This window comes from Mediterraneibacter sp. 210702-DFI.3.120 (assembly GCF_020561005.1).
GTDB lineage: Bacteria > Bacillota > Clostridia > Lachnospirales > Lachnospiraceae > Mediterraneibacter > Mediterraneibacter faecis.
This window is the reverse complement of record NZ_JAJCNG010000001.1, coordinates 1-115343: the sequence shown is the minus strand read 5'-3', so window position 1 is coordinate 115343 and position 115343 is coordinate 1. Positions and strand designations below refer to the sequence as shown.

General features: G+C 42.0%; 110 protein-coding genes, 1 tRNA gene, 4 pseudogenes and 1 riboswitch (1 of these 116 running past the window's edge). Of the genes and pseudogenes, 104 read left to right on the top strand and 11 right to left on the bottom strand.

Annotation, left to right across the window (positions count from 1 at the left end):
- The 4 genes from LI162_RS00575 to sigF all read left to right on the top strand — a co-directional run.
- Positions 1-1108, top strand: partial view of a tetratricopeptide repeat protein gene (locus tag LI162_RS00575; protein ID WP_196020171.1) — the 3' portion only. It extends 392 nt beyond the left edge of the window; the window shows 1108 of its 1500 coding nt (coding positions 393-1500); its start codon lies beyond the left edge, outside the window; it ends in the stop codon at positions 1106-1108.
- Positions 1109-1209: 101 nt separating this feature from the next.
- Positions 1210-1521: an STAS domain-containing protein gene (locus tag LI162_RS00570; RefSeq protein ID WP_020436535.1), complete on the top strand. Its 312-nt coding sequence runs from the start codon at positions 1210-1212 to the stop codon at positions 1519-1521.
- Positions 1521-1988, top strand: a complete 468-nt coding sequence (gene spoIIAB / locus LI162_RS00565; protein ID WP_196020172.1) for an anti-sigma F factor — start codon at positions 1521-1523, stop codon at positions 1986-1988. Before LI162_RS00570 ends, spoIIAB begins: the two co-directional genes overlap by 1 nt.
- Positions 1967-2686 carry an RNA polymerase sporulation sigma factor SigF gene (sigF, locus tag LI162_RS00560; protein ID WP_015528215.1) on the top strand — a complete coding sequence of 240 codons (720 nt, stop codon included), beginning with the start codon at positions 1967-1969 and terminating at the stop codon, positions 2684-2686. Before spoIIAB ends, sigF begins: the two co-directional genes overlap by 22 nt.
- 3 nt (positions 2687-2689) lie before the next feature.
- Here sigF and LI162_RS00555 read toward each other — a convergent pair whose 3' ends face one another.
- The 3 genes from LI162_RS00555 to LI162_RS00545 are packed head-to-tail and all read right to left on the bottom strand — an operon-like array spanning position 2690 to position 4057.
- Positions 2690-3109: a stage V sporulation protein AB gene (locus tag LI162_RS00555; protein WP_196020173.1), complete on the bottom strand. Its 420-nt coding sequence runs from the start codon at positions 3107-3109 to the stop codon at positions 2690-2692.
- Positions 3106-3744 (bottom strand): stage V sporulation protein AA, encoded by a 639-nt coding sequence (locus LI162_RS00550; RefSeq protein WP_196020174.1) that lies wholly within the window; start codon positions 3742-3744, stop codon positions 3106-3108. The genes LI162_RS00555 and LI162_RS00550 overlap by 4 nt, the downstream gene beginning before the upstream one ends.
- Positions 3734-4057 (bottom strand): hypothetical protein, encoded by a 324-nt coding sequence (locus LI162_RS00545; protein WP_054751603.1) that lies wholly within the window; start codon positions 4055-4057, stop codon positions 3734-3736. Before LI162_RS00545 ends, LI162_RS00550 begins: the two co-directional genes overlap by 11 nt.
- Positions 4058-4366: 309 nt before the next feature.
- Between LI162_RS00545 and LI162_RS00540 the strand changes: the two genes are divergently transcribed.
- The 7 genes from LI162_RS00540 (at position 4367) to LI162_RS00510 (ending at position 11950) form a co-directional block, all read left to right on the top strand.
- Positions 4367-5218 carry a class II fructose-bisphosphate aldolase gene (locus LI162_RS00540; RefSeq protein ID WP_015528212.1) on the top strand — a complete coding sequence of 284 codons (852 nt, stop codon included), beginning with the start codon at positions 4367-4369 and terminating at the stop codon, positions 5216-5218.
- Positions 5219-5261: 43 nt separating this feature from the next.
- Entirely contained in the window at positions 5262-6335 is a 1074-nt protein-coding gene (locus tag LI162_RS00535; RefSeq protein WP_195941608.1) for a LacI family DNA-binding transcriptional regulator, read from the top strand.
- Positions 6336-6348: 13 nt separating this feature from the next.
- Entirely contained in the window at positions 6349-7866 is a 1518-nt protein-coding gene (xylB, locus tag LI162_RS00530) for a xylulokinase (RefSeq protein ID WP_227155447.1), read from the top strand.
- Between the two features lie 41 nt (positions 7867-7907).
- On the top strand, positions 7908-8957 hold the full coding sequence (locus LI162_RS00525) for a galactitol-1-phosphate 5-dehydrogenase (protein ID WP_117540778.1): 1050 nt from the start codon (positions 7908-7910) through the stop codon (positions 8955-8957).
- 48 nt (positions 8958-9005) lie between these two features.
- Positions 9006-9938: a 1-phosphofructokinase gene (gene pfkB / locus LI162_RS00520; RefSeq protein WP_055146401.1), complete on the top strand. Its 933-nt coding sequence runs from the start codon at positions 9006-9008 to the stop codon at positions 9936-9938.
- A gap of 22 nt (positions 9939-9960) precedes the next feature.
- Positions 9961-10965 carry an aldo/keto reductase gene (locus tag LI162_RS00515; protein WP_015528207.1) on the top strand — a complete coding sequence of 335 codons (1005 nt, stop codon included), beginning with the start codon at positions 9961-9963 and terminating at the stop codon, positions 10963-10965.
- A 256-nt stretch (positions 10966-11221) separates the two neighbouring features.
- Complete coding sequence (locus tag LI162_RS00510) at positions 11222-11950, top strand: cell wall hydrolase (protein ID WP_227155445.1); 729 nt, start codon at positions 11222-11224, stop codon at positions 11948-11950.
- Between the two features lie 37 nt (positions 11951-11987).
- On the opposite strand, the gene LI162_RS00505 is transcribed toward LI162_RS00510, so the two are convergent.
- Positions 11988-12830, bottom strand: a complete 843-nt coding sequence (locus LI162_RS00505) for a YitT family protein (protein ID WP_015528205.1) — start codon at positions 12828-12830, stop codon at positions 11988-11990.
- A 215-nt stretch (positions 12831-13045) separates the two neighbouring features.
- Between LI162_RS00505 and LI162_RS00500 the strand changes: the two genes are divergently transcribed.
- A complete protein-coding gene (locus tag LI162_RS00500) occupies positions 13046-13744 on the top strand; it encodes a hypothetical protein (protein ID WP_055172761.1) in 699 nt (232 codons plus the stop codon).
- 64 nt (positions 13745-13808) lie between these two features.
- On the opposite strand, the gene LI162_RS00495 is transcribed toward LI162_RS00500, so the two are convergent.
- Positions 13809-14222, bottom strand: coding sequence for a C-GCAxxG-C-C family protein (locus LI162_RS00495; protein WP_226901048.1), 414 nt, complete (start codon positions 14220-14222; stop codon positions 13809-13811).
- A 423-nt stretch (positions 14223-14645) separates the two neighbouring features.
- Here LI162_RS00495 and LI162_RS00490 point away from each other — a divergent pair, with 423 nt between their 5' ends.
- From LI162_RS00490 to LI162_RS00470, 5 genes and pseudogenes are all read left to right on the top strand, one after another.
- Positions 14646-15299 carry a response regulator transcription factor gene (locus LI162_RS00490; RefSeq protein ID WP_227155443.1) on the top strand — a complete coding sequence of 218 codons (654 nt, stop codon included), beginning with the start codon at positions 14646-14648 and terminating at the stop codon, positions 15297-15299.
- 1 nt (position 15300) lies between these two features.
- Entirely contained in the window at positions 15301-16221 is a 921-nt protein-coding gene (locus LI162_RS00485) for a sensor histidine kinase (RefSeq protein ID WP_227155441.1), read from the top strand.
- A gap of 101 nt (positions 16222-16322) precedes the next feature.
- Positions 16323-16820 (top strand): annotated as a pseudogene (locus tag LI162_RS00480) (ABC transporter ATP-binding protein); the annotation flags it as partial.
- Between the two features lie 400 nt (positions 16821-17220).
- On the top strand, positions 17221-17829 hold the full coding sequence (locus LI162_RS00475) for a hypothetical protein (protein ID WP_024852766.1): 609 nt from the start codon (positions 17221-17223) through the stop codon (positions 17827-17829).
- Positions 17826-18683 (top strand): macro domain-containing protein, encoded by an 858-nt coding sequence (locus LI162_RS00470; RefSeq protein ID WP_021651979.1) that lies wholly within the window; start codon positions 17826-17828, stop codon positions 18681-18683. Before LI162_RS00475 ends, LI162_RS00470 begins: the two co-directional genes overlap by 4 nt.
- A gap of 149 nt (positions 18684-18832) precedes the next feature.
- Here LI162_RS00470 and LI162_RS00465 read toward each other — a convergent pair whose 3' ends face one another.
- Both LI162_RS00465 and LI162_RS00460 read right to left on the bottom strand, forming a co-directional pair.
- Positions 18833-19087, bottom strand: coding sequence for a helix-turn-helix domain-containing protein (locus LI162_RS00465; protein WP_021651980.1), 255 nt, complete (start codon positions 19085-19087; stop codon positions 18833-18835).
- A gap of 212 nt (positions 19088-19299) precedes the next feature.
- Positions 19300-19536, bottom strand: coding sequence for a helix-turn-helix domain-containing protein (locus LI162_RS00460; protein WP_044961784.1), 237 nt, complete (start codon positions 19534-19536; stop codon positions 19300-19302).
- Between the two features lie 118 nt (positions 19537-19654).
- On the opposite strand from LI162_RS00460, the gene LI162_RS00455 reads away from it, so the two are divergent.
- From LI162_RS00455 to LI162_RS00130, 66 genes and pseudogenes are all read left to right on the top strand, one after another.
- Positions 19655-20056, top strand: coding sequence for a hypothetical protein (locus LI162_RS00455; protein ID WP_044961786.1), 402 nt, complete (start codon positions 19655-19657; stop codon positions 20054-20056).
- Between the two features lie 61 nt (positions 20057-20117).
- The gene (locus tag LI162_RS00450; RefSeq protein WP_044961788.1) at positions 20118-20435 is read left to right on the top strand and encodes a DUF5720 family protein; all 318 of its coding nucleotides are present in this window, start codon (positions 20118-20120) and stop codon (positions 20433-20435) included.
- Positions 20436-20545: 110 nt separating this feature from the next.
- On the top strand, positions 20546-21454 hold the full coding sequence (locus tag LI162_RS00445; RefSeq protein ID WP_021651984.1) for a ParM/StbA family protein: 909 nt from the start codon (positions 20546-20548) through the stop codon (positions 21452-21454).
- A complete protein-coding gene (locus tag LI162_RS00440; RefSeq protein ID WP_021651985.1) occupies positions 21451-21726 on the top strand; it encodes a hypothetical protein in 276 nt (91 codons plus the stop codon). Before LI162_RS00445 ends, LI162_RS00440 begins: the two co-directional genes overlap by 4 nt.
- 156 nt (positions 21727-21882) lie before the next feature.
- On the top strand, positions 21883-22392 hold the full coding sequence (locus tag LI162_RS00435; protein WP_009248030.1) for a hypothetical protein: 510 nt from the start codon (positions 21883-21885) through the stop codon (positions 22390-22392).
- A gap of 83 nt (positions 22393-22475) precedes the next feature.
- Positions 22476-23765, top strand: coding sequence for a DNA (cytosine-5-)-methyltransferase (gene dcm / locus LI162_RS00430; protein ID WP_064787015.1), 1290 nt, complete (start codon positions 22476-22478; stop codon positions 23763-23765).
- 6 nt (positions 23766-23771) lie between these two features.
- On the top strand, positions 23772-24731 hold the full coding sequence (locus LI162_RS00425; RefSeq protein WP_021651988.1) for an amidoligase family protein: 960 nt from the start codon (positions 23772-23774) through the stop codon (positions 24729-24731).
- A gap of 10 nt (positions 24732-24741) precedes the next feature.
- Positions 24742-25239, top strand: a complete 498-nt coding sequence (locus LI162_RS00420; RefSeq protein ID WP_021651989.1) for a gamma-glutamylcyclotransferase family protein — start codon at positions 24742-24744, stop codon at positions 25237-25239.
- Positions 25240-25293: 54 nt separating this feature from the next.
- Positions 25294-29685, top strand: coding sequence for a SpaA isopeptide-forming pilin-related protein (locus LI162_RS00415; protein WP_227155439.1), 4392 nt, complete (start codon positions 25294-25296; stop codon positions 29683-29685).
- Entirely contained in the window at positions 29663-30445 is a 783-nt protein-coding gene (locus LI162_RS00410; protein WP_227155573.1) for a class B sortase, read from the top strand. The genes LI162_RS00415 and LI162_RS00410 overlap by 23 nt, the downstream gene beginning before the upstream one ends.
- Before the next feature lie 603 nt (positions 30446-31048).
- Positions 31049-31351, top strand: coding sequence for a type II toxin-antitoxin system RelB/DinJ family antitoxin (locus tag LI162_RS00405; RefSeq protein ID WP_009248024.1), 303 nt, complete (start codon positions 31049-31051; stop codon positions 31349-31351).
- 1 nt (position 31352) lies between these two features.
- The gene (locus LI162_RS00400; RefSeq protein WP_009248023.1) at positions 31353-31667 is read left to right on the top strand and encodes a type II toxin-antitoxin system RelE/ParE family toxin; all 315 of its coding nucleotides are present in this window, start codon (positions 31353-31355) and stop codon (positions 31665-31667) included.
- A 96-nt stretch (positions 31668-31763) separates the two neighbouring features.
- Positions 31764-32924: a methionine adenosyltransferase gene (metK, locus tag LI162_RS00395; protein WP_009248022.1), complete on the top strand. Its 1161-nt coding sequence runs from the start codon at positions 31764-31766 to the stop codon at positions 32922-32924.
- Complete coding sequence (locus tag LI162_RS00390; protein ID WP_009248021.1) at positions 32924-33895, top strand: DUF3991 and TOPRIM domain-containing protein; 972 nt, start codon at positions 32924-32926, stop codon at positions 33893-33895. Before metK ends, LI162_RS00390 begins: the two co-directional genes overlap by 1 nt.
- 5 nt (positions 33896-33900) lie before the next feature.
- On the top strand, positions 33901-34698 hold the full coding sequence (locus tag LI162_RS00385; RefSeq protein WP_044961791.1) for a hypothetical protein: 798 nt from the start codon (positions 33901-33903) through the stop codon (positions 34696-34698).
- A 99-nt stretch (positions 34699-34797) separates the two neighbouring features.
- Positions 34798-35832: a hypothetical protein gene (locus LI162_RS00380; protein ID WP_021651994.1), complete on the top strand. Its 1035-nt coding sequence runs from the start codon at positions 34798-34800 to the stop codon at positions 35830-35832.
- 18 nt (positions 35833-35850) lie between these two features.
- Positions 35851-36657, top strand: coding sequence for a DNA-methyltransferase (locus tag LI162_RS00375; RefSeq protein WP_009248018.1), 807 nt, complete (start codon positions 35851-35853; stop codon positions 36655-36657).
- A gap of 81 nt (positions 36658-36738) precedes the next feature.
- Positions 36739-37065 carry a DUF7768 domain-containing protein gene (locus LI162_RS00370; protein ID WP_009248017.1) on the top strand — a complete coding sequence of 109 codons (327 nt, stop codon included), beginning with the start codon at positions 36739-36741 and terminating at the stop codon, positions 37063-37065.
- A 126-nt stretch (positions 37066-37191) separates the two neighbouring features.
- On the top strand, positions 37192-37569 hold the full coding sequence (locus tag LI162_RS00365) for a DUF3789 domain-containing protein (RefSeq protein WP_195389222.1): 378 nt from the start codon (positions 37192-37194) through the stop codon (positions 37567-37569).
- An 8-nt stretch (positions 37570-37577) separates the two neighbouring features.
- Positions 37578-37886, top strand: coding sequence for a plasmid mobilization protein (locus tag LI162_RS00360; protein WP_195389223.1), 309 nt, complete (start codon positions 37578-37580; stop codon positions 37884-37886).
- The gene (locus LI162_RS00355) at positions 37887-39155 is read left to right on the top strand and encodes a relaxase/mobilization nuclease domain-containing protein (protein ID WP_195389224.1); all 1269 of its coding nucleotides are present in this window, start codon (positions 37887-37889) and stop codon (positions 39153-39155) included. It begins immediately after the preceding gene.
- Positions 39156-39169: 14 nt separating this feature from the next.
- Entirely contained in the window at positions 39170-39970 is an 801-nt protein-coding gene (locus tag LI162_RS00350) for a PcfB family protein (protein WP_029730579.1), read from the top strand.
- Positions 39971-39976: 6 nt separating this feature from the next.
- Positions 39977-40927 carry an ArdC-like ssDNA-binding domain-containing protein gene (locus tag LI162_RS00345; protein WP_195389225.1) on the top strand — a complete coding sequence of 317 codons (951 nt, stop codon included), beginning with the start codon at positions 39977-39979 and terminating at the stop codon, positions 40925-40927.
- A gap of 81 nt (positions 40928-41008) precedes the next feature.
- Positions 41009-41320: a hypothetical protein gene (locus tag LI162_RS00340; protein ID WP_029730577.1), complete on the top strand. Its 312-nt coding sequence runs from the start codon at positions 41009-41011 to the stop codon at positions 41318-41320.
- A gap of 18 nt (positions 41321-41338) precedes the next feature.
- The gene (locus LI162_RS00335; RefSeq protein ID WP_029730576.1) at positions 41339-41617 is read left to right on the top strand and encodes a DUF4314 domain-containing protein; all 279 of its coding nucleotides are present in this window, start codon (positions 41339-41341) and stop codon (positions 41615-41617) included.
- Between the two features lie 116 nt (positions 41618-41733).
- Positions 41734-42333: a type IV secretory system conjugative DNA transfer family protein gene (locus tag LI162_RS00330; RefSeq protein WP_331470777.1), complete on the top strand. Its 600-nt coding sequence runs from the start codon at positions 41734-41736 to the stop codon at positions 42331-42333.
- 677 nt (positions 42334-43010) lie between these two features.
- Complete coding sequence (gene ltrA / locus LI162_RS00325; protein WP_227155437.1) at positions 43011-44918, top strand: group II intron reverse transcriptase/maturase; 1908 nt, start codon at positions 43011-43013, stop codon at positions 44916-44918.
- 1 nt (position 44919) lies between these two features.
- A complete protein-coding gene (locus LI162_RS00320; RefSeq protein ID WP_227078876.1) occupies positions 44920-45057 on the top strand; it encodes a hypothetical protein in 138 nt (45 codons plus the stop codon).
- Positions 45020-46111 (top strand): VirD4-like conjugal transfer protein, CD1115 family, encoded by a 1092-nt coding sequence (locus LI162_RS00315; protein WP_330421704.1) that lies wholly within the window; start codon positions 45020-45022, stop codon positions 46109-46111. The genes LI162_RS00320 and LI162_RS00315 overlap by 38 nt, the downstream gene beginning before the upstream one ends.
- Before the next feature lie 8 nt (positions 46112-46119).
- Entirely contained in the window at positions 46120-46488 is a 369-nt protein-coding gene (locus LI162_RS00310; protein WP_055215345.1) for a hypothetical protein, read from the top strand.
- A 63-nt stretch (positions 46489-46551) separates the two neighbouring features.
- Complete coding sequence (locus LI162_RS00305; RefSeq protein WP_055214751.1) at positions 46552-47391, top strand: hypothetical protein; 840 nt, start codon at positions 46552-46554, stop codon at positions 47389-47391.
- A 33-nt stretch (positions 47392-47424) separates the two neighbouring features.
- Entirely contained in the window at positions 47425-47871 is a 447-nt protein-coding gene (locus LI162_RS00300) for a PrgI family protein (RefSeq protein ID WP_195389226.1), read from the top strand.
- Positions 47864-50194 carry a VirB4-like conjugal transfer ATPase, CD1110 family gene (locus LI162_RS00295; RefSeq protein ID WP_255615845.1) on the top strand — a complete coding sequence of 777 codons (2331 nt, stop codon included), beginning with the start codon at positions 47864-47866 and terminating at the stop codon, positions 50192-50194. The genes LI162_RS00300 and LI162_RS00295 overlap by 8 nt, the downstream gene beginning before the upstream one ends.
- A 71-nt stretch (positions 50195-50265) precedes the next feature.
- Positions 50266-51066, top strand: coding sequence for a DUF6674 family protein (locus LI162_RS00290; RefSeq protein WP_055214753.1), 801 nt, complete (start codon positions 50266-50268; stop codon positions 51064-51066).
- 30 nt (positions 51067-51096) lie between these two features.
- Positions 51097-51444, top strand: a complete 348-nt coding sequence (locus LI162_RS00285; RefSeq protein WP_227155433.1) for a hypothetical protein — start codon at positions 51097-51099, stop codon at positions 51442-51444.
- A 27-nt stretch (positions 51445-51471) separates the two neighbouring features.
- Positions 51472-53172 (top strand): CHAP domain-containing protein, encoded by a 1701-nt coding sequence (locus tag LI162_RS00280; RefSeq protein ID WP_227155432.1) that lies wholly within the window; start codon positions 51472-51474, stop codon positions 53170-53172.
- Between the two features lie 3 nt (positions 53173-53175).
- The gene (locus LI162_RS00275; protein ID WP_227155430.1) at positions 53176-53349 is read left to right on the top strand and encodes a hypothetical protein; all 174 of its coding nucleotides are present in this window, start codon (positions 53176-53178) and stop codon (positions 53347-53349) included.
- Positions 53327-53689, top strand: a complete 363-nt coding sequence (locus LI162_RS00270; protein ID WP_172675983.1) for an MmcQ/YjbR family DNA-binding protein — start codon at positions 53327-53329, stop codon at positions 53687-53689. The genes LI162_RS00275 and LI162_RS00270 overlap by 23 nt, the downstream gene beginning before the upstream one ends.
- A 44-nt stretch (positions 53690-53733) precedes the next feature.
- Positions 53734-54153, top strand: coding sequence for a nuclear transport factor 2 family protein (locus tag LI162_RS00265; protein WP_055214759.1), 420 nt, complete (start codon positions 53734-53736; stop codon positions 54151-54153).
- A 201-nt stretch (positions 54154-54354) separates the two neighbouring features.
- Positions 54355-55044, top strand: a complete 690-nt coding sequence (locus LI162_RS00260) for a response regulator transcription factor (protein ID WP_018595846.1) — start codon at positions 54355-54357, stop codon at positions 55042-55044.
- Complete coding sequence (locus LI162_RS00255) at positions 55041-56069, top strand: sensor histidine kinase (RefSeq protein WP_227155428.1); 1029 nt, start codon at positions 55041-55043, stop codon at positions 56067-56069. The genes LI162_RS00260 and LI162_RS00255 overlap by 4 nt, the downstream gene beginning before the upstream one ends.
- Before the next feature lie 20 nt (positions 56070-56089).
- Positions 56090-56767 carry an ABC transporter ATP-binding protein gene (locus LI162_RS00250; protein WP_025577422.1) on the top strand — a complete coding sequence of 226 codons (678 nt, stop codon included), beginning with the start codon at positions 56090-56092 and terminating at the stop codon, positions 56765-56767.
- Positions 56754-59357 (top strand): FtsX-like permease family protein, encoded by a 2604-nt coding sequence (locus tag LI162_RS00245; protein WP_055056435.1) that lies wholly within the window; start codon positions 56754-56756, stop codon positions 59355-59357. The genes LI162_RS00250 and LI162_RS00245 overlap by 14 nt, the downstream gene beginning before the upstream one ends.
- Positions 59358-59437: 80 nt before the next feature.
- Positions 59438-60061, top strand: a complete 624-nt coding sequence (locus LI162_RS00240) for a VanZ family protein (protein WP_055056436.1) — start codon at positions 59438-59440, stop codon at positions 60059-60061.
- Positions 60062-60326: 265 nt separating this feature from the next.
- A complete protein-coding gene (locus LI162_RS00235; RefSeq protein ID WP_227155426.1) occupies positions 60327-60503 on the top strand; it encodes a hypothetical protein in 177 nt (58 codons plus the stop codon).
- A 208-nt stretch (positions 60504-60711) separates the two neighbouring features.
- Positions 60712-61377: an ABC transporter ATP-binding protein gene (locus LI162_RS00230; RefSeq protein ID WP_055057149.1), complete on the top strand. Its 666-nt coding sequence runs from the start codon at positions 60712-60714 to the stop codon at positions 61375-61377.
- A gap of 12 nt (positions 61378-61389) precedes the next feature.
- Positions 61390-63420, top strand: coding sequence for an ABC transporter permease (locus LI162_RS00225; protein ID WP_055057150.1), 2031 nt, complete (start codon positions 61390-61392; stop codon positions 63418-63420).
- Positions 63421-63583: 163 nt separating this feature from the next.
- Entirely contained in the window at positions 63584-65965 is a 2382-nt protein-coding gene (locus LI162_RS00220; RefSeq protein ID WP_055057151.1) for an ABC transporter permease, read from the top strand.
- A gap of 203 nt (positions 65966-66168) precedes the next feature.
- Positions 66169-66858 carry a response regulator transcription factor gene (locus LI162_RS00215; protein WP_227155423.1) on the top strand — a complete coding sequence of 230 codons (690 nt, stop codon included), beginning with the start codon at positions 66169-66171 and terminating at the stop codon, positions 66856-66858.
- Complete coding sequence (locus LI162_RS00210; RefSeq protein ID WP_227155421.1) at positions 66855-67886, top strand: sensor histidine kinase; 1032 nt, start codon at positions 66855-66857, stop codon at positions 67884-67886. The genes LI162_RS00215 and LI162_RS00210 overlap by 4 nt, the downstream gene beginning before the upstream one ends.
- A 127-nt stretch (positions 67887-68013) precedes the next feature.
- Positions 68014-68679 carry an ABC transporter ATP-binding protein gene (locus LI162_RS00205; RefSeq protein WP_227155419.1) on the top strand — a complete coding sequence of 222 codons (666 nt, stop codon included), beginning with the start codon at positions 68014-68016 and terminating at the stop codon, positions 68677-68679.
- 12 nt (positions 68680-68691) lie between these two features.
- Positions 68692-70392: an ABC transporter permease gene (locus tag LI162_RS00200; protein WP_227155418.1), complete on the top strand. Its 1701-nt coding sequence runs from the start codon at positions 68692-68694 to the stop codon at positions 70390-70392.
- A gap of 8 nt (positions 70393-70400) precedes the next feature.
- Entirely contained in the window at positions 70401-71087 is a 687-nt protein-coding gene (locus LI162_RS15650) for an ABC transporter permease (RefSeq protein WP_227155416.1), read from the top strand.
- Positions 71088-71092: 5 nt separating this feature from the next.
- Positions 71093-73474, top strand: a complete 2382-nt coding sequence (locus LI162_RS00190; protein WP_227155414.1) for an ABC transporter permease — start codon at positions 71093-71095, stop codon at positions 73472-73474.
- Positions 73475-73594: 120 nt separating this feature from the next.
- Positions 73595-74053 (top strand): hypothetical protein, encoded by a 459-nt coding sequence (locus tag LI162_RS00185; protein WP_227155413.1) that lies wholly within the window; start codon positions 73595-73597, stop codon positions 74051-74053.
- 16 nt (positions 74054-74069) lie between these two features.
- On the top strand, positions 74070-74762 hold the full coding sequence (locus LI162_RS00180; RefSeq protein ID WP_227155411.1) for a response regulator transcription factor: 693 nt from the start codon (positions 74070-74072) through the stop codon (positions 74760-74762).
- A 398-nt stretch (positions 74763-75160) separates the two neighbouring features.
- On the top strand, positions 75161-75592 hold the full coding sequence (locus tag LI162_RS00175; RefSeq protein ID WP_117576552.1) for a sigma factor-like helix-turn-helix DNA-binding protein: 432 nt from the start codon (positions 75161-75163) through the stop codon (positions 75590-75592).
- A gap of 574 nt (positions 75593-76166) precedes the next feature.
- The gene (locus tag LI162_RS00170) at positions 76167-78140 is read left to right on the top strand and encodes an ATP-dependent DNA helicase (protein WP_227155409.1); all 1974 of its coding nucleotides are present in this window, start codon (positions 76167-76169) and stop codon (positions 78138-78140) included.
- Positions 78141-78318: 178 nt separating this feature from the next.
- Complete coding sequence (locus LI162_RS00165; RefSeq protein WP_227155407.1) at positions 78319-79434, top strand: tyrosine-type recombinase/integrase; 1116 nt, start codon at positions 78319-78321, stop codon at positions 79432-79434.
- 12 nt (positions 79435-79446) lie between these two features.
- Entirely contained in the window at positions 79447-81192 is a 1746-nt protein-coding gene (locus LI162_RS00160; protein ID WP_227155405.1) for a tyrosine-type recombinase/integrase, read from the top strand.
- The gene (locus LI162_RS00155; RefSeq protein WP_173699112.1) at positions 81185-82681 is read left to right on the top strand and encodes a tyrosine-type recombinase/integrase; all 1497 of its coding nucleotides are present in this window, start codon (positions 81185-81187) and stop codon (positions 82679-82681) included. The genes LI162_RS00160 and LI162_RS00155 overlap by 8 nt, the downstream gene beginning before the upstream one ends.
- Positions 82668-83051 (top strand): DUF6262 family protein, encoded by a 384-nt coding sequence (locus LI162_RS00150; RefSeq protein ID WP_173699110.1) that lies wholly within the window; start codon positions 82668-82670, stop codon positions 83049-83051. Before LI162_RS00155 ends, LI162_RS00150 begins: the two co-directional genes overlap by 14 nt.
- Before the next feature lie 162 nt (positions 83052-83213).
- On the top strand, positions 83214-84320 hold the full coding sequence (locus tag LI162_RS00145; protein ID WP_227155402.1) for a KAP family P-loop NTPase fold protein: 1107 nt from the start codon (positions 83214-83216) through the stop codon (positions 84318-84320).
- Positions 84321-84388: 68 nt separating this feature from the next.
- Positions 84389-84571, top strand: a complete 183-nt coding sequence (locus tag LI162_RS00140) for a hypothetical protein (protein WP_227155400.1) — start codon at positions 84389-84391, stop codon at positions 84569-84571.
- A 129-nt stretch (positions 84572-84700) separates the two neighbouring features.
- Positions 84701-84901: pseudogene (locus tag LI162_RS00135) on the top strand (ABC transporter ATP-binding protein); the annotation flags it as partial.
- Positions 84902-84912: 11 nt separating this feature from the next.
- Entirely contained in the window at positions 84913-87675 is a 2763-nt protein-coding gene (locus LI162_RS00130) for an ABC transporter permease (RefSeq protein ID WP_227155399.1), read from the top strand.
- A 28-nt stretch (positions 87676-87703) separates the two neighbouring features.
- Here the strand turns inward: LI162_RS00130 and LI162_RS00125 are convergent, their stop codons facing one another.
- Complete coding sequence (locus tag LI162_RS00125; RefSeq protein WP_015528194.1) at positions 87704-87889, bottom strand: hypothetical protein; 186 nt, start codon at positions 87887-87889, stop codon at positions 87704-87706.
- A gap of 282 nt (positions 87890-88171) precedes the next feature.
- Positions 88172-89197 (bottom strand): CPBP family intramembrane glutamic endopeptidase, encoded by a 1026-nt coding sequence (locus LI162_RS00120; protein ID WP_227155397.1) that lies wholly within the window; start codon positions 89195-89197, stop codon positions 88172-88174.
- 498 nt (positions 89198-89695) lie between these two features.
- Between LI162_RS00120 and LI162_RS00115 the strand changes: the two genes are divergently transcribed.
- Positions 89696-89845 (top strand): hypothetical protein, encoded by a 150-nt coding sequence (locus LI162_RS00115; protein WP_015528192.1) that lies wholly within the window; start codon positions 89696-89698, stop codon positions 89843-89845.
- Positions 89846-90352: 507 nt separating this feature from the next.
- Here the strand turns inward: LI162_RS00115 and LI162_RS00110 are convergent.
- Positions 90353-90423 (bottom strand) — tRNA-Trp (locus LI162_RS00110).
- A 51-nt stretch (positions 90424-90474) separates the two neighbouring features.
- On the opposite strand from LI162_RS00110, the pseudogene LI162_RS15850 reads away from it, so the two are divergent.
- Positions 90475-90786 (top strand): annotated as a pseudogene (locus LI162_RS15850) (PD-(D/E)XK nuclease domain-containing protein); the annotation flags it as partial.
- Between the two features lie 78 nt (positions 90787-90864).
- Here LI162_RS15850 and dapA read toward each other — a convergent pair.
- Positions 90865-91749, bottom strand: a complete 885-nt coding sequence (gene dapA / locus LI162_RS00100; protein WP_020436996.1) for a 4-hydroxy-tetrahydrodipicolinate synthase — start codon at positions 91747-91749, stop codon at positions 90865-90867.
- 199 nt (positions 91750-91948) lie between these two features.
- Positions 91949-92120, bottom strand: a riboswitch (Lysine riboswitch).
- Positions 92121-92456: 336 nt separating this feature from the next.
- On the opposite strand from dapA, the gene LI162_RS00095 reads away from it, so the two are divergent.
- From LI162_RS00095 to LI162_RS00005, 19 genes and pseudogenes are all read left to right on the top strand, one after another.
- Complete coding sequence (locus LI162_RS00095) at positions 92457-93272, top strand: FAD binding domain-containing protein (RefSeq protein ID WP_020436997.1); 816 nt, start codon at positions 92457-92459, stop codon at positions 93270-93272.
- A gap of 1 nt (position 93273) precedes the next feature.
- Positions 93274-93768 carry a (2Fe-2S)-binding protein gene (locus LI162_RS00090; RefSeq protein ID WP_020436998.1) on the top strand — a complete coding sequence of 165 codons (495 nt, stop codon included), beginning with the start codon at positions 93274-93276 and terminating at the stop codon, positions 93766-93768.
- Positions 93769-93770: 2 nt separating this feature from the next.
- Positions 93771-96137 (top strand): xanthine dehydrogenase family protein molybdopterin-binding subunit, encoded by a 2367-nt coding sequence (locus LI162_RS00085; protein WP_020436999.1) that lies wholly within the window; start codon positions 93771-93773, stop codon positions 96135-96137.
- Between the two features lie 287 nt (positions 96138-96424).
- Positions 96425-97417 (top strand): Rpn family recombination-promoting nuclease/putative transposase, encoded by a 993-nt coding sequence (locus LI162_RS00080; RefSeq protein ID WP_020437000.1) that lies wholly within the window; start codon positions 96425-96427, stop codon positions 97415-97417.
- Between the two features lie 47 nt (positions 97418-97464).
- The gene (locus LI162_RS00075) at positions 97465-97752 is read left to right on the top strand and encodes a hypothetical protein (protein WP_020437001.1); all 288 of its coding nucleotides are present in this window, start codon (positions 97465-97467) and stop codon (positions 97750-97752) included.
- 69 nt (positions 97753-97821) lie between these two features.
- On the top strand, positions 97822-98337 hold the full coding sequence (locus tag LI162_RS00070; RefSeq protein WP_020437002.1) for a GNAT family N-acetyltransferase: 516 nt from the start codon (positions 97822-97824) through the stop codon (positions 98335-98337).
- Positions 98338-98563: 226 nt separating this feature from the next.
- The gene (locus LI162_RS00065; protein WP_020437003.1) at positions 98564-99814 is read left to right on the top strand and encodes a glutamate-5-semialdehyde dehydrogenase; all 1251 of its coding nucleotides are present in this window, start codon (positions 98564-98566) and stop codon (positions 99812-99814) included.
- A gap of 348 nt (positions 99815-100162) precedes the next feature.
- Positions 100163-101212, top strand: coding sequence for a heat-inducible transcriptional repressor HrcA (gene hrcA / locus LI162_RS00060; RefSeq protein WP_020437004.1), 1050 nt, complete (start codon positions 100163-100165; stop codon positions 101210-101212).
- A gap of 33 nt (positions 101213-101245) precedes the next feature.
- Positions 101246-101899, top strand: a complete 654-nt coding sequence (gene grpE, locus LI162_RS00055; protein WP_054751834.1) for a nucleotide exchange factor GrpE — start codon at positions 101246-101248, stop codon at positions 101897-101899.
- A 48-nt stretch (positions 101900-101947) separates the two neighbouring features.
- Complete coding sequence (gene dnaK / locus LI162_RS00050; protein WP_015528714.1) at positions 101948-103819, top strand: molecular chaperone DnaK; 1872 nt, start codon at positions 101948-101950, stop codon at positions 103817-103819.
- 149 nt (positions 103820-103968) lie between these two features.
- Entirely contained in the window at positions 103969-105177 is a 1209-nt protein-coding gene (gene dnaJ, locus LI162_RS00045; RefSeq protein WP_015528715.1) for a molecular chaperone DnaJ, read from the top strand.
- Positions 105178-105586: 409 nt separating this feature from the next.
- Positions 105587-106303: a DNA repair protein RecO gene (gene recO / locus LI162_RS00040; RefSeq protein WP_255615876.1), complete on the top strand. Its 717-nt coding sequence runs from the start codon at positions 105587-105589 to the stop codon at positions 106301-106303.
- Positions 106304-106493: 190 nt separating this feature from the next.
- Positions 106494-107021 (top strand): V4R domain-containing protein, encoded by a 528-nt coding sequence (locus tag LI162_RS00035; RefSeq protein WP_070103538.1) that lies wholly within the window; start codon positions 106494-106496, stop codon positions 107019-107021.
- 2 nt (positions 107022-107023) lie between these two features.
- Positions 107024-107896 (top strand): sensor domain-containing diguanylate cyclase, encoded by an 873-nt coding sequence (locus tag LI162_RS00030; RefSeq protein WP_055158414.1) that lies wholly within the window; start codon positions 107024-107026, stop codon positions 107894-107896.
- Between the two features lie 146 nt (positions 107897-108042).
- Entirely contained in the window at positions 108043-109443 is a 1401-nt protein-coding gene (locus LI162_RS00025; protein WP_020436143.1) for a glycine--tRNA ligase, read from the top strand.
- 112 nt (positions 109444-109555) lie between these two features.
- Complete coding sequence (locus LI162_RS00020; RefSeq protein ID WP_054751762.1) at positions 109556-110956, top strand: aminopeptidase; 1401 nt, start codon at positions 109556-109558, stop codon at positions 110954-110956.
- A gap of 383 nt (positions 110957-111339) precedes the next feature.
- A complete protein-coding gene (gene ppdK, locus LI162_RS00015) occupies positions 111340-113970 on the top strand; it encodes a pyruvate, phosphate dikinase (RefSeq protein ID WP_055158416.1) in 2631 nt (876 codons plus the stop codon).
- 404 nt (positions 113971-114374) lie between these two features.
- Complete coding sequence (locus LI162_RS00010; protein WP_226875328.1) at positions 114375-114659, top strand: hypothetical protein; 285 nt, start codon at positions 114375-114377, stop codon at positions 114657-114659.
- A 146-nt stretch (positions 114660-114805) separates the two neighbouring features.
- Positions 114806-115343: pseudogene (locus LI162_RS00005) on the top strand (hypothetical protein); the annotation flags it as partial.

The window sequence follows — 115343 nt, the reverse complement described above, 5'->3', positions numbered from 1 at the left end:
TCCGACATTTCTGAAGGCGTATCAGCTTCTGGCTCTGATCTATATACAGATGAATCAGAATACAAAGGCAAGACAGATTCTTATAGAAGCAAAGAAATTAGATACAACAAATGAACTGACACTGACCTATTTGCAAGAAGTTACAAAACAGCGTGGCAGATATGGGAAGAATGCAGAGAGAAGTTTCCGGAAACCAAAAAGTGCGACAGTAGAATACAGTCTTGGAAATGAGACGATCATTCAGCCGAAACGTTCTAAGATCCGGGATATGGCACAGCAGCTTGCATTTGCCAATATATTGATCGGAATGGTTCTTGGTGCTGCTTTGATCTGGTTTCTTGTTGCTCCGGCGGTGAATCAGAACCGCTCGGAGAAGTTGAATAATCAGATGCGTGCATACAGTGAACAAATCAACACACTGGAAGCACAGGTGAGTGCCCAGACAAGAACACTGGATCAGTATCGAACAGCCGGAGACGAGGCACAGAAAGCAGTTGATCAGGCAAAGGCAACATCTGACAGCTATGAGAAACTGCTTCAGGTTTCAAGTCAGAGCCGTTCCGGAGAATATAGTTATACGGATATGGCAGACGCGCTGCTTGAGATTACAAGAGATTCTCTTGGAGACAGTGGAAAAGAGATGTATGATACACTTTCTGATTCTATTTTCCCAACAGCATGCAGGAGAAGATATGCAGCCGGTGTAGATTCACTGGAATCAGAGGACTATGATCAGGCGATTGAGTACCTGACAAAGGTTGTGAAGATGGACGAAAGTTATAATGATGGACAGGCTATTTATCGTCTGGCACAGGCTTATCAGGGAAAAGGTGATACAGAGAATGCAAAGACCTGGTATCAGAAGATGGTAGATACTTATAATAATTCCAGATATATTGAGGATGCGAAAAAGCAGCTTGCAATTCTGAATGGAGATGCCAGTGCAGATACAAGTTCAGATACAAGTGCAGATAGTAGTTCAGATACAAGTTCAGATAGTAGTTCAGTATCAGAGGACTCAGAAAATTCCGATGACTCCAATAGCTATGATAATTCTCAGGATAATGGAGATTACGATAATTCTGACAATACAGAGGATGACGAATAAGATTACGAAGGAAAAGGATATGCGAAGAAGCATATCCTTTTTTAGCGTACGGATTCAGGTAATTAAACGGAAAATGAGAAAAGCAGGAGGCATGAAAATATATGAGATATCAGGTACAGGAAAATTGTCTGACGATCTATCTTCCAAGAGAGGTAGACCATCATAATGCAGATGAAATCAGGAAAGAAGCGGATGCAGTGATCAGCAGAAATCATATCAGATATGTGATCTTTGACTTTGACAGGACAGATTTTATGGATAGTTCAGGAATTGGAATCATTATGGGGAGGTATAAGACCGTCAGTCTGATCGGAGGAGAAGTCTGGGCGGTACATACGAACGAAAGAATCCGGAAGATTCTTACATTTTCAGGAGCAGCAAAGATTATGCAGATTTATGAGGGGGAAAAGTGATGGAGGCGAGTAATACACAGAATAATGAGATGGAGATCTGCTTTGACAGCAGATCAGAAAATGAGGGATTTGCCAGAGTATCGGTAGCATCCTTTTTAACACAACTTAATCCAACGGTGGAAGAAGTAGCAGATGTGAAGACTGCAGTGTCAGAAGCTGTAACAAATGCGATTATCCACGGATATGAACAGAGAGTAGAGAAAGTAAAGATACATTGTAGTATAGAAAACCAGCTTTTTACAGTAGAAATATCGGACCGTGGAAAAGGTATTGCAAATGTGGAAAAAGCAATGGAACCGATGTTTACAACAAAACCGGAGGATGATCGGTCAGGAATGGGATTTTCTTTTATGGAAGCATTTATGGATACTGTGGAAGTAGAGTCAAAGGTAGGGGAAGGAACCAGTGTAAAAATGACTAAGACAATAGGTAAAGGGAGCAGAATATGGACGACACAATCGCTTTAATCAGAAAGTCACACGACGGAGATAAAAAAGCGAGAGAAGAACTTGTTGAAAAAAATATAGGTCTTATCTGGTGCGTAGTAAAGCGATTTTACGGAAGAGGTGCAGAACCGGAAGACTTGTTTCAGATTGGAAGCATTGGACTGCTTAAGGCAATTGATAAATTTGATTTTTCTTATGAAGTACAGTTTTCAACCTATGCTGTTCCAATGATATCCGGAGAAATCCGGCGTTTTTTGAGAGATGACGGAATGATAAAAGTCAGCCGTTCATTGAGAGAGCTGTCCTATAAGAGTCTGCAGGCGAGAGAAAAGATGACCAGGATACTCGGGAGAGAACCGACATTGAAAGAGTTATCAGAAGAGCTTCAGATAGATTGTGAGGAGATCGTCCAGGCAATGGAGTCGTCAGTGGAGGTGGAATCCATATATAAGCCGATCCATCAGAAAGAGGGAAGCGAGATCCTTCTGATGGATAAGCTGGAAGAAAAAGACAGGCAGGAAGAAAAGGTGCTTGATCGGATTGTATTAAAAGAAGTACTGGAAACACTTGAAGCGAAGGAACGGACAATCATTTATCTGAGATATTTTGCAGGAAAGACGCAGGCTGAGATAGGAAAGAAAATGGGAATGTCTCAGGTGCAGGTGTCAAGGACAGAAAAGAAGGTGCTGGAGCGGATGCGGAAAGAAATGAAGCGGTAGAGTTTACCATCTTTTCCAAAAAAACAATCCCGCTCCGATTCCTTTCCCTAATGCAACCATTATCACAAACACCGCGAGATACCGGACAATCCTTGCCCGTCTCATAAAAATGGGAAATACATTCAAAATTTCTGCAAGTGCCATTGCCCAGCAACCAACAAAAATCCCTCCGAAAAGTCCATAAATTGCAAGAAATATCATCCTTCCCGGAAGATTAACTTCAAAAATCTGAAACAAGTTTCCAAGGATCGCACCAGCTGCTACCATATCTTCATAAATTAAAATATGATTGCCGGTATGGGTACGATCTGCAAAATCTGAGATCACACCAAGTTCCACAATGAAAGAAAAGACACCGCCAGCTACTACCATTCCGGCACTTAAACCAAGCAATGCCAGGAAAATTGTCTGCAACAAGTTCATTTTCCAACCTCCAGTTCTTTCTTTTGCCGTGCTGCATTTTCCACCAGAGTTGTCTGGATATCATTTTCATAAAGACGCATCTGTATTTCCATCGGTGTAGGATCTACTGTAAAGCGTTTCTTACCAAAGTGATTAAAAAATATTAGAATTCCGATTGCAAGCCCTATGGAATACGTGACTTCCAGAACAGAAAAACCATCTGTCTTCTTTCCCATGATCAGTTCATAAATCTGACCAAATAGCTTCGTTACCCCAACATCATTATTGAATGCCATGATCGAGAAGGCAGATCCAAAGAAAATCACTGCTGATACCAGCACTACTTTTAAAATGTGCCAGAGAAGAGGTGGTGTTTTCTGATTTTCATAAGTAACGATAATATCTGTTTCGCCCAGATTCTGAATCTCCAGCCGGGGATACTGTTCATGAATACAGGCAATGATTTTCAACACGGAAATTACATAGCGCTGTTCTTTTTCCTCCCGGATCTTCAAAATCCGCAAAGTTTTTACTTTCATCAGGATGGTCTTGTCTGAACACTCCATATTCAGGAGGTCTCCTAACATGACGTTTTGCTTTGATACCTCAACATTCCTGTCTGCTTTGAGATAAAGAGTTGTTGATTCAGATGCCATGGACGATCACCTCCAGTTTCTTATTCGGAGCAGAATATTTGTTACTGTTCACACGATGTGCGACCAGCAACGCATCTCGCCATTTTAAATCGCCTTTGGCGATGGGGCGAGATGCATTCAAGTCAAAACGCGCATCCTCCGTGTCAATCAGCGGAGTGATTGACACGGGAGTGAACAGTAACGAATATTTCACAAGATATCCTTCATCATTTTGCATTTTTTTCTGTCCATTCCAATAAAACAGACCAATAACAACTGCGCATAGTAAAAGGATTATTAAAGCAAACCATCTCTTTTTCGCTCTGTTTTTCATTTCATCAGACCTCCTGAAGTGTTTTTTTCTATTATTTGGTAACTGTTCAGAGCCAAGCAAAATTTCAAAAAACAGGTATAAAATGCTTGCATTTTTAAAACTGTTTTTGAAATTTTATTTGGCGGATACGCCACACCGACGAAATGCGTAGCATTTTGGAGGTTGGCTCTGAACAGTTACATTATTTGCAGCTTTAATAAAAATATACTTTTCGTTTTCATTATCTTGACAAGCAATAAATCCTGTACTAAAATAAACACATAAGCAAAACCGAAACGTTTCGGTTTTGAAAATAAGGAGGACGATACGATGCCATTAGTTACATCAGAAAAGATGCTTTTAGACGCAAAGAAGGATGGATACGCAGTAGGCGCATTCAATGTAGAGAATATGGAGATGGTTAAAGCAGTCATCGCTGCAGCGGAGGAGCTGAACGCACCGGTGATGCTTCAGACAACACCTTCTACTGTAAAGTACGGAACATTGGAGACATTTGCAGGAATCGTGAAAGCAGAAGCTGCGAAAACAAAGATCCCGGTATGCCTGCATCTGGATCATGGCAATAGCTTTGAACTTGCAGTTCAGGCAATGAAAGCTGGTTACACATCTGTTATGATCGACGGTTCCCACGAAGATTTTGAGAATAATATCGCAGTGACGAAGAAGGTTGTAGATGTAGCAAATGCATTTGGTATTCCGGTAGAAGCTGAACTTGGTAAAGTTGGCGGAAAGGAAGACGACCTTGAGGCTGATGCTGATACGAACACAGATCCGCAGGAAGCGAAAGAATTCGTAGAGCGCACAGGAGTTTCCTCTCTTGCAGTAGCGATTGGAACAGCGCACGGCTTTTATGTAGGAACCCCGGTTCTTGACAAGCCAAGAGTAAGCGCAATCAAAGAAGTTGTAGATGTTCCGCTCGTGCTTCATGGAGCTTCCGGACTGAGTGAAGAAGACGTAAGAGAATGTGTAGAGCGTGGAATGTGTAAAGTCAACTTTGCTACTGAGCTTCGTGTTGCATACACAGATGCCGTGAAGAAACTGCTTGAAGAGAAGCCGGAGACATTCGATCCGAAGAAACTCGGTGTTGTTGCGATGGAAGCTGTAAAAGAACAGGTGATCGCACGCATGAAGATGTGCGGATGTGATGGAAAAGCAAAATAAAACAAGTGATAGCTTACAAGATACAGAATAAGGAAATAAGTTTATGGGTGCAACGATGAAAGACATTGCCCGAGAGACAGGGCTCGGACTTGCAACAATTTCTTCTTATCTAAATGGAGGAAATGTGCGTGAGAAAAACAGAATCAAGATCGAAGAGGCAATTGAGAAGCTTCATTTTGAGGTAAATGAAGTTGCAAGAGGATTAAAGACAAACCGAACGAAGACCATCGGAATCATCTTACCCGAGTTGAACAACATTTTCTTTTCAGAGATCATTACAGCAGCGGAAGATTTATTAAGAAGTCATGGGTATGCGACGATGATCTGTGACTGCAGATCCGATGTGAAGCGAGAAGAAGAGGCCGCAGAATTCCTTCTTCACAGAAGAGTGGATGGCTTGATCATGATGCCAACCGGAGCAGAGAAGAAAGTATTTGATAGATTTAGAAAATCCGGAAGACCGGTTGTACTGATCGACCGAAGGATGGAGAACGGAGATTGTGACTGCGTTCTTGTAGACAATGAAGGAGCAGCGCAGAACGCAGTGAAACGGCTGATGAAAAAAGGGCATAAGAAGATTGGTATGATCACAGGACCGGATAATGTGTATACAGCAAGGGAACGTCAACGAGGATATGAGCTTGCGATACAAGAATCATCCAAAGCTAGATCAGCACAACAATCAGATTTAAAAGGCAAAACAGAAAGAACAGATACAAAACTTCTGGCAGATGGTAACTACACGATTGCCGGCGGAGCGAAAGCGATGCGCAAGCTTTACGAAGACAATCCAGATATGACAGCAGTCTTTATCTCCAACTACGAGATGACAGTCGGAGCAATGATGGAGATCAATGACCTTGGTATCAAAGTTCCAGAACAGCTGTCTGTGATAGGATTTGATAACATGGATTTTGCAAGAGCTGTAGTACCAAGATTGACAATCGTGACACAGCCAACGGAAGAGATTGGACAAGCGGCAGCAAATCTGTTATTGAGTCATCTCGAAGATAAGGATGAAACATCAGATAAAACATCAGACAAAATAGAAACAACAGAGACAATCTGGCTGAAAACCGGATTCGTAGAAGGAGAATCAGTGGCGGACATTTCATAAAGAGGAGGAGACCATGGGAGAATATTTATTAGGAATAGATATCGGAACCAGTGCCTGCAAGATTGCAGTCTTTGCAAAAGACGGAACCGTCAAGGCAACCGGAACCGGTGATTATCAGGTTTATTACCCACATCCTGGATGGGCAGAACAGAATCCGGAAGAATGGTGGAAAGCAGTTTGCGATGCAATCCCAAGGGTACTCGTAAAAGGAAATATTTCCCCGGAAGAGATTAAAGGAATCGGAATTGATGGACAGAGCTGGTCTGCGATCGCAGTCGATAAAGATGGAAATGTACTTACGAACACCCCAATCTGGATGGACACAAGAGCCACAGATATCTGTGAAGAATTCAATGAAAAGATTGGGAAAGACAAGATCTTCGAGCTTTGCGGCAACTCTTTGCAGCCATCTTATACAACTGCAAAGATCATCTGGTATCAGAGAAATCTGCCGGAAGTCTATGCAAAGACTTATAAGATCCTTCAATCCAACAGTTATATTGCATACAAACTGACCGGTGTGATGACACAGGATCTTTCTCAGGGATATGGCCTTCACTGCTTCGATATGAGAACAGGAACCTGGAATAAAGAGATGTGTCAGGAATTTGGATTTTCTTCTGAACTATTGCCGGAAATTCATGCCTGTCATGAAGTGATCGGTGAGGTAAATGAGAAAGCTGCGAAAGAAAGCGGACTGGCGGAAGGAACACCGGTCGTGGCCGGAGGACTCGATGCAGCATGTGGAACTCTCGGCGCAGGAGTGATCCACAGCGGAGAGACACAGGAACAAGGTGGACAGGCAGGTGGAATGAGTATCTGTACCGACCAGTATCGTGCCGATGAGCGGTTGATTCTTGGATTTCATGTCGTGCCGGATTGCTGGCTCTTACAAGGCGGAACAACCGGAGGCGGCGGAGTGATGCGCTGGCTTGAGCGGGAGTTCGGAGCGTACGAAAGAGAAGAAGGAAAACGTCAGGGAAAAAGCTCACTGGATTTATTTAATGAAGAGGCGGCAGCAGTAGCACCGGGAAGTGACGGAGTGATCTTCCTCCCATATATGTCCGGTGAGAGAACTCCGATTTGGGATCCAAACGCAAAAGGTGTCTACTACGGATTAGATTTCAGTAAGACAAAAGGACATTTCATCCGTGCGGCAATGGAAGGAACAGCCTATGCATTGAAGCATAACCTTGATGTTGCGGAAGAAGCCGGAGCGAAAGTAGAAGTCCTGCGTGCGATGGGCGGATCAGCAAACTCCTTGTTGTGGACACAGATCAAGTCTGACATCACAGGAAAACCAATTGTTGTTCCATCCTCTGACACAGCAACAACACTCGGTGCAGTGATTCTTGCCGGAGTCGGAATCGGAATGTACAAAGACTTTGACGAGGCAGTGAAGCTTACTATTGAAGAGAAGCGTTCCCACGAACCGAATAATGAAAACAGAAAAGTTTACGATAAAAATTACGAAACATATATAGAACTTTATAAACAATTAAAGGAAACTATGGCGAAAAACCATGAATAAGAAATAAATTAACAAAAGATCAAAAAAGGAGGATCTTGAAAATGAAAGCAGCAGTTGTATGCGCCAACGAAGACGTACAGTATCTTGATTACGAAGAACCGACACCGGGACCGGGCGAAGTTAAGGTCAAAGTAAAATGTTCCGGTATCTGTGGATCTGATATTCCACGAGTACTTCATAACGGAGTTCATTTCTATCCAATCGTACTTGGACATGAGTTCTCAGGAGATGTTGTAGAAGTAGGTGAAGGTGTAACAAAGGTTAAGGTTGGAGATCACGTATCCGGTGCACCGTTGAAACCATGTATGAAATGTGATGACTGCCAGAACGGAAACTTCTCTCTGTGCAAACATTACAGCTTTATTGGTTCCAGAGAGCAGGGATCCAATGCGGACTATGTAGTGATCCCAGAGCAAAATGCAGTTGTATATGATCCAGGCATTCCGTATGAACAGGCGGCCATGTTTGAGCCTGCCACTGTAGCTATCCACGGTGTATTCCAGAATGATTATCAGGGCGGACAGTATGTTGCAGTACTCGGCGGCGGAACAATCGGAATGTTTACAATGCAGTGGTGCAAGATCTTCGGATCAAAGAAAGTTGTAGTATTCGACATCAGTGATGAGAGACTTGAACTTGCGAAACGTCTTGGAGCTGACGAAGTTGTCAACACAACGAAAGAGAATTTTATGGAAGAGGCAATGGCGATCACAGGCGGCAAAGGATACGGATTTGTATTCGAGACAGCCGGACAGGTTCCAACCATGCATATGGCATTTGAACTTGCAGGAAATAAATCCCATGTATGCTTTATCGGAACACCGCATGTCAATCTTGAGTTCACACCGGCAATGTGGGAGAACATGAACCGTAAAGAGTTCAAACTGACAGGATCCTGGATGTCCTACAGCGCACCGTTCCCAGGCAAAGAGTGGGATTTGACAGCACATTACTTTGCAACAGGACAGCTGAAATTCGACAAAGGATTTATTTACAAAATGGTTCCGATGAGCCAGGCACAGGAAGCATTCCAGATGTTTAAGACACCGGGACTTGTACAGGGAAAAGTAATGCTTGTAAACGAAGATTAATCAGAGAGGGGGACAAGAGCTTTGATGTGTCAAAGCTCTGTACCGAATATGATACTTACAGTAACATTAAATGCAGCAATCGACAAAAGATATGTTGTGGAAGGCTATCAGGTCGGTGAAGTCAACCGTGTGAAAGAATGTGCCTACACACCGGGAGGAAAAGGATTAAATGTATCCAAGCCGGCGTCTATCGCAGGAGCGGAAGTGGTCGCGACAGGATTTGTCGGAGGTCATGCAGGAAATTATATCGAAGATGCACTGAAACCATTTGGAATCAAGAGCGAATTCTATCATCTGGAAGAAGAGAGCCGATCCTGTATCAACATCTGGGATGAAGTCAATCACGTGCAGACAGAATTTCTTGAGCCTGGATTCACGGTATCTGAGGAAGAATTTAAGGGATTCGAAAAACATTTCACAGAACTGGTGAAGAAAGCAGATGTTGTTGCTATGTCAGGAAGTGTTCCAAAAGGACTTGACGGAACAGCTTATCAGCGTCTTGTAAGAATCTGCAAAGAGGCAGGAAAGAAAGTCATCCTTGATACAAGTGGAAAACTGCTTGAGATGGGAATCGAGGCAAAGCCGACGATGATCAAGCCAAACATTGATGAGATCCGTATGTTGACAGGAAAAAGCTGCGACAACTTCCAGGACATGGTAGATGCGGCAAAACAGATTCATGCAGATGGAGTCGAGATCGTAGCAGTGTCACTCGGTGGAGACGGTTCCTTTGTCGTATGTGACGACGGAATCTTTCGCGCACGTGTGCCGAAGATCGATGCGGTAAACACAGTAGGATGCGGAGATTCCATGATCGCCGGGTTCGCTCTTGGACTTAGCGAGGGACTTTCTGTTGAAGAGACATTGAAGAAAGCAAGCGCAATCTCTGCGGCAGCAGCGCTCAGAGAAGAAACAGGATTCTTCGTAAAAGAAGATATGGAAAAGATCTATCCACAGGTGGAGATTGAGAAGATCGGTTAGATTAGATAAAAGGAGAATTATCATGGGTGAATTTATTAATCCGGCAGATGTGCCAAAAGTAAAATTCTACACAGGTGATGAAGCACCATGTATCGGAATGGGAACCTTTGGTTCCGACAGATTTACAGCAGATCAGATTGCTGAAGCAGTAGACGGAGCAATCAAAAGCGGATACCGCATGTTTGATTGTGCCGCATGCTACGGAAATGAACCGGAGATCGGTAAAGTATTTAAAAATGCATTTGATGAGGGAATCGTAGAACGTAAAGATCTCTTTATTATGACAAAAGTATGGAACGATATGCACGAACATGTCGAAGAAGCTTGCAAGAAAAGTATCGCAGATCTCCAGTGTGATTATGTGGATATGTATTATATTCACTGGCCATTCCCGAATTACCATGCACCAAAATGCGATGTAGAGTCAAGAAATCCGGATTCTAAACCATTCAGTGTGGAAGAATTCATGAATACATACAGACAGTGTGAAAAACTTGTCGAAGACGGATTGACAAGATTCATCGGAATCTCCAATATGACGATTCCGAAACTCGAAGCAGTACTTCCATTGATGAAGATCAAACCGGTTGCCTGTGAGCTCGAGATCCATCCTTGCTTCCAGCAACAGGAACTTTACGATTACCTCGTAGCACACGATATCCAGCCGGTAGGTTACATGCCGATCGGTTCTCCGATGAGACCGGAGAGAGATATGTGTCCGGAAGATGTAGCAGATCTGCAGACTCCGGTTATGCAGGAGATTGCGAAGGCTCATAACTGTCACCCGGCGATCATTGCACTGAAATGGGCAAGACAGAGAGGCGAGATTGCAATTCCGTTCTCACTTCACAATTATGTAAGCAACTTAAAAGCAATGACAGAAGATCCGCTGACAGAAGAAGAGATGGCGAAGATCGCAACACTCGAAAAAGGAAACCGCCTTGTAAAAGGACAGGTGTTCTTGTGGCATGGAGCAAAAGACTGGCATGATCTCTGGGATGAAGATGGAGAAATCGTGACATTGTAAAAAATGAGATAAAATGATGTTGAGAGATACAGTTCTTGTAGGAAGTTGAGACTTTTACAGGAGCTGTATTTTAGTAGAAAAAAGGATCGGATTTTCCGCATGAAATAAAAAAGTTGACATGCACACATTTTTATGATAATATATCGCTCGTAACATTTTTGTAATAAATGTAATAAAAATGAAAATAATGCATAGTATTAATAAAGAATAGCAATTAAATGGTAAAAATTATGCAACAAAATTGTTAGGAGGGTATATGAAATTTAATAAAAATAAAAGGATGTTTCTGGCGATGTATACAGCAATGATGAGTGCGGTCATGCTGACGGGATTTGCAAGTTCCACGGAAGCACAGGAGCAGAGTGCTGTAGAAGCAGAAGTGTCAACGGAGCCATCGGATCAGGAAGAAACTTTAGATGACACGCAGTCTGCCGGGGATGTAGGTACTGATTGGTGTGTATCACAGGAAGTGATCGATGTGCAGTCAGGGATGATCGAGAATGTGAAGATCGCGGCAGTTGAAGCGAAGATTGCTTATGAAGCAAAGCTGGAAGAAGAGAGACGTGCGGCGGAAGAAGCAGAACGGATCGCCAGAGAGAAGGCGGAGGCAGAAGCGGCAGCAGCGGCACAGGCAGAAGCAGCGGCTGCACAGCAGGCAGCAGAAAAAGAATTGCTGGCATCCCTGATCTTCTGTGAAGCGGGAAACCAGCCGTATGAAGGACAGGTTGCGGTTGGAGCGGTTGTAATGAACCGTATCAAGAGTTCCTCTTATCCGGATACGATGGAAGAAGTAATCTACCAGTCCGGTCAGTTCTCACCGGCAATGTCTGGATGGCTTGACCGCGTAAGAGCAAACCAGGGCTATACAGAAGCTGCGATGCAGGCGGCAGAAGATGCACTTGCAGGAAGCAATCCGATTGGAGATTGTCTGTATTTCAGTGTAGGCGGTTACGGAACACAGATCGGAGATCACTTATTTCATTAGAATGCTCCACTCACAACATCTGATCAAACAGAGTTGATCAGATACTGTGGAATCCTTTTCCGATAATCTCACTTGTATTAGAGATTAGAATAAACGCCTTTGGATCAGTAATCTTGATGAAATTACGCAGGCGGACAGCCTGGGTACGGTTGAGCGCAGTCAGGACGATCGCTTTGTCCTGACCGGAATAAGCACCCGTTGCGTGAAAAACGCTGGCACTGCGGTTCAGCTCATGAACGATGAAATCACAGATCGGTTCTGGGTCGTCACATACAACATTAAAATATTTGGACAAATTGAAGTTCTCGATAAAGGTGTCTACCATGAAAGAACGAATCGTAAGTCCGAGCAAAGAATATAATCCAGTTTTGATATCGAAGATAAAGAATCCGGCAATAGTGATCAACAGATCAGAAAGCATAAGAGCCGGTCCGATATTGAAGCTGGAATATTTTTTTAAAATCATAGCAATAATATCTGTACCGCCACTGGAACTGCCAATGTTGAACAAAATGGCAGAGCCAAGAGCAGGAAGTGCGATTGCAAAACAAAGCTCCAGCATCGGCTGGTCTGTCAAAGGAGCTTTCATCGGGCAGACGCGCTCCAGAAAAGAAAGCGTTACCGAGAGCAGAATACTGCAATAAGCTGTCTTAGCTGCGAATTTCTTACCAAGAACAATCATTCCGATCACCAGAAGCGTCATACTGGCAACAAAGTTGAAATCACCGGCTGTCATAAGTCCTGTCTTTGCAATAAGAACAGCAAGACCGGTGATACCGCCAAAGGTAAAGTTATTCGTGAACTTGAAAAAGTAGGTACCGATCGCCATGATCAGTGTGCTGACCGTCAGTAAAAGAAAATGCTTCCCCTTGTCTAACATAAATAAATTCCTCCCCAAAAGAAAAATGATAGCTTTTGTGTGCAACATCCAATCTAAAAAGCTGTCACAAATGTTTGCACATATGATTGTAAGCGTTGAAAAGTGAAAAGTCAACGCATGAAGTTATTCCAAAAAGGAAATACTGAAATTAAGCAAAGTACGAAAAACAGCATACAAAAATAGAAAGAAAAGCAACGAAAAGGAGGTTTTGGAGTGTGGAACCAGAAGTTAGAAATAAGCTGGATCTTGCAATAGAAATCCGTGACGTTTATGCAAGAGAGATTCTTGATTTCGCCGGGAATCCGGCTATTGAAGTGGAAGTGCTGGCAGGAGGAGAAATCATAGGAAAAGCGTCTATGGCAGGGAAAAATTATAGTAAAAAAGAGCAGACAGAAAAACAGCAGGTGCACATCGAAGAAAAAATTGAACTGCTTAACAGTCAGATCGCACCGGAAATAATCGGTGAAAATGTATTTGAACAAAGAAAGATTGATACAATTCTGAAAGAAAACGGAAATGAACAGACATCCTTTGCAATATCACTTGCAGTGGCGCGAGCAGCAGCGGCTGCAGAAAAGGTTCCGCTTTACAGGTATCTTGGAGGCGTACGTGCGGTACATCCAAGTATGCCGCAGCTGATCAGAAAAGAAGAAATTGAGATAGAAAAGATAAAAGAAATTAAGATAGATGAGAGTACAGTTCTTACGAAACTGTTCGAAAGAATACTGAAAGAACAGAATGAAGGGAATAAAATGATTCTCAGTCAGGAAACAGCAGGAACAGAAGACAGCTTTCTGGTAGATCTTGCAGTTGCAGCGAATATTACGATGATCTTGGTTGAAAACAGAGAAAGCGCTTATTATACAGTACTGAACAATCGATTGTTACAACTGGAAGAGAAGATCAGTGGATGAGGCAATCTCAAGAGATCAGGGAGAAATAAATAATGGGAGCATAGCTCCCAATTATTTAGCAACTTTATTTTACACTCTCTAAATACATTTCTGTCAGTTCAACAGCATCTGCAATACACTGAGAACATGGGACAACTTTCCCCTTTCCAGAGACTCCCTTTAGGTCACGACAATAATAGGTTCCGTTCTTTTGGCGGAATTTTTCTGCAAATTCTTTTGTTTTCTTATAGGTATCTGCTTTTGTAGCTTTTCCATTTTCAAGATTTCCAATGCTGTTATCCATTCCAATAACCATCATCATACCGGTTACAGCTCCGCACATGTCCATCATGCCCATGCCAAATCCGAATCCCTCAGAGATTTTAAACATTGTTTCCTGGTCTATACCAAATTCCTCACAGAAAGAACAGGCTACAGCCTGTGCACAGTTATACCCTTTGTCATGTAGTTCTAATGCTTTTTCCACTTTTGTACTCATTTTTTTCTCCTTGTGTTTAGAAATTCCAACTTATTTCTTTGATTTCAAATTGTTTTTATTATAACGCCCTTTTCTATTTATGACAATTAGTATTATGGATTTCAACAGAGGAAGGTGATGCTTTGAATGATTTCTGGTTACTGTTCACACGATGTGCGACCAGCAACGCATCTCGCCATTTTAAATCGCCTTTGGCGATGGGCGAGATGCATTCAAGCCAAAACATACATCCTCCGTGTCAATCAGCGAAGTGATTGACACGGGAGTGAACAGTAACGATTTCTGAACATCTCCCTTCATATTATTGTGTAAAAAGCTTGTATTGGAAGGAAGATATGTGTATTTTTATATTATATGATGATACCAGGATTGTGGGAGTGCATTGCACGAAACAATCCGTAGGTATCATAGTTGGAGGCGTGTATGAGAATAGGAATTATAGAAGATGACAATTTGTTGAGAAAAGCATTGGATACATCCTTGAAAAATCAAGGTTATACAACGATTCTTGCTGGTTCGAGAAAAGAAGCAATTAAAAATATAGATAGTTCTGTAGATTTGTTGATCGTAGATATTGGATTACCGGATGGAGATGGAATAAATCTATATCAGGAACTTCAAAAAAACGGAAGAATTCCAGCTATTTTTTTGACTGCAAAAGATGACGAAAAAGATATGTTAAAAGCGTTTGATACAGGAGCAGATGATTATGTGGTTAAACCATTTTCAATAAAAGTATTGTTAAAGCGTATTGAAGTTGTGCTAAAGAGAAAATCAAATGAAAATATTTTTATGTGCGGACAGGTTATGTTATATTCCGATAGAAAACAGGTTTTTGTTGGAGAGACGGAAATATCTTTGACACTCAAAGAGTATCAGCTTTTAGAATATTTTATTATGAACCAGAACCAGGTTCTTACAAAAGAGATGATAATGGAAAATATATGGGGAATCGATAGTGAATTCATTGATCTCAACACAATTAGCGTTATGATCAGCAGATTGAAAAAGAAATTGAATGATTCATCGAATGTTATCAGTAATGTATTTGGAATGGGATATAGAATGGGAGAGTAGCATGGCTGTAGCAATTTTTACAGTACTTTTAATAGGTTTCATACTCGGAGGAAGCACTGTATATTTAGTTGAAAATCATTTGAGAACAAATGAAATGAATAAAATATATAAATTGACTGAATCCTTAATAAACGGCAATGAATTAGATGGTTCTGATATAGGGCAAGAAACGATCTATTCTAAAACGACCAATCAATTAATCCGTTTACAGGAAATATTGGAAGGAAGAAGGAAAGAGGCTGAAAAAAGTAAATATGAGATACAGAAATTAATTTCTGAGATTGCGCATCAACTAAGGACACCGCTGGCGAATATAAAAAATTATACAGAATTGCTGCAAGAGTCATTAAATGAAACTCAAGAAACATTGAATACAGAATACATAAAAGACTTGCGAACAAGTGAAGAACAATTATGTTTTTTGGTGGAGAGCTTTATAAAAACTGCCCGATTAGAGCAGGGAATCATACAAGTTCACACTCAAAAAGAAAATCTTGTTGAAACGATTCTAAATGCGTTGGGGCAAATACAGAAAAAGGCAGAAGAGAAAGATATCTATTTTCAAGTAGAATTGCCAGAGAAAATCATTTGCGAACATGATAAAAACTGGATGTGTGAGGCCCTTTATAATGTGTTTGATAATGCAGTCAAATATAGCAAAAGCAACAGCACGATCAATATCACAATGAAACAAACCGAAATGTTTTATAAGATTCAGATAAGAGATTATGGAATCGGGATAAGAGATGGAGAAGAAAATAAAATTTTTCAAAGATTTTATCGAGGTGAGCAGGCAAGAGGGCAGGAAGGGTGCGGAATTGGTTTATATCTTTCCAGAGAGATTGTTCTATTACAAAAAGGGATGATGAAAGCAAAACAAATGAAGCCAGGGCTGCTTATAGAAGTAAATCTTCCGGTATAGACAGTTCATATGCAGCGTGTAAGAAGTTTGTAAGATGTAACATGTAAAATAGATTATGGCTGAGTTGAAGGTAGCATTTACGAAAGGAGTTTACAGAAAAGATGGATATAATCAAAGCCATGAATCTAAAAAAATATTATACATCCGATACATATGAAGTGCGTGCCTTAGATGGTGTGTCATTAATGGTGGAAGAGGGCGAATTTATAGCGGTTGTTGGTACGTCCGGATGTGGAAAGACAACACTTATGAACATGTTAGGAGGTCTTGACATTCCGGATTTTGGAGGTGTCTGGATCAGAAATACAAGTTTAAAAGATCTTAACAAGGAAGAAAGAACAATATTCAGAAGAAGAAATATCGGATTTGTATTCCAACAATACAATTTAATTCCTTCGCTTAGTATACGCGAAAACATAGTTCTTCCGATGCGACTTGACGGTAAGGAAATCGATATAGATTTCTTTAATGAAATTGTAGAAATACTTGGATTAAAAGATAAATTAGAACGTTTTCCATCAACACTGTCCGGTGGACAGCAACAGAGAGTTTCTATAGCACGGGCATTGTTGACGAAACCGGCAATTGTCCTGGCGGATGTAAACTGAACCCCATGTGCTTACTGTACATAGCGTGTACACAGTAGAATTACATGACAATATAGGTACATGATACACAAGTAATGAGAAAAAATGTGTATGGAGTAGGAAGAAAGTAATGATATCTGGTATGAGGAAAGACATCCTTGTAGCAGGTTTTTTAAATTAAAGTTCTTGTTTATGATTTTTAATTTTGGATATGTTATCTCGGATTTCAGAAGTTATTAAGTACTTATGATTTAATGAAGTTTAAGGTATATTTTGAATGAGGATATTGGTTAGAAAGGTCAAGAATTTTTAGCAAATAGTTACTTGTAATAACAGTTAATTAGTAGTACAATATCATTAGCACTCGTCCTGGTTGAGTGCTAATAACGATGAAGACTGGGAGGACACATATATGAGTAAACAAGTATACATAAGTGCAGACTATTCTGAAAATGATGGAGATCGTGAAGTTGTGAAAGAATTAAATAAATGGGGACAGGATAATCTTCATAAAGTTGATTTTATTGATATGTCTCAAGTGGCATCTGGAAGTGTATCAAAAGATTCTGATTGTCGAATATGTGATTTGAAAAAAGAGTTTAATGCTCAAATTAATGCTTCATCAGCAGTTATATTTGTGGTTGGGGATAAAACAGCATTACGTACAGCGGGGAGTTCTTGTAGAAGGGTAAACAATAGTCAAAGTTTGTGTAGTTGTACACCTTATAAGCAGAATACAAATGGAACGAAGCCTTGTAAAGTAGCTTTTACATCTACTCCAGGTGAAAATGATGATGTAGGATGCATTAATTCATACTCATATTTGAAACATGAATTTAAACAAGCTGAAAAACGAAATAAAAAAATTATTATAGTTTATAATTCATCAAGGAAAGAATCGACCTGGCTTCCTTCTTATATGAAAGCGTATGAAAAAGAAGCGAGACCTTTTTGGACTAAAAATATTTTAGGGGACAAGGTAGGTGATTACTCGTATATAAAAGAGGTGCTTGGTTTTTGAGTAATTTATTTAAAAAGAGTGCAGCATATGCTTTTGCAATTATTTCAGCAGTTTTTACCTTTGTTCCAGAAGCTGTCTTTCAAAAGATTACGTTGATTCCAAAAGAATCTTTTGAACAATTTGCGTGGATTTATATAAATATTTCAGAAATTAATATTATCATAAATCGTATGTTGGCTTTTGCGCTTGTATGGGGGATTGTAGCAGTTATATATGGAATCTATCTATGTTTACGAAAAAAAGTTAGCATGAAGGGGGATAATTATCAGATTACAGTTGAATACGGTGATTTGCTTAAAATAAAAAAATGTAAGAAGGTAATTACCTTTGATGAATGTTTTTCAACAAAGGTAGGAGATGCGCCTGCTGATATAAAACCAACGTCTATTTGTGGACAATATTTAAAGAGCAACCCCAATTTAAATATTCAATCATTAATATCTGGTTCGCAACTAAATCCTATCAAGAGCAGATCGAAGTATCAAAATAAGGAAAGGTATGAGTCAGGCAGAATAGTGCCAAATGGAGATGACTTATTATTGGCATTTGCTAAATTAGATAAAAAGGGATTGGGGAGATTAACACGTGATGAATATTTGGAATGTCTGACGATATTGTGGGAGGAAATAGATACATATTATGGGCAGACAGATGTATGTATACCTATTTTAGGATCAGGATTAACTCGTTTTGATGGCGGATCGGGGGCATCAATTTCTCAACAGGAATTACTTAATATGATGATTTGGTCTTATAAGTTAAGTTCTCATAAAATAAAATTGCCGCATAAATTAAGGATAATCTGTAAAAAGAGTGGAGATTTTTCGCTAAATAAAATTGATTCTCAAATATAGTGTGATAAAAAGAACATTATTTGTTAAATTTCTTGAGTAAGGATATGATCAAGGATTTTCATTGAATATAGATTAAAAATTTGAGAGTTGGTTATTGTACAATTAATGAGTTAGTATAAAGAAGAGTCATAGTCTCTGGTCAAAGAGTGCTATGACTTTTCTTTTCCCTCGATGAGATACTCATAGGAAACATTAAAAATTTCAGTAAGCGCTTTTAATTCTACATCTGTGACGTAGCGCTTATTAGTCTCAATTCTGGTGATTACATTTTTATCCATATCATACCCATTCAGCTGAAGCTGGTAGGCTAAGAGCCTCTGTGACATATTATGCTGACGGCGGAGCTCAATGAGCCTTTGGCTGATCAGGTTTTTCTCCCCGGTGGATGTTTTCGGTTTCGGCATATTTCTAATCCCTCCTGCAAATAGTGTTGGCAGGGTTGTCTCACTTTTTGCACTTTTTCTATTGATTTTACATGGGATTAGGAATACAATCGGTTGTAAAAGTGAGACAAATATACCAAAATAAAATGAGAGAATTAGTTGGAGAAAAACGGAGAGAATAAGAAAAAAGTGATCGTACCAGAGAAAATTTAAGAAGTGACTGCTTTTCCGGTTTAGAGAAGTCCGGAAAAGAACGCATTGATATCGGTATGGAAGATTTTAGCAAGGGCAACAAGTTCCGATATCTTGATGTTCATGCGGTTGGTTTCCAGCTTGGCATAGGTGCTTTTGGACATAGAAATTCCCATCAGGTTCAATTTTGCAATGACCTGATCTTGAGTAAGTTTATTCGCATAACGGATGGATTGTATATTTTTGCCGATATCCATATCTGGTCTGATTTTCTGCATCATAAAGTCCTCACATTTTCATAATATTTCGCAATAAAGAAACTTTATATTGATTTTACTGGGTTCACTTTTTATAATGTTTCGTAATAAGGAATTATTTACAAGAAGGGTGATGGGTATGCACCAAAAGGATATGGAACGGTTTGCTTTCCTGTTTTTATGCGGGAAGCGTGACAGGGAAATCTTATTGGGAAAAGAAAAGATGACGTTTTCAGACTTGGACAGGCTGACGTATGTGACAGATTTTTTAGGGCTAAACTTGTATAACCTGGAAATCTGGAATGAGTATGCAGGACAGTTTGGCGAACAGTTTCGGCAGTTGGAATTGCTATATGATGAGACTTGTAGCATCATGTCTTGGGAGTCGACAGAAGCAGATGAGCATCTGCATGAGCGATGGATCCGGGAATTTTGCATCCAGGTACCGGATAAGGAAATTCGGAAACAGCTGGAACAAATTATAAAACAACAATATCAGGAACAAGGGATGGTAGATCCCACAGAGACAGACATCGTATAGGTGCCTGTCTTTTTTTCGCAGAAAATTAGGGAAAAGATTTCGAAGGGAGGTGATAGGAAACGTGAGTATCAGTATCCATGAGTTACTGGCAGTAGCCAGGGAATCGGAAGGTGTGAAGGCAGTGAAGGGTGATGCCATACTGTGTGAGAAACGCTTTGCACCGGATACCCGATATATGGTGGAGTTTTTGTTGTTGGAGCAAAAGGAATGGTTCGGGGAAAAGGGAGAGTATCATCGCTATTTCCTGACAAAGGAAGCGTACCGTGAACTGATCGATCTGCAGAATCAGGAAGTCCTGCGATTTCAAAAGCAGGCGCTTGTTTTAGAGGGAACGCTGCATTATCTTCCAGCCCAGGCATTTGTCCGGGACCAGGAGTAGGAAGCTTAACAGGCTGGAAAAGAAAACATCTTTGCCGGAGCATAGCTCCGAGTCCGGGAGCTCTTTCACCGGAAATTTCTATAGAGCGAGAAAGAAGGGAGTGGTAAGCAATGATCATTGGAATCGACCACGGATATTATGCCATTAAAACAAAACAGGTGTGTTTCCCAACGGGACTGATGCGGTACACCTATGAACCTTATACCATGCAGAATGTTCTCCAATACGGCGGTGCTTATTATGTGTGTGGGACGGGGCGGCAGACTTTAGTGAAGGACAAGACTGCCAATGATAATTATTATCTTTTGACGTTGGCTGCACTGGCACAGGAGATTCGGAAACGAAAAGGGGAGAAAACTGCCAAGGTTGTTCTTGCAGCCGGACTTCCCCTTGCCGGGTTTGGAAGGGAAAAACAGAAATTTAAGGAATATCTGTTTCGGAAGGAACAGCCTGTCCGCTTTTTCTACGAGGGGGAACGCTATGAAATCCAGATTGAGGATGTGAAACTGTTCCCCCAGGGGTACTCTGCACTAGCCCTTTATCCGGAATACTTAAAAGATGAACCCTCTGTTCTTCTTGTGGATATTGGAGGCTGGACAGTAGATTTGATGCGTCTTGATAATGCGGTTCCCAATGCGGCTACCTGCAGAAGCCTGGAACTGGGTGTTATCCGTTGCATGGATGAGATTTTAGAGCAGGTGCGCAGAAACACCGGGCTGTCCGTAACGGAGACACAGATCGAGCGTGTTCTGAATGGAAAGCCCTGCAGTATGCCTGCAGAAGTTGTGTCTTTGATTGAGAAACAGGGCAGGCTTTACATTGAAAAGATACTGTCTGCGATCACCGAGGCAGGCTTTGATCTGCGGGCAGTCCCTTCCGTTTTCATGGGAGGCGGTGCTGCTATTTTCCAGCACCGTGTAAGCACCCAGGACCTCCTGTGTCGCCCGATTTACCTCACAGACGTCCATGCCAACGCAGCCGGATATGAACGGATTGTGGGGCAGATGAGGACGCTGTGAGCCGCCCGGTCTTTTCCTTTCGCCCAAACCTTAAGAACCCGGAGCATGAAAAAGCGTGGCAGATTTTAATGGAAGTTCCAAAAGGACAGAGGAATCAGTATCTGGTGGATGTGATTTTGGAAAAAGAAGAGCGGGAAACTTTGCGGAAACTGATTCAGGAGACGGTTCGGGAAGAATTGAAAAGTGGCAGTATGGAACGATTGCCAGCATGTGAAAAGGAAGAAATTCCAGATCAGATGCTGGATTTTTTATTTCAGATGGAGCAGGAGTAAAGGGGGTGAGGCCTATGGGCAAGGAAAGTATGGCATTGTTGGATATGCTTGGGTTTTGCATACATTTGACATGGATTCTTTAGTGGGTATTGTGAATAGCTTTCTTTCAAATTTTGGAGTATGTTGTGTATAACAAAACGAAAGGGGAAAACGCTTATGGCAGAGATGAAGAACATATGCGGAAAGATCCCGGTGGAATTACATGAGAAGGTACGAGCCGAGATCGAAGAAAGGGAAACAAGTACACAGATCTTTATCCGGCAGGTGATCGAAGAACACTTTAACAGACTGGAGAACAAAGGAGAAGAAAGCATGGAAAAAAGAACATTAGCAGTACAGGTCACAGAGGAATTATTCCAGAGAGTCAAATGGGCAGTCACAAAGGAAGGCATCAAACAGAAAGATTTTATCATCCGCATCATCGAAAAAGCGGTGGAAGAGGTAGAAGCCAAATGGAAGGAACTGGAACAGCCGGAAGAAAACGCAGAAACAGATAGACTGGAAGAAGCAAAAGAAACTGCGGAAGATGTCTATGAAGAAGAGACTACCGAAGCGGAAACCGAAACAGTGGAAGCCGCAGAGGAAGAGGCGGATGCAGAAATTTCTGAGGATGCAGAGGAAGAAGAGATTCCGGAATCCGGGGAAGAAACCGAAGAGATCGCATAATGCCAAACAAATAGAACTATAAAACCAGCAGGCGGTGTGGGAGAAAAACCATGCCGCCTGTTTTTTTTATTCAGCAAAGGAGGTTGATAGCCGCAACCATTCGATTTTTTGATTTATTCAGCGGGATCGGGGGATTCCGGGAAGGGTTAAGACGTGCAGGCGGTTTTACCTGTGTGGGACACTGCGAGGTGGATGCTTATGCGGATAAGAACTACCGATTGCTGTTCGACACAGAAGGGGAGTGGTTTTGCAATGACGCAAGAACAATCGAAACTGAACGAATGCCGGACTTTGATCTTTTGTGTGCAGGATTTCCTTGCCAGGCATTCTCTATCGCCGGAAAGCGGGAAGGATTTGCAGATGCCAGAGGAACTCTGTTCTTCGAGATTGCCAGACTGGTTGCAGACAAGCGACCTGCGTATTTCATCCTTGAAAATGTTCCCGGACTGCTTTCGCATGACAAAGGCAGGACGTTTCACACCATCCTCAGTACGTTATCTGAGCTGGGGTACGGTGTGGAATGGAAAGTGCTTAACAGCAAGGATTTTGGAGTCCCCCAATCCAGAAAACGGGTGTATATTGTCGGATATCTTGATCGACGATGTGCCGGAAAAATATTACCTTTCCCAACAGCAAATGGAACGCCTCTTGTACAAATCCAGACAGGAAGGCAAGGGGAACGGATCTACAAAGCCGAAGGGTTAAGCTGTACCCTGACTTCCGGAGCCGGAGGTGTGGGTGGTAAGACAGGGTTGTATGAAGTGGGTGTTCCTATTAAGGAGAATACAAAGCAGGGATATAAGATGGCGTATCCAGGCGACAGCATTGACTTAGGATATGCAGGACTGAACACCAGAAGAGGGCGTGTGGGGCATCAGATCGCCCATACCCTTACCACAGGAATCCAGCAGGGAACGCTTCATTTTGTGGATCTGTCTCCGCCGCCTCTTGTCACAGAGCAGTGCAGGTGTCTGAATACCAGACAGTCCGGCATCCATAATCATAAAGGGGAATGCTCTGGTGTCTTAAAAGAGGAAGGCGCCAGGGCAGTGCTGACTCCGGGAAGAGAAGAAACTCGGCAGAATGGCCGGAGGATGAAGGAGCCGGAAGAGCCGATGTTCACCATTACTGCCACGGACCGGCATGGAGTTGCCTATCGGGGCAGAATCCGGAGGCTGGTGCCAAGGGAGTGTCTGCGGCTGCAGGGCTTTTATGACTGGCAGATTGACCGTATAGAACAGGAGACTTCGGACAGCCAGCTTTATAAACAGGCTGGAAATGGAGTGACCGTCAACGTGATCGAAGCCATCGGAACGCTTCTTCGGCAGGCAGATGCAGAAATCCGGGCAGAGGATGAAAAGACAAAGAGGTAAGGCAGTATGGCAATTGGAATTCAGGATCAATATTTCGGTACAGAGATTGAGATGACAGGAATCACCAGGCAGAGGGCTGCGGAGAAAGTAGCAGAACTGTTTGGAACAAGGGCAGTTTGCGACGGTGGATATTATGGGGTCTGGTCTGTGACAGATCAGGAAGGAAAGAAGTGGAAGTTCATGTATGATGGAAGCATCTATACGGAACGCAGAGAGCGTGGACGCATGGTTCGTGCCGGAAGTGAATACAGCACCGAAATGGTCAGTCCGAAACTGTCCTATGGAGAAATGGGAAAGCTGCAGGAAGTGGTGCGGTGTCTCAGACATCATGGGGCAAAGGTAAATGCATCCTGCGGGCAGCATGTGCATGTGGACGCTTCCAATCACACACCAAGAAGCCTCAAAAATGCTATGACCATTATGTATTCCAAAGAGGACATCCTGTTCAAGGCATTGAGGGTACAGACATCAAGGGAACAGGAGTATTGCCAGAAGGTGCGCCCCATTGTGTTGGAGAAGATCCGCCGGATGCCAAACAGCACCATTTCCATGGAAAAGTTGAAACGGGTATGGTATGGGGGCAGGGATGGAAGTCAGAATCATTATGACAGCACCCGGTACTATGCGTTGAACCTTCATGCAGTGTTTTCCAAAGGAACTTTGGAGTGGAGATGTTTTGAGAGTACCCTCCATGCAGGAAAAGTGCGGGCAAATATTACCCTGGCTCTTGCTATTTCCGCCCAGGCCATCAATCAGAAATGCACCCAGATGCGGAAAACGGAGATCACAGAGAATCCGGCATTTACCTTCCGTACCTTTTTATTGCGGCTGGGGCTCATTGGCCCGGAATATAAAAATGTCCGGGAACATCTGCTTGCCAATCTGGAGGGTGACAGAGCATGGAGATATGACCGCAGTACCTATGAATGTTTGAATCGAAATCATCGGGCAGAGGATGCCCGTTAGGAGGTAAGAGATGAAAGAAACCTATTATTTTGCCTATGGCAGCAACATGAACTTAGACCAGATGGCGTACCGCTGTCCGGCAGCTTCCGTAGTGGAGAATGTCAAGCTGGAGGGATACCGCCTGACCTTTTGTGGCAGGGGGAAAGGAAGCGGTGTTGCCACTATTTTGCCGGAAGAGGGCAGCCAGGTGGAAGGGGTGCTTTGGAAGATCACACCGGAGTGTGAAAAAAGCCTGGACTTTTATGAAGGGTATCCCCACCTGTATGGGAAGGAGCCTGTTCTTGTTCAGGGAAAGGATGGTGTGAAGCGGGAAGTCATGGCATATACCATGAATGCACCCTATAAGGATCAGCCTGCCATCCCCTCGGATCTTTATTTTATGGGAATCGTGGAAGGCTGCCATCAGAATGGGATTTCCAGCCGATCTATAACCGATGCGCTAAAGCGTACAAGACAGGAAGTGGGAAAGCAAAAAGCCAGTCACAAGAAAACAGAAGTCAGTAGATAACAAAGCCGCAGGGGAAAGCCTCTGCGGTATTTTTAACGAAAAAAGGAGAATGCAATGAAGAGCAGAAATATCAAAACAAGACTTGCAGCCTTTGGACTCGCACTGCTTATGGGGCTTAGTCCGCTTGGGAACTTAGCGGATGTCCATGCGGCAGAAACAAAAAATCCGTCAGAGCCAGTGACGGAGAGTGCAGAAATATCTGAAACGGAACAGACAGAGGAAGTTTCAGAAGCTGCGAAACATTTGGTAACAGCAGAAGACATCACGAAAGATATTTCCGACAAGGATTTTATGGCGGAGACTTGTATGGAAGGCATCCATTACAATCCAGAACAAGAGGATGTTACCTTGGAACGTATCGAAGCGGAAGATGGAGGGAGCTACCATCCTGACCAGGCAGGAACTTATATCGCAACCTACTGGGTTGTGCCAAAGGATGCGCGTGACAGCTATTCTGTGAGCAGAAAGATCATCCTGACAGATACGGAAGGGCAGGCTCATACAGAAGAAAATGGCGGTCAGAAACAGAAGGAGGATACGAATTCTGAAGAAGATTCGGAGATGCCTGTGCAGGAGATCCCGGATGTGGAAGTGACGGTATCTGGGGAAGATGCAGATGCACAGGCAGCAAGGGAACTGGAAGAAAAGATTGAGGATGGGGAAGTGACGATGCTTTCCGGTGCGGAAAACACTTTCCGAGCAAAGGAAACCGTACATCTGGAAAAAGGGGAGACCATCTACTATCCAAGTTATATTGGAAATTACTTAACCTGCTGGTTTACGGTCAATGGAAAGATCGCTTACTGTCTGGAATCCCATCGTTCCTCACCGCCGAGTGGTGACTATGTGGCACAGGTATTGGACAGCAATAAGAACTTGCAGAAGGTGCTGTATTATGGTTATGGCGGTGCCGGGGATATTACAGGCAGTTATCTGTCCGGGAAAAGTGCAGAAGAGAAATATGTATATACCCACATCGCAGCCAGTTATGCCTATGCAGGTGAGGCAGGATTTACAGGATGTAAGTATGAAGATCTGGTAAACGCAGGCGTGATCGCCTATATTGACCACCTGTTTGCTATGGAAGAGCCGCCGAAGGGGGAAATTTCTCTTTCCAAGACTTCTGTAAAAGCAGTCCGAAATGGAAATGTACAGAAAACACCGGATATCACATTGTCCGGGGATCACCGAAACTACATTTCAGTCCATGTACCAAAAGACATCACCATTTATAACAAGACAAAGGGAACTTCCGCAGAGAATGGTGCGCTGAAGATCTATGGCGGGGATACATTTTATCTGACTGCCCCAATGCTTCATACCGGAAAATATTCCTCCGGGGAGCTGCATGGTTCTGTAGGGGAAACCTGGAGAACACTGGTATTATCCACAGGAAACAGCAATCAGGACATTGGAGTCTTTGAATCGGAGAAAGCCAATCCGGTAAGTTTTACGGTAGACTGGCTGGAGATGACAAGGATCGAGCTTTTAAAACAGGATGCGGATACCAAGAATCCTTTAGACGGTGCAGTGTATGGCATTTATACAGACAGCAAGTGTGAGCATCTTTTGATGGAAATGCCAGTTACCGGGGAAGAGGGAAAAGCAGTCAGTGATTATTTTGAGGCAGCCATCAAAACAGTATATGTGAAGGAGATCAAGGCTCCAGACAAGTATGCACAGAGTGATGTGATCCATAAGGTGGATGTGGAAGCCGGAAAGACGGTCACCATCTCAGCAACCGATGAGAGGGTGAAAGGTGCTGTCCATATCCAAAAGATCGATAAGGAGACACAGACCTTTCTTCCCCAGGGGGATAGTTCCCTTGCCGGGGCTGTGTATGGTCTGTATGCTAGAGAGGATATCGTCCACCCGGATGGAAAGGCGGGGGTTCTGTTCAAAAAAGACAGCCTCATCGCACAGGGTGTGATCAAGGAGGATGGTACCTTAGATTTTTCCGAATTGTATCTGGGGAAAATGTATGTGAAAGAGATCACTCCGCCGGAAGGCTATACGGTAGATCCAACAGAGTATGAGGTGGACCTTGCTTACGAAGGACAGGAAGTGGCAGAGGTAACCAGGGACCTGACGGTACAGGAACAGGTGAAAAAGCAGGCGTTCCAGCTGATCAAGATCAGCGAAGATGGAGACCAGACAGAAACAGACCTTGTGGAAGGGGCAGGTTTTAAGGTGTATCTGGTCAGCAGCCTTTCCAAAGTAGAGAGTGGGGAATTACAGCCATCCAATGGGGATCAGTTTACTGCGGAAGATTTCCGAGGTTATGATTTCAGTAAGGAAGAGGTGGCAGTGACCTATGTGGATGGCAAGGCTGTCCCAGTACAGGAGCTTATTACAGATAAAAAAGGATATGCTCTCAGTCCGGAGCTTCCGTATGGTCTTTATGTGGTAGAGGAAAGCACCGTACCGGAGAACTTGAAAGCCATCGATCCGTTTTTGGTGAAGGTTGATGAGGACAGCAGAGAACCGATGGTATGGCGTGTGTTCGATGACCGTCCGTTTGAGTTTTTGTTAAAAATCGTGAAAAAGGATGCACAGACAGGCAATCCGGTTTTAAAAGCAGGAGCTTCCTATAAAATCTTTGACATGGAAAAAGAGGAATATGTAGAGCAGACGGTATTCTATCCGAAGAAAGAGACCATCAGCGTTTTTAAGACCAATGAGGAAGGCTATCTGGTAACACCGGAAGAATTGAAATGTTCTACTTACCGGATCGAAGAAGTGAAAGCACCGGAAGGGTTTGTAAGACAGGGATATGAGAGTTCCTTGTATGAAGGGGAAAAAGTAATTTCTCCATTGGAAGTGACCGGAAAAGGCAGTTACAAAGAGAACCCGAAAGAGGGAATCGTGATCACGGTTTCTTCCGATACCGCCCATCAGATCGATCCCGATACCGGGGCAGTCATCGTGGAAGTCGAGCAGCCAAACGATGAGCAGGTGGGAAGCCTGACACTGACCAAAACCGGGGAACAGCCAGTGGAAGTGAAGGGGGATTCCCTGCTTGCAAAGGCAAAGAGACTGGCAGGAAAGATCAAAGATGCAGTGACCGGAGAGGATACCGATACCGGAGTGTTCCATGATTTTGTCTATGAAGAATCCGGTGTGGAAGGGGCAGCCTTTGAACTGTATGCCAAGGACACCATTTATTCCCCGGACGGAGCAAAGGATGAGCAAGGCAATCCGGTCATCCGTTATGAAAAAGACGATCTGGTGGCAACTTTAGTGACCGATTCAGAAGGAAAGGCAGTGGTAAATAATCTTCCATTGGGTTCTTATTATCTGAAAGAAACGGTGGCAGGTGACCATTTCGTATTGAACCCGGAACAGAAAGAATTTACCCTGACCGTAGAGGATGATACTCAGGCAGTTGTTTATGAAGGGGTTGCTTATAAAAATGAGCGACAGAAGATTTCCATTTCTGTAGAAAAGAAGGATGCAGTCACAGAAGAGAAGCTGGAAGGCGTGATCTTTGGATTGTATGCCAAAGAAGATATCCTCTCCCAGCAGGGTGAGGTTCTTGTGGAAAAGGACACTCTGCTGGAGAAGAAAGCAACGGATGAGAAGGGACAGCTTACCTTTGACAGCGACCTCTATCATGGGAAATATTATGTAAAAGAGGAAGTGAGAAAACCGGGATATCTTCCAAATGAAGAAATCTGGGAGATGGATGCCTCTTACACAGACCAGAACCTTGCAGAAATCAAGCTGACAAAAGAAGTGGAAAACCAGCCGACTGAGAGCCAATTTACGAAAACCGATGCAACAACCGGGGAAGAACTGGAAGGCGCGAAGCTTCAGATCATCGATAAAGAGGGCAACATCGTAGAAGAGTGGATCAGTGCAAAAGAACCACACGTAGTTTATGGACTGCCAGAAGGAACGTATATCCTTCACGAAGAACTGCCGCCTTATGCAGAGGGCTATGTATCTGCAGAAGATATCGAGTTTGAAGTAAAAGAAGATGGCAGTGTGACCAAGGTGGAGATGAAGGATGATTATTCCAAAGTGGAAATTTCCAAGACGGATATTACCACAGGCGAGGAACTGGAAGGTGCCAAGCTGCAGATCTTAAATAAAGAGGGTGAGATTCTGGAAGAGTGGGTAACGGATGGAAAGCCTCATCTGGCAGAGAAACTTCCGGTAGGGGAAGAGCTGACTCTGCGTGAGATCACAGCGCCGGAAGGCTATGAGATTGCAGAAGATGTGAAATTCACATTGGAAGATACCATGGAAATCCAGAAGGTGGAAATGAAAGATGCAAGAACACCGGAAACACCGGGTGTACCGCAGACAGGGGATGACCACTGGAAACCAATCCTGCTGTTTGTTCTCCTGGGAGCATCAGCAGCCGGACTCATGGCAACCATGATTTATAAGAAGAAACATGGAAAGACAGAAAAAGCAGATGAAACGAAAAAAGAAGAGTAGGCTGTGGATTCTGCAGGTGATGTTGTGTGTCATCTGCATAATGAGTGCAGCGTTGCTTTATTATGATTTTGTTATCATCCCCCGGCAGAACCGGGAACTGGTGGAGGACTTAAAATCCCACTTCCCGGAGGAATTTCCTCCGGGCGGGGGCTCTCCAACACAAAAAGAAGAACAGGCTGGAAGAGAACTGGAAGTGCCTGCCGTTGACCTCCGCTTCCTACAGAGTCAGTATCCGGATGTTCGGGGCTGGCTTACGATCCAGGAGAGTGGCATCGATTATCCGGTACTGCAGAGCAGCCCGGAAGAACCGGAGTATTATCTGCCGAGGGATTACCGGGGAAACTACGACATCAATGGAAGTTTGTTCCTCCAGGCAGACTGTATTCTGGGAGAATCGGGAAATCTGACCATCTACGGTCACAACATGAACAGCGGGGCAATGTTCGGGAATCTGGATCAGTACGCCTCCTATGATTACTGGAAAGCACATCCCAGGGTGTTCTTTCAGACACCGGGAGGGATGGAGGAGTACCGGATAGCGGCAGTTTTGAAAGCCGATGTGTCCATGTTCGACTTCCAGAGGACATCTTTTCAGAGTCCACAGGAATTGGAGGCTTATGTAGCGCAGGCAAAAGCGCTGTCGTTGTTTGAAACAGGGGTAGATGGCATAGGTTGTGAGAAAACTCTGACGCTGGTGACCTGCTCTTATGAGTGGAAACAAGCCCGGAACATCCTTGTGGCAGTAAAAACAGGAGCTTAAAGGGGAAAAAGTGTTCAACAGTGGGAACTTTCTTCCGGTCTCTGGATATCTCCAGTACGCTTCGGAGTCAGTAATGTCAGAAAGTGTTCAAAAGTACCCCAAAAGTGCAGAATATGAGACAAGCTGCAGGTAAGAAGTGGCACTACGGAACAAAAAGTGTTCGAAGTTAATGGATGTGCAACGGATCGTGGCGGCTTGTGTAGTCTTGTAGTGTTGGGAAAGTGTTCGAAGATGGGCGCTTTTCCAGCTCTTTGGTGGCTTTTTGGAACTGAAGTTGCCGGGAAGTGTTTGAAAGCACCCGAAAAGTGCAGAATATGAGACAGGGCTGCATGAAAAGGACAGTACCATCATACACAAAAGTGTTCGAGGATGTAGGATGTACAACGAAATGTGGCGTGATGTAGTGTCAGAAAGTGTTTAAAGACTGGGACTTTTGCAGCTATCTGGATGTATCTGCCATCTATCTGGAATGTGTTTTTTAAGCGAAAATCTGAGAGTATAATGAAAATGTAAAATCGGATATAAAACTTAGAAAATGTGAGAAATAGTGCTTGAATTGTAACGACAAAAGCGTTACAATATAAGAAACAAGGAGGTGTGATCATGGAAAAAACAGCAACATTAAACTTAAGAGTAAACCCAACTGTCAAAGAGCGGGCAGAAAAAGTATTGTCTCAGTTAGGTGTTCCTATGTCAACAGCGATTGATATGTATTTGAATCAAATTTCTCTTACAGGTGGAATTCCATTTTCTGTTTCTTTACCAAAAGCACCAGTATCGATTCATGCAGATGCCATGACAACAGAAGAAATCCATCAGAAATTGGAAAAAGGTTACAATGATATAGCTGCAGGAAGAGTGCAAAATGCAGCAGAAGCGTTCGCAAAATTCAGGGAGAATCATTGATATGAAACACTATACGGTTGAGATTACAAATGAAGCATTGGCTGATATGGAGCAGTTATATAATCACATCGCTTATGTTCTTCAGGCACCAGAAAATGCGATGGATCAATACAACCGGATTGCAGACGCTATTTTAACATTGGATACTATGGCTGAGAGAATCCGTATTATGGAATCAGAGCCGGAACGAAGCAAAGAGATGAGAAGATTGTTGGTAGACAATTATTCGGTCTTTTTTGTAATCCAGGGAGATAAGGTGATTGTAACAGATGTACTGTATAGTGCATCAGATATTGAAAGCCGATTAAAAGGTTAAATGAGAAAATTAAACAATATATAAAACATCAGGCAGGATATGTTCCCGTAAAAAGGAAGGTGTCCTGCCTTTTTGCATGAAAGAGAGGGAATTCATATGAGAAAATTTTATACAGCAGAAGCAGTAACAGAAGGACACCCGGACAAATTGTGTGACCAGATTGCAGATGCAATCTTGGATGTGTGTCTGAAACAGGATGAACAGTCCAGAGTAGCATGTGAGGTGCTTGCTACGAAAGGAACGATCATTGTGGCAGGGGAAATCACCAGCACCTATGAACCGGATGTGTTTGCAGTTGTGCGAAAAGTACTGTCTGACGTGGGTTATTCCAGTGAAGGGATTGCAATGGACACTTTTGTCCATCGACAGAGTCCCGATATTGCAGGGGCAGTCGATACTTCAAAAGAACGAAGGGAAGGAGTGTCTGACAATCAGATAGACTGGTTCCAAGGGGCAGGGGATCAGGGTGTGATGATCGGATATGCCTGTGATGAAACGAAGCAGCTCATGCCTATGCCTGTGGTGCTGGCCAATCGGATTGTCCGGGAATTATCTGCCTGCAGACAAAGCTCTTATATTCAGGGGATCTTACCGGATGGGAAAGCCCAGGTGACCGTAGAATATGAAAATGGGAAGCCTGTCCGACTGGATAGTGTGGTAGTGTCCTGCCAGCATACGGAAGAAAAAGATTTGAAAAAGCTGGAAGCGGAGATCCGAAAGAAGGTGTTATTGCCGGCGCTTCGTCCCCTGCCACCGGATGAGGAAACCAAGATTTATATCAATCCATCGGGGCGTTTTGTCTGTGGAGGACTGGATGCAGATACGGGGCTGACTGGAAGGAAGCTGATGGTAGACAGTTATGGAAGCATGGTTCCCCATGGCGGTGGTGCATTTTCCGGAAAGGATTGTTCAAAAGTGGATCGTTCAGCAGCCTATATGGCTAGATATATCGCCAAGAATATCGTAGCTGCGGGGCTTGCCAGCAAGTGTCAAGTGTCTTTGGCTTATGCAATCGGAGTGGCACAGCCAGTTATGGTGCAGGTGGACACGTTTGGTACGGGAAACGTGTGTGCGGATGACTGTCTGGAGCTGGCAATCCCGCTGGTGTTTGGGCTGACTCCGAAGCAGATCGTGGATACCCTGCGCCTTACCCGTCCTATTTTCCGACAGACTGCAGCCTTCGGGCATTTCGGAAGAAAAGAGTTTCCGTGGGAGCGCACCGATAAGGTCGAGGCTCTTCGCAATGCAGTGATCTGATGGCTTGGGTTACTGAAGAAGAATATCAGGCAGCCAAGCAGGTGAGAGCCTACGAGTATCTGCAGACATACCAGCCGGGGAGATTGAAAAAAACACGGACAAGAAATGAATGGCAGCTTCAGGACCATGACAGTTTCAAAATCAATGAGATTACCAGCAAATGGCATTGGAAGTCCAGGGGTATTGGTGGAATGTCGGCTCTCCGGTTTTTGATGCAGGTAGATGGCATGGGATATACGGAAGCAGTAAAAATCTTGTGTGAGCAGACGCCTGTGTATGTTTCCAGAGCAGAACCAGCCCCCAGGAAGAAGCCCTTTTCCCTGCCTTTCCCCAACGACAGTTTTTACCGGGTACGGAGATATTTGAACCAAAGGGGAATCCGGGATGAGGTACTGGATTATTGTGTGCAGCTGGGAATCCTGTATGAGAGCGCCCCCTACCATAACGCTGTTTTTGTTGGCATGGATGAACAGGGAGAAGCAAAGTATGCGTTTCTGCGTGGGATTTATGACAGCCGGGGAAAGAGCTTTCGAATGGAACAGGAAGGAAGCAACAAACAGTATAGCTTTTGTGTTCCGCCTTTGGGGAAAAGCCATCGGGTAGCGGTGTATGAAGCCTGTATTGATGCCCTTGCCCATATGACGCTGGAAGATGGACGAACCGATAAGTATCGCCTGTCTCTGGGTGGAATCGCAGCGCCGAAAGAAGGCGCGGAACGAGCAACAAAAAAGATGAAGCGCCCGGATGCATTGGAATATTTTCTGAAAGAGCATCCGGAGGTAACAGAAATTGAGCTCTGCACCGATAACGATTTTGCCGGGCGATGGGCATGTGCGCAGTTAAAAGAGCAGTATGAGGAAAAATATACCGTAGTTTGTAACTTACCACAGATGGAAGGTGCAGACTATGGAGACCTGGCAAAACAGGCGGTGGAAAAACAGAAGAAACAGCAAAAGGAAAGAGGCAGGTGAGGCAAATGGAAGATACGATCAAAATAGAATTATTGACACCGCTGACAGGAACCTTTCTTCCCAATGAGATGGAACAAGATTGGGAAGAAGAGGATTACAATGACTTTGAAGAAGAGCAGGTATTTTTTGAAGGAGATGATTTAACGGAGTATGCTTCTGTGATTCAGGAAAAGATTGCAGAATACAACCGTGTCGGACATGACGATGATAGGACCGATAATCTGATGGATTATTTTGACGGAAGTGCTGCCATTAAAGAAAAAGTAGTGTCCGCAGTTCCATCGGTGAAAGAATCGGATGGTGTGTTATATGGCTGTACAACTTTAGAATTGAAAGAGTATCTGGAGGCGGAAGAATTATCGGAACTGTGTGAATATCTCACCGGACAATATAGTGATGGATGGGGAGAAGGCTTTGAACAGCAGGAGATTCCGGTAGAGGGTGGTGAACTGTGTATACACTTTTGGCGCCCCATAGATTTTGAATTTCAACAGGCAAAATCAGAAGTCTCAAAAGAAAAGTCGGAGAAACAAGAAAATCCGGTAAATGTTCCGAAACGCCTGAAAATGCAGCTTTTGGGAATGGATGGAAATGTGTTTGCGGTTATGGCCAGGGCAAGTAAACTGCTTCAGGAAAATGGGCAGGGACAAGAGGCAAAAGAAATGATTGCACGTGTCCAGAAATCAGAGAACTATTATCAGGCACTTCATATCATCAGTGAATATGTGGAAACAGAACTGAGTGCATCTTCTCAGAATGATACCAAGCCCCCAAAGAAACGTGGGAAGGAAGAATGCCGATGAAGTTATCTTTTGTCACATCAAAGGAGATGTGGGAAGAAAAAATAGCAGAAACAGATTGAAAAGAGAATAAACAGCCAGAACACTGACAAGGGAGGTCTTATGGAAAAAAGATTGCAATTATGGAGTCCTGTGTGGGGATGGCTTGCCACAAAAGAAGGGGAATCTGTAGATTTGAAGGGACAGGATCTTGTTCTTTATGAAACTGCCATCCAAGAGGCACTGGAGCAGGAAAAATTGTATTACAGAAAAAAGTCGGCACCATTCAATCTGATGGATTACTATGATGCGGATGATTCTGTAAAGGAGAAAGTGCAGAACCTCGATATCCAGGTGAAAAAAGAACAAGATGGTTTGTATGTTTGTGCCAGCCTTGCATTAATAGAGCCTCTTACACAGCAGGAACTGGAAGCGATCCAGAACTTTCTCAGCAGGCAGTACGAAGGGGGAATTTTTGATACCTCACGTATTCGTACCTATTCCGTAGAGGAAGGAGAAGTCGTTTTTGATTTTTCAGTAGATACAAAAGAAAAGTTCTCTCAAAAAGAAGTCCAATGCGAAACGCAGAAGAAATATGAAATCACTTCCATAGCCCATCCACAATTTCCATGGCTGCATAGAATCCGAGCATTGGTAGACGTAAATGAAGCGGTTCCCAAAGGAACCTTGGGTGGCTTTGTAGAATATGAGCAAAATCTTTCCCAGGAAGGATCATGCTGGATTTATGACCAGGCTATCTGCTGTGAACGTGCGGTAGTGGAAAGGAGTGCAGGACTGTTCCAAGAAGCGATTGCCAAGGGTGATGCCCTTCTTACGGGAACTGCAGTGATGTATCAAACGAGTATTGCAGAGGAATCCTGCCGTATTCTAGCTGGAGAGGTTTGGAATATGGCACACATTCGAGGATTTGCCAAGATTACTGCGGCAAAGGAAACAGGAGATGCACCTTTGATTCTCGGAAATAGCTTGGTTTTTGGAAATGTATGCGGGAAAGTATTGGTGAGAGGAAATGTTCTGCCAAGCCGGAGTGTGGAGAATCAGACACAGGAGCTGTTAGTTTTCAGGGGAGGTGATTCAATTCATAAAGTGAATGAAAGCAAGAAAAAAACAAAAAGTAAAAAACAGCCGGAGCGCTGATAAGAAAGGATGATGCCTATGGAAAATACCCTGCAGTTAGGGAACTTATTGAAAGAAGGAACATACCCGGAGGAATATACCGGAGGGAAAAACTGGACAATTTTACATGGAGATACGCTGAAACTGGTGAAAGCATTTCAGCCGGGGATCTTTGATGCAGTGATTACCGATCCGCCTTATGCGTCTGGGGGAACAAAACAGAATGAGCGAAACCGCACGACTAATCAGAAATACAGCAGTATGAAGGCAGAGAATGCACTGCCGGATTTTGATGGGGATAACAAGGATCAGCGTTCCTGGACCCATTGGATGGCAGAGTGGCTCTACGATGCGCGGAAAGCCTGTAAAGTTGGTGCGCCAATCTGCCTGTTTATTGACTGGAGACAATATCCCTCTATTACCGATGCACTCCAGTGGGCAGGCTGGATCTGGAGAGGAACTGCGGTTTGGGATAAGGGAAACTCTCGTCCGCAGAAAGGACGTTTTCGCCAGCAGGCTGAGTATATTGTGTGGGGCAGTAATGGCCCGATGCCAATCAACCGCCCGGTTTCCTGTCTTCCCGGTGTGTTCCGTTATGGAAATCCCCAGAACCGTATTCATGTGACAGAGAAACCGTTGCAGCTGATGAAAGATGTCATTCAGATTTGTGAGCCGGGTGGTAGAATCTTAGATCCCTTTGCCGGAGCAGGAACAACCATCCTTGCGGCGGTGGAAGAAGGCTATGAGACAGTAGGCATTGAAGTGACCGATGCTTATTATAAGCTGGGCAGTGACCGTGTAAAGTTTGCATTGGAAGCAAAGGAAAAAGAAGAGAGCGAGAAATAGCAAGGGCATCCACATGGATGTCCAACTTTGTTTCAGAAGAAGAAAAGTGCATCCACCTGGATGCAGGAAAGGGGTGAGGCGATGGAACAGGCGATGGCCTATGTGTGTTGTCCGGCAGAAGAAAGCAGAGTGAAGGTGCAGCGATATTGCCGGAAGATTTATGAGTTGGGATATGTTCCCATTTGTCCGAGGTTTGGATTTCTTCCTTTTCTGGATGAAGGGGAAGCTGAGGATTTGCAGGCATACAACCGGATGTCCCACTTGATCTTAAAGCGGTGTCGGATGGTGGTGGTCTGTGGAAAAGAAGTCACCGGAACGATGAACACAGATATTAGTACCGCAGACCGATTGCATATCATTTGTACCACATTAGATGGATTGATCAAGATCAAAGAAAAGGAAGCATAATCGATTCTGCATGGGGGAGTCGATGGAAATCGGTGGAACTGGTTTTGCAAGCATAGCGTTTGGATATCCAAACGCACTTTGGGGAGAACCCCAATCCCCCGGCAATCGAGAAAGGAGAGAAGTGAAATGTTTTTTGCAGGAATGGCCCTTGGGATAGTGGCAGGCGCAGCCTTTGGCATTGGGATCATGTGCTGTGTAGTCGCCGGAAAGCAGGAGGATCAGCGGATGGAGCAGATACGGATACGCAGACAGAAACAGGGAGAACCAAAACAGATCCAGTTCCGAGATATGGAAGGGATAGAGAGGTTCTCCCTTTTGGATGGGGAAAGCCTTTGCATGATGGCAGAGGACGGAACGAAAGAGATTGGGATCTGCCGCTTTGTGGATGAAAAGCAGGTAGATGTGAATGGGCAGGTCTGGGAAATCGGGGAATTCCTTTGGCAGATGGAACGCAGGGGAATTCAGGTGTATCCCTTAGAGACAGCAGAAAAGAAGAAAAGGTAGGTGGTCGGATGAGAAAACGAAACCATGTGGTTCCGGTACGGTTGAATGCAAAGGAACTTCGGCATCTGGACGGACAGGTAGCAAAGAGTGGGTTAAACAGGGAGGAGTTTTTACGTTCCCTGATCTTAGGCGCACAGTTGCAGACAAAGCCCTGTGAGCATCATGCAGAACTTCTTCGAAAGATTGCGGGACTTTGCAACAATGCCAACCAACTTGCCCATGTCGCCAATGGCACAGGAATGGCAGGGGAAGCCAGCGTACAGGAAATGATCCGGATTTCCAAAGAGACCTGGCGTCTGGTGAAAGAGGAATGGTAGATGGCATATACCAGCGTACTCCCCGTCCACCGCCTGGACCGTTCCATTGATTATGTGAAAGATCGGGCAAAGACCACCAAGAGTGCCGGCTCCCTGGAAGAAGCCATTGATTATGCGTTGAATCGGGAAAAGACGGAACAGACCATTTTTGAAGATGCCATGGGGTGTACTTGTGAAAATGCTTACGTGGACATGGTAAAGACCAAAGAGCGTTTTCATAAAAAAGAAGGGGTACAGGGATACCATCTGGTACAGAGTTTTGCAGAAGGGGAGGTATCCCCGGAACTGGCACATCTCATTGGGCAGGAACTGGCAGAGCAGTTATTGAAAGGGCAGTATGAGGTGGTGATCACGACCCATCTGAATACCAGTCATTACCACAACCATCTGGTATGGAATTCAGTGAGCATGGTAGATGGGAGAAAATACCACAGCAATGCTAAAAGTTATTTTACCGAGGTACGTCAGATTTCCGACCAATTATGCAGAAAATATGGTCTCTCGGTGATCCAGACGAATCAGGGAAAAGCCATGCATTATGCCCAGTGGAAAGCAGAAGCGGAAGGGAAGCCTACTTGGAGGACAGCCATCCGCCTGGATATCCGGGAGGCCATTGGTGTGAGTTTTTCCTGGAGTCAGTTTGTCAAAGAAATGGAGAAGCGGGGTTATACGTGGAAGCTGAACCGGAAGTATCCCTCCTTAAAGACACCGGGAATGGAGCGGTATATCCGCCTGCGTTCCTTGGGAAAAGGATATGGGGAGGCAGAAATCCGGGAGAAGATCCTGCGTCCCAAGATCCGGCAGGTGTATGGAACAACACAGATGCAGATTCCGAAGAGGAAACTTACTGGCTTACAGAAATTGTATTATTCCTATTTATATCAGATGGGGGTATTTCCAAAGAAGCCCAAGCGGATTCCTTATGCAGTACGTTCCGACATCCGGAGGCTGGACCAAAGGATTTGCCAGATGGAGTTTTTGCAAAAAGAAGAGATTATTACCAGGGAAGAGCTGGCAGCATACCGGAAACCCTTGGAAGAACAGGTACTTTCTTTGATGAAAGAGCGCAGAGAATTATACCGGAAAGAACCGGGCGGTATGCGCATTCAGGCAATCAATGGGGAATTAAAAGAACTTCGAAAGAAGATCCGCTTAAGTAGGCAGATTGAAAAACAGTCCCTGGAAATGGAAGAGCGGTTAAGGCAGGCAAAGGCACAGGAACAGGAAATGTCCGGGAAACAGCGAAGAGAGACAGAACGGAATCGGTAAGGAGGTGAGAGCGTATGAACTATGGCGGTGATGCAGCGGATCAGATTGTCCGGTATTCCATGGAAGGCATGGAACACACGTTACGGATCAGCGGGAGCATTGCAAAGAATCTGGCGGTGCTGATCGTAGCGGTGATGAAGGATCAGAAAAAGACCAGGGGAAAGACAAACCTGCTTCGGATGTTAAAGGAACAGCGGGCAATGAAGTTTTTCACCATTCCTCATGACAGGCTGCGGGAGTTTGCTGGGGAAGCCAAATCCAGGGGACTGTTGTATGTGGTCATCCGGGATAAAAAGAATCCTAAGTCTGCAGAGATCATGGTGTTTGCCGATGATGCAGCGAAGGTGAACCGGGTGCTGGATAAGATGAATCTGGACTTTGTCAAATCCGAAGCCGGAGAAGCGGTGGTGGAGCAAGCGCCAGTGCGGGAAGCAGAGCGTGTGATCGATGCAGAGTTTACCGAGAAAACCGAAGGAAAGGAGGAGCTTCCGGTCAAGACCGAAAAGGTGGTACTGCCGGAAGGAACCATTGAATTTGAATTAGACGAAGAAGAGCATCTGTTTGATGTGGGGGAAGTTACTCCTACAGGGGAAAATTTTACTCAGGCGGAGAAGGCAGGGAATCTGTCCGGACCTTCCTCGCACAACAGCGCTTCTTTTTCCGGGCAGGAAACTAGCCGGAAATGGGAGAAACCATCTGTCCGGCAGGAACTAAAGAAGATTGAAACCGAGCAGAGACAGCGCAGGCAGACACAGAAGAGCCGGAGAAAACCGAGAAACCAGCAGCGAAAAAAGAAAAAAGTGAAAGGCAGGTAAGGCGATATGGATTTAACGAATATGATCCCAGGTGGAGCAGGGGAAGAACAGGCTCCAGAACAGCGGCTGTCAAAAGAAGAGTATGCAGCTATGAAAAAACAGCAGAGGGAAGAAGTGTGGGCAGAGGTTGACGCTCAGGCGCAGGCAGTGTTCCAAAATGGGGAATCCTTAAAAGGATTTCTGGATTTTATGGCACAGTGCAACACCCAGAAAACACCCAACCTTTTGTTGATCTACGGACAGAATCCGCAGGCAACGGTGGTAAAATCCTATGATTACTGGAAAAAAGAACACCGTTCCCCAAAAGTCGGGGTGCATGGTTACACCTATATGGTCAGCACCGAATATGAAAAAGACGGGGAGCGGAGGACAGGCTATACCATCAGTAAGGGCTTTGACATCAGCCAGATGAGTGGGAAACCGCTGGAGGAACGTCCACAGCGTTCTATGGAAGAATTGATCCATGCAGTTTTAAAGGATCAGCCAGTGCAGATGCAGATCGCAGACAATCTGCCGGAGGGAATCCAGGCACAGTATATTCCAAAACAGCGCACCGTCTATGTGCAAAATGGAATGGAGGAGAATACAACATTCCATGCAGTGAACCGGGAACTGGCGTGTGCAGCATTAGATCAGCATGATGGGAATTATGTGAGAAAGAAAGTGAATGCACAAGCCTATTGTGCCGCCTATGTGATCGGCAAGCGGTATGGAGTAGAAGTGTCCGGTTTTCAGTTTGGAAAAATCGCAGAGATGCAGGCAAACGGGCAGAAAGATCCCCAGGAACTGCGTGGCTTTTTAAATGATGTACGTCAGGCAGCCTATACCATCCGCAACCATATGGAACGGAACTTCGGGGAACAGGAGCAGACCTTTTCCAAGGATGATTTTTCCTTTGAGGAACCGCCAAAGCAGACACCGAAGAAGGAGAAAAAAGAGAAACAGCCGGAGCGGTAAGTTCTTGAAAAAGTTCCGCTGTTGGGATAGCTATTGCGGGGTTCATGTGGTATGTTGGGTGTAACAAAGGAGGTGCCAAAGATGGCAGATTACTATTTGAAAACAGACAATATCATGAAAAATATGTTCACGGTGGCATTAAAAGACGAACTGGCAGCCCAAAGTCAGATGGGAAAGGTTCGTCCGGCTACAGAAGCCATGCTGCAGAAAGTCCGGGACTATGAACTTTCTGAGAAAAGGCTTCCCATCACCACAGGGGAACAGCGGGAACTTCGCAATGCCCTCAATCGGCTGCGGGACAAGTATCTGGCCATGGGCAGGTACAGCGATGGCATTGACAGTGTGATCTTAAAGGTCATGAAACCAAACACCAGCAGGCGCTTCTTCTGGTAGCAGAAGGGAGGGATGTCTATGAGGATGTATCATCAGAAACAAGTGGAACAATTACGAAAGCGGTATCCCGAAGGAACAAGGCTCTGCCTGGACTTTATGGATGAGGCAGGGATGCCGCCGGGATTACAGGGAACGGTAGCATTTATCGATGATGCCGGACAGATTCACATGCATTGGGAGAATGGGCGGAGTCTTGCCATTGTTCCCGGTGTGGATTCTTTTCATAGGGTAGACGGACCAGCAAAGGAAGTGCCAAAGAGTGAAAAAGCGAAGAAGGAGCGAAGTCTGCAGAGGTAGCATGGAAACGTTCTGACCTTTGGGTATGGCTGTTGTTTCTGCCCGTTGTCTGGTGGGCAGGCGCCATCACTGCCTGTGCCATCAAGCCGGATACCAATCTGTTACAAATCTTACAAGTGCTGACCGAAAAACTGGATCAGCCATTTTCTATCACTTATACACCGTACACGCTGCGGTGTGTGTTCACATTCACAATCGCCTATGTGTCAGGCATCGGTATTTATTACTCCCAGAAGAAAAATTATCGAAGAGGGGTGGAGCATGGCTCTGCCAAGTGGGGCGATGCAGCTTCCATCTGCAAGCGTTACCGGGACAAGCGGTACACCCAGAATCTCATTTTAACCCAAAACTTCCGCATGGGATTGGACTGCTATAAGCATAAACGAAATTTGAATGTCCTTGTGGTGGGCGGTTCCGGTGCAGGAAAAAGCCGGGCATATGCTGTAGTCAATATCATGCAGTGTAACTGTTCCATGGTGATCACCGATCCCAAAGGAGAGCTTCTGCGGAAAACCGGAGGCCTACTGGAGCGGGAAGGATATGAAGTGCGGGTGTTTGATCTCATCAATCCGGAAACGTCCTTTTGTTATAATCCCTTTGCTTATGTGCGGGATGACAAGGATGTGCTAAAACTCATCAACAACCTGATCCGCAATACCACCCCGAAGGGAGCGCAGAGTTCGGATCCGTTTTGGGAGAGTGCGACTTGTTCGTAGGCGGTAAAAAGTCTACGCACAATCGTAAAAATATGATTGTGAACTGATAATTTGATAAGTGGAATGATGGGGTAACGCCCTGAAACGCTTACACTTGGTGGGCATGCAGTTTCTGTAAAGGAGATTGTATGAAGCCCCACGACAAAGACTGAGAGTAACCGTAGCAGCTTGCCAATAAAGTTGCCGAAAGCAGTCCAGAGGTGGATTGTGTTACCTATAGGTCGAGTGTCTATAAAATATCTATGGTTAGAATGTCTGCTCTGGCGTGCAGACTGACGAATCTGCGAAGGTACGGTTCTAAAAGAAGACCATATAGAAATGTATGGGTGCGTTAAAGCGCAGTCAGTGTGGTTTAGTAGAAATTTTCCCTACGAACGACCATGATATGTTACAGGCATATCCAAGCTGACAGGACTATAGCAGAAACCTAAGGATATATATGCACAGATAGAATTGTCGGAACAAGGAAAGGTACCAGGTCTCTTTTCAGAGATTTTCTGACGAAGAATATAAGCAGATTTACTGGTGCTGAAAGGTGGAGATCGAACCGTTGAGAACTCCTGTAATGGGAGAAGGAGGAATGGTCTCCAGCCGATTGTGAAAAATCAGATATTATTCAGTCCAACATAAGGATTCGAGTAAGACCAAAAGGGTCACTTTCAAGGAGGTGATGCCTTATGCCAAAGAAAAGCAAAAGCCTATGTGTAGATGACCTTCGGCATGCAGAATATTATGATATGCAGACTACTTTTGATACATTATATCAAAAGAGCATGGACGGTGAAAAATTCGAGCATCTCATGGAGCTGATACTAAGCCGGGACAATATACTGCTTGCATATAGAAATATAAAAGCCAACAAGGGAAGCTATACAGCAGGAACAGACAATCAGAATATCACAGTAATCGGGAGAATGACACCCGATATGGTAGTGAAGAAAGTGAGGTTTATTGTCACAGAAAGTCAGCATGGTTACAGACCCAAACCTGTAAGGCGAAAAGATATCCCAAAGCCAAATGGAAAAACACGTCCATTAGGGATTCCCTGTATATGGGACAGGCTGGTACAGCAATGTGTGAAACAGATTTTAGAACCAATATGTGAAGCAAAGTTTTATAACAACATCTATGGGTTTAGACCTAATCGGTCTGTAGAACATGCAATATCAAAAACCTATACGATGTTACAGCGAATGAATTTACATTATGTCATTGAATTTGACATAAAAGGGTTCTTTGATAATGTGAATCACAGCAAGCTGATAAAGCAGATGTGGGCAATGGGAATACAGGATAAGCAGCTGCTATTTGTAATCCGGCGAATTCTGAGCGCACCTATACGAATGCAGGACGGTTCCACGATTATCCCTGACAAGGGAGCACCGCAGGGAGGAATTATTTCCCCTTTGCTGGCAAATATCGTACTGAATGAACTTGACTGGTGGGTAGCGAGCCAGTGGGAAGAAAATCCTCTGGCATTGCAGAAAGCGAAGTATCGGATTATCCGCACATCCCCAGTTCTGGACAAAGGCAGTGGATACAATATGATGCGCAAAACAAGATTAAAAGAAATGCACATCATTCGATATGCGGATGATTTTAGAATTTTCTGTAAAACCAAGGAAGATGCCGTAAAAACAAAAGAAGCTGTTACAAGGTGGATTGAAGAACGACTGAGGCTTGAAGTATCCCCAGAGAAAACAAGGATTGTAAACACCCGTAAAAGGTGGTCGGAGTTTTTGGGATTCAAGATAAGAGTTATTCAGAAAAACCACAGATATATCGTGAAGTCAGCAATTTGTGACAAAAAGGCTAAAATTGAAAAAGAGAAGTTAGTGGAACAGGCAAAACATATTGCCAAGCCAAGGGAGAAAATGACTTGTTTAAATGAGATAAGATTATACAACTCCATGGTGTTAGGCATACAGAATTATTATCAGATTGCAACCTGTATCAGTATTGATTGCAGGGGATTCCACAGACAGGTGATGACGGTACTGACCAATCGGATGAACACTGAAAAAGGAAGTATGCTGAAACGGGAAGGTGGGACAATGACAAAAAGCGAACAGGAAAGGTTTGGAAAATCGAAAATGGTTCGTTATGTTGCTGGAATTGACCAAATGATATACCCAATCGCATATGTGAAATATAAAGTGGCTATGCCGAAAAGAATCAAAGTATGCAATTATACAGCGGAGGGCAGAGAGCCAATCCATACAGAATTAAGCCTAAATAAGGCAGTTCTGTATGGATTGAAAACAAAGAAACCTCAAGAAGATAGCATAGAAGTTCTGGACAGCAGTCTGTCACTATTTTCTGCACAGAAAGGGAAATGTGCTATCAGCGGGGAAGAATTTACAACTGCCCAAAGCATTGCTTGTTGGTATAAAAAGCCAAAAGAGCAAGGTGGTTTGGAACGCTACAAAAATATGACTCTGATTCATGACAGATATTTACCGTTATTACAGAAAACATCTCTGGGACAATTAAAAGCCTTAGCCAAAACATTGAAAGTAACTACGAAAATGATGTCTAAGATAAACAGTCTGCGAAAGCTGTCTGGACTTCCTACAATAGGATAATGTGAAAATTTGGAAACTGATTAAATATCTGAGAAAAGCAATCGGTGGGGCGCCGGATGCGGTGAAAGTCGCATGTCCGGTGCTAGTCGGGGGAAAAGCTGGTGATTACATCAAAGGCTTACCTATCGACACAAAGTGAGACTGCCTTGCTGCAGGCGCTTATGCTGTATCTGTTACATGAAGCGCCGCCGGAAGAACAGAACTTCTCCATGATTATGGAAATGTTAGGCTCTGCCCAGGTAAAAGAGGACGATGAGGAATACCAGTCACCCTTGGATATTTTGTTTGAACGACTGGAGATGCGCAATCCGGAAAGTATTGCAGTCAAGCAGTATGCCATTTACAAACAGGCGGCTGGAAAAACTGCTAAGTCCATCCTGATTTCCGTAGGTGTCCGTCTGGCAGCGTTCAACTTAAAACAGATCGCCAATTTAACCTGCACCGATGAACTGGATCTTTACAGCATCGGGGAGAAAAAGGTGGCGCTGTTTTGCTGTATCCCGGATGCAGATACCAGTCTCAACTATCTGGTGGGTATGATCTACAGTAACCTGTTCCAGACCCTTTACTATGTGGCAGACCGGAAATACCATGGGAAACTGCCCATTCCGGTACACTGCATCATGGATGAGTGGCCCAACGTGGCATTGCCCGATGACTTTGATAAGTTGCTGGCAACCATGCGGTCGCGCGCAATTTCCTGCAGTATCATCATCCAGAACATTGCCCAGATGAAAGCCTTGTTTAAGGACAGCTGGGAAAGTCTGATAGGAAATTGCGATGAATTTTTATACTTGGGCGGCAATGAAAAAGAGGGGCATAAATATGTCTCAGAACTACTGGGAAAAGAAACACTGGATACCAATACCTATGGGCAGACCAAAGGAAGAAGCGGAAGTTATTCTGTGAATTTCCAACAGTCTGGAAGGGAACTTCTCACCCCGGATGAAGTGCGGCTTTTGGATAACCGGAAAGCGGTGCTGCTGGTGCGTGGGGAGCGTCCTATTTTGGATGAGAAATACGATCTGCACAAGCATGTGAATGTGAAATATACGGAGGATGGCGGTGCGCCTCCCTATGATTATGCGAAAGCACCGCTGTCTCATGAAGATGTAACCATTGATACCAGGAGACTGGATGATTATGAACTGCTCTCAGCTGAGGAAATCCTCGGAGGGGAGCAGTCTTTTTGATTGGAGGAATGCCATTGAAGAAAACAAATGAAATGCCAAAGAATCAAACAGGAAACCATACCACAGTACCGAAAGTTATGGGAAAAGGACCTAAATATCCCTTTGCCTTTTATGTGGCTCTGGTGTTGTCCATGACCGTAGGGGCAGCTCCGGTGCTTGCCGCCGGAGATCCGTTGGCGGTCATCAATAACCTGTCCACCTTTATCTTTTCCCTGATCCGGGCCATTGGTCTGATCTTATTGGGATTTGGTGTGGTGCAGGTGGGATTGAGCTTAAAAAGTCACGATCCCAGCCAGAGAGCCAATGGATTTTTGACTCTGGCAGGAGGCGTCATCATTACCTTTGCAAAAGAGATCCTGGACCTGATCGTTGGGTAGCAGGAAGAAATGGAAAGGGGTAGGGAGAGACTCTTCCTGCCCCGGCAAAGGAGGTGAAGCTGTTTGAGTGATAACTGGATCGTGCAGAACCTAAACTCTGCACTGAACACCTGGAATGAGAAACTGTCAGAAATCTGGACACTGCTTACCCAAAGCCCGGAATCTTTTAAGGGCGGGGATATTTGGAGCGTCATCACCGGGATTAACGGAGCGCTGACAGCCATTGGATATGGGTTGTTGGTCTTGTTTTTTGCTGCCGGGATTGTCAAGACCTGTGGCAGTTTTACGGACATGAAGAAGCCGGAGCATGCCCTGAAAGCCTTTATCCGCTTTGCCCTGGCGCAAGGCGCCATCATGTATGGCATGGAACTGATGACAGCGCTGTTTTCCATTGTTCAGGGGATTGTGTCTACCATCATGGCACAGTCAGGCATGACCAATGGTGGCGTGACAGAACTTCCAGCAGAGATCGTGGAGAAGATTGAAGCGGTGGGCATGCTGGAATCCATTCCTCTGTGGATTGTGACCTTGCTGGGAAGCCTTTTGATTACAGTGCTGTCCTTCATTATGATCCTTACGGTATATGGAAGGATGTTTAAGCTGTATATGTACACTGCCATTGCACCCATTCCCATTTCCACCTTTGCGGGTGAACCCTCCCAGTCGGTGGGAAAAAACTTTATCAAGTCTTATGCGGGAGTGTGTCTGGAAGGGGCGATCATTGCACTAGCTTGTATCATCTTTTCTGTCTATGCAGCCAGTCCGCCAGCAGTAGGGGATACCTCTTTGAGTGCGGTGACCATTGTGTGGAATTATGTAGGGGAACTGGTGTTTAATCTGCTGGTACTGGTGGGTGCGGTAAAAGCATCTGACCGGATTGTGAAAGAAATGATGGGATTATAGGAATAGAAAAATAAAAGAAAGAGAGCGAGAAAAATGGAAGTAAAAATGAATAAAGAAATCCGCAACTATCAGGAGTCTATGTTTATGGGACTGAACCTGCGACAGTGCATCTTTTCCCTGTTTGCCATTCTTGTGGCGGTAGGGATTTATTTTGGTCTGGGAGACTATGTAGGGCAGGAAATGACCGGGTGGCTGTGTATCTTAGGCGCTGCTCCGTTCGCAGCCTGTGGGTTCTTCCAGTACCATGGCATGAATGCGGAGCAGTTTGCCTGGGCGTATATCAAGTCCGAATTTTTATACCCCAAGCGATTGCTGTTTCAAAGCGAGGATCTGTACCATGCCTGTATGGAAGAGACGATGAGTCTTGGAGAAAAGACCAGGGGAGATGGCGCTGCCCTTTTGAAAAAGAGGGAACAGCGGGCAAGGAAAAAACAGATGAAGCAGAAAAAGAAGTCAGGAAGGAGTGGTGCGTTTGATTAAAACCTTACAGCAGGCATTAAAAATGGACCGGGAGAAGTTCAAAGTCCCAAGGTCTGTCCAGCAGGCGATTCCCATCCAGCGGATCTGGCCGGATGGAGTGTTCCAGTCCGGGACGAAATTTTCCAAATCCTTTCGGTTTTCGGATATCAACTATGCCATTGCAAGTAAAGAAGATAAAACGGAAATGTTCTTAGATTACAGTGAACTATTAAATGCGTTGGATTCCGGTGCATCTGCCAAGATTACCCTAAATAATAGAAGAATCAATAAGGAAGAGTTTGAAGCCTCCCTGCTGTTGCCGATGAAAGAGGACGGGTTGGATACATACCGGAAGGAATACAACGAAATGCTGTTATCCAAGGTCAGCGGCACCAACAACAGTATTTATCAGGAGCGGTATCTGACGGTCAGTGTCCATAAGAAGAACATTGATGAGGCAAGGACCTATTTTGCCCGTGTGGGAACGGATATCATCACCCATCTGAGCAAGCTGTCCTCCATTGGAGAAGAGCTGGATGCGGAACAGCGCCTGCAGATCTTCCGGGATTTTTTCAGGGCAGACCAGCCTCAGTGCTTCCCATTTGATATGAAGGCGTTTGCCAAACGGGGGAGCAGTTTTAAGGACTGGATCTGTCCCCAGTCCATGGAATTTTCCAAAGACTGTTTCAAGATCAACGAGCGATATGGACGGGTGCTGTATATGCAGGATTATGCCAGTTATGTCAAGGATGACATGATTTCGGAGTTATGTGATTTGAGCCGGGATCTGATGCTGTCCATTGACATTCTCCCGGTGCCAACAGACGAAGCAGTGCGTGAGATCCAGAACCGTCTGCTCGGTGTGGAGACGAACGTGACCAACTGGCAGAGACGCCAGAATGCCAACAATAACTTTTCCGCCATTGTACCCTATGATATGGAACTACAGAGGAAAGAGACCAAAGAAATGCTGGATGATTTGACGACCAGGGATCAGCGGATGATGTTCGGCATCCTTACCATGGTGCATATGGCAGACAGCAAGAAACAGTTGGATTCGGATACGGAGAGCATTTTATCCGTGGCAAGAAAACATTTGTGCCAGATGGCAACTTTGAAGTGGCAGCAAGTGGATGGACTCAATACGGTACTGCCTTATGGCATCCGAAAGATCAATGCCCTGCGTACCCTGACCACAGAGTCCACCGCAGTGCTGATTCCATTCCATACCCAGGAGATCATGCAGCCGGGTGGTATTTATTATGGGCAGAATGCGGTGAGCAAAAATATGCTGGTGGCAGACCGAAGGAAACTATTGAATGGAAACTCTTTCCGTCTTGGTGTCAGCGGTTCGGGAAAGAGTTTCTCGGCAAAAGAAGAGATTGTGGATCTGGCCTTGTCTACGGAAGATGACATTCTTATCTTAGATCCGGAGTCAGAATTCGGTTCGCTGGTGGAAGCGCTGAATGGAGAAGTGATCTCCATTTCTGCAACGTCCCATACTCATCTGAATGCACTGGATATGGATTCTGCCTATGGAAACGACAAGAATCCGCTCATTGAGAAGTCAGAGTTTATTTTGTCCCTGTTTGAACAGTTAGTGGGGGCTGGCAATCTGTCGGCAAAGGAAAAATCCATCCTGGACCGCTGTACCGCAGATGTGTACCGGGAATATATCCGAAGCGGTTATAAAAGCGAAGTGCCGACCTTGAAAGACTTGTACCGCCAGCTCATACTCCAGCCGGAAGAAGAGGCCAGAGGGCTTGCCTTGTCTTCGGAACTGTTTATCAATGGAAGTCTCAATACCTTTGCACAGAAAACCAATGTGGATACGAAGAACCGTATCATTGCCTATGATATCCGGGAACTGGGAGAGCAGCTCATGCCTCTTGGTATGCTGGTTACCTTGGACAGTATTTTCAACCGGGTAATCCAGAACTGGAAGAAAGGAAAAACTACCTGGATCTTTGCCGATGAGTTTTATCTCTTGTTCCGGTATCAGTACAGTGCTGACTTTTTCTACCGCCTCTACAAGAGGATTCGTAAATACCAGGGATTTGTGACAGGTTTAACGCAGAACGTGGAGGAACTTTTGAAATCGGATACTGCAAGACTGATGCTGGCAAACAGTGAATTTTTGATCCTTTTAAACCAGGCGACCACAGACCGGGATGAACTGGCTTCCCTTTTGAATATTTCCGAGAACCAGTTATCCTATATCACAAATGTAGGCGCAGGAAAGGGACTGATCCGGTGTTCCGGAAATCTGGTGCCATTTGAGAACAGCTTTCCGAAGAATACGAAGCTGTACCGCTTGATGACAACGAAACCGGGAGAGTGTTAGTCGAAAAGATATTTTTTAGGGTGCTGTTGGAATTTCTTTGGCAGCATCCTTTTGGGAAGGAGGGAATGTAAATGGAAGAAGGACAAACAGTGGAAATCCAGGAAACGAGAGAACCGCTTCGGGAGCAGGGCAGTATCCGGGTATTGCTGGAGCTGTTGGAACAACAGGGCATGAATCAGGAAAAAGGGGATGTGCTCCGTATGGCAGACTATATTGATTCCATGGAAATGCAACTGGGAACCGTCTTAAAAGAATTGGGAGAGGTGAAGAAGCAACTGGGTGTGATGCAGGAAAGTAAGGTCAAACTCTTTGCGGTGAATACAATCCAGAAAGCAGAACATCAGGTGAAAACACTTCGTTTTCAGGTGGGAGAATGGAAACGAAAGTTTGTGGAACGGGCAGAACAGGCAGTAGTTGATTTTAAAGAAAAGGGGAAAGATGCCCTTGCCTGTGCGGTAAAGGGAATGCACCTTACCCAAGGCTTGCAAAAAATCCAATCGTCTCTGCATACGGTGATGCTGTCGATGGATCAGAAGATTGACCGTCTGGGGAGCATGGCGGAAGAACTGCAAGTTGCCAAAGGGCATCTGAAAAACGCATTTTTGGAAATGAACGGAAAAGATACCGCAAAAATCACAGAGCGAAATCCGGAACAGGGAATGATCTTTCAAACTCAGAAGGTGTTATTCCAATCCATGCGGAGCATCCATCGGCTGGAACAGAAAACAGAACGATTGCAACAGCAGATTGGAAAACTGGAAGAAAGACAAAGGAAACCGACATCTTTGAAAGATACCCTGCAGGAACTGAGACAGGAATCACATCCTCTGAAGCCTGGCAAAGAAGAAAAAAAGAAGGCGGCAGTTCGATAAAGAGAAAATTTTCAGAGAGAGGTGAGAACTATGAAAGAAGAAACAACGATTACCTTTTTTGCATCTGAATGCGGGGAGTTTCATGGAATGGGAGAGTGTATTGAATGTACATCTTTAAAAGAAGCATTCCGGCATTACCAGAGATTTTGCAAACGTTTCCCTCACATGGTTCCGTCTTTGGAGTTTTCCCTCCACCATGCAGACGATCCACTGTATAACGAGGGAGAATATCCATTGGCGACCGGGGAGAAGGAAAAAGAGTTATTGTCCTATGTTCCCTATTATGCCAATCATCCGCTGGTGCAGGAAGCGGTAAAGGAACTGGAACAGCTGGAGAGCCAGCAGAAGAAATCAAAAAAGCGAGGAAGGGAACGTTAGAAAGTACAAAAGATGGGAGGTGTGTGATTGAAAGAGATCAAAGAAAAAGTGCGGGGGCAAAGTCCGAAGATCCGTAATCCTGCCTCCCGGCTTCCGAAGGAACTGGTGCGTTCTGCGATGCTGGAAGCAAAAGAAAAGTCCAGCATTATGGCAGATAAGATCGGAAGAGAAACGGGGGAGGAATCCCCGGTAGAATATGCCGGAAACCGCATCCAGCGTGTGGAACAGCGCATGGGAAGAGAAAGTGCTTCGGCAGCCTATCGTGGCGGTAAGAAGCTGGCGGTGAAAACCTATGAGAAGATAAAGGCGCAGAAACAAAAGCAGAGAGAAGCCGCGACACCCTCGTTGGGAGAGGAAAATACAAGAGGTAACACATTTACCCAGGCAGGACAGACAATGGCAAAGAAAGGGCGAACAGAAGCCACAAGAAGCATTAAGGTCAAGCCGGAAGCCGAGAAAACAATTAAGGAAGCTGGAAATCGGACGGTAAAAATAGCGCCCCGTGTGGTGAAAGCCTCTCCGGTTTCTTCCCAGAAAGTGAAAACCCAGGCAGTCTTACAGAAAAAGCAAGCACTGAAATCCATGAAAGCAGCCAGGGAAGCAAAACGGGCTGCCATGCACTCGGTTCAGACTGCCAAGCAAAGTGCAAAGGCAACTGGAAGAGGATTGAAAGCCATGGCAGAAGCTGCCGCTCATGCAGTGAAAGCTGCATTTGCGGCTCTGATGGCAGGCGGTGGTGCGGTTCTGGTTGTTCTGATTTTGATTGTAGGGATTATTGGCGGTGCAGCCTTTTTGGGAAATTCCCAGAGCAGTGAGGCGTTAAGTGCGGAAGTGTTGGCGCATACGCCCGCCATTCAAAAGTATGCCAGTGAATTTGGAATCCCGGAATATGTTCCGGCAATCCAAGCCATTATGATGCAGGAAAGCGGAGGCAGGGGAACCGATCCCATGCAGGCTAGTGAGTGTCCTTATAATACCCAGTATCCCAATACTCCCGGTGCGATTCAGGATGCAGACTATTCCATCAAGGTGGGGATACAGTATTATGCAGATTGCGTCCAGGAAGCCGGATGTGAAAGTCCCCAGGATATGGACAAGCTGAAACTCAGTTGGCAGGGATACAATTATGGCAATGGCTATATCTCATGGGCGTTGGAAAAATTTGGCGGTTACAGTGAAGCCAATGCGTTGCAGTTTTCCCAGGAACAGGCAGCCGCCCATGGCTGGTCTGGTTATGGCGATCCAGAGTATGTGCCTCATGTGATGCGGTATTATTCCGGTGGAGGTTGGTTTGCCGGCCTATTTGGAAACGGACAGCTTGTTACCATTGCGAAAAGCCAGCTTGGACATGAAGGCGGAGAGAAGTTCTGGTCATGGTGGGGATTTACAGAGAGACAAGAATGGTGTGCCTGCTTTGTCAGCTGGTGTGCGGATCAGGCAGGGCTCATTCAAAAGGAAGCAGTACCGAAGTTTTCTGTTTGTACGGATGGTGTAGCTTGGTTTCAGGCAAAGGGGAAATGGCAGAGTGGAGGAAGTGTTCCGACACCAGGGACTATCATCTTTTTTGATTGGGATCATGACGGAGCCAGTGACCATGTAGGAATCGTGGAAAGCTGCGATGGAACTACGGTACATACGATTGAGGGAAACAGCGGAGATGCAGTAAAGCAGAACAACTATACGGTGAATTCTCAGTCCATTTTGGGATATGGACTGGTTGCTTACTAAAAAATGAGAAAAAATCAAAGAACAGATTGCATTGTAGGAGCAAAGGAACAATGCTATAATAGGGAAGCAGGCAGGGCGCACGTCCTGCCTGGTGATAAATACGAAAAGTACAATCATGAGATTGATAAAATAGAGTCATTGGGGAGTGGAATATTTGAAACGGGAAGAAATTTTTGAATATGTAAAAAAACAATATGGAACAATTCCGGAATATCTTTGGAAGAGTTCTCCTAAGAGTGCAATACTCCGGCATAAAAATGGAAAGTGGTATGCAGCTATTCTGCGAGTTGAAAAATCAAAACTGGGTTTGAAGGAGGAAGGAACCGTAGATATCATCAATGTGAAGTGTGAACCGGATATGGTTGGACTTCTGACACAGACCTACGGTTTTCTGCCAGGGTATCACATGAATAAGAAGTATTGGATCACCATGTTGTTAGATGGAAGTGTAAGCGAGGCAAAAATCTTAGATTTTCTGGATATGAGTTATGATTTGATAGATGGGAAAAAGGATTGAGTTTAGAGGTTCTGTAACGAATTTGATATAGGAGGGATTCTATTATGGACAAGAGAGAACAGATGATCCGGTTATGGTTTTCTATGTGGCTGGAAAAGAAAGATTTGGGAATGGATGATATTTTTGCAGAGAACGTGAGTTATACAGAAAGCTGGGGACCATGTTATAGCAATCGTGAAACCGTAAAGCATTGGTTTCAGGAATGGAATATGAGGGGGAGTGTAATCGCTTGGGATATCAAACAGTTTTTTCATAAAGAAAATCAGACCATTGTTGAATGGTATTTTAAAAATGTGATGGATAATGGGGATATTGAAGAATTTGATGGAATTTCATTGATTGAATGGTCAGCAGAGGATCAAATTCAATCCTTGAAGGAATTCGGCTGTAATCTTCATAACTACGATCCGTATCAAAAGAGTGATACGCCCCAATTCAGAGAAGAAAAAATTCATTGGTTTTAAAGTCAGGCAAGAGGTATAAAGTGATTTTAGCAAGTGACGAGAAGGTGTGTGGTGACATGCATCTTCTTTTTGCGTTCCAAAAGATTTTTAAGATTACCAAAAGAAAATCATAAATTTTTCAATCTGTAACATTTCTAGGACATTTCTGTTGTAAAATAAGAATTGGAATGATAGCAAAATGATCGTAAAGGATGAAAAGGAATGAAACAGATTTTAATCGTAGAAGATGATGAACTTTTAAATAAAATGTTAGTTTACAACCTACAGTCAGAATCCTATGGGATTGTTTCGGTGGAAACGGTAAAAGAAGCCATGGAAGTATTAAAAAACCAACCGTTTGATCTGGTACTATTGGACATTAATCTTCCAGATGGAGATGGATATGCGATTGCAAAAACAATCCGGGAAAAATATAGTGATACCATTGTAATCTTTTTGACTGCAAATGACAGGGAAAGTGATGAGATCCGGGGATATGAACTTGGAGCAGTAGATTATATCACAAAACCTTTTTCCATCCATTCCCTGCAGAGAAAAGTAGAAAATGTACTGCGTATGATGCGGCATCATGTGTCCATGCAGGATGTCTTTGATGATGGCAGGCTGTTTTTAAATTTTGCAGAGCAGACAGCTATGCTGGGTGGAAAGCCATTGACCTTATCGACCTTGGAGTTTCGGATGCTGAACCTGTTCTGCCAGAACCGCAATCGTGTATTAACGAGAAAGCAGTTGTTGGAAAAAATATGGGACTGTACAGAAAATTATGTGGACGAGCATACGTTAACGACAACGTTAAGCCGCATCCGGGGAAAGATTGAGACAGATGGAACGGTATATATCAAAACCGTATATGGCATGGGATATAAATGGACCGGAGGTGAAACAGCATGATAGGAAAGAAAACCTCTGTAAAAAAGATGTTTTTTTGGCTGACTGGCGGCATGATACTCTCAATGACAGCGATCATATTGGTCTCCTTTTTTCTGACCAAAAATATTGCAGTGTTATGGGTTGGGCTGACATTAACAGTCTGCGCAGCACTGTGGATGCTTTTTATGGTACAACTGTTGGGAATGAGACTGTCAAATTTTACTTCTGAACTGTGCCAGATCCTGGATGACATGATGAACCGCAGTCAGGAACCTGAAAATGTATCCGACAGAGAGACGATTTTTGCCCGTATCCATCACCGCCTGGTGCGTCTGTATAATATTCTGCAGGAAAGCAACCGGAAGGTAGAAGCAGAGAGACAGGAATTACAGTCCCTGGTGTCAGATATTTCCCATCAGGTCAGGACTCCGGTGAGCAACATGAAAATGATTGTAGATACACTTTTGACAAAATCCCTGGAAGAACAGGAGCAAAATGAGTTCCTGAAAAGTGTAAGAGGACAGATCAATAAGCTGGATTTTTTAATACAGGCATTGGTGAAAACCTCCCGTTTGGAAACCGGGGTGATTCAATTAGAAAAAGAAGATCACTTTATATATGATACGTTAGCGCAGGCTATGAGCGGAATCGTATATTCCGCAGAGCAAAAAAAGATCCATGTATCTGTGGAATGTCCGGAGGATGTGCGTGTGTCCCATGACAGTAAGTGGACAGAAGAAGCGATTTTTAATCTGTTGGACAATGCGGTAAAATATACCCCGACAGGGGGAAGTGTCCAAGTGTCTGTAGCGCAATGGGAAATGTATGTGGAGATAAAAGTATCCGATACTGGAAAAGGAATTTCAGAGAGCAATCAGGCATCTATTTTCAAGAGGTTTTACCGGGAAGAAGAGATTCATAATCAGCCGGGTGTTGGAATCGGTCTTTATCTGACCAGGGAAATTGTGACACAGCAGGGCGGCTACGTTACGGTGGAATCACAGGTTGGAAAGGGGTCAGCATTTTCTATTTTTCTGCCGAGATAAAGAAATATATGGAGGATACTATGGCAGCTGTAAAATTAGTTTCACTTACAAAAGAATATCAAAATGGAGAAAATTATATAAGAGCCGTTGATGATGTATCCTTTTCCATAAAAGAGGGAGAGTTTATTGCAGTCATTGGTGCTTCCGGAAGCGGAAAGTCAACCCTGATAAATTTGATCAGCGGATTGGAAAAGCCAACCCATGGATGTGTTTATGTGCATGATGTAAATTTGACGCAATTATCTTTAGAAGAACAGATATCTTTTCGTAGATGGCACATTGGTGTTGTTTTTCAAAAATATAATCTGATTCCTGCTATGAATGTGTTTGAGAATATCGTGCTTCCGGCAAAATTACTGGAGAGGACAGTAGATGAAAAAGAGGTTTTCCATTTGGCAAAAACTCTGGGGATCGAAGAGAAGCTCTTTCAGATGCCGGATGAGTTATCGGGAGGACAACAACAAAGAGCTGCCATTGCCAGAGCTGTCTACGCCCATCCTACCATTCTGTTGGGGGATGAGTTGACGGGAAATCTGGATTCCAGAACCAGCGTCTCTGTTATGGAACTGTTAAAAAAGATCAGCAGGCAATATCAGCAGACCATGCTTGTGGTTACCCATGATGAAAAAATCGCTGCCATGGCAGATCGGATCATCCGCATGAAAGACGGAAGGGTGGTGGAAGATGAAAGACTATGATTATCACCGTCCGGCAGAAAAAGTGCTTTTGGATTCTTATCGAAAGCAGAACCGGAACAAAAACCGCCTTTTGTTTCTGGCAGTTGCACTTACCGTTGGAGTGATTTTCTGTATGATAAGTTTTGCCTATGGGAAGATCCAGGTGGACATCCAGAAACATATCCGGACAGATGGAATGACGGTGTCAACGTATCTTGAAAATGGTACAGAAGAAATGGCAGGACAGCTGCATACGCTTTCCTACATAGCAGAAACGGGAAAAGAAAAATTTGCCGGAAAACTATGCGATCAAACGATAAAATATTGCGACTGTGTTGTGGCAGATGAAACAGCATTTGAAACTATGCTCTGTCCGGCCTATACACAGATCATAGGAACGTATCCCAAACAGGAAAACGAAATCATGCTTTCCACCAAAACCTTAACGTATCTGGGAATTTCGGATCCAAAGGTGGGAATGGAATTAAAGCTGGATTTTTATTGGAATGATCTTTTCCAAACAAAAGGAACCGGACAACAGACGTTTCAGCTTTCCGGATATTTTACAGAATATCAGAATCAGGGGGCAAGTTTTTCCATTGCATTTTTATCCGAGAAGAAACTGAAAGAAAGCGGAGCTGGATGGAATCCCTGCAGGATACTGCTGAAACCGGAAAAGGATTCTGTCAGTGGCATACAGATGGAACAACAGTTGCAGGAAGATATCCGGTTGAAAGAAGGGCAGCGGATCGTCAGCATGGATTCGGCTGCATACCGGGCAGTGGAAGGAATGCTGGGAAGCTATGGATTTGCAGCCTTGTTCTCTTTCCTGATTCTGCTGTGTATGTTTTTGTTCATCTATAATATTTTGAATTTATCATTAGGAAAAGATTTACAGCAATATGGTCTGATGGAAGTAGTCGGGGTACAGCAGCATCAGATTATACAAGTGATATTTCGGCAGATGATGGAAGTTGTCTTGAAGGGAAGCCTTGCAGGCGTTGCCATAGGCAGTCTGGTGGTACTTGGAATCCTGCCCTCTGTCATTGGAAAACTGTATCTTGGACAGGCAGAAGAACTGGAGGGGATTTCTTTCTATCAGCCTGTGTTCTTTCTGATAGCCATTCTGCCAGTGGCAATGACTTTGGGTGTTGTGATACTTCTGGTAAAGCAAAAAATCAAAATCCTGAGTCCTCTGGAATGTATGAACTATGGAACTGGGAATGTTGCAGAGAAGAAACAAACAAAGAAAAAGAAAGCAGTTTTCCAAAGTTTTGGAAACAAGCCGGAAGTTTATCTGGCCAGAAGATATCTGTTTTACAATAAAAAGGCTTTTTTCATCACCATGATTTCTCTGACCATAGGTTGCGGCTTAGCGCTTGGATCTTCGGTGATTGTAAAGGGAGTAGATCTGCAAAACCAGTTTATGAAAGAACCTGATTTTCAAATCCGTATCACACAGGAAGCCTGCAGCACACTGATGGAAACTTCCCCGGATACAGAAAATATGGTCTTTTTCCCGAAAGAATTCTTGGAGAACATCAAGCAGACTGCCGGAAACAGCCTGCAGGATGAAACAAAGATCCAGGGATTTTACCCTATTATCGGGAAACAAGGTCGGGATAGCATCAAGTTATTAAATGACGGGGAAACCGTTCCGACTGTAATCCAAAAAATTTCTTCTTCTGAAAAAGAAAAACTGCAGGAATTTTTGAAAGAGCAGGAGATAACAGCAGACTGGGAAACATTTACACACGAAAACGGAACGATTCTTCTCCATGATCACAGAGTATCAGAATATGCAGAAGAGCAGGCATTGGAGCAGCTTGGAAATACAATAGAAGTGTATGATCTGGTTCCGGTGGGAACCGATATGTCCGATCTGCTTCCAGAGACACTGGTAAATTGCGGGTATCTGGATATTACAAAGGAAGGATTTCCGGAATTAGAGTTGTGCTGGGATGGCAGAAATACCAATCTTCTTCTTGTAACAGAGGAAACCTTTGAAAACCTGTCAGAGAATCTGACCCCACAGACCTTTGAAATGAGCTTTTCTGTAGAAAAGGAACAGGAATCCGGCTGCAAAAACAGGTTAAAGGGAATGATCCAAACAGAAAATATGGAATTTCAGTCTGAAAACGGATATGCGGAGCAATTAAATTTATTCCAGATGGAGAGTCGGTCAGACCTTTTATTAAAAGAACAGGAGTATATTCAGACCAGCAGGCTGTTGCTTCTGGTAATCAGCGGATGCCTGATCTTTATTGGGATTATGAATTTTTTAAATGTAAGGGTAACGGACATGTTACTTCGAAAAAAAGAATGTGCCATTATGAATCGTGTGGGAATGACCAGAAAGCAGTTGCAGCGGATGTTCCTTGCAGAAGGAATTTTTACCTGGCTGTTGCTGAGTGTTCTGATATTGACCGTTGGTACAATATTGATTTGCGGGATTGGATGGTATATGAAAACCGAGATATCTTATTTTGTTTTTTCTTATCCAATCAAAGAAATGGTTGCTCTACTGATGATTTTACTTGCAGGCAGTATTCTGGTACCAGAAATTTTATATAAAAAGTTTAAGAAAAATTTTCGATTTTTCGTTGGATAATTTTAAATTTTTGCTGTTATTCTTATGAAAGAAACGGACTGGCAAATATATGTAATGAGTTCATGTAAAGGAGTGAAAATATGTTACCAATTTCCGATATTCTTATTCGCTCAATAAGTGGGTATGTGTTTATAATTCCAGTTCTTATATTGTATTTTTTATATCTTAAAAAATCGGGACGCAAACAAAGCATTTTTCATATTACCGCTGTATTTGTGTTTTGTTATTATTTATTTGGAATTTTAACTGTAACAGGTATTGGTTATACAAGCACAATATCATTTCGTCCCCAAATTTCTATAATTCCATTTTGGGGTATGATAAGTGGACCAATAGATACCATACTTAATCTTGTTTTATTTGTGCCTTTGGGCTTTTTCTTACCATTACTGTATAAGAAGTATCGTCATATAAAGAATGTTGTACTAACTGGCTTTCTGTTTTCCTTATCTATTGAAATTGTTCAGATGTTTGGCTGGGGGGCAACAGATATAAATGACCTTATTATAAATACAGCAGGAGCATGTTTAGGATATTTGATATATTATCTGCTGTCAAAAATCTTACCCATTAATTTTAGAAAAAGGCTTCAGTCCGAAAATGTTAATGACATGGTCGAAATAATGTTATATGCAATTTATATATTTATAGTTATGATTACAGTTCAACCATGGGTAGTTCATAGTTTACTCAATATCGGATAAAAGTGAGTATTGATTATGCTTCAATCAATAAAATTGCAAAATGCAATTTTGCAAACTTAATATTACTACAAATAAAGCAGTTAGTCTTTAGGATGGACTGCTTTTTAGTGCTGTTTTGTTATCATATCAAGGCTCATTCAATCGTGGTAAAATGAATGGTTTTCTATACTTTAAAATACTTGAAAGTATAGTGTTTATGTGGATAATCTAAAATTAGATATAAAATTTTTGTTAAAAACGAATATTAAATAATGGAGGCAATTGAATGATGTATCAAACCGTATTAATAGAAAATATTACTACTGAAAATGTAACTGAAAAAATAAATGCTAAACTTATAGAAATGGAAAAACAAAGCTACAAACTTGTAACTATGTCATTTTGGGGAGCTGAAAAAGTTATCTTGGTTTTCAAGAAGGGATTGAAAGGCAGTTTGCTGTGATGTATTAAATAGAATTTTAGTCACAGATAAAATCAAGAACAGCAAAATATCATATTTGGTATCTTTTGTAATTTTTTTGAAATGTCCGAGATTTGTAACAATTCAGGCTGAAATTCCTTGAATTTTGTTCTTTTCTCGGACATTTCTGTGACATTTGTATTTTATAATAGAGTCATCATAAAGAAAGGCAGAAAGGAGCTTATAGAATATGAGTATTTTACAGACAATCGATTTAAAAAAATATTATGGTACAGAACCGAATATTACAAAGGCACTGGATGGTGTGAATTTTTCAGTGGAAGAAGGTGAATTTGTAGCGGTAGTAGGCACTTCAGGTTCCGGAAAATCCACGATGCTTCATATGATGGGAGGTCTGGACACGCCTACCAGCGGAAGAGTTATTGTACGGGGAGAAGAACTGGCAAAGAAAAACGATGAAGAACTGACGATTTTCAGGAGAAGAAATATTGGTTTCATTTTCCAAAATTATAATCTGGTTCCGATTTTGAATGTTTATGAGAATATTGTCCTTCCGGTAGAACTGGATGGAGATACGGTAGATCAGGGATTTATGGACGAGGTGGTTCATATGCTGGCTCTGGAAGATAAACTAAAGAATATGCCGAATAACCTCTCAGGAGGACAGCAGCAGAGAGTTGCGATTGCAAGGGCTTTAGTTGCAAAGCCTGCGATTGTGCTTGCCGATGAACCTACAGGGAACCTCGACTCGAAAACCAGTGCAGATGTTATGGGATTGATCAAACGAACCAGTTATGAGTTTCACCAGACAGTGGTAATGATTACACATAACAATGAGATTGCCCGACTTGCGGATCGGATTGTTCGGATTGAGGATGGAAAGATTGTAAGTTAGGGAGGCGATCATATGACATGGCCTTTTGAAAATAACACCAACGCTATTACGGAAAAAATTGCTAAAAATGACATAGATAAAAACCGAGTTAAAAAGGTTTTCTCGCTTACTACGATAGTCTTTGCAACAGCACTACTCATGATGTTGGTTATGTTTGAAAGCGGATATGAAACTACAAAAGATAGAATGGCAGAAGGGCAGCCACAAGTTGTTTTTTATGATCTTTCCCAGCAGCAAATTGAGTTGTTGTATTCAGAGGAAAATATCGAATCCATCAAAGTAACTGAAACAGAAAATGGATATGATGCTTCAATTACCATTGTTGATGCCACAAAAATGACGCAATATGGTTTTTCTTCTGCGGTCGATAATATATCTTCAAAATATGATATTCATCATGTAACAAGAAACGACTTATTCATGGATAGTTTGCCCAACGGAGGACTATTAAATCAGAAAAACATGGTTCTTATGGGTGTGGCAATCTTCATTATAATTGTGAGTGCTTTAGTAATTTACAATGTTTTCTATTTGTCTGTTGTAAATCAGGTGCGGCAATTTGGGCAGCTTCGTACTGTCGGAATGACACAGCAGCAAACAAAGAAAATCATCCGCTACGAAAGAAAATTTTTATGTAGAATTGGGGTTCCGATTGGTCTATTAATTGGTGACCTTGCTGGATATTTGTTGCAACCTGATGGTTGGGATTGGATCGCTGCGGTAGTCTGGGGGATAATCATTAGTGTTATCATCAATTTCGTTGTAAAAGTATCGTTAAATAGACCTACAAAAATAGCCCTCAGCATTTCCCCGATCCTTTCCAGCAAATATATGATGGAACGCTTTGATTGTAAGGTTACTAACAAAGAAAAACGAAAATTATCTTCTTTGGGGCTGGCAATCATAAGCATAACATCACACTGGAAAAGCATTTTAATTTCTGTGCTTTCTTTGGGCCTAAGCGGGCTTTTATTTGTCTTAGCTGCAACATATACCGCTTCCATTGATCCTGAATCTATTGTAAAAAAAGATGTCTACCAGTATGGACAATTTGTGATTGATACTACTGGTAAATACAGTGAGAAAGTTTCGGAAATTGAAAACTTCAAACAAAAGATAATGGAGCTTCCAAACATTAGCAATATAAAGCAAGTTGTTGAAACAGATATTAGTTGGGCAGGGAAAAATAGCACAGGCAAAGATCAACTTTCTATTATTACCGATAATGATTTTGCCTCTATTCAGCAATTCAGCGAATCAGGCGATTTGAATTATCAACAGCTTGTTCAATCTAACCAGATCGTTGCTGTAAATGGTGTAGAAGGTATTTCTAAAGGCGATACAGTAGAATTTACATTTGGGGATGGCACCCAAAAAACTTATACGGTGGGAGGCGTATTAGATGGTGATCTGTATTCAAATACAGCAATTTATGGAGGTTGGTTTTTAATGCCCACTGAATTGATAGCAGAAAATTCGGTTTCTTTTAATGTTTCTATTAGGTTGATTGTAAAGGCAAATGATACCGAATTGGAACACACCACAATATCTTTAGAGAAATTAGTGGATATGTCAGATGGATTAACGCTGACGACTATGCGAGAAGCAATTGCTTCAAAAGAAGCTACTATAAGGCAGGTAGGAATATCTATCATAGGCGTAACACTATTCTTGCTACTTTTTAGTATCATTACTTTCGCAAGTACAATTATTACAAATATAGCAACAAAAAAGCGGGAATACGCTATGTTTCAATCCATCGGTATGACTTGGAAACAAACAGAAAAAATGGCATTATGCGAAAGTTGTGTATTGGCTGTAGGGAGTTTGATACTTACTCTGATATTGGGAATTATTTTAGGGCAGATATTGATAAAAGGCTTGATAAGTGCAGGGGTTTTCTATTTGTCATATACATTTCCATTAGCATTGTTTACTGTATATTGCATTGTGGTAGTTCTGATTATTTTGACGATTACTATTTCAGCTTTTTACAGTTTACAAAAAACTCCGTTGGTTGAGAGATTACGGATTATAGACTAAGGAAGTAGACCCGACTAATATAAAAATGTCCGAACGTTGTAGCATTTTTTGCTGTACTACTCATGTTCGTGCAGGTACTTTACTCAATATATGCCATCCGTTATATGCGGAAACAATCTTTGGTAGAGCGAATTAAGATAACAGAATAAGGAGGTGGCAGGCTATGACTTGGCCTTTTGAAAATAATACAAACGGAATTATCAAGAATCTGGCGAAGAGAAATTTAAAAAGCGAAAAACGAAGAAATGTCATGGTAATAATATCAGTAGTTTTAGCTGCTTTTTTAATCAGTCTTTCCGGTTTGGCTGGAGTTTCACTGATGCAAACAGAAAAGAAGAAAGTGATAGATACTTATGAAGCAACTTATGTACAGGTAGATGAAGTGCATATAGAAGAGTTAAGAGAAGTGCCGGAATTTGCACGTGTGGGAGAATACTATATGTACGGGGAAGAAGTTTCTACACAGGGATTTAAAGGATTCTTTGCTTATACGGATAAAGAAACTCTGTATATGGCACGTTCCCAAATGAATTTGGCAGATGGAGACTTACCGAAAGAGAAAAATGAGATTGTGGTAAGTAAAGAATGGCTTTCAAAATTTTTCCCTGACTGTCATATCGGTGATCCAGTTACATTGGATACGGAAAGTTTTTCAGGTGAATATACTATTTCAGGCATCTTAGATACAACAGGGCAAGAAAAACAAAATATGTACTCTTTTCTGATCTCCAAAGAAATGCTAAAGCAGTGTACGAAGTATGAACCTGACGGATACTTTGCCTATGTACATCTGAATCATATAGATCAGTTAGACGGAGAACTTATTAAAGCTGACGTTCAGAAGATCAAAGAGGAGTTGCAGATACCTGGAGTTGGATTTCATGATGCGTACTTCCGTTATATTGACGGAGACATTTCCATGGAGAATGTTTTGCTACTTATGGCTTTTGCCGGTATCGTTTTGGTAGGTGGCTGCGTTGTAATTCAAAGTATTTTCCGTATTTCCATTATTGATAAAATAAAAAGTTATGGTCAGCTCCGAACTGTTGGTGCTAGCAAAAAGCAGATTATGCGTATTGTAAAAAAAGAGGGACACTCTTTAGGATGGAAGGGTATGTCTATCGGGATTTTACTTGGTTTAGGAGTGACACTTTTGTTATTTCCCAAAGGTTTTTCTCTTTCAGGATATCTTTTCGTGATGGGATGTACAGTATTGATCTGCTGGATCATGATTTGTCTGTCTATCCGAAAACCTGTGAAATTAGCCGCAAATATCTCACCAGTTGAAGCAGTTCGTTTTACTTCTCTTCAAAAGAAGATAAAGAATCGGGAGAAGAGAAAAAAGATTAGCCCTTGTTCTCTCGGAATGCTGAACTTTCGCAGGGATTGGAAGAAAACAGCCAGTATTGTGTTTTCTTTAAGTTTGGGCGGGATTCTGCTTTTGGCTGTTAGTTCTTTGCTGATTCTGCAATCGCCGGAAAAACTGGCAAGACAGTATTTTAAAAATGGGGATTACAAGATTTATATGGATTCGGATAAGGAACATATTGATCTTCTCAAACAGGGAAATCCATTGAATGAAGAATTGAAACAGGAAATCCTGGATATTGATGGAGTGGAAGAGATTCTGGTCACAAGGAAATCAGCAGGTTTTGAAGCCACTTCCCATGAAATTACTACGCGTGGTGTTTGCGATATGATTACCAAGAAAAATAGGAAACTTGTGGCACAAACTGTTGTAGAGGGAAGTATGCCTGATAACAATGGCATTTTATTGCCATACGATTATCGTGGTTTTGATGGGAAGGAAAAATTGGGTGAAACCATAGAACTTTCATTGGGAGAGAAAACAATTCCTGTAACCATATCAGGTTTTTATGATTTGGAAAAAACTATTTTTGCCAGTGGACATGGTCCAATCGGAGTGGATGGACCAATGATGTTTTTGTCGGAAGAACTGTTTCAGAAATTAATACCAGATGTAACTAATTTTGATTACTCCTGGGACATTGTCTGCAATCCGGAGAAATCCGAAAAAGTGGGAAAGGCTTTGGAGAATCTTGTTGTTTCGCATACCGATATTGGCTTAGATACCTTTGAGGATCGAGTAGATAGTTTTGGGTATATGAATGTAGCATATGGCATAATGCAGGTGATTTCATGGTTTATCTTTTTGTTTGGTGTGATCAACCTTATCAACACCACACTTTCCAATCAATATTCGCGCAGACAGGAAAATAGCGTGCTGCGTTCGATTGGGTTAGCGCCGAAACAATTAGCGCAAATGACAGTATGGGAAGGAATGGGATATGTGATTAGCAGTATTTTGCTTATGCTTGCCATTGGACTGCCAATTACGCTTCTGGTATGGAGAAAATTCAGTATCAGTGCTTACGCTGGACGAATCCTTCCTTACGAATTTCCATGGTTGCAGATGGGAGTATATGTAGTAGTACTTGTGACAGTAGAGCTTATTTTATCCGTTTGGACAATCCGCAGGCAGAAAAAACAATCCCTGATTGAACAAATGCGGTCAATGGAATAAGAGAAAAATGCTTTTGCTGAAAAGTGTGGATTTCGGCAAAAGCATTTTTTTATGGAAAACATTTTTTCCTGAAAGAAAATAGGATATAATCAATCTATGTTTTGGAATGATGAACATCAGAAAAACGGTATTTAGGACATTTCTGCAACATTTGAGGTTTAAAATAACGACAAGTTTAGAAGATGGGAAAGGAAGAAGCTGGATTGAGGAAAATTTTAATTGTAGAAGATGATAAAGTATTAAATAAAACGCTGGCTTATAATCTTACTGCAGATGGTTATGAAGTAACCTCTGCATACAGTTTTCAGAATGCAGTAGAACGATTGAAAAAGGGTGAATTTGATATTGCTCTGCTGGATATTAATCTGCCGGATGGAAACGGTCTGCATTTATGTGATGAGATCAGAGGAAGAGGGCAGCATACCTATATTATGTTTATCACAGCAAATGATAAAGAAGGCGATATGCTGAAAGGCTATGAAGCCGGATGTACAGATTATATTACAAAACCATTTTCAGTGATGGTTCTCTGCAAAAAAATAGCCGCTGTTTTTGCAAATATGGAATTGCGGACACCAAAGCATGATGTATTTGAAGATGAAGTTTTGAAAATTGACTTCTCCGAGCAGAGTGCAGTTTTGGAGGGCAAGGCGATAGAGTTTACACCAAAAGAATACCGTACCTTATTTTTATTTGTAAAAAATCCGCACATTATATTAACGAAACGGCAGCTGATTGAAAAATTGTGGGATATTGATGGGGATTTTATCGATGAGCATACGCTTACTACGATTATCAGCCGCATCCGCAAAAAGATTGAAACGGATGAGCGAAAATATATTAAAACTGCCTACGGAATGGGATATCAATGGATAGGCGGTGAATCACGATGAAATTACAGAATTTATCAACCAGAACTTTTCTGCGGCTGATCGTGGGAGGCGCTTCTCTGACCTCGATTCTTTTGTTGTTCCTCCTTTATGTCTTGACAAAAGATATAAGGATGATACTTGGCGGTTTCAGTGTAATGATTCTTCTATTTTTCTGGGGTGCAGTCTTTCTGCATTATTTTCAAAAGAAACTATCGGTATTTACAGATGGGCTATGCCGGACATTAGATGAAATGATGGATAGTACCGTTCGGCCGCAAATAAATTATGAAGCGGAAACGCTGTTAGCGCGCATCAGCCATCGCCTGGAAAGGCTATATCATGTGATGCAGGAAACCAGGCATAAAGTAGAAGAAGAAAAAGCAGAATTACAGTCTTTGGTATCGGATATTTCGCATCAGACCAAAACACCGATAGCAAATCTAAAAATGCTCAACGACACGATGCTAACCAGAAAGATTACTGAGGAGACGCGTGAGGAATTTTTACATGCTACTGCCAGTCAGTTAGATAAACTGGATTTTTTGATTCAGGGAATGGTGAAAACATCACGATTAGAAACGGGTGTGATCACCCTGGAAAAGAAAGAAACAGTTATTGCAGATACACTTGTCGATGCGATCAATGGGGTTCTTGCTCCTATGGAGAGAAAACACATTCATTTATCTGTAGATTGTCCTGAAAATTTAACAGTTTCACATGATAGTCGCTGGACTTCAGAGGCATTGTTTAATCTTTTAGATAATGCAGTAAAATATACACCGGAAGGCGGTAATATTCACGTAACGGTACAGGACTGGGAGATGTATCTGGAAATTGCCGTAACGGATACGGGAAGAGGCATTCCGGAAAGTGTCCAGGCAACTATTTTCAAACGATTTTATCGGGAAGAAGCTGTACATGATGTGGATGGGATTGGAATAGGATTATACCTGGCACGTGAGATTATCACTATGCAGGGTGGCTACATCACAGTTGAATCAGAAGTGGGAAAAGGATCAACGTTCTCTATATTTCTTCCCCAACGATAACAATCGGGCGGTCTGTTTATCAGGCTGCCTTTTTTAAAAAATATTTTAGAAAAAAAGAATTTTAGGACATTTCTGCAACATTTGACCTTTACTATATGCTCATCAACAAAGAAAGGAAGTAGTGATTATGACAATTTTACAGACAAAGGATTTAAAAAAATATTATGGTACAGAACCGAACATTACTCGTGCTTTAGATGGTGTAAATTTTTCTGTTGAGCAGGGAGAATTTGTAGCAGTGGTAGGAACTTCAGGTTCCGGAAAATCTACGATGCTTCACATGATGGGAGGATTGGATACTCCAACATCAGGAAGTGTAGTTGTAGCAGAAAAGGAACTGGCTAAAATGAATGATGAGCAACTCACTATTTTTCGCAGGAGGAATATCGGTTTTATCTTCCAAAATTACAATCTGGTTCCGATTTTAAATGTTTATGAAAACATTGTGCTTCCAGTAGAGTTAGATGGAGATACCGTAGATCAGAAATTTATGGATGAAGTGATTACTATGCTGGGATTGGAAGATAAGCTGAAAAGTATGCCGAATAATCTCTCAGGAGGACAGCAGCAGAGAGTCGCGATTGCAAGGGCTTTGGTTGCAAAGCCTGCGATTGTGCTTGCCGATGAACCTACGGGCAATCTTGACTCGAAAACCAGTGCAGATGTTTTGGGATTGCTGCAGAGAACCAGCAGGGAGTTTGATCAGACGTTGGTAATGATTACGCATAACAATGCTATTGCGCAGCTTGCTGACCGCATTGTGAGGATTGAAGATGGAAAAATAGTTGGATAGGAGTTGATTTGTATGACGTTACCTTTTGAAAATGATACAACAGAAATAATTCGTAAAATCGTTTTTGCACAATTAAAACATGATAAATTAAAAAAATATCTCTCTATTTTTGCAATTTCTCTTGCAACATTTTTAATGACAGCAGTATTATTGCTCGTTTCGGGAATCATAGAAGTGAATACAAATGGTGGAAACAGTATTACAGGTTCTTATCATGCCCTTGTTTCTGGTCTTACAAAGCAGCAGTATGAAAAATTATCTGCGGATGAACGAATAGAAAAATTAGGATTTAACGCATTAGTAAAAAGTGCTTCTTACGATGGCTTACAATTAAATATTTCTTGTTCCAATGAAGATAGTTTAGTGTTAAATGGATTATCTGTTTCTGAGGGGAACATGCCACAGAAGAAAAATGAAATTTTAGTTGAAAAAGACTATTTGTCAAAACAGGGTATTGATGCGAAAATTGGCGATAAAATTGTTTTGCCGGGAGAAAACAATCAAGAAGGACAAGAGTTTGTTATTTCCGGTTATATAAAAACTTCTGCGAAGGGAACAGATCGTTCTTTGTACGCTGCTATTGTTTCTATGGAATATTTTCTTGATATAGATGGCTGGAATACATTGTCACCAATGGCGATGTTCCGTTTAAAATCCCAATATGCTTCTGAAAGTGAACAGATTCAAAATGAGATTACGGAAATCTGTAAAGAAGCGGGTATTTTGCAGTCGCCATCTATCAATCATGCTTATTTGGAATTGAGCCAGCCATCTGTTTTATTGGTGATGGCAGGAATTGCCGGATTAGCAATTGTTATTATGGCAGGAGTTTTGGTTATTTACTGCATATTTTATATCTCGATTATCAATTCTATTCGTGAATATGGTCAGCTTCGTACCATAGGCATGACAGAAAAACAGATTAAGAGATTAGTGTACAAAGAAGGAACTTCTTTATCTTTAATAGCAATACCGATAGGTCTTATAATGGGAACATTTTTATCTTATTTTTTGGTTCCGCAGGGATTCCAATTTAAAAATTTACTTTGGGCGTATCCTATTGTTATATTGTTTTCTTATATGACAGTACGGTTATCTATTAGAAAACCAGCAGTTATTGCAGCAAGCGTATCTCCTATAGAGGCGTATCGATATGAGATGGGCCCAAATTATGGGTATAAGCATAAAGGGAAAAAGATAACTCCTATTTCATTGGCGAAAGAGCAGATTATACGAGATAAGAAAAAGAATGTTCTAACGATTACATCTCTGGTTTTAACAGGAGTATTGTTGTTTGGAGCCTCTTCGATACTTTCCTCGATTAACGCAAGGGATATGGCATTGTCTGGATTTTCATTAGGACAATTTTATATTCGAATACAGGATCAAGAATTAAGAGAAAATGCTTTAGAAACTGTTGAGAGCAATAGTCCATTTACAGAAGAATCATATAGCGCTCTCAGTCAAGTGAGTGGTGTAAAACAAATAACAACAATTACCAATCTTCCGGTGTCTAATGACTTAAATGCAAAAGAATCAAATGGGGCAATCGTTGGATTTGACGAAACCGATATGGATTTAATCAGAGAATGTAATTTAGGTAAATCTATTCCGAAATATCAAGAAATAGCATCTAAAAATCAGATTATTATTGGGCGCCAAGTGATTTCGAAGAATATTTTGGGATACAGCCGGAAGTTGGAAATTCTATAAAATTAAAAGTGTTTGACGGCACAGAGACAAAAGAGATGGAGTTCTCAATTGCCGCCGTATTGGATGAAAGTAAAATCGGAAATAATGGAGATAAAATTGATATGCTGTTACTTCCAAATGATTCTATGAAAAAAATCACCTCATCTAATATGACATATCAGTGGGTGATTCGCGTGGACGAAAAAATGGAGCAACAGGCAGAAAAAGAGATTAAACAGATTCTGGTGGCAAATCCACGATTGGCTGTTACTACATTATCTGGAGCTATTGCCCAAAATGAGAATTTCTTACAAGGAATGATTTTGGCACTTGCTGTAATTATTGGATTTATCAGTTGCTTTGCAATTATGAATTTACTAAACACTATTTTTACCGGTGTGATTGTTAGGCAAAAAGAATTTGCTCTCATGCGTTCCGTAGGAATGACACAAAAACAGCTTACAACCATGGTATGTTGTGAAGGGTTGCTTATTGTTTCTATCGGATTGATTTTGTCTTTGATTGTTGGTGGTTTTATCGGTTATCTTCTTTGCACTTTATTAAAAAATGGATTGATGACGTACTTAAATTATCAGTTTCCATTTAGTGTGACGTTGTTTTATTGTGCGCTAGTTGTGATTTGTTCTTTGTTGGTATCAGAGATTGCGTTAAGGCATCAAAAAAATATGTCTCTTATTGAACTTTTAAGGAGGTGACACATATGACGCTGCCTTTTGAAAATGATACAAAAACCATAATAAAGCGTATTTCAAGCAGGAATATATCAGCAAATCGAAAAAGAAATATCTTTATTATTATTACGATTACACTTGCGAGTACATTATTATCTGCAATTACCCTTTATGGATTTGGAATTACACAGAAAACAAAAAATCTAAATAAAAAAACAGCACAGATTGTATATCATGCAATTTCAGAAAAAGAGGGTTCGGAATTATACAAAGAAAAAGAGATCGCGTGGATTGGAGAATTTTTCAATGCATTTTCTGAAGAAATAAACCATTCAACCGTAAATTTTACTTACGCAAATGCAGATATGCTAAAATCTCAAAGTATGCCTTATTCGGGAAAGTTACCAACTGCGGAAGATGAAATTGTAGTACAGGAATCTTTTTTGGACAGCTTGGGGTATTCAACTGAATTAGGACAGACAATTAAAATACCATTTTCTGACGGGATGAATCATGATTTCAGGTTGACAGGAATCTTAAATGTTAAAACCGGAGATATTGGACGATATACAGCTATTATATCGAAAGAATTAGTGAAACAACAGTATGGAAATAATACAGTTATAGATTATTACCTTGGATTAAAAGACGCTCAAAACATGAGCGAAGAAGATGCTACGGAATATGCAGACACTCTTGCAAAACAATTACACATCCCCGATGATAATGTGATTGTTCGCTCCACTTATTTTAATGTGAAGAGCGAAAATTCTGGAAGTGAAATGCTATTTTATTTCGTGATTGGATTTGTAACCTTTATTGGCTCCGGCATTGTGATCTATTCCATTTTTTATATTTCCGTTGCAAGCAATATACGTAACTATGGGCAGCTTCGCACGATTGGAACAACGAAACGGCAGATTAAAAAAATGGTTTACCGAGAAGGAAAGTTACTTGCTGCTGTTGGGATTTCCATTGGTTTGATTATAGGTAATGTAATCGGATATTTTCTGATTCCGGAGGGCTGGTACTGGCTGACTTCTTTATGTGTGACGATTGGGTGTGGGTTCTTTGCTTTTACAATGGTAATGCTCTCTATTCATACTCCTGTAAAAAAAGCTGCCGCAGTATCTCCAATGGAGGCTCTTCGATATTCGGATTATAAAGGAAAGCCTAAAGAAAGTTCGGCGCTGTACCGAAAAATAACGCCTGCATCACTTGCTAAAATGAATCTGTCCAGGCAAAAAACAAAATCTATATTAACCATATTTTCACTCGCATTTGGAGGCGTGTTAGTTGTATTGATTTCAACGATATTAGTTTCCTATGATGGAGTTGCAGAAGCGCGTGGGAGGGATTTTTCAAAAGGCGAATTTAATATTAACCTTAATGCTAATCAATCCTTTGATACTGCAAAAGTTTCGTTGACTAAATTACAACAAAAAAATATGCTGAATGAAAATTTTGTAAAAACAATCAAAGCTATCGATGGTGTTACCGGAATCAAGCGGTGGTATTATACGGACGCAGAATATCGTGTAAATGGAATTTCTGGAGATTGGATTCAGGGATTTAGTCAAGATGAACAATCTGATTTAGAAAAAAATCTCATAAAAGGAACTGCTGATTATGATGAATTGATTGCGGACAAAGGAATTATCCTATTACAAGAACGTGCAGATCTCAATGGAATGGATGTTGCTTTAGGTGATACAGTAGAAGTTGATTACGAAAATGTATCCGGTGATATTATGACGAAAACTTATACTGTGAAAGGCATAGTAAGCGATTATAATTATACGGGATTCGATAAATGTTTTTCTCTCCCGGAACAACTTATAAATGAGGGAACCGGGATGGATTGCACAGGTACTATTTCCGTAATTACAGACAAAGATAAATTCGATACCATTGAAACTTCATTAAATCAGCTGATAGATAAAAACAGTGATTTGGTTATGGATACCATAGAAGAAAGCGTAAATTATTATAATAGAAATCAGCAACTACCTTTCGGTGCATTTCTGATAGTAGCTATCATTGTTGTGTGTTTTTCGCTGATCAATCTCGTAAATACAACCATTACAAATTTTTTGTCTCGGAAGCAGGAAATTGGAATGTTACAGGCGATTGGTTTAAGTAAAAAACAACTCATCCGAATGCTTTGCTATGAAGGCATGATTTATTCACTCTTTGCTGTGCTTGTAACATTGATTTTAGGAGTTGGACTTGGAAGTTTATGTATTCAGATCATGCGGTCATTAAATCCATATTTTTTCTATTCATTCCCATGGCCGGTTGTATTGATATATTCGGCTGTTCTGTTGGCTGTTCAGCTGATATTAATTGCATATACAACGGGAAATTTGAAAAAGCAATCTCTTGTTGACCAAATCAGAACAATGGAATAAAACGAATTGGAGCAGGGAAACTTGATCCAATTATATAATAAACTACAATATTTTTTGAAATTAGGACATTTCTGTGACATTTGTATTTTACAATATGACTATAGAAAGTAGGTGTCCTTTATGAATAAAAATAATATCATAGATAATGGCGAATACCATATTTCACGAAATAAGATTAAAGAAATGTGTATCATGCCCGCCTTTATTATGAAGGAAATAATAAAAGTGATAAAAGAAAACCAAACGACAGATATAGCAATACCACTTTGGAGGGTAGTGCCAGGAGAATATGAAGAATACGCATATCAGATATTAAATTCCAATGCAGATAAGGAAAGATTTGATTATCCATATATATCACACAGACCTTTCCGATACGGTGATGTTTATTGGATTATGGAACATCAATTACAGGAATTGGAAGTAAATGGGAATAGGTGCTTTGAAGAAGCTCATTTTATACCGGACGAAGCAATAATTCATGTGAAGTGCAGCGAGTATTTCTTCAGGTGTTGTAAAGAAGCAAAAAGGATTTTTTACGACTATGCAAAAAATTATGTGGAGGAACTGATATGCTAAATACATTGATCGGGGTGTGAAGAGAAACAGAATTATAGTAATTGTGGATGAAAACGAATTGACATGGGAAAGTCTGGGCTTTTTGAAGCAACAGGCAGAGATTTATCAAGCAACAGGAATCCAGGATGCTCTTTCACATCTTTCAGTTTGTTCTTATCACTTGATTTTGATTGCATTACAACAAGAACCGGAAGCAATATGTCAGTTTGTAGAAACAATCCGAAAGCTAGTGATAACCCCTATGATTGTCTTATTATCTGAACATGCTGAAATAAGAAGTAAAATCATTCACTTAGGGGCAGATGCGGTATTGATACAACCATGTGCAGCAGAAGAAATCGGTTTGCAGGTGTATGCATTGATTCGCCGTTACACAGAATGGAAGTCGGAAAGAAAAGAAGAAAATCCGATACTGGTTGGGAAACTGGAAATTTTTCCATTTCAAAGAAATGTGAAATGGGATCATAAAATAGTCCCGGTTGTAAAAAGAGAGTTTGATTTCCTTTATCTTTTAGCATCTACACCGGGAAGAGTATATACATATAGCCAGATTTATCAACTGGTATGGCAGGAGTACCCACATGGGGACATTACAAATATTATTTACTGCATGGTACATCGCCTGAAACAGAAATTGAAAAAAGTAGATGTAAATGCAGAATATATAATCAGTAGTGTAAAAGGGATAGGATATTGTTTAAAAGTATAGAAAGAATCATAAAAGGCAGGTTTCTAAAAATGGAACTTGCTTTTTATATGAGAAGATTTGGTTGTAACTGTATATAAAAGAGAAATGACAGAAAAACTGACAGTTACTTGACAGACAACTGACAGTCTGCTGACAGATTGATTTTGTATACTACTTCTTTATGAGAAAAATGGAACTCGTACCATGACATAAAGGAGCAGTGTATGTGCCAGCAAGAACTACAAAAGATAACGTAACTTCATATCGAGCGTTTGGTGGTGTCGCAATTCAAAACAGGATTGCGGCATCTTTCTTTTTGTGGGAGAAAATTCGGGCAGTACAGCCTGTTTCTTGTGTAAATGCAAGATCACCGCCACTCCGATTTGATTTCAAAAAAATCAGATCGGAGGTAAAGAAAGGTGATATTTCATAAAGCGAGTGAAGAACGGAAATGGAAACAATGGAAGGAACAGGAAGAACGGATTTTACGGGAATCCGGTGTAAGTGAGGGTGTGATTCAAAGACTTCGGGAACTGGATTGGCAGGATTTTAATACAGAACGAAGATATTGGGAACATTTTTCACCAAATCAGGAAGAGCTATATACCAAAGAGCTGGAAGAGCAATCTCCGGTGGCACTCACAATCCAACAGTTACTTGACAGCGTGGAAAATGAACAACTGCTGCAGATTCTTCTGGAATCAGATAAAAAAACCTTGCAGATTTTATTGCTGAAGATGTGGGGATTTTCTATCCGGGAGATTGCAGAGCAGACAGGTATCCCGGAAAAGACGATTTACACACGAATGGATCGTCTGAAGAAAAAAATTAAAAAATTTTTGAAAGGGTGAAGAAAAAAGGCGGTTTTCATCGGCTCTATATATGAAAGGGGTAATATGCCCTCGTTCCTTGACAACCGCATACCAGCATTACAGGTACGTTCCCAAAGATAGAAGCGTGACAGCATAAGCGCCAGGACGGATGGGGACAAGCACTGCAGGATTGTTATGACAAGGTCTGTACCAAGACTAGGGCAGATCATTTCGTGAGAAAACTGTCAGTGCCTGTTCGTATTCTGAGCGAGTCCTTATAGCTGTGAATGGACTTTCGCAGGTCTTTCGCCAGGATCATCTGCGGGGGATAATGATACGAATTTCTTCCCACAAGGAAGAGGATGGACTCCAAGTTGTAATCAGCAAGACTTTCAGAAAATCTGCGAGCGATGCGAAGCGAAGCATCCGCCTGTAATGTTCCCAGCCATAGATGTGGTGCGGCAGCCGGGGAGTCGAGGACAAATACGGTGCTAAAGAAAAAACGATAAGAAATCAAAAAAGAGTGTGTCGTTGATATCAGATATATGCGGCTGTGGGAGATCCTACAGCCGTATCCTTGTGGTATTAACGTCATGCGGAAAGAAGAAGCAATATGTTTTATAAAGTTGAATATCAAAAGAGGGCGCATCAGGAGGTGGAGAAAATCTTCCGGGTGCTGCTTCCAGAACAGGGGCTGGCAGTCAGGGAAGAACAGATCCGTTTGTGCCATGAAATGTTAGATACCTTGCTGGGAGAAAGAATTGCGTTGTGTGACGCAGGGGTAGGAATTGGCAAGACGTATGCCTATCTGGTAGCTTGTGTGTTGATGCGGAAATATTCCATACTAATGGAACGAAACAGCCTGCCAAAACAGCATCCGGTAGTAGTCTCCACTTCCAGCATTGCCTTGCAAAAAGCAATCTTGTCCGAATATGTTCCGTTTTTATCAAGAGTTTTGGTAGAACAGGGCATTATTCAGACACCACTTCGGGCAGTGGTACGGAAAGGAAAAGAACATTTTGTCTGTGATAACAGGCTGGAACAAAGAATCGAGGCTATCCGTCACAAGCAGAAGAACGCAGTCCAAAGAGAAGCACTGCTGTCTCTGCGGAAACATTATGATATGGATACCGTAAAGGATTTGAGTGGGTTTGACAGAAGGCTGGTGTGTGTGCCGAAGTTCTGTCCAAGGGAATGTCCGGGCAGGCAGATGTGCCGCTATCAGCGATACTTGGAAGAATCCAAAAAGCAGGATGTGTTCCTTCAGATTTGTAATCACAATTATTTACTGGCAGATGCATTCCACCGAAGGGAAGAGTATAAACCATTGCTGGCGGATTACCGGGCTTTGGTAGTGGATGAAGCACATAAACTTCCGGAGGCGGCCAGGCAGATGTTTGGGAAGAATTTATGTATGGATGATATCCGGGAGATCGCTTATTATCTGGAACGGGAACATCAAAATGTGGAAGCCAGAACTTTAAAAGCCGGGATGTATAGCATTTTCACGATTATCATGGAAAGCCACATATCTTCCCATGGCATAAAGGAAAATTTTCAGTTGACCGGAGAATGCGAATTTTGTTTATGGGAGGGAATCCAGATGATTGAAAGAATGATGGAACAGCTAAAGGGAGTAGTACCAAAGTGGGTGTTAAACAGACTTCAGGAGGCAAAAGAAGTACTAGAGTGTTTTTTACAGAAAAATTCTAAGTATGTACTCCATCTGCGTATGGATAAAGAAAAGATTCCGGTCTTATGCGCGGCCAGCCGGGAGATTCCGCAGCTTTTGCGGGAAATGCTATGGGATCGGGAACAGGCACTGTCTGCTATCTTAACTAGTGGAACTTTGAAAGCAGGAAAAGGATTTGCACGCACTTTGCAGATAACCGGACTGGAAGGGCGTACAGATGTACAGTCTTATGTGGCAGAATCCCCGTTTGCGTATGAAGAAAACTGTCTGTTATATCTTCCAAAAACTTTGCGGAAGTGTAAAAGAGGAAGCAGGGAAGAAGTTGAGATGGTGGCAGGACAGATCCATTCCCTGATCTGTTCTACTTACGGGCATACGCTGGTCTTGTTCACTTCCTATACATTGATGGGAAGCGTGTACCAGATATTAAGGGATGGGATTCCCTTTCCGATGGTAGAAGTATGGAGACATTCCCAGGAAGAGATCCTGCGGTTTAAGACGATGGAGAATGCGGTGCTGTTTGCAGCCGGCTCCTGTTGGGAAGGGGTGGACTTTCCGGGGGATATGGTATCTTCGCTGATTATCGTGAAGCTGCCTTTTGCAGTGCCAGATCCTATCAGCGAGGCGGAGAAAGAAACCTATGAATCATTGGAAGATTATATCCAGGCGATTATTGTGCCGGATATGCAGAAGAAACTGCGGCAAGGGTTTGGACGTGCCATCCGGACAGAAACAGATACCTGTGTGGTTTCTATTTTAGATTTTCGGGCTGTAAAAGGCGGAAAGTATCATGAAGATGTGATGTGTGCCCTTCCACCCTGTCAGATGGCTGAAGAATTGAGAGAGGTGCAGGATTTTATTCGCAGCCGGAAAGGTGTGGAATATTATTTGTAACAGGAAAAATCCCCTTTCCAGCCTTGTTGCTTGTGCTTCATTTTTGGACATTTTTACAGGAAAAGTTTAGTACAGTTTTTGAGGTGGTTTTGGAGGGATTGTTGGTATTGATGAATAGCTATTTTGGCATGAAGTGGATATACTGTGTATAGCGTTAGAGGAAAGGACGGTGAGCAAAATGGCACGATATGCAGTGGAACATATCTGGGAAGGGAAAAAGGAATATTTCTTGATCCGGGATCACCAGAGCTGGCAGATGGTGCTGCTCCCGTCAAAATATCTGACGCATTTGATCAGAGCAAACCGTTCCCCGAATACTGTTGGACGAAGGGCAAAATCCATTCGGTTTTACTTGGAATATCTGAATGAAACAGAGTTGGAACTGTCCCAAGTGGCGGAACAGGAATTCCAGGAACAATATGAACATTATGTGGGATTTCTCCACTGGCTGAAAGCTGGAAATCATTTGAATGACAAGAAAGAGAAACTGCCAAGCAATAAAACCTGTAATGCGTATTTAAAAGACGTGTTCAGGTTTTTCTGCTTTTTAGAACTGGAAGCAGATATGGAAAGACTGAAAGTGTTATATTATGACAGTTTTACCACCCATGATTCTATCGGCGTGAAAAGAAAACTGCGGTTCCGGTCATTCAATGGATATCTGAAAGAGGAAGAACGAAATGTCCGTCCGGCAGAGCATAATGAGATTTTAGAACTTTTGAAGCAGTGTACCAATTGCAGGGATCAGCTTCTTATCATGCTGCTGGCAGAGACAGGATACCGGATCGGTGAGATTCTAGGTGTGGATTATACCAGGGATATTGATTATGAGCGACATACTATCCGAGTATTTTTCCGGGATGACAATGAGAACAGGGCAAGGGCAAAGAATGCCGCTTACAGAAACGCTAAGATCAGTGATGCCACCTTTCAGTTTTTACTGTTTTATCTGTCAAAATACCGGGAACTTCTGCAGCATCAGCAGATGTTGTTTGTAAACATCGAAGGGGAGACGAAGGGGAAAGCATTACAGGTGGATGCGGTCTACCGGATGTTGGAACGGATGGAGAAAAAAACGGGTATCCATACGACACCCCATATGCTGCGGAGATATTTCGGGAATATGAGACGGGATGCCGGATGGCCGCTGGAAATGATCAGTGAGGCGTATGGACATAAACACACCGACACGACCATCAAATATCTGAACATTGTAGATGACCAGCTTATGGAAGCCAGCGACCAATATTATGCAAAATATTCCGTACTTTATGATGTGGAGAAACTCCTGTAGGAGGTGAAGGACATGCCTGCTTATCAATTATATGTATATGAAGAGCAGGAAAAGCGGGAAGCACTGGAACAAAGAATCAGTGAACAGGTGGATGCCTGTACAGAGGTAAATGGAACAATACGAAACCGGGTAAAGAAGTTCCTGATAGAAGCGGGAATTACTGATATTTCGGAGATGAATGCAGTCCTAAGAGTCCGGTATGAAGGGTATCTGGAAAGAAATGAAACCGTTCATGTACCGATTACTTGCCTTCGGGGATTCGACAGAATTTTTATCCATCGGATGAAGGAAGAACTAAAAACGCTGGCAGGACAGAGGAAATATACTACAGAGTATCGTGATCAGTGGATGTGCCTTACCCATTATCCGGAGATTGAGATAGCGGAATCCTTTCTGGCAAGCAAAGACGGAAAGGAACTGTTGTGGGATTTTACACTGGGGTGTCCGAGAAATTTGAAGATGCAGATTTTTACGGTATTGAAAGCGGTGATACATACCTACGAAGGAGAGACGCGAAAAGAAAAGCTGCTGGCACTGCGAAGGTTTTATCAATTTTGTGTGAACCATCAAGTGACGGATATTGAAACCATGACACTGTCTGAAGAACAGCAATTTGAACAGGAACTTGCGGAAGAGTTTAAAGGGAGAAAGAAACGTACTGTATTTGGCATCCTGCGGACGAGCAGAAAGATATTGTTTATACAGGCATCAGAAATTCATTGGCAAGCAAACGTGTGGTTTTTGGAACGCTTCCATTTTTCTAAAGAACGGATGAACCCCAGCAAACCTATAGAACTGGTGTCCTTTAAAGAAGTGACAAATTTGGAGAATCAAAAGATTTTGCAAAAATATTTGCGGTATCTGTTTGGAATCACAGATTTATGCATCAGCACCATCCGAATCAAGCTACTGGAACTTCGTACATTTCTGGTACATTTTAATGGAGAAAAAAAGCCGATCTATGAAATGGAAGCAGAGAAGATCCAGAAATATCTGGAGGGCATCCGTAATCAGAATACACGTGAAGCAACAGCCAATGGGCGGATTTTTATGATCCTGCAGTTTTACAATTTTCTCGTAGTCAAGAGGTACTTGAAAAAGATCCCCTTCCGGCATGAATATTATCTTCAAAAAGAAGTGCGTGTCCACAATGACCGCAGCGTACCAGAAGGAGTATATACGGAAATTTTGTCTAAGCTGGCAGAATTCCCAGAACATCTCCGACTGATGTTCCTTCATCTATGGTGTACCGGAATCCGGGGAAGCGAAGTGTGTACCCTGACAGGTGATGGTTATGAAGAAAAGGATGGAGATTACTGGCTGAAGGTCTATCAGGTAAAAATGAAAACTTATAAGCGGATTCCCATTCCGGAAGCATTGTACAAACTGGTACAGGTGTATAAAAAGAAATATCAGATTGGACCGGAAGAATATCTGTTTCAGAATCAGACAGGAGGCGCTTTCCGGTATGGAACCTTCCGGTATCAGATGCTGAAATACTGTGAGAAATATCAGATCGCAGATGGGGAATACCTTTTCAAATCCCATGATTACCGTCATAACTTGGCTACGCTGTATTATGATAGCGGGATTTCCCTCCAGGCAGTGCGGGATTATCTGGGGCATGAATATGAAGAAATGACTAGACAGTATGTGGATTATATGCCAAAGAAACTGGAAAAAGCCAGTGAAGCATACTTCCAGGAAGAAACCCACAGCTTTGCGGCGGAACTGATGAAAGGAGAGTTCCATGGATGAAAAATTATATCTAACAGATTTGAACTGCTATGCAAGAGCAGAAGAGAAGCAGAAAAAGAATGTAAAGGAATCTCATTGTTTTGATTTAGGACTGCTTCCAACAAAAGGACTTCAAAAAGAATTCTGTTCATTTATTGAGGAACGAAGTCAACAATGTGCTTTGACAACGATGATACAAGAACGAGCGACCTATCAGAGATTTTGCATGGTGTTGAAGGATAAGCATATCCGGGTAGAGAGTTTACAGGAACTTGAATGGGAGCAATGGCTGTTAAAAATCCGGAGCTGGCTTCTGGAACATGGACAGAAACTGACAGTACCGGGAGTCAGCGTATATGGGAAAGAAAAGACATTGCCATCGAGTCTCATCACGTATGTGCGTAAGGTATATCAATTTACAGAAAAGGAAGAGGAACGGGATGAGATTGAGAAAGATATCTGGAAATTAGAGAATCTGGACATTGCCTATAAAAAGAATCCGATTAAAAATGTGCAGACTTTGAATTTTACAACGATTATCCAGGATGACTTGCGGGAAGAAACAAAAAAGGCAGTTTATGAACATTTACATCATGAAGCGATTGCAACGATCATCAAAGAGCTGACAGCCATCCGGAGGTTATCCAAATATCTGAAAGAAACATATCCCCAAATCCATTCGGCAGAAGAACTAAATCGGGAGTTGCTGGAAGAATATCTGACGTACCTTGCAACAGAAGCAGAAGGTGTGAACAATTACCGAATGGATCTGACAAGACTCCGAGGGATACTGGAAACCATCGGGAAGTTATATGGATATTCGCATCTGGAAAGTATATTCCTGACCAGTGACCTTCCCAAACAAGTGCAGCCTAAATTGAAATCTTATTCAGACAGTGAGCTGATTCGTTTTAATGCAGCGCTTGCAGAACTGGATGAGCAGATTGAGCGACTCATGATCATTCACCAAATGTTGGGGACAAGAATCTCCGATACCTTAACTCTTCAGAGGGACTGCCTATATCGGCAGAATGGGCATCCTATGATTCAGATCAGGCAGATGAAAACACACACATTTATGAAACCCATTAGTGCAGAATTGGAACTACTGATTGAAAAAGCAATTGAGTACACCGAGAAAATGTATGGAGATACGATTTACATTTTTGTAGATGAGAAAAATACCCGGAAACCTTTGCAGTATAATACCGTTCAAAATAGAGTGATGGCCATCATTCAGAAAAAAGATCTGCGAGATGATAACGGCGAATTATTCGGCTTTGGAACACATATGTTCCGCCATGTATATGGCATCCGACTAACAGAGATGCATCTGGATGATTGGACCATCGCAAAACTACTGGGGCATACATCGGTAAAGAATGTGAAGTTTTATCGAAAGATGAGTCTTCAGATCATTGCAGATGAAACAAGAGAAATCAGAGCAGAGATGAGCCGGATGATCCGGGCGAACTTGGCAGGATGGGGGAAAGAGTATGAGCAAATATGACAAGATGCTGGAAATAAACCATAAGCAGAGCATGGAGAAGATTCAGAGGGCAAAATTGGCAATTCAGGAGATGATTGAAGAAGAGGATAAAGTAACAGTCCCCAAGTTGATGCAAAAGACCGGACTGTCCAGAGGATTTTTTTATAAGAACCCGGAAGTACGAAAAGCAGTAGATCATGCCTTGCAGCTACAAGCAGGTATGGTAGATAAAAGAAGAAAGATTTTAGATATGGCGATGGACAGTCGCATCCTGCAATTAGAACAGCAGGTAGCAAAACTAAAAAGAGAAAATGAGACATTACGGAAAGAAAATGAAGCAATGCGAAAAGCATTGAATAAAAGAGACTTGAATCTGATCAAGAATTTTTAATGAAGAAGAAAATAATCAGCGATTGGCAGGGGCGAGAAGAACGTGCCTGCTGGTAGTTGTTGAAATAAAAAGGTATTGTTGATGTTTAGATTGTGTGAGACAATAGAGATGTTAATTATATTCAGCCATAATTGGAGTTCATGATAAAGGAGAATACAATATATGAAGAAATATGTTCAGGAAGCAACGGATATAAATATCTGGACATCCATAAAGAACAATACTTTTGAGAGAAATAAAGATATAAAAGAGTTTATAGATGGGTTAGAACTTATAGATGAAAGTGCTTGCATTAGCTTGGATGCGAAATGGGGAGATGGAAAGACATTTTTTGTCCGACAGATTGAAGAAGTGCTAAAATTTGTGTTGGTAAATCAATGGGCAGATGAAGAAAATTCGATAGAGAAACTTCCGTCTTATAAATATTTGAAGGACAATGAGATGATAGCTAAAATGGAGTTGAAACATTCTTATTTGCCAATATATTATAATGCATGGATGTATGACAATCATAGTGATCCACTTATGTCACTGCTACTAGTAATGACAAAAACTTGCAAGGGTGTTTATGATACGAAAATAGATTCCGAAAAGATAAGTAAAAAACTAATAGAGGTAGTAGCAACATTACCTATATCACTAGGTGAGTTTAAAGCAAATCCATTCACCGCAATTGAAAAGTTGCAAGGGAAAAGTATGGATATTTTATCCCTTGTACAAACAGAGGAAGAAATCCGGGAACGAGTAAAAGGAATCTTCAATGACATTATTGTAGAAAGAGCGCAGAAACTGATTATATTTATTGATGAATTGGATCGCTGCAGACCATCTTTTGCCATAGAAATGTTGGAGAGAATCAAACACTATTTTGATGATGAGCGTGTGATTTTCGTGGTGTCTCTTAATAAGGAGCAGTTAATACATACCATAACAAATTATTATGGAAGTGGATTTGATGCAACCAGATATTTGAATAAGTTTTTTGATGTGAATATAAATCTTCCAGTAATGGATCGGTATCAAAAACAGTCTATAGAATTTTCTGAACAACGAACAGAGAGAAAATATTGGTTGCATCAACTAGCGGAAGAGTTGAGTGACTATTATCACTTATCTTTGCGAGATAAACTGATTTACAAGAGTCGAATTGAATCAGTACCAAGTTCTACAGGAACATACATAAGTTCAGAGTCATATTTTATATCACTATTTGTAGCATGTATTATATTACTTGATATTATTGATATTCCAGAAAAGAAAAATTTTTAGAGGGGAAAAGTGCTTTTGTTGCAAGCGTATTACCAGAGTTAAAAGCTTACCAGAGATTTGTAAATAGATTGATTGGAGATGGAAATAGTACAGTTGAAGAAAGTCAATTTCAAAGTAATTGCGAAGAAGTTGTGAAAGTATATAAATATGCATTTGAAACAGAATCAGATGAATATTATGAAAGGTTTGAAATAAGCCGAGAATTAAAACAAAAATGTATTGCAGCAAGCAATGGACATAAGTATTATTAATATATAAAAGCAAGTGGGGACTTCTGGAAAGAAAAGATCTGCTTGCTTTTAACGTATAAAGAAAATGTACACAGTACACAAATGTACATACCGTTAAAGCCCCTATTTTCAAGGCATAAGGGGATAGGGGTACAGTTTACGGATGAACCGACCGGAAATCTGGATTCTGTTACAAGTATGGAAGTCGTAGGATTACTAAAATCCTGTGCTGCAAGATTTCATCAGACAACATTGATCGTGACGCATCAAGAAGAGGTCGCACAAATGGCAGACAGAGTAATACGTATGTCTGATGGAAAAATCTATACAAGAGATTGTAACGATTGTTAGGAGGGATTACTATGATTCACAAGAACATTCCAAATAACAATAAAGACATAATCCGATTTCTGGCTAAAAATTTTGCAGGCACAAAAAAGGTGAGAAATACGATTCTATTTTGCTCGATCGTAATCGGTATTGTTGCTATTACCATGGTATTCGGAATCTCCTTTGGAAAAATACAGGCAGAAGAAATAAGATTAATCAGAGAAAATGGAACTGCTTCTTCGGGGAGAATAGAAGATGGAACAGAAGAACAATATGCAAAATTAAAACAACTGGATTATATAAAACAAGTTGGAAAAAGTATTTTTGTAGGTGAAGCTACAGAAGTTTCGGAGAACAATGCAAAAACGATATGTGATATAGTCTGGGCTGACTCAGAAAGCTGGAATGATTTTTTGAGACCGGCATATACCAATGTGATTGGAAGCTACCCACAGAAAAAGGATGAAATTCTATTATCTGAGCGGGCATTGAAAAAACTTGGTATCTCTGAACCGGAACAGGGAATGGAAATAAACTTAGATGTATACAAAGGTGTGTTCGAACATTCAAAAGAAAAATTCGAATTGTGTGGCTGGTATACAGACTCTGGAAATGAATTAGCAATCGGATATATTTCACATGACAAAATTAAAGAGTTGAAACTGGAAAAGGGTCCTTATACTTTACTTTTCAGTCAGAGTGATCATTTAAACAGGAGTAAAACAGAGGAAAAATTATATCAGACATTGCCGATGAAGAGTGCAGATCAGAAGATATACGTTTCTGATACAGCACAATATACTGCTGTTTCTAAATTCGCAGGTGGATATGAGATGGTGATATTAGGAACAATAGGAATTTTGTGTGGAATATATTTCCTTGTACGCAATGTCCTTTGGATATCCATGAGCGAAGATGTTCAAAATCTCGGACTGCTCCACACAATCGGAGCCACAGAAAGACAGATTACAAAAATATACCGGAAACAAATGAGGTCACTCATGTTAAAAGGTTCTGTCTTGGGAAGTTTGATCTCTGCACTGATTTTAGTCTTATTAATACCGGAACTATTAGGTTTCCATTTTTATCAGGAAATGGGAGGGAATACAATACTTTCCTTTTTCAGACCGTGGATTCTTTTGCTTTCTGTTGTATTTGTAAATGGAATTTTGTGGATAGCATCGGAAGGCGTTATTAGAAAAATAACGAAGCTGTCTTGTATTGAGAGTGCTGCTTATAACGAAAATACAGTTGCCAGAAAAACAAAACACTCTGGGAAAATAGTGCACAGACGTTCTGAAACAGGAGAAATGCTTTATATTGCATGGGGAAATATAACACGGCATAAAGCACGATTTATCATTACAAGTCTTTCCATATTTTTAGGAGTCCTATCCTTTGTTCTAATGAATGTACTTACAAATGGATGTGATTATAAGCATCTTCTTGAGAAACGTCCTGATTTTTTGCTGGCAGGAGAGTTTAGCGAATTTGGGAAAAGCCAGGGGTGTGGGGAAGAATATAAAACAAGAGAAATCGATGTGGATCCTTTGCTGACGCAGGGAGATGGTGTGGAACTGTTGTATGATAACGATTATGATGAATTTTCACCAATCTCTCAAGAGTTGGAGAAAAAATTACACAAGATAGATGGTATCGATTGGGAGAATTCTAATCTGATCGAAGGAGCTTATGTAACTACAGTTATGTCCAGAAAGGGCATCCGTCCTTATGATGAAGGGCTTTCGAATCTTACAAATGACAATATGGTGGAAGTATTCTGGTGGGATACGGTGCAGATTTTAAATGAAAATCAAATCTTGTCGCTTAAGAAATACGTTCAGGATAATCAACTCAATATTGATTTGAAATCTTTGGAAGAAGGAAATGGTGTGCTGATCATACATGATCATATGCTGTCCCCGGAACAGCAAAAACTTGCAGATGAAGCAATTGGCGAACCGGTATACTTTAAAACTTTGCTTTCAAGAGAAGATGCGATTCGTAGAAAAGAACAAAGTAATTCTGAGAATAAAGAGAAACAACAGGAAGACGAATTCCCTCAAAAAGAATCTGAAACATTTACTCTATGTGGTTATTTGGATCGGCAAAACGATGATTTCCCGGAAATAAATCAATCCTGGCATGGAGAAGGCAGCTTATACTATTTTATCAGTGAGAAAGGCTTTCAAAAGATACCAACTGAGAAAAAGATATTAACAATGGAATTAACTGCCAATCCGGAAAAAGAACCTTATGTGAAAACACAGATCAGCGAGCTGGTCTCCGAGGAAAATAAAAAACGATCCGAAATGACAGAAGTATCAATGGATGAAGGAACCGGCGAAGCAGGAGTTTTTGTTATCTGTAAATCAGACCTGATGCAGCAAAAAGAAACATATATGCGAGGAAATCGAATTCTCTTAGGTGCTGTAAGTATCATATTATTCATTGCTGGATTGACCAATTATTGTAACGTTGTATTCACTGGGATGTACGCTCGACGAAAAGAGTTTGATGTAATGAAAAGTATTGGAATGACCGATAAGCAAATGAAATTAATGCTCTTTGGAGAAGGAAGTTATTATTTTATGTGTGTGGTGGGATTGTTATTTACTGTAGGAATGGCAGCTTTGGTTGGGGTAAAGATTTATATGGAAAATAAATTGTCATATTTCACATTCCGTTGGCCGATTCTTATTATCGCAGGAATAATGCTATCACTTTTAGTGGTTAATGTTCTGGTTACCCATTTTGTTGTTGGTTTTTGCGGTGAAGAAAAGGATTCGCATTGATACGATGTCTAGACACTGTGTTTTGCCTTCACTTTTTCATCTTCGGAGCAATAAGCAGCACTACTGTCACAAGAAAATATACACCATACAGTAACCAAGTAATTGTATTGTTCCAAGGGAAACTCTTTTCTGGATGGTTCAATGCAAACATTATAAATACAATAGCTATAATTAACATTATCACACCGATAATCCTTGATATACTCTTTTTCATGAAAAGCACCTCCTCATCAAACTGGAATTTTCTTATGCTCCTGTTCTATTTTACAACCACAGTGTGGACAATATTCTTCACTATTTATAGGTACAACCCTTAATGATTTGCCACAGAATGGGCAGTGATTTTTGATTACAATTATGATTAACCTATTATAAGTTATGCCACTTCAATTTTTGCAAATATCATCCAATCTGCAATACATGAAATTTAAATAACTATTCCTAAAAATGCCGGTACTCCTGCAAATTGTTCTAAATGATTTGAATGAATTCAATATTATGCTTTTTTCTCCTTAAATGACTTCAGAAAGATCACCCATCCAAAGATCAGCAGATTCATTACCAGTGCCACAGGAATATCTCCCCAGTGGATTTGCTGATTCTGAAGTACATCCGCAGAGTACGTTCCTGAAAAAACTACCACCATATTATTGTTCAGAAAATGAATAATTATCGGAACCCAGATATTCTGGGTTTTCATATAAGTATATGCCATAAAAATCCCCAGTGAAATACAGGTAATAAACTGGCTTGCCAGAGCCGCCAGCCCCATATCCGGCGTAGTGTAATAGAAGAAGTCTATTGGCAGATGCCATACAGCCCACACACAGCCCAAAAGGATTACGCCGCCTTTTAGTCCAAATTTTTTCTGAAGAAGAGGCTGAAGATAATATCTCCATCCGTATTCTTCTCCAAAGAATGCCACTACTGACAGGAAAAAGTTTACCAAAACAGTAAAAAATATGATCCAGGTAGTAGGATTTGCCATTATTTTGCCAAATTCAGAAAGCTGGCCGCTCAGAGCACAGGCAATCACAAATCTGAGAAGATATAATCCAATAAACAACAGGATCATACGAATAGATATATTCCAATGTTCGCTGTTCAGTCCATAGGATCTGCGCTTTTCTTTACCGGATTGCAGAAGAAGAATCCAGAAAATAACGCTGCCACCTATTATAACGTACTCCATGATCGGTGCCCACTGAGAATATGGCATGCTCATCAGATCTCTATTTTGGGGAGCCAGAACAGAAGCCGCCGTGCAGACAACCAGCACCGCCGTGAGAGCTACAAAGAATATGTAAAAAGCCGTTGGAAGATTTTTATCTCCTTTTTTGGTAATTAAATAAGCCATCATCACACCTGCTGCTGGATACAGCATCTGCGCATTTGGAAAAGCGCTGAGATCAAGACCTTTTCCATAGCCATACCACATCAGAAGTCCCATTACATATGTGATACCGTATGCTATAATCACATAGATCAAAAGCTGTTTTTTCTCTGTTTGCATAAATTTCATAATTCCTTCCTTGTAACTTCTAATTTGTTACTTACATGATATCATACTTTAGACACTTAGGCACAGGTTATTCTCCAAATTGGAGAAAACTTAAAACATTGATTTACTGCAAAGCATAACGAATCTTTTATTAAACAAGGGCAAGATGCGCCCTTGAGTAACTCTAATTTCCTTTTGGAAATCAGGATACCTGGCAATCTTGATGGGGATTTCGCTCCCCATTCCCTCGAACTTGTATCAATCAACAGATTTTTAATGGCTTACTACTTGAGTAGACGCAGCTTTCCGTTATATCTGCAGAGTAGTCATGACGGAAAGGGGAATATTATTTTGAAAAGAGAACGACATCAAAAAGCAGGAAAAAGAACTAACGGTACTATGACCATTAAAGGTTGTTCTTAGGAATATTTTTCTTTACATTCATTAATAGTATGTTATACTAGAATAAATCTGATAAATTTGAAACACTTACTATAGTTATTAGAAATGGAGTTTTCTATGGATTTACAAATGATACTATTTATTGCTTTAATCATTATTTTTTTTATAATTCCGTTACTAGTATTTATTATTAAATCTGCAGTAAAGCAAGGAATTTTGGAAGCTTACAAGATTATTAAAAATGATAAAGATAATAATATTTTATAACTCTAATCTAAAATCTAGCATGTTCAATAAAAATCCTCTTTTTTAAAGAGTTGGATATTCTTCAATTATTTCTTGTTATTAGTTGTATAAGACTCATATAAGGTATCTACTTAATAGAGGAAAAGAGAATTATAGATGTTTTGAGGGAAAGTGGCTATTTTTAAGAATAGATCAATCAACTTTGTTTTATTGTATTTTGATACCCTTGTGTTAATATCTGGATAAAAAAGAAATGCCCTAACAGTATTCTTCATGTTTATGTGAATATGAATTAATCTGCTAAGGCATTTCTTTTTATTTGTATCTTTAAAATATCATTTAAAATAATTAAATTTTTAGCAAAGTAGGTCTTTTTGGTACCATATGAGACGCATTTGTGCAAGATTTCCTCCTTCTTCAGATGTTTCGAACATGCGGTTGATTACCTTTTTGATTACCTTTGCTTTTTGGAAAAAAAGAAAAAGCCTTAAAACAGCGATTTTACGCGGTTTCTAAGGCTTTTTAATACAGGGGATGAGAGAATCGAACTCCCACCAAAGGTTTTGGAGACCCCTATCATACCATTTGACCAATCCCCTATTCAGTTGTCGCTTAACTCAAGCGACTTGTTAAGTATACCTTATGGAGTGATGAATGTCAAGAAAAAAATAAAGAAAATTCAAGAAATGTTTCAAGGATGGTTCTCTAATTCTGAATCAAATTATAACGCATTTATCAAAGCGATGCTTTGGGGGAATGTGAAAGAGATGAATACTTATATGAATGAAGTTGCACTAGCTACATTCAGCAGTTTTGATACAGGAAGACATACGTCAGGAAAAAGTCAGCCGGAGCGTTTCTATCATGGATTCGTTCTGGGACTTTTGGTAGAATTAAGAGATCGTTATGAAGTAAAGTCCAACAGAGAAAGCGGTTACGGGCGATATGATGTGATGTTAATACCAAGAGAAACGCCGGATCAGGCAATTATAAAAAAGGAAGAAGCGACCTCAAAATCACTTCTTCCTTTCTTTGTTCTCTTACAGAATTCCAAGATCCATCATTGCTTTTTTCAGAACTTCTTTATGTGCATCTTCCATCTCTGTCAGAGGTGCTCTAAGAGTTCCAACTTCTTTTCCCATCATGTTAAGAGCAGCCTTAACCGGGATCGGGTTCACTTCACAGAAGAGAGCATCAACCAGTGGAAGTGCATCTAACTGCATCTTGCGGCTACCTGCGATATCTCCTGAGAAGAATTTGTAGCACATGTCATGCACGTAAGCCGGAGCTACGTTGGAGAGAACGGAGATAACTCCGATTCCGCCAAGTGCGAGAAGCGGTACAACCTGATCATCATTTCCTGAGTAAAGATCAACGTTGCCATCACAAAGATGCATGATCTGTGCAACTGTGCTGATATTTCCAGATGCTTCTTTAATACCTACGATGTTCTCAACATCTTTCACAAGTGTTGCAACTGTCTGTGGCTGAAGTCCACATCCTGTACGGCTTGGTACATTGTACAGAATCGCCGGAATATTTACTTCATTACAAATAGCTGTGTAATGAGCAATCAGTCCGTTCTGTGTTGCTTTATTATAATATGGTGTAACGAGCAGAAGTCCGTCAGCTCCATCTTCCTGAGCTTCTTTGGACAACTGGATCGCTGTTCTTGTACAATTAGAACCTGTTCCGGCGATGACCGGGATACGGTGGTTCACACGCTCAATTGCAAAACGGGTTGTTGCTGCATGTTCTTCCTCTGTCATAGTAGCGGATTCACCTGTTGTTCCACAGATGACGATCGCATCTGTTCCGCCTGCAATCTGCTCCTCTAACATCTCATCTAATTTGTCATAATTGACCTCAAGATTCTCTTTCATCGGAGTAACGATCGCTACACCTGCGCCTTTAAAAATTGCCATTCTTTTTATCCTCCTTCAACATGGTGAAACAAAGTATTACTGGTCATAGCAGGTTATTGCGCATAAGTTCCTTGTGAACGATAATTATAATAGCCATGAGCAGTAACTGTTTAATATACATCTATGCAAGAATGCGTAAACTGTAAATAAACATAAAAGAAACGGCAAGATGCGCCGTCCCCAAATATACATTATGTATAATTCAGATAGCTCTCCATCTTGCGATGACAGTCATGCCGCTATTCACGTCATGCCCAAGAACAAGAACTCAGGATTCTTACCCTTTCGGCATCTTTCCCTTTCCGATGAGTTCTTCTGTTCCTGACACATCCGTCACCTTACTTATGAAAAATGCAACCTCTATCTACGTTTCCGTGTTTAAGCAAATAATAACACCGAGGGTACAATGATGTCAACATGGTTTCTGGATTTCTTTCTTATTTATAGTACCCGGGTTATAAGTACACCTTATAAAAATTGATTATAATAAAGTATAACCGATTTTTTGACTTTTTTCTTATATATATGATATCATTAATTCGCTAGATGTGTGAATGACAAAGCTGTTTCATTTGCACTTTTTTTATGCTTGTATGTTTGTTTTTTGAAAAACAATCGCAAGAAACGACATAAGATAACAAGAGAAAATTGCGAGGATGAGAACCGCGATTCTTGGAAAAGGTATGTGGATAGGAAGGAGACCTACTGTGTTAACAATCGGTAATTACGTGAAAGTTAAGACACTGGAGGAGGCTTACGAGCTGAATCAGGCAAGAAACAGTCGTATCATGGGCGGCATGATGTGGATGAGATTAGGAAATGCAAGAGTGAAGACAATCATTGATATGTCGGAACTTGGTTTGAATGAGATTGAGGAGACAGACCATGTATTCCGCATTGGAGCAATGTGTACACTGCGCCAGCTGGAAGAGCATGAGGGGCTGAGAAAATTCTATGGGGACGGAATTGCAGAAAGCCTTCGTCATATTGTTGGAGTTCAGTTTAGAAATCAGGCAACAGTTGGAGGCAGTATCTATGGAAGATACGGATTTTCTGATGTGCTGACTGCATTACTGGCACTGGATACATTTGTGGAATTATATAATGGAGGAACTGTTCGACTTTCTGAGTTTGTAAACAGAAAAGCAGATAAGGATATTCTTGTATCTGTGATTGTCAGAAAGAGCAAGAGAAAATTCCGTTACGAATCAATTCGTCAGACAAAGACAGATTTCCCGGTACTGACATGTTCTGTCGTAACAGGAATTTACAGAGGTCAGGAGTCCTGGTTCTTTTCGGTAGGAGCAAGACCGATGAAAGCGGCATTGCTTGAAAAGCAGTGGGAGATCCCGAAAGATGCTACAGACGAGCAGCTCACAGAGTATGCAAAACGTGTGGCAGCAGAATTTACTTATGGAAGCAACATGCGCGGAAGTGCGGAGTACAGACAGCACCTTGCGGAGGTTCTGCTTCGCAGAGAGATGCGCTCAATTTTAGATGAATATAATGCGGAGGAGAAATAGGATGGAAGTACAGTTTACCCTGAATGGAAAGAAAGTAAGTACAGAGATCGCTGCAGATACAGTCCTGTTGAATCTTCTGCGTGATCTTGGATGTAAGAGTGTGAAATGTGGATGCGAGACAACAAACTGTGGTTTGTGTACAGTATGGATCGACGGAAAATCCCGCCTGTCATGTTCTGTTCTTGCAGCAAGCATTGACGGACATGAAGTGACAACACTTGAGGGTGTGGAGAAAGAAGCAGCAGAATTCGGCTCATTTCTTGCACAGGAAGGTGCAGAGCAGTGTGGATTCTGTTCCCCTGGATTCATTATGAACGTGCTCGCAATGTTCCGTGAATTGAAGAGCCCTTCTATAGAAGAAATTAAAGAATATCTGGCAGGAAATCTGTGCCGCTGTACAGGATACATGGGACAGCTTCGTGCAATCCAGAAATATATGGAAGTCAGAAATACAGCAGTTAACATTACAGTAAAGAAAATGGGCGGGGAGGAGTAAGAATGGAAAGAATAGATAAAGTTCAGAATCTGATTCCTGAGAAACCGGAATTTGTCCACAGCAATCAGGAAAAAGGAGAAGCTATAGAATCCCTGAAGATTGTAAACCGTCCTGTCGTAAAGAAAGATGCTGCTGCACTTGTTACAGGAAAAAGTGTTTATACAAATGACCTTGCACCGTCAGACTGTCTGATTGTTAAAGTGATCAGAAGTCCATATGCACACGCATTAATTAAGGATATTAACACAGCACGTGCTGAGGCTGTACCTGGAATCGAATGTGTTCTTACATATAAAGATTGTCCGGATAAGAGATTTACAATGGCTGGTCAGACCTATCCGGAACCAAGTCCGTATGACCGTCTGATCCTTGACCAGAGAGTACGTTTCGTTGGAGATGCAGCTGCAATCGTGGCAGGAACTTCAGAGGAAGCAGTTAAGAAAGCGATGAAGCTTGTGAAGATCCAGTATGAGGTTCTTGAACCGGTACTTGATTTCCGTACAGCAAAGGATAATCCAATCCTTGTGCATCCGGAAGATAACTGGAGAAGCCTCTGCCCGGTTGGCGCAGACAACAAGAGAAATCTCTGTGCACATGATGTATGTGGAGATGGAGACGTAGAAGCAGTTCTTGCAAAATGTGATCACGTGATCGATCGCGTTTATCATACAAAGGCGAACCAGCAGGCGATGATGGAGACTTTCCGTACTTATACATATTTAGATGCATACGGAAGATTAAATGTCGTTTCATCTACACAGGTTCCGTTCCATGCAAGAAGAATCCTTGCTCATGCACTCGATATTCCGAAGAGCAAAGTACGTGTGATCAAGCCGAGAATCGGTGGAGGATTCGGTGCGAAGCAGACTGTAGTTTCCGAAGTTTATCCGGCACTTGTCACATGGAAGACAGGAAAACCGGCGAAGATCATTTACACAAGAGAAGAGTCTTTGATCGCTTCTTCACCGCGTCATGAGATGGAACTTCATGTACGTCTGGGAGCGGATAAAGAAGGAAATATTAAAGCAATCGATCTCTATACACTTTCCAACACTGGAGCATTTGGTGAGCACGGACCGACAACCGTAGGTCTTTCCGGTCACAAATCCATTCCACTTTATGGAAAGACAGAAGCATTTCGCTTTACATATGATGTCGTTTATACAAATGTTATGTCAGCAGGAGCTTACCGTGGATACGGAGCAACACAGGGACAGTTCGCTGTAGAATCAGCTGTAAATGAACTTGCAGAAGTTCTCGGAATGGACCCGACAGTGCTTCGTGAGAAGAACATGGTACGCCAGGGCGATAAGATGCCGGCTTATTATGGCGAAGTTACAAACAGCTGTACACTCGACAGATGTCTTGCCAGAGCAAAAGAAATGATCAACTGGGATGAAAAGTATCCATACCGTGATATGGGAAATGGAAAAGTACGCAGCGTCGGAGTTGCAATGTCCATGCAGGGATCTGGAATCTCAGCAGTAGATACAGGTGCGGTTGAAATCAAAGTAAATGATGACGGATTCTACAGTCTGATCATTGGAGCTACTGATATGGGAACAGGATGCGATACGATCCTTGCCCAGATGGCAGCAGAGTGTCTTGAATGTAAACCGGAAGAAGTTGTTGTATTCGGAGTAGATACAGATATCTCTCCATACGACTGTGGTTCATACGCATCCAGTACAACTTATGTAACAGGACAGGCAGTTGTTAAGACTTGTGAATCCCTTCGCAAGAAAATCTGCGAGCGTGGAGCAGAGTATCTCGGATGCAAGCCGGAAGATGTAGATTTCGATGGAGAATATGTAACAGAGCTGGCAACAGGAAAGCAGATTTCAAGAAGTCAGATTGGAAATAATGTAATGTGTTTCAGTAACGCACCACTTTCCGCAAGTGAAGCATTTTCCTCACCGGTATCTCCACCGCCATTCATGGTTGGTATGGCAGAAGTTGAGATCGACAAAGAGACAGGTGTACTTGAACTGATCGATTACGTAGCAGTCGTAGACTGCGGAACAGTTATAAATCCGAACCTTGCGCGTGTACAGGTGGAAGGCGGAATCGCACAGGGAATCGGTATGGCACTGTATGAAGATGTTGTATATAACGAAAAGGGAAAGAACTTCAGCAATTCCCTGATGCAGTATAAGATCCCGACTCGTCTTGATGTCGGAACAATCCGTGTTGAGTTCGAGAGCAGCTACGAGCCGACAGGACCGTTCGGAGCGAAGTCTATCGGAGAAATCGTAATCAATACACCGTCACCGGCAATCAGCAATGCAATCCAGAACGCGACAGGAGTGATCATTAGAGAACTGCCGATGACAGCGGAGAAAATTTACAGAGGAATTTCTGGGCGTTAGACTTGGAGTCGGGGAAGAATGAAGTGAAATAAGGAAGCTATCAACTACGATAACAACGAATGGAGTTGAATATCGTCGTTGATAGCTTTTTTACGTTGACATTGTTATTTTATTCTGCTATAGTAAATCCACATCAAAATCTCAGACGTATATTTTCTATATTTCATTTGTCTGAATGTGTTATCGAAAGGATAACTTTATCTCATATTCAAGGCTGTATCAGCAGGAGATTCCATTTTGATGAGTTACAAAATAACAAAAGAATAAGAAACCAGGAGGAAGCGTCTATGGGAAAAGCAGATGTTAATGTGAATATCTGGCTAAGTGAGAAGAAAAGATTTGCGAATTTATTTAATGGTGTGATTTATGGTGGAAGGCAGGTGATATTGCCAGAGGATTTGGAAGAAGTGAATCCTGTTTCATCTGTTAGTGTGAAAAATCGGACCGGGAAAACAAAAAACATGAAAAAATACCGCGATATCATTATGAAATGGCGAAATCAGGCTACACTTGTGTTACTTGCAAATGAATCACAGGATAAGGTTCATTATGCAATGCCGCACAAGGTAATGCTTTATGATGGAATGGATTACGAAACACAGATTCGGAATAATTGGAAAAACTTTAATGACCGACGAAAGCAGAATAAAAAAGCAGGTCAGTCGTTAGAGCATCTTACCGCAGGAGAATATCTGTCGCGATTTCGAAAAAAAGATCGATTGATACCGATTATTTCATTAGTCTTTTATTATGGTTCAGAACCGTGGGATGGACCTGTTGATCTGTATGATATGTTTCGGTTGGAAGGAACGAAAGAAGAGAAAGAAATTTTGGAGAAATATCTTCCCAATTATAAAATCAATCTTGTAGACGCAGAACGATTGGAAGATGTTGAAAAATTTTCGGATGATTTACAAGTGATATTAACTATGCTAAGATATAGGGACAGTAAGGAAGAACTGAAACACTATATTGATGAAAATAAAAAGTTTTTTCAGAATGTTGATTATGAAACAAGTCAGGCGATGAAAGCATTTTTGAACATGAAACAAATACCAAGTGAAACAGAGCAGAAGGAGGAGATGGTAGATATGTGTAAGGCAATACAGGAAATGTATGATGATGGAGTGAAAGATGGAATTCAGCAAGGAATAGCAGCAACTATTAGAACGTGTCAAAATTTGAATGCTTCTAGAATAGAGACGTTTAATAATGTTCGGAAAGAGTATAAATTAACAGAGGAGCAAACAGAGGAATACTTAAACACATATTGGAAGTGAGGCTGAAACAAATACCACGAAAAACAGAGCAGAATGAGGAGAAAGAGATGAACGCAGTAGAAGCTTTAGATGAATTACAGCGCAAAGCAAGACATGATGATAAATTAAGAGAACAGTTCATAAAGACAAGGGATGCAGAAGATCCTCTTGGAGGATTCTGCTCTGTATGTCGTGAGACGGGTTATGAACTTTATCCGATGGATATTGTGCAGGCGGGAGATGAATTTTATGCCGCAATGAAGCGCAGTACGAATGGTGGCGGAGAGAATTCACCGGTGCTTACAGGAGAGGATGACCCTTATGAATTGTTTTTTGCAGGACTACAAGAACTGTAAAAATAATTTTAGTGTATAAGCATTAGACATAAATGAACAGAAGTGATTACAAAATAGGAAGATTTATTGATGATAAAGATAATTCGCGTTGGAAGAGAGCGCTTACGAGAAGCGTACGAAATTGTGAATAAGGTAGACCAGGGGATGAACGTTCCGGAATGGTTTGTTGCAGAAACGTATGAAGAATTTGATTTCTGGATGAAGAAGGAACGAGGTCTTTTATATCTTGCTGTTGATGAAGAGGGCAAGGCGGGAGCTATGTTTTTCGTAATTTTACCGGGCGCTCACCCGGATAATCTGGGATATGATCTTGGAATGGAGGAAGAGAAACTGAAGCTTTGTGCTATGATGGATACGGCGGCTGTATTACCAGAGTTTCGAGGGCACTATTTACAATATAAAATGATGCAGCACGCGGAAGGTGATTTGAGACAGATGGGATATCGCTACCTGCTTTGTACGGTGCATCCGGAAAATGTTTTCAGCAGATCAAATGTCATGAAACAGGGGTATCAGAAGATGCTTACGAAGGAAAAATATGGCGGATTCTTAAGAGATATCTGGATGAAAAATATTATAGAATAAGAAAACAAACATCGGAATAAACATCTGATGTTTGTTTTCACAGAAATGCACTAATACGTTAATACGTGAAAAAGATAAAGCAAAATACTGATATAATATAGAAAAAAGAAAAGGTGTGTGGTATACTCTCGACATAGCCTCTGGCAGGATTGCAGAAATGCCGAGGCATTCCTGAATGGAAACTGATAGAGATATTTAACGGCAGGCTGATGAAAGGAGCAATAAAATGGAGACATATATGCAGATGCTTGGAAGACTTGCAAAGAGTGCATCCCGTGAGGCAGCAAAGCTTGGAACGAAGGCAAAGAACAGAGGGCTTCTCGCAGTAGCGAATGAACTTGTAGAAGAGAGAGAATTGATTTTACAGGAGAATGCAAAGGATATTGAAGCTGCGAAAGCGAAAGGCGTGAAGCAGTCTTTGATTGATCGATTGGCACTGACGGAACAGCGAATTGAAGACATGGCAGAAGGTCTGCGTCAGATTGCAGCACTTGATGATCCCATCGGAGAAGTGCTTGGCATGAAGACAAGACCGAACGGGCTTCGTATCGGAAAGAAACGCGTACCGCTTGGCGTTGTCGGAATTATCTATGAATCCAGACCGAATGTGACAGCAGATGCATTCGGACTTTGCTTCAAGACTGGAAATGCGGTAATTCTTCGCGGAGGAAGTGATGCGATCCATTCCAATCGGGCAATTACCCGTGTAATCAAGGAAGGACTCCGCAAAGAGAAGTTATCTCAGGATCTCATCCTTCTTGTGGAAGATACAAGCAGAGAAGTTGTAAATGAGATGATGAAGATGCATGGCTGGATCGACGTCCTGATCCCAAGAGGCGGAGCGGGACTCATTGCAAATGTTGTCGCAAACAGTACGGTTCCGGTAATTGAGACAGGAACCGGAAATTGTCATGTATATGTTGATGAGACAGCAGACATTAAGATGGCAACAGATATTATTGAAAATGCAAAGACACAGCGCCTTGGTGTGTGTAATGCATGTGAATCACTTGTGATTCATTCCAAGATAGCAGATGCAGCTTTGCCGAAGATTGTAACAAGACTGAAGGAACATGGTGTAGAGATACGTGGAGATGAGAGAGCACAGGCAATCAGTTCAGAGATTATTCCGGCAACAGAAGAAGACTGGGGAACAGAGTACCTGGATGCAATTATTTCTGTAAAGATTGTTGATTCCATCGATGAGGCAATCACACATATCAATACATACAATACAGGACATTCTGAATCCATTATTACAAAGGATTACGACAATGCATTGAGATTCCAGGATGAGATCGATGCGGCAGCGGTTTATGTAAATGCATCAACAAGATTTACAGATGGATTCGAATTCGGATTCGGTGCAGAGATCGGAATCAGCACACAGAAGCTTCATGCAAGAGGCCCGATGGGACTCGAAGCATTGACAACAACAAAGTATATTATCTTCGGAAACGGACAGATCAGGGGATAGTATAGATAGCAGGTTTTAAAATCCAGGTCAATTAGTGTAAGTTAAATAAACTTGTCTTTGACCTGGATTTTATGTATCATAATTCAAGTCAACTTATGATTTGGCTATAAGCTTGCCTGGAATTCACAAAATTACAATCCAAGTCAACAATATTTCTATAAAATCACATTTCCTCCCCCAAAAAGCATCCTATTAATAAAATAAGAAGAAAATAAAAAACTTATAAAAATAACAATCAGTGTTGACAAACAGAAATCGAGGTGCTATCTTAGTATCTGTAAGGTGTTAGCACTCAAAAACAAAGAGTGCTAATAACAAACAAAGATGAACAGAAAGGGGAACACAGAGATGTCTGTAGAAGCTGAATTAAGTGAAAGAAAACTTACGATATTGAAAGCCATCATACAGAATTATCTGGAGACTGGCGAACCGGTCGGATCACGAACCCTTTCAAAATACACAGATTTGAAATTAAGTTCCGCAACGATAAGGAATGAGATGGCAGATCTGGAAGATCTTGGTTACATCTTCCAGCCACACACATCGGCAGGAAGAATTCCATCAGATAAGGGATATCGCTTTTATGTAGATCTTCTGATGGAGAATAAGGAGCAGGAGATTAGCAAACGAGAGGATGCACTTCTTGAGAAGACCGATAAGGTCGAGAAGGTACTCCAGCAGGCAGCAAAGGTTCTTGCTTCGAACACCAATTATGCAACGATGGTTTCCGCACCGGTCAACAGCCGGAACACATTGAAGTTCATTCAGCTATCACAGGTGGATGAAGAACAGATCGTAGCAGTCATCGTACTTGGTGGTAATGTGATCAAGAATAAGATCATTGAAGTTGGAGAAACCTTAAGTAACGAGAATCTGTTGAAGCTGAATATGCTTCTGAACACGACACTGAATGGATTATCCATTGATCAGATTACATTAGGTCTGATTGCCAGATTGAAAGAACAGGCTGGTATCCACAGCGAGGTTGTCGGCCATGTACTGGATGCAGTGGCAGAGATCATTCATGTAGATAATGACATGGAGATCTACACAAGCGGCGCAACGAATATTTTCAAATATCCGGAGCTTAGTGATAAGCAGAGCGCACAGGAGATCATCAGTGCATTTGAAGAGAAACAGCAGCTGGCAGATCTGGTGACAGAGACACTGGCAAGTGAGGAGAACAACGGCATACAGGTTTACATCGGAGATGAAACTCCGGTTAAGACCATGAAAGACTGCAGTGTTGTTACCGCCACATATGAGCTGGGAGAAGGTATGAAAGGAACGATTGGAATCATCGGTCCGAAGAGAATGGATTATGAACATGTCATGAAGACGCTGAAAACGCTGCAAAGTGAGTTGGATGCGATTTATAATAAAGAACCCAAAGAGTAATAATAGGAAGGTAGAAAGCTGGTGACAGAGAACATGAGCAAAGAAGATATGGTAAAAGAAGCTGTTGAAGAGGCAAAAGCAAAGGCTGCAAAAGAGCAGGCAGAAGCTGAAGAGACAGTAGAAACAGAAGATGCCCAGGGAGTTGAGGCTGAAGCGAAAGAAGCAACAGAGGAAGCAACTGAGACTGAAGGAGATTCAGAAGCAGCATCAGAAGGTAAGAAAAAGTTCTTCGGAAAGAAAGAGAAGAAGGACAAGAAAGACGAGAAGATCGAGGAACTCACAGACCGCGTTACTCGTCAGATGGCAGAGTTTGATAACTTCCGCAAGAGATCTGAGAAGGAGAAATCCCAGATGTACGAGATCGGAGCGAAAGATATCATAGAAAAGATTCTTCCGGTTGTAGACAACTTCGAGCGTGGACTTGGTTCCGTACCGGAGGAGGAGAAGAATGCTCCGTTCGTAGAAGGAATGGAGAAGATCTACAAACAGCTTATGACTACACTGGAATCCGTTGGAGTAAAACCAATCGAGGCAGTTGGTCAGGAATTCAATCCGGATTTCCACAACGCAGTGATGCATGTAGAAGATGAGGGGCTCGGTGAGAACATCATCGCAGAAGAATTCCAGAAAGGTTACATGTACCGTGAAAGTGTTGTAAGACACAGCATGGTAAAAGTAGCAAACTAATTTGATTTTTAACAAGATTCAGAGATTAGATAGAGGAGGAAATTTATCATGGGAAAAATTATTGGTATTGACCTTGGTACAACAAACAGCTGTGTAGCCGTTATGGAAGGTGGACAGCCAACAGTTATCGCGAATACAGAAGGTGCAAGAACAACACCGTCTGTTGTAGCATTTACAAAGACAGGAGAGCGTCTTGTAGGTGAGCCTGCAAAACGTCAGGCTGTAACAAACGCAGCAAGAACAATCTCATCCATCAAAAGAGAGATGGGAACAGATTATAAAGTAGATATTGACGACAAGAAATATTCTCCACAGGAGATTTCTGCAATGATCCTTCAAAAACTGAAAGCAGATGCAGAAGGATACCTTGGTGAGAAAGTAACAGAAGCTGTTATCACAGTTCCGGCTTACTTCAACGATGCTCAGCGTCAGGCTACAAAAGATGCAGGTAAGATCGCAGGACTTGATGTAAAACGTATCATCAACGAGCCTACAGCAGCTGCACTTGCTTATGGTCTTGACAACGAGAAAGAGCAGAAGATCATGGTTTACGACCTTGGTGGTGGTACATTCGACGTATCCGTTATCGAGATCGGTGATGGAGTTATCGAAGTACTTTCAACAGCCGGTAACAACAGACTTGGTGGAGATGACTTCGACCAGAAGATCACAGATTACATGCTTGCAGACTTCAAGGCAAAAGAAGGCGTAGATCTTTCAGCAGATAAGATGGCTCTTCAGAGATTAAGAGAAGCTGCAGAGAAAGCAAAGAAAGAGCTTTCAAGTGCAACAACAACAAATATCAACCTTCCGTTCATCACAGCAACAGCTGAAGGACCGAAGCATTTCGATATGAACCTTACAAGAGCTAAATTCGACGAGCTGACAAGAGACCTCGTAGAAAAGACTCAGGAACCGGTAAGACGTGCACTTTCTGACGCAGGAATCACAGCTTCCGAGCTTGGACAGGTACTTCTCGTTGGTGGATCAACACGTATTCCGGCTGTTCAGGAAGAAGTTAAGAGACTGACAGGCAAAGAGCCTAGCAAATCCCTTAACCCAGATGAGTGTGTAGCACTTGGTGCTTCCGTACAGGGTGGTAAACTTGCAGGAGATGCAGGCGCAGGAGACATCCTTCTTCTTGATGTAACTCCACTGTCACTGTCTATCGAGACAATGGGTGGTGTAGCTACAAGACTGATTGAGAGAAATACAACAATCCCGACAAAGAAGAGCCAGATCTTCTCAACAGCAGCAGATAACCAGACAGCTGTAGACATCAACGTTGTACAGGGTGAGAGACAGTTCGCAAGAGACAACAAGTCCCTCGGACAGTTCAGACTTGATGGAATCCCGCCGGCTCCACGTGGAATCCCGCAGATCGAAGTTACATTCGATATCGATGCAAATGGTATCGTAAATGTATCTGCTAAGGATCTTGGAACAGGTAAAGAGCAGCATATTACAATCACAGCAGGTTCTAATATGTCTGATGACGATATCGATAAAGCTGTAAAAGAAGCAGCTGAATTCGAGGCTCAGGATAAGAAACGTAAAGAAGCAATCGATACAAGAAACGAAGCAGACGCTATGGTATTCCAGACAGAGAAGGCAATCAAAGAGGTTGGCGACAAAGTCGATGCTACAGAGAAGGCAGCTGTAGAGGCTGACGTTCAGGCACTGAAAGATATCCTTGCAAAATCTGCTCCGGAGAACACAACAGAAGAGCAGGTAGCAGAGATCAAAGCTGCGAAGGAAAAACTGATGGAGAGCGCACAGAAACTGTTCACAAAGATGTATGAGCAGGCAGGTGCTGCAGCAGGTGCAGGTGCACAGGCTGGTCCTACACCAGAAGCTGGTCCGGCTCCGGATGGTTTCCAGGGTGATGATGTTGTAGACGGAGATTACAAAGAAGTCTAAAATATAGAAAAGATGCCGGTAAGACAGAAGAGAAACAGGCAGCAGGGCATCAGATAAATGAAGCATGAAGAGAAATTCTACGGAGCTTTGTAGCTTCGTAGAATTTCTTGAGGTTAAGAAAGAGATACAGAAAGGTTAGTATTTGTGTTATGGCAGAGGCAAAGAGAGATTATTATGAGGTGCTCGGCGTAAGCAAAGATGCAGATGATGCTACAATCAAGAAAGCATACCGCCAGCTTGCGAAGAAGTACCATCCAGATATGAATCCAGGGGATAAAGAAGCAGAAATAAAGTTTAAAGAGGCTTCCGAAGCCTATGCCGTTCTGAGTGACGCTGACAAACGTCGTCAGTATGATCAGTTCGGCCACGCTGCATTTGATGGCGGTGCCGGCGGCGGAGCAGGTGGATTCGGTGGCGGATTTAACTTCAATGGAGCAGATTTCAGCGACATTTTCGGAGATATCTTCGGAGATATGTTCGGTGGCTCCAGAAGAGGCGGCGCAAGCAATGGTCCTATGAAAGGGGCTAATATCAGAAAGAGCATCCGCATCACATTCGAGGAAGCTGTCTTCGGATGTGAGAAAGAACTGGATCTTGTGCTGAAAGATCCTTGCGAAGACTGTCACGGCACAGGTGCAAAGCCTGGAACATCACCGGAGACATGTCCAAAGTGCGGTGGTAAAGGTCAGGTCGTATATACATCCCAGTCCTTCTTTGGAACCGTACAGAATGTACAAACATGTCCGAACTGTGGTGGTTCCGGTAAGATCGTGAAAGAGAAATGTCCGAAATGTGCAGGTACAGGATATACATCCAGCAGAAAGAAGATCAAAGTTACGATTCCGGCAGGTATTGATAACGGACAGAGCGTACGCATCCGTGAAAAAGGAGAACCGGGAGTTAATGGAGGACCGAGAGGAGATCTCCTCGTTGAGGTTAACGTATCCAGACACCCAATCTTCCAGAGACAGGATATGCATATCTTCTCAACCGTTGCGATTTCCTTCGCAGTGGCTACACTCGGTGGCGATGTGAAGATTCCAACTGTAGACGGAGACGTTCTCTACACAGTAAAACCGGGAACAAAGACAGATACAAAAGTACGTCTGAAAGGAAAGGGAGTTCCATCCCTTAGAAATACTCAGGTAAGAGGAGATCATTATGTAACATTAGTGATCCAAACACCGGAGAGATTAAGCGCAGAGGCGAAAGAGGCTCTGAGAAAATTCGATGAGCTTAGTGGAAATACACTTCATCAGCATGATGACCTTGCTACAAAATCTGAGAAATCAGAGAAAAAAGGCAAGAAAAAAGGATTCATGGATAAGATGAAAGAGGCCTTTGAGGATAAAGAATAAAAAGAGAATGATGAGAGCGGCAGCTGCTGACTGAGAGGTTGGTGGCTGCCGCTTTTTAGCATATCTAGCGATGTAAGTCGCTAATACGCTGAAGAATATGATATGGGAATAATTGAAAAGCAGATTCAGGGAATCAAGGTTAAATAGATGATTTATAGCAAGTTTCTCTTGGTCTGGTTTTCCAAAATCTTAACATGTGTCAAACATCCAGCAAAACTCATATCCAAAAAAATCCCTCCTAGAACATCTCCTTGTATTTACACGCGAAATCGGATATATTAGAAGATATTGGAAATGCGTTGCACGAAGCATCCGCAGGCATCGTAGTTGTGGGTTTTGTCTCCAACATCTTTACAAATATAGCAGAAAGAAGGTGACTTTCATCGTGAATCAGATCGTTTTGACAGGAATGGTGCTTTCTGTCGCACCGGTGGGCGAGTACGACCGCAGAGTTGTCATACTTACAAAAGAACAGGGGAAGATCTCAGCCTTTGCAAAGGGATCAAGAAGACCAAACAGTCCTCTAGTGGGAGCGGTGAATCCATTTACTTTCGGTGAATTCATCATGTATGAAGGTCGTTCTTCTTACACAATTCAGTCTGTAAATGTATCAAATTATTTTTCAGAATTGAGAGCAGATGTGGTAGGTGCATATTATGGCTTTTATTTCCTTGAGGTTGCGAATTACTATGCGAGGGAACGAAATGATGAGCGGGAACTTTTAAAATTACTTTATCAGACGATGCGTGCGCTGACAAATCCACATCTTCCGAATCAGTTGATCCGTTACATTTTCGAGTTGAAAGTGCTGACAATCAACGGACAGGGACCGCAGGTGTTCCAGTGTGTACAGTGTGGCGACCGGACGAGGCCGGCAGTGTTCAGCGCGGCGAAGGGCGGACTTGTGTGTAATGAATGTGACGGAGAAGTGAGAGATGGAATGTTTCTTGACGGTTCTACGCTGTATACGATGCAGTATATTGAATCCAGTACAATTGAGAAATTATATACATTTAACGTGAAGCCGGAAGTGCTGGAGAAGTTTGGACGTGTGATGGGACGGTTGATGAAGATGTATGTAGATAAGGAGTTCAAGTCTCTGGAGATACTGCAGACATTGCTGTGATATTTGGGGTATTATTTAAAAATTCTCAACAACATTTAAGACATTATGCAATTGTTGAATCATGAAAAAAATCATGCTATACTACGGTTATATCACCTGTTACATGACAGTGTGAAACGAGTGCATTTTGTTGTAAATGTAATAGTAGCAGAGGAAAGAAAAGAGAAAAATGATGGACGAGAACATTTTTATGAAGGAGAAGAAACCGATTTCTTTCGAAGACTACCTTGAATATGATGAGAACAGCAGGGGGAATCTTGGAGGAGAACTCCCTGTGATTGTATATCGGCTATTGGAATATTCTATAAAAGACGAGCTTGCGGTACGTTACGGAAGAGCAGAACAGGTTGAGATTTTCCGAAATGCGGGAAGGAAAGCGGGAGAATTTTTTGCACGTAAGATGCTGAATCTGAATCAGCCGCTGGATCAGTTTGTGGGTGAACTCCAGAAGAAGATGGCAGAAATGAAGATTGGAGTACTCCGTATTGAATCAGTAGACGAGGAGAGCGGGCAGATCATTCTGACCGTCTCGGAAGATGCGGACTGTTCGGGGCTTCCGGTGCTTGGTGAGACTGTCTGCAATTATGATGAAGGATTTATTTCCGGAATTTTATCTTTATACTCTGGAAAGGAATATGTAGCAGTGGAAACGGACTGCTGGGCTACAGGAGGCCGTGTCTGCCGTTTCCAGGCAGATGTAAGAGAAGGTGACAGTTAGTTATGGAAGAGAAAAACTGTGAGATATTATTTGAATATCTGAGGGATATTATATATGATTCCGAGAATGCAAAGTTGGATCTTGAACAGCTGGACGAACCTTTTTGGAAACTTGGAAAAGGTCTTCAATATCTGGATAAAGCGGTGAAAGAAGTGAAGCATTATTCAGCGGAGATTTCAAAGGGAAATCTGTCAATTGAAGCGCCGGGGCGAGATAATTTCCTCTGTGAGAATCTGAAGAATATCCATGCGAATCTGAACCATCTCACCTGGCAGGCAAAGCAGGTGGCGAAAGGGGATTATTCTCAGAGTGTTTCTTATCTGGGAGAATTTTCAGAAGCATTTAATACAATGACAAAGCAGTTGAAAGAACGAGAAGAGGAACTTGAAGAAGAGGCTTACAGAGACAAACTTACAGGGATTGGAAATCGTCATCTGTTCCATGAACGGGCGGAGACGATGCTTGCTACAGGAAAGAAGATTGTCTTTTGTTATTGTGATCTTGATCATTTGAAATATGTGAATGACTATTTTGGACATCAGGAAGGAGATCAGTATCTGAAACATTTTGTCGATATAGTGAAAGCAAACATTCGGCCGGGAGATCTCTTTGTGCGTCTTGGCGGTGATGAATTCTGTATTGTGCTCCTGAATTGTTCGAAAGAAATTATGAAGAAGAAATTTGAGCATGTGTATGAAGTATTCTGTAAGGAGGAAGACAATGACTATCCGAAGAGCTTCAGTTACGGTATTACAGAACTCCCTGAAAGACATGATATAGTTTCTACCGAAGAGATTCTGCAAAGAGCGGATGAAGTTATGTATGAATATAAGCGGAAACATAAAGAGAAGTACTTAAAACAGCTTGAAAAATAAGGCATTAGTAGTTATAATAAGTAACATTGATGTGCAAGGTGAATATTTTCTTAAGAAAATGTGGATAACTTCTCTGAAAATACTGACCAAAGTGCATAAGGTATATAAATAATGTAAATGATAAAAAAGAATGTGAGGAACATACAATGGTTGAAAAGACAATGGACAAGATCGTAGCACTCGCAAAGTCAAGAGGATTCGTATATCCGGGTTCTGAGATCTACGGCGGACTTGCCAACACATGGGATTATGGTAATCTTGGTGTTGAACTTAAGAATAATGTGAAGAGAGCATGGTGGAAGAAGTTCATTCAGGAGAATCCATACAACGTTGGAGTTGACTGTGCAATCCTTATGAACCCACAGACATGGGTTGCTTCCGGACATCTTGGAGGATTCAGTGATCCGCTGATGGACTGTAAACAGTGTCATGAGCGTTTCCGTGCAGATAAGATTATTGAAGATTATGCAGCAGAGAATGGAATCGAGCTTGAGAGCTCTGTAGACGGATGGACACAGGAGCAGATGGCAGCATTTATCGAGGATAATAACATTCCATGTCCGACTTGTGGAAAGCATGATTTTACAGATATCCGTCAGTTCAACCTGATGTTCAAGACATTCCAGGGTGTTACAGAGGATGCGAAGAACACAGTATACCTTCGTCCTGAGACAGCACAGGGTATCTTTGTAAACTTCAAGAATGTACAGCGTACATCCAGAAAGAAACTTCCATTCGGTATCGGACAGATCGGTAAGTCTTTCCGTAACGAGATCACACCGGGTAACTTTACATTCCGTACAAGAGAGTTCGAGCAGATGGAGCTTGAGTTCTTCTGCAAACCAGACACAGACCTTGAGTGGTTTGATTACTGGAAGAGCTTCTGCCTGAACTGGCTGTCATCTCTTGGACTGAAAGATGAGGAAGTACGTTACCGTGACCATGATCAGGAAGAGCTTTCCTTCTACAGTAAGGCTACTACAGACGTTGAGTTCCTTTTCCCATTCGGATGGGGTGAGCTGTGGGGAATCGCTGACCGTACGGATTATGACCTGACTCAGCATCAGAATGTATCCGGACAGGATATGACATACTTTGATGATGAGACAAAGGAGAAATACATTCCATACGTTATCGAGCCATCACTTGGTGCTGACCGTGTTGTACTTGCATTCCTTTGCAGTGCATATGATGAGGAGAATATCGGAACAGAAGAGAAACCGGATATGAGAACTGTACTTCATTTCCATCCGGCACTGGCTCCGGTTAAGATCGGTGTGCTCCCACTTTCCAAGAAACTGAACGAAGGCGCAGAGAAAGTATTTGCAGAGTTATCCAAGTACTACAACTGTGAGTTCGATGATCGTGGAAATATCGGAAAACGTTACCGTCGTCAGGACGAGATCGGTACTCCATTCTGTGTAACATATGACTTCGATTCTGAGGAAGACGGAGCTGTTACAGTACGTGACCGTGATACAATGGAACAGGAAAGAGTTAAGATTGAAGATCTGAAAGCATACTTCGAGAAGAAATTCGAGTGGTAAGATAAATAAGAAAAGCCCGGACTGTAGTTCACAGGTAAGCTTGTGGATTCAGTTTGGGCTGTTTCTTTATAACTTTAAAATAGCATGGAAGATAGAACAGGAGGAGAATGACATGGACAGAAAAAATGCATGGACAACTTACAGTAAGGAAGAGCTGGACAGATTAGAACAGGTGAATACAGAATACAAGAACTGCCTTGATGCCGGCAAGACAGAGCGCGAGTGTGTTGCACTGGCAGTTGAAAAGGCAAAAGCAGAGGGATATAAGGATATCAGAGATATCATTAAAAATGGAGAAGAAGTGAAAGCCGGAGATAAACTGTATGCCGTGTGTATGAACAAAACAATTGCGCTGTTTCATATGGGTACAAAACCGCTGACAGAAGGTATGAATATTCTTGGAGCTCATATCGATTCCCCGCGCATTGACGTAAAGCAGAATCCTTTGTATGAAAATGAAGAGTTTGCTTATCTTGATACACATTATTATGGTGGAATCAAGAAATATCAGTGGGTGACACTTCCACTTGCCCTTCATGGAGTGATTGCAAAGAAAGATGGCACAACAGTTCAGGTAAGTATCGGTGAAAAAGAAGATGATCCGGTCTTTGTTATCACGGATCTGCTGATCCATCTCGCGTCGAAACAGATGGAGAAAAAGGCTGCAACGGTTGTAGAAGGAGAGAAGCTTGATCTTCTGATCGGAAGCCGCCCGATTGAGCAGGATGAAACATTAGAAGAAAAGGAAAAAGAGGCTGTAAAAGCAAATGTAATCAATCTTCTGAAACAATATTATGACATGGAGGAAGAGGATTTCCTCTCCGCAGAGCTTGAAATTGTTCCGGCAGGAAAGGCTCGTGACTGTGGATTGGATCGCAGTATGGTGCTTGCTTACGGACAAGATGATCGTGTGTGTGCATTCACATCCCTCTTTGCAATGCTCGATGTGGAAGAAGTAGAGCACACAGCATGCTGTATTCTTGTAGATAAAGAGGAAATCGGAAGTGTTGGCGCGACCGGAATGCATTCTCGTTTCTTTGAAAATACAGTTGCAGAACTTGTGGCACTGACAGAAGGGGAGTCTGACCTGAAAGTCAGAAGAGCGCTGATGAATTCCAGAATGCTTTCTTCTGATGTGAGCGCAGCTTATGATCCGATGTATGCTGAAGTATTCGAAAAACGCAGTTCTGCATTCTTTGGAAAAGGACTTGTATTCAACAAGTTTACAGGTGCTCGCGGAAAGAGCGGTTCTAATGACGCAAATGCAGAATATCTTGCAAAGATCAGAAATGCAATGGATGCGCAGAGTGTTGCATACCAGTTCGCTGAACTTGGAAAAGTAGATGCCGGCGGTGGTGGAACAATCGCTTACATTATGGCAAATTATGGCATGGAAGTCATCGACAGCGGTGTCGCAGTGTTGAGTATGCATGCGCCGTGGGAAGTGACAAGCAAGGCAGATGTGTATGAAGCTTATAAGGGATATAAGGCATTTATTGAAGAAATGAGATAAAGATTACGTACTTGTTGATTTTGAGGAAAATTGCATGATGTTGGTGGCGGGAACACCATAGCAATGATATGTGTAAATTGTATATTAATCACAAAAAAATAGTTGTTTCCAAGTTCTTATAAAGCATGGACAACTATTTTTTTGTGCATGTTGCACATTGTATGGGGATTAATGCAAATATGCAAAATGACAGCCTGATGGACGATGTGTTTACAATTTGTGAAAGATAGGTTAACCAATATGAAAAGTATACAAAAAGCATTTGTAAAAATTGTATATAATTACGGACAAAAGACTTGACTCATAAGTATAAAACCATTAAAATATTATATGCGAAATAAAATTATTTTATTTGTAAAAATTATTTTAGGAGGTCATTGATCATGGCAAAATGGGTTTATATGTTCACTGAAGGTAACGCAGATATGAGAAACCTTCTCGGTGGAAAAGGCGCAAACCTGGCAGAGATGACAAATCTGGGTCTTCCTGTACCACAGGGATTCACAGTAACAACAGAGGCTTGTACACAGTACTATGAGGATGGCAGACAGATCAACGATGAGATTATGGCTCAGATCATGGAAGCTATCGATAAGATGGAAGGAATTACAGGTAAGAAATTCGGAGATAAAGAGAACCCGCTTCTCGTTTCCGTACGTTCAGGAGCTAGAGCTTCTATGCCTGGTATGATGGATACAATTCTTAACCTTGGACTTAACGAAGAGGTTGTTGAGACACTGGCAAAAGCTTCAGGCAACCCACGTTGGGCTTGGGACTGCTACAGAAGATTCATCCAGATGTTCTCCGATGTAGTTATGGAAGTTGGTAAGAAATACTTCGAGGAACTGATCGACAAGATGAAAGAAGAGAAAGGTGTTAAACAGGATGTAGATCTTGACGCTGATGATCTTAAGAAACTTGCAGAGCAGTTCAAGGCTGAGTACAAAGAGAAGATCGGTGAGGACTTCCCGACAGATCCTAAGGTACAGCTTATGGAAGCTGTTAAGGCTGTATTCCGTTCATGGGATAACCCAAGAGCTAACGTATACCGCCGTGACAATGACATCCCTTATTCATGGGGAACAGCTGTCAACGTACAGATGATGGCATTTGGTAATATGGGAGATGACTGTGGTACAGGTGTTGCTTTCACACGTGACCCTGCTACAGGAGAGAATGGTCTGTTCGGAGAGTTCCTGACAAACGCTCAGGGAGAGGACGTTGTTGCCGGTGTTCGTACACCTATGCACATTTCCGAGATGGAGCAGAAGTTCCCAGAAGCATTCGCACAGTTCAAAGATGTATGCAAGACTCTGGAGACTCACTACAGAGATATGCAGGACATGGAATTCACTGTAGAGCACGGTAAACTGTACATGCTTCAGACACGTAATGGTAAGAGAACAGCTCAGGCAGCTCTTAAGATTGCCTGCGACCTTGTAGATGAAGGAATGAGAACAGAGGAAGAGGCTGTTGCAATGATCGACCCTCGTAACCTTGATTCCCTGCTTCACCCACAGTTCGATGCGAAAGCTTTGAAAGCTGCTACACCAATGGCAAAAGCACTTGGAGCATCACCAGGAGCTGCTTGTGGTAAGATCGTATTCACAGCTGATGACGCTGTAGAGTGGGCTGCAAGAGGAGAGAAAGTTATCCTTGTTCGTCTTGAAACATCACCAGAAGATATCACAGGTATGAAGTCTGCTCAGGGTATCCTGACAGTTCGTGGTGGTATGACATCTCACGCAGCTGTAGTTGCTCGTGGAATGGGAACATGCTGCGTATCTGGTTGTGGTGACATCACAATGGACGAAGCTAATAAGAAATTTACACTTGGTGGAAAAGAATTCCACGAGGGAGATGCAATCTCACTTGATGGATCCACAGGTGCTATCTATGACGGAATCATCCCGACTGTAGACGCTACAATCGCTGGTGAGTTCGGAAGAATCATGGGATGGGCTGACAAGTACAGAACTATGAAGGTTCGTACAAACGCTGATACACCGGCTGACGCTAAGAAAGCTCGTGAGCTTGGTGCAGAAGGTATCGGACTTTGCCGTACAGAGCATATGTTCTTCGAAGGCAACAGAATCGACGCATTCCGTGAGATGATCTGTGCAGAGACAGTAGAAGAAAGAGAAGCAGCACTTGCTAAGATTCTTCCAGAGCAGCAGGGAGACTTCGAGAAACTTTACGAAGCTCTTGAAGGTAACCCGGTTACAATTCGTTTCCTTGACCCACCGCTTCATGAGTTCGTTCCTACAGAGGAAGAGGACATCAAGAAACTGGCTGATGCTCAGGGCAAAACAGTTGACCAGATCAAAGCTATTATCGACAGCCTGCACGAGTTCAACCCAATGATGGGACACCGTGGATGCCGTCTTGCAGTTACATACCCAGAGATTGCTAAGATGCAGACAAGCGCTGTTATCCGTGCAGCAATCAATGTAAAGAAAGCTCATCCGGATTGGAACGTAAAACCTGAGATCATGATCCCACTCGTTGGAGATATCAAAGAGCTCAAATACGTTAAGAAATTCGTTGTAGAGACAGCTGACGCTGAGATCGCAGCAGCTGGAAGCGACCTTGAGTACGAGGTTGGTACAATGATCGAGATCCCAAGAGCTGCTCTTACAGCTGACGATATCGCAAAAGAAGCTGACTTCTTCTGCTTCGGAACAAACGACCTTACACAGATGACATACGGATTCTCCCGTGATGACGCTGGTAAGTTCCTTGATGCTTACTATGATGCTAAGATCTTCGAGAACGATCCATTTGCAAAACTGGATCAGGTTGGTGTTGGCAAGCTCATGAAGATGGCTATTGAACTCGGAAAACCGGTTAATCCAAGCCTGCATGTAGGTATCTGTGGAGAGCACGGTGGAGATCCAAGCTCCGTAGAGTTCTGCGACAGCATCGGACTTGACTATGTATCTTGCTCACCATTCCGTGTACCGATCGCTCGTCTTGCAGCAGCACAGGCAGCAATTGCCAAGAAGAACGCTTAAATATAGTTGTTAGTAGATTATACATAGAAGCTTCTTTGGAAGTACACTGAAAAGTGAATCATAAAAAATAGAATCTCCCCTCATATCTGATGGAATCAATTAGATTTCATTTGGTGTGAGGGGAGATTTTTTTGACTTTATATTGGGAAAGTGTTATTTAGGGGAGGATTTGGAAGCGGTTCAATGACTTGATTAGCAGAAATTCTATTTTGGTCAACGAAAGCGGGGGAAACGTTCCCCAAGAACTGTAAAAATACAAAGGTGGTCAAAATAATCATGTTACGCATAAGATTAATTCCAAATAAAGATTATGCAGTAAATCAGCGAGTATGATAGAAAAAACAGTGAAAATGCATAAAAAATAAGGAAATATACTGTAAAAAATATTGAAAATATAAAAAATATTGACGCAGAAAGTTTTATTTGTTATATTTGAAATAAATGAACCGGTTCACTTTTATAGAACAGCTATTAATAGAGGCGATATAGGGATGATTCATTGTGGAATTAGTTTATCAGACGGAAGAAATGGGCATACGATGGCAGTTGAGGGATATGCCCAAATTATTGTAAATAATACAACATTTAATACAGCAATGGTTTCGGATGGTTGGGATAATGGAGTGTATTATCTTAATTTAGATACATCACAATATTCAGATCTTAAAGGAACAGTTTTTAAGCTGTAGAGAAAATGAAAGTCTTGAAGAAAATTTGTTGATCTATGGTTTATATTTTAGGTTCGTGACTATAGAAAATAGTTTGTTATGTATCAGGATGTGGAAGAGAAAGTATTTTCTCTTCCATTTTAAAAATAAACGTGTGGTGAAACTTAATGAAGAAAAAAATAATATATGTCTTATGCATTTTAGGTGTGCTTTTGGCATTATTAGGACTAAAAAAAAGAAATGACACAATGTATTCTTCGGGGGTATACCATCTTAACAGAAGCGGGATTGTAGAATCTATAGAGAATAATAATATAGTTGTTCGTTTGGATAAATTGAATGAACAAGATGAGGATTTAAAAAATGTCGATACACTGCAGTTAGATTGTAGAAATTGTGGTTATGAATTAGAAAATCTAAAGGAAGGTAAAAAAATTATATTTTACTATTTCCCATATAATGCAGACGTTCGACCACTTAAAGTCGAGAATATCTATGTGATAAATGAAAAAGAGTCTAATATTGATTTGATGAAGAAAGCCGGACAATTATTGGATCCCTATCGAGATAAAACAGATGAGTCTATTTATGCAAGAGGTAAATCCGGTGGTGTTATTACTACAAAGGATATTGAACAAGCTACTGAATTTTACATTTTAGCAGGGTATGAACAGTCAGACGCTGAAGATAAGGCAGTAGAATATA

Coding starts and splice junctions, on each gene's coding strand:
- LI162_RS00570 (WP_020436535.1), top strand. CDS start 1,210: ATGAGATATCAGGTACAGGAAAATTGTCTGACGATCTATCTTCCAAGA.
- spoIIAB (WP_196020172.1), top strand. CDS start 1,521: ATGGAGGCGAGTAATACACAGAATAATGAGATGGAGATCTGCTTTGAC.
- sigF (WP_015528215.1), top strand. CDS start 1,967: ATGGACGACACAATCGCTTTAATCAGAAAGTCACACGACGGAGATAAA.
- LI162_RS00555 (WP_196020173.1), bottom strand. CDS start 3,109: ATGAACTTGTTGCAGACAATTTTCCTGGCATTGCTTGGTTTAAGTGCC.
- LI162_RS00550 (WP_196020174.1), bottom strand. CDS start 3,744: ATGGCATCTGAATCAACAACTCTTTATCTCAAAGCAGACAGGAATGTT.
- LI162_RS00545 (WP_054751603.1), bottom strand. CDS start 4,057: ATGAAAAACAGAGCGAAAAAGAGATGGTTTGCTTTAATAATCCTTTTA.
- LI162_RS00540 (WP_015528212.1), top strand. CDS start 4,367: ATGCCATTAGTTACATCAGAAAAGATGCTTTTAGACGCAAAGAAGGAT.
- LI162_RS00535 (WP_195941608.1), top strand. CDS start 5,262: ATGGGTGCAACGATGAAAGACATTGCCCGAGAGACAGGGCTCGGACTT.
- xylB (WP_227155447.1), top strand. CDS start 6,349: ATGGGAGAATATTTATTAGGAATAGATATCGGAACCAGTGCCTGCAAG.
- LI162_RS00525 (WP_117540778.1), top strand. CDS start 7,908: ATGAAAGCAGCAGTTGTATGCGCCAACGAAGACGTACAGTATCTTGAT.
- pfkB (WP_055146401.1), top strand. CDS start 9,006: ATGATACTTACAGTAACATTAAATGCAGCAATCGACAAAAGATATGTT.
- LI162_RS00515 (WP_015528207.1), top strand. CDS start 9,961: ATGGGTGAATTTATTAATCCGGCAGATGTGCCAAAAGTAAAATTCTAC.
- LI162_RS00510 (WP_227155445.1), top strand. CDS start 11,222: ATGAAATTTAATAAAAATAAAAGGATGTTTCTGGCGATGTATACAGCA.
- LI162_RS00505 (WP_015528205.1), bottom strand. CDS start 12,830: ATGTTAGACAAGGGGAAGCATTTTCTTTTACTGACGGTCAGCACACTG.
- LI162_RS00495 (WP_226901048.1), bottom strand. CDS start 14,222: ATGAGTACAAAAGTGGAAAAAGCATTAGAACTACATGACAAAGGGTAT.
- LI162_RS00490 (WP_227155443.1), top strand. CDS start 14,646: ATGAGAATAGGAATTATAGAAGATGACAATTTGTTGAGAAAAGCATTG.
- LI162_RS00485 (WP_227155441.1), top strand. CDS start 15,301: ATGGCTGTAGCAATTTTTACAGTACTTTTAATAGGTTTCATACTCGGA.
- LI162_RS00475 (WP_024852766.1), top strand. CDS start 17,221: ATGAGTAAACAAGTATACATAAGTGCAGACTATTCTGAAAATGATGGA.
- LI162_RS00465 (WP_021651980.1), bottom strand. CDS start 19,087: ATGCCGAAACCGAAAACATCCACCGGGGAGAAAAACCTGATCAGCCAA.
- LI162_RS00460 (WP_044961784.1), bottom strand. CDS start 19,536: ATGCAGAAAATCAGACCAGATATGGATATCGGCAAAAATATACAATCC.
- LI162_RS00455 (WP_044961786.1), top strand. CDS start 19,655: ATGCACCAAAAGGATATGGAACGGTTTGCTTTCCTGTTTTTATGCGGG.
- LI162_RS00445 (WP_021651984.1), top strand. CDS start 20,546: ATGATCATTGGAATCGACCACGGATATTATGCCATTAAAACAAAACAG.
- LI162_RS00435 (WP_009248030.1), top strand. CDS start 21,883: ATGGCAGAGATGAAGAACATATGCGGAAAGATCCCGGTGGAATTACAT.
- LI162_RS00425 (WP_021651988.1), top strand. CDS start 23,772: ATGGCAATTGGAATTCAGGATCAATATTTCGGTACAGAGATTGAGATG.
- LI162_RS00420 (WP_021651989.1), top strand. CDS start 24,742: ATGAAAGAAACCTATTATTTTGCCTATGGCAGCAACATGAACTTAGAC.
- LI162_RS00415 (WP_227155439.1), top strand. CDS start 25,294: ATGAAGAGCAGAAATATCAAAACAAGACTTGCAGCCTTTGGACTCGCA.
- LI162_RS00410 (WP_227155573.1), top strand. CDS start 29,663: ATGAAACGAAAAAAGAAGAGTAGGCTGTGGATTCTGCAGGTGATGTTG.
- LI162_RS00405 (WP_009248024.1), top strand. CDS start 31,049: ATGGAAAAAACAGCAACATTAAACTTAAGAGTAAACCCAACTGTCAAA.
- LI162_RS00400 (WP_009248023.1), top strand. CDS start 31,353: ATGAAACACTATACGGTTGAGATTACAAATGAAGCATTGGCTGATATG.
- metK (WP_009248022.1), top strand. CDS start 31,764: ATGAGAAAATTTTATACAGCAGAAGCAGTAACAGAAGGACACCCGGAC.
- LI162_RS00390 (WP_009248021.1), top strand. CDS start 32,924: ATGGCTTGGGTTACTGAAGAAGAATATCAGGCAGCCAAGCAGGTGAGA.
- LI162_RS00385 (WP_044961791.1), top strand. CDS start 33,901: ATGGAAGATACGATCAAAATAGAATTATTGACACCGCTGACAGGAACC.
- LI162_RS00380 (WP_021651994.1), top strand. CDS start 34,798: ATGGAAAAAAGATTGCAATTATGGAGTCCTGTGTGGGGATGGCTTGCC.
- LI162_RS00375 (WP_009248018.1), top strand. CDS start 35,851: ATGGAAAATACCCTGCAGTTAGGGAACTTATTGAAAGAAGGAACATAC.
- LI162_RS00370 (WP_009248017.1), top strand. CDS start 36,739: ATGGAACAGGCGATGGCCTATGTGTGTTGTCCGGCAGAAGAAAGCAGA.
- LI162_RS00365 (WP_195389222.1), top strand. CDS start 37,192: ATGTTTTTTGCAGGAATGGCCCTTGGGATAGTGGCAGGCGCAGCCTTT.
- LI162_RS00360 (WP_195389223.1), top strand. CDS start 37,578: ATGAGAAAACGAAACCATGTGGTTCCGGTACGGTTGAATGCAAAGGAA.
- LI162_RS00355 (WP_195389224.1), top strand. CDS start 37,887: ATGGCATATACCAGCGTACTCCCCGTCCACCGCCTGGACCGTTCCATT.
- LI162_RS00350 (WP_029730579.1), top strand. CDS start 39,170: ATGAACTATGGCGGTGATGCAGCGGATCAGATTGTCCGGTATTCCATG.
- LI162_RS00345 (WP_195389225.1), top strand. CDS start 39,977: ATGGATTTAACGAATATGATCCCAGGTGGAGCAGGGGAAGAACAGGCT.
- LI162_RS00340 (WP_029730577.1), top strand. CDS start 41,009: ATGGCAGATTACTATTTGAAAACAGACAATATCATGAAAAATATGTTC.
- LI162_RS00335 (WP_029730576.1), top strand. CDS start 41,339: ATGAGGATGTATCATCAGAAACAAGTGGAACAATTACGAAAGCGGTAT.
- ltrA (WP_227155437.1), top strand. CDS start 43,011: ATGCCAAAGAAAAGCAAAAGCCTATGTGTAGATGACCTTCGGCATGCA.
- LI162_RS00310 (WP_055215345.1), top strand. CDS start 46,120: ATGCCATTGAAGAAAACAAATGAAATGCCAAAGAATCAAACAGGAAAC.
- LI162_RS00300 (WP_195389226.1), top strand. CDS start 47,425: ATGGAAGTAAAAATGAATAAAGAAATCCGCAACTATCAGGAGTCTATG.
- LI162_RS00290 (WP_055214753.1), top strand. CDS start 50,266: ATGGAAGAAGGACAAACAGTGGAAATCCAGGAAACGAGAGAACCGCTT.
- LI162_RS00285 (WP_227155433.1), top strand. CDS start 51,097: ATGAAAGAAGAAACAACGATTACCTTTTTTGCATCTGAATGCGGGGAG.
- LI162_RS00275 (WP_227155430.1), top strand. CDS start 53,176: ATGAGAAAAAATCAAAGAACAGATTGCATTGTAGGAGCAAAGGAACAA.
- LI162_RS00265 (WP_055214759.1), top strand. CDS start 53,734: ATGGACAAGAGAGAACAGATGATCCGGTTATGGTTTTCTATGTGGCTG.
- LI162_RS00260 (WP_018595846.1), top strand. CDS start 54,355: ATGAAACAGATTTTAATCGTAGAAGATGATGAACTTTTAAATAAAATG.
- LI162_RS00255 (WP_227155428.1), top strand. CDS start 55,041: ATGATAGGAAAGAAAACCTCTGTAAAAAAGATGTTTTTTTGGCTGACT.
- LI162_RS00250 (WP_025577422.1), top strand. CDS start 56,090: ATGGCAGCTGTAAAATTAGTTTCACTTACAAAAGAATATCAAAATGGA.
- LI162_RS00245 (WP_055056435.1), top strand. CDS start 56,754: ATGAAAGACTATGATTATCACCGTCCGGCAGAAAAAGTGCTTTTGGAT.
- LI162_RS00240 (WP_055056436.1), top strand. CDS start 59,438: ATGTTACCAATTTCCGATATTCTTATTCGCTCAATAAGTGGGTATGTG.
- LI162_RS00235 (WP_227155426.1), top strand. CDS start 60,327: ATGATGTATCAAACCGTATTAATAGAAAATATTACTACTGAAAATGTA.
- LI162_RS00230 (WP_055057149.1), top strand. CDS start 60,712: ATGAGTATTTTACAGACAATCGATTTAAAAAAATATTATGGTACAGAA.
- LI162_RS00225 (WP_055057150.1), top strand. CDS start 61,390: ATGACATGGCCTTTTGAAAATAACACCAACGCTATTACGGAAAAAATT.
- LI162_RS00220 (WP_055057151.1), top strand. CDS start 63,584: ATGACTTGGCCTTTTGAAAATAATACAAACGGAATTATCAAGAATCTG.
- LI162_RS00210 (WP_227155421.1), top strand. CDS start 66,855: ATGAAATTACAGAATTTATCAACCAGAACTTTTCTGCGGCTGATCGTG.
- LI162_RS00205 (WP_227155419.1), top strand. CDS start 68,014: ATGACAATTTTACAGACAAAGGATTTAAAAAAATATTATGGTACAGAA.
- LI162_RS00200 (WP_227155418.1), top strand. CDS start 68,692: ATGACGTTACCTTTTGAAAATGATACAACAGAAATAATTCGTAAAATC.
- LI162_RS00190 (WP_227155414.1), top strand. CDS start 71,093: ATGACGCTGCCTTTTGAAAATGATACAAAAACCATAATAAAGCGTATT.
- LI162_RS00185 (WP_227155413.1), top strand. CDS start 73,595: ATGAATAAAAATAATATCATAGATAATGGCGAATACCATATTTCACGA.
- LI162_RS00170 (WP_227155409.1), top strand. CDS start 76,167: ATGTTTTATAAAGTTGAATATCAAAAGAGGGCGCATCAGGAGGTGGAG.
- LI162_RS00165 (WP_227155407.1), top strand. CDS start 78,319: ATGGCACGATATGCAGTGGAACATATCTGGGAAGGGAAAAAGGAATAT.
- LI162_RS00160 (WP_227155405.1), top strand. CDS start 79,447: ATGCCTGCTTATCAATTATATGTATATGAAGAGCAGGAAAAGCGGGAA.
- LI162_RS00155 (WP_173699112.1), top strand. CDS start 81,185: ATGGATGAAAAATTATATCTAACAGATTTGAACTGCTATGCAAGAGCA.
- LI162_RS00150 (WP_173699110.1), top strand. CDS start 82,668: ATGAGCAAATATGACAAGATGCTGGAAATAAACCATAAGCAGAGCATG.
- LI162_RS00145 (WP_227155402.1), top strand. CDS start 83,214: ATGAAGAAATATGTTCAGGAAGCAACGGATATAAATATCTGGACATCC.
- LI162_RS00130 (WP_227155399.1), top strand. CDS start 84,913: ATGATTCACAAGAACATTCCAAATAACAATAAAGACATAATCCGATTT.
- LI162_RS00125 (WP_015528194.1), bottom strand. CDS start 87,889: ATGAAAAAGAGTATATCAAGGATTATCGGTGTGATAATGTTAATTATA.
- LI162_RS00120 (WP_227155397.1), bottom strand. CDS start 89,197: ATGAAATTTATGCAAACAGAGAAAAAACAGCTTTTGATCTATGTGATT.
- LI162_RS00115 (WP_015528192.1), top strand. CDS start 89,696: ATGGATTTACAAATGATACTATTTATTGCTTTAATCATTATTTTTTTT.
- dapA (WP_020436996.1), bottom strand. CDS start 91,749: ATGGCAATTTTTAAAGGCGCAGGTGTAGCGATCGTTACTCCGATGAAA.
- LI162_RS00090 (WP_020436998.1), top strand. CDS start 93,274: ATGGAAGTACAGTTTACCCTGAATGGAAAGAAAGTAAGTACAGAGATC.
- LI162_RS00085 (WP_020436999.1), top strand. CDS start 93,771: ATGGAAAGAATAGATAAAGTTCAGAATCTGATTCCTGAGAAACCGGAA.
- LI162_RS00080 (WP_020437000.1), top strand. CDS start 96,425: ATGGGAAAAGCAGATGTTAATGTGAATATCTGGCTAAGTGAGAAGAAA.
- LI162_RS00075 (WP_020437001.1), top strand. CDS start 97,465: ATGAACGCAGTAGAAGCTTTAGATGAATTACAGCGCAAAGCAAGACAT.
- LI162_RS00070 (WP_020437002.1), top strand. CDS start 97,822: ATGATAAAGATAATTCGCGTTGGAAGAGAGCGCTTACGAGAAGCGTAC.
- LI162_RS00065 (WP_020437003.1), top strand. CDS start 98,564: ATGGAGACATATATGCAGATGCTTGGAAGACTTGCAAAGAGTGCATCC.
- hrcA (WP_020437004.1), top strand. CDS start 100,163: ATGTCTGTAGAAGCTGAATTAAGTGAAAGAAAACTTACGATATTGAAA.
- grpE (WP_054751834.1), top strand. CDS start 101,246: ATGAGCAAAGAAGATATGGTAAAAGAAGCTGTTGAAGAGGCAAAAGCA.
- dnaK (WP_015528714.1), top strand. CDS start 101,948: ATGGGAAAAATTATTGGTATTGACCTTGGTACAACAAACAGCTGTGTA.
- dnaJ (WP_015528715.1), top strand. CDS start 103,969: ATGGCAGAGGCAAAGAGAGATTATTATGAGGTGCTCGGCGTAAGCAAA.
- recO (WP_255615876.1), top strand. CDS start 105,587: ATGGTGCTTTCTGTCGCACCGGTGGGCGAGTACGACCGCAGAGTTGTC.
- LI162_RS00035 (WP_070103538.1), top strand. CDS start 106,494: ATGAAGGAGAAGAAACCGATTTCTTTCGAAGACTACCTTGAATATGAT.
- LI162_RS00030 (WP_055158414.1), top strand. CDS start 107,024: ATGGAAGAGAAAAACTGTGAGATATTATTTGAATATCTGAGGGATATT.
- LI162_RS00025 (WP_020436143.1), top strand. CDS start 108,043: ATGGTTGAAAAGACAATGGACAAGATCGTAGCACTCGCAAAGTCAAGA.
- LI162_RS00020 (WP_054751762.1), top strand. CDS start 109,556: ATGGACAGAAAAAATGCATGGACAACTTACAGTAAGGAAGAGCTGGAC.
- ppdK (WP_055158416.1), top strand. CDS start 111,340: ATGGCAAAATGGGTTTATATGTTCACTGAAGGTAACGCAGATATGAGA.